Source organism: Micromonospora sp. LHW51205 (assembly GCF_003315815.1).
Taxonomy (GTDB): domain Bacteria; phylum Actinomycetota; class Actinomycetes; order Mycobacteriales; family Micromonosporaceae; genus Micromonospora; species Micromonospora chalcea.
Genome location: NZ_QMEZ01000003.1, coordinates 1 through 113,461, shown reverse-complemented (window position 1 = coordinate 113,461; position 113,461 = coordinate 1). Strand labels below are relative to the sequence as shown.

The 113,461-nt window shown below is 74.4% G+C and carries 105 protein-coding genes and 1 riboswitch (1 of these 106 cut by a window edge); of the genes, 48 read left to right on the top strand and 57 right to left on the bottom strand.

Annotated elements, in window-relative coordinates; genetic code table 11:
- From DQE82_RS12825 to DQE82_RS12815, 3 genes are all read right to left on the bottom strand, one after another.
- Window positions 1-135, bottom strand: the start of a protein-coding gene (locus DQE82_RS12825; protein ID WP_043323747.1) for a DUF2975 domain-containing protein. The gene continues 345 nt to the left of window position 1, outside the view; the window shows 135 of its 480 coding nt (coding positions 1-135); the start codon lies at window positions 133-135; its stop codon lies beyond the left edge, outside the window.
- A 31-nt stretch (window positions 136-166) separates the two neighbouring features.
- Window positions 167-808 (bottom strand): dihydrofolate reductase family protein, encoded by a 642-nt coding sequence (locus tag DQE82_RS12820; protein ID WP_113972789.1) that lies wholly within the window; start codon window positions 806-808, stop codon window positions 167-169.
- 83 nt (window positions 809-891) lie between these two features.
- The gene (locus tag DQE82_RS12815) at window positions 892-1,485 is read right to left on the bottom strand and encodes an HD domain-containing protein (protein ID WP_064445826.1); all 594 of its coding nucleotides are present in this window, start codon (window positions 1,483-1,485) and stop codon (window positions 892-894) included.
- Between the two features lie 139 nt (window positions 1,486-1,624).
- On the opposite strand from DQE82_RS12815, the gene DQE82_RS12810 reads away from it, so the two are divergent.
- The 5 genes from DQE82_RS12810 (at window position 1,625) to DQE82_RS12790 (ending at window position 6,078) form a co-directional block, all read left to right on the top strand.
- Window positions 1,625-2,572, top strand: a complete 948-nt coding sequence (locus DQE82_RS12810; RefSeq protein WP_113972788.1) for an LpqB family beta-propeller domain-containing protein — start codon at window positions 1,625-1,627, stop codon at window positions 2,570-2,572.
- 107 nt (window positions 2,573-2,679) lie between these two features.
- Window positions 2,680-3,450 (top strand): class I SAM-dependent methyltransferase, encoded by a 771-nt coding sequence (locus tag DQE82_RS12805; protein ID WP_064445828.1) that lies wholly within the window; start codon window positions 2,680-2,682, stop codon window positions 3,448-3,450.
- Window positions 3,451-3,505: 55 nt separating this feature from the next.
- The gene (locus DQE82_RS12800) at window positions 3,506-4,510 is read left to right on the top strand and encodes a hypothetical protein (protein ID WP_064445829.1); all 1,005 of its coding nucleotides are present in this window, start codon (window positions 3,506-3,508) and stop codon (window positions 4,508-4,510) included.
- Window positions 4,507-5,160: a hypothetical protein gene (locus DQE82_RS12795; protein ID WP_113972787.1), complete on the top strand. Its 654-nt coding sequence runs from the start codon at window positions 4,507-4,509 to the stop codon at window positions 5,158-5,160. Before DQE82_RS12800 ends, DQE82_RS12795 begins: the two co-directional genes overlap by 4 nt.
- 15 nt (window positions 5,161-5,175) lie before the next feature.
- Window positions 5,176-6,078: an inositol monophosphatase family protein gene (locus tag DQE82_RS12790; protein ID WP_064445831.1), complete on the top strand. Its 903-nt coding sequence runs from the start codon at window positions 5,176-5,178 to the stop codon at window positions 6,076-6,078.
- Window positions 6,079-6,106: 28 nt separating this feature from the next.
- Here the strand turns inward: DQE82_RS12790 and DQE82_RS12785 are convergent, their stop codons facing one another.
- Window positions 6,107-6,871 (bottom strand): SDR family oxidoreductase, encoded by a 765-nt coding sequence (locus DQE82_RS12785; RefSeq protein ID WP_113972786.1) that lies wholly within the window; start codon window positions 6,869-6,871, stop codon window positions 6,107-6,109.
- Between the two features lie 140 nt (window positions 6,872-7,011).
- On the opposite strand from DQE82_RS12785, the gene sigJ reads away from it, so the two are divergent.
- A complete protein-coding gene (gene sigJ / locus DQE82_RS12780) occupies window positions 7,012-7,872 on the top strand; it encodes an RNA polymerase sigma factor SigJ (RefSeq protein ID WP_113972785.1) in 861 nt (286 codons plus the stop codon).
- Between the two features lie 36 nt (window positions 7,873-7,908).
- On the opposite strand, the gene DQE82_RS12775 is transcribed toward sigJ, so the two are convergent.
- The 3 genes from DQE82_RS12775 to DQE82_RS12765 are packed head-to-tail and all read right to left on the bottom strand — an operon-like array spanning window position 7,909 to window position 10,430.
- Window positions 7,909-8,808 (bottom strand): GNAT family N-acetyltransferase, encoded by a 900-nt coding sequence (locus DQE82_RS12775; RefSeq protein WP_043323763.1) that lies wholly within the window; start codon window positions 8,806-8,808, stop codon window positions 7,909-7,911.
- Between the two features lie 55 nt (window positions 8,809-8,863).
- Window positions 8,864-9,187: a nuclear transport factor 2 family protein gene (locus DQE82_RS12770; RefSeq protein ID WP_043323765.1), complete on the bottom strand. Its 324-nt coding sequence runs from the start codon at window positions 9,185-9,187 to the stop codon at window positions 8,864-8,866.
- Window positions 9,188-9,197: 10 nt separating this feature from the next.
- Window positions 9,198-10,430 carry an SLC13 family permease gene (locus DQE82_RS12765; protein ID WP_043323767.1) on the bottom strand — a complete coding sequence of 411 codons (1,233 nt, stop codon included), beginning with the start codon at window positions 10,428-10,430 and terminating at the stop codon, window positions 9,198-9,200.
- Window positions 10,431-10,538: 108 nt separating this feature from the next.
- On the opposite strand from DQE82_RS12765, the gene DQE82_RS12760 reads away from it, so the two are divergent.
- Window positions 10,539-16,304 carry a TIR domain-containing protein gene (locus tag DQE82_RS12760; protein WP_113972784.1) on the top strand — a complete coding sequence of 1,922 codons (5,766 nt, stop codon included), beginning with the start codon at window positions 10,539-10,541 and terminating at the stop codon, window positions 16,302-16,304.
- Between the two features lie 464 nt (window positions 16,305-16,768).
- Here the strand turns inward: DQE82_RS12760 and DQE82_RS12755 are convergent, their stop codons facing one another.
- The 8 genes from DQE82_RS12755 to DQE82_RS12720 all read right to left on the bottom strand — a co-directional run bounded on the left by DQE82_RS12755 (window position 16,769) and on the right by DQE82_RS12720 (window position 23,266).
- The gene (locus tag DQE82_RS12755; protein WP_113972783.1) at window positions 16,769-18,004 is read right to left on the bottom strand and encodes a glycoside hydrolase family 16 protein; all 1,236 of its coding nucleotides are present in this window, start codon (window positions 18,002-18,004) and stop codon (window positions 16,769-16,771) included.
- Between the two features lie 113 nt (window positions 18,005-18,117).
- Complete coding sequence (locus DQE82_RS12750) at window positions 18,118-19,398, bottom strand: MFS transporter (RefSeq protein WP_113972782.1); 1,281 nt, start codon at window positions 19,396-19,398, stop codon at window positions 18,118-18,120.
- A complete protein-coding gene (locus DQE82_RS12745) occupies window positions 19,395-19,970 on the bottom strand; it encodes a helix-turn-helix domain-containing protein (RefSeq protein WP_043323777.1) in 576 nt (191 codons plus the stop codon). The genes DQE82_RS12750 and DQE82_RS12745 overlap by 4 nt, the downstream gene beginning before the upstream one ends.
- A gap of 61 nt (window positions 19,971-20,031) precedes the next feature.
- Window positions 20,032-20,469, bottom strand: a complete 438-nt coding sequence (locus tag DQE82_RS12740; protein ID WP_069088613.1) for a VOC family protein — start codon at window positions 20,467-20,469, stop codon at window positions 20,032-20,034.
- 109 nt (window positions 20,470-20,578) lie between these two features.
- Window positions 20,579-21,070, bottom strand: coding sequence for an SsrA-binding protein SmpB (gene smpB, locus DQE82_RS12735; RefSeq protein WP_064445840.1), 492 nt, complete (start codon window positions 21,068-21,070; stop codon window positions 20,579-20,581).
- The gene (locus tag DQE82_RS12730) at window positions 21,043-21,717 is read right to left on the bottom strand and encodes a lysoplasmalogenase (protein WP_113972781.1); all 675 of its coding nucleotides are present in this window, start codon (window positions 21,715-21,717) and stop codon (window positions 21,043-21,045) included. The genes smpB and DQE82_RS12730 overlap by 28 nt, the downstream gene beginning before the upstream one ends.
- On the bottom strand, window positions 21,714-22,541 hold the full coding sequence (locus DQE82_RS12725; RefSeq protein WP_043323784.1) for a sterol desaturase family protein: 828 nt from the start codon (window positions 22,539-22,541) through the stop codon (window positions 21,714-21,716). Before DQE82_RS12725 ends, DQE82_RS12730 begins: the two co-directional genes overlap by 4 nt.
- A complete protein-coding gene (locus DQE82_RS12720) occupies window positions 22,538-23,266 on the bottom strand; it encodes a FadR/GntR family transcriptional regulator (RefSeq protein WP_043330104.1) in 729 nt (242 codons plus the stop codon). Before DQE82_RS12720 ends, DQE82_RS12725 begins: the two co-directional genes overlap by 4 nt.
- A 137-nt stretch (window positions 23,267-23,403) precedes the next feature.
- Here DQE82_RS12720 and htpG point away from each other — a divergent pair, with 137 nt between their 5' ends.
- A complete protein-coding gene (gene htpG, locus DQE82_RS12715; RefSeq protein ID WP_113972780.1) occupies window positions 23,404-25,296 on the top strand; it encodes a molecular chaperone HtpG in 1,893 nt (630 codons plus the stop codon).
- Window positions 25,297-25,857: 561 nt separating this feature from the next.
- Here the strand turns inward: htpG and DQE82_RS12710 are convergent.
- From DQE82_RS12710 to DQE82_RS12700, 3 genes are read right to left on the bottom strand one after another with little or no spacing between them, the layout of a single operon-like run.
- Window positions 25,858-26,556, bottom strand: a complete 699-nt coding sequence (locus tag DQE82_RS12710) for an SDR family oxidoreductase (protein WP_064445843.1) — start codon at window positions 26,554-26,556, stop codon at window positions 25,858-25,860.
- Between the two features lie 33 nt (window positions 26,557-26,589).
- Window positions 26,590-27,066, bottom strand: a complete 477-nt coding sequence (locus DQE82_RS12705; RefSeq protein WP_043323791.1) for a helix-turn-helix domain-containing protein — start codon at window positions 27,064-27,066, stop codon at window positions 26,590-26,592.
- Between the two features lie 46 nt (window positions 27,067-27,112).
- Window positions 27,113-28,675, bottom strand: a complete 1,563-nt coding sequence (locus tag DQE82_RS12700; protein WP_113972779.1) for an LLM class flavin-dependent oxidoreductase — start codon at window positions 28,673-28,675, stop codon at window positions 27,113-27,115.
- Between the two features lie 172 nt (window positions 28,676-28,847).
- Window positions 28,848-28,993, top strand: a riboswitch (cyclic di-AMP (ydaO/yuaA leader).
- Between DQE82_RS12700 and DQE82_RS12695 the strand changes: the two genes are divergently transcribed.
- Together DQE82_RS12695 and DQE82_RS12690 are read left to right on the top strand one after the other, a co-directional pair.
- Window positions 28,992-29,636, top strand: coding sequence for a transglycosylase family protein (locus tag DQE82_RS12695; protein WP_113972778.1), 645 nt, complete (start codon window positions 28,992-28,994; stop codon window positions 29,634-29,636). (Overlaps the previous riboswitch by 2 nt.)
- 183 nt (window positions 29,637-29,819) lie before the next feature.
- A complete protein-coding gene (locus tag DQE82_RS12690; RefSeq protein ID WP_043323797.1) occupies window positions 29,820-30,269 on the top strand; it encodes a YbaB/EbfC family nucleoid-associated protein in 450 nt (149 codons plus the stop codon).
- Window positions 30,270-30,403: 134 nt separating this feature from the next.
- On the opposite strand, the gene DQE82_RS12685 is transcribed toward DQE82_RS12690, so the two are convergent.
- From DQE82_RS12685 to DQE82_RS12670, 4 genes are all read right to left on the bottom strand, one after another.
- Window positions 30,404-32,467 (bottom strand): M4 family metallopeptidase, encoded by a 2,064-nt coding sequence (locus DQE82_RS12685; protein WP_043323799.1) that lies wholly within the window; start codon window positions 32,465-32,467, stop codon window positions 30,404-30,406.
- Window positions 32,468-32,871: 404 nt separating this feature from the next.
- Window positions 32,872-35,190 (bottom strand): transglycosylase domain-containing protein, encoded by a 2,319-nt coding sequence (locus DQE82_RS12680; RefSeq protein ID WP_113972777.1) that lies wholly within the window; start codon window positions 35,188-35,190, stop codon window positions 32,872-32,874.
- 192 nt (window positions 35,191-35,382) lie between these two features.
- A complete protein-coding gene (locus tag DQE82_RS12675; protein ID WP_113972776.1) occupies window positions 35,383-36,048 on the bottom strand; it encodes a hypothetical protein in 666 nt (221 codons plus the stop codon).
- Window positions 36,049-36,178: 130 nt separating this feature from the next.
- Window positions 36,179-37,333 carry a hypothetical protein gene (locus tag DQE82_RS12670; protein WP_233514655.1) on the bottom strand — a complete coding sequence of 385 codons (1,155 nt, stop codon included), beginning with the start codon at window positions 37,331-37,333 and terminating at the stop codon, window positions 36,179-36,181.
- Window positions 37,334-37,485: 152 nt separating this feature from the next.
- On the opposite strand from DQE82_RS12670, the gene DQE82_RS12665 reads away from it, so the two are divergent.
- The 4 genes from DQE82_RS12665 (at window position 37,486) to DQE82_RS12650 (ending at window position 43,084) form a co-directional block, all read left to right on the top strand.
- Window positions 37,486-38,421 (top strand): diacylglycerol kinase family protein, encoded by a 936-nt coding sequence (locus DQE82_RS12665; RefSeq protein ID WP_069088619.1) that lies wholly within the window; start codon window positions 37,486-37,488, stop codon window positions 38,419-38,421.
- A 29-nt stretch (window positions 38,422-38,450) separates the two neighbouring features.
- A complete protein-coding gene (locus tag DQE82_RS12660) occupies window positions 38,451-39,221 on the top strand; it encodes a nucleotidyltransferase domain-containing protein (RefSeq protein WP_113973092.1) in 771 nt (256 codons plus the stop codon).
- A 36-nt stretch (window positions 39,222-39,257) separates the two neighbouring features.
- Window positions 39,258-42,053, top strand: a complete 2,796-nt coding sequence (locus tag DQE82_RS12655; RefSeq protein ID WP_113973091.1) for an FAD-binding and (Fe-S)-binding domain-containing protein — start codon at window positions 39,258-39,260, stop codon at window positions 42,051-42,053.
- 164 nt (window positions 42,054-42,217) lie between these two features.
- A complete protein-coding gene (locus tag DQE82_RS12650; protein WP_113972775.1) occupies window positions 42,218-43,084 on the top strand; it encodes an SDR family NAD(P)-dependent oxidoreductase in 867 nt (288 codons plus the stop codon).
- Window positions 43,085-43,189: 105 nt separating this feature from the next.
- On the opposite strand, the gene DQE82_RS12645 is transcribed toward DQE82_RS12650, so the two are convergent.
- Both DQE82_RS12645 and DQE82_RS12640 read right to left on the bottom strand, forming a co-directional pair.
- Window positions 43,190-46,174, bottom strand: a complete 2,985-nt coding sequence (locus DQE82_RS12645; protein ID WP_113972774.1) for a glycosyl hydrolase — start codon at window positions 46,172-46,174, stop codon at window positions 43,190-43,192.
- Window positions 46,175-46,434: 260 nt separating this feature from the next.
- Window positions 46,435-46,797, bottom strand: a complete 363-nt coding sequence (locus DQE82_RS12640; protein ID WP_064445852.1) for a hypothetical protein — start codon at window positions 46,795-46,797, stop codon at window positions 46,435-46,437.
- Window positions 46,798-46,893: 96 nt separating this feature from the next.
- Between DQE82_RS12640 and DQE82_RS12635 the strand changes: the two genes are divergently transcribed.
- Both DQE82_RS12635 and DQE82_RS12630 read left to right on the top strand, forming a co-directional pair.
- Window positions 46,894-47,514: an L-threonylcarbamoyladenylate synthase gene (locus DQE82_RS12635; protein WP_064445853.1), complete on the top strand. Its 621-nt coding sequence runs from the start codon at window positions 46,894-46,896 to the stop codon at window positions 47,512-47,514.
- Window positions 47,515-47,592: 78 nt separating this feature from the next.
- A complete protein-coding gene (locus tag DQE82_RS12630; protein WP_181373756.1) occupies window positions 47,593-49,167 on the top strand; it encodes a Na+/H+ antiporter in 1,575 nt (524 codons plus the stop codon).
- Between the two features lie 38 nt (window positions 49,168-49,205).
- On the opposite strand, the gene DQE82_RS12625 is transcribed toward DQE82_RS12630, so the two are convergent.
- Together DQE82_RS12625 and DQE82_RS12620 are read right to left on the bottom strand one after the other, a co-directional pair.
- Window positions 49,206-50,141 carry a superoxide dismutase gene (locus DQE82_RS12625; RefSeq protein WP_113972773.1) on the bottom strand — a complete coding sequence of 312 codons (936 nt, stop codon included), beginning with the start codon at window positions 50,139-50,141 and terminating at the stop codon, window positions 49,206-49,208.
- A 115-nt stretch (window positions 50,142-50,256) separates the two neighbouring features.
- Window positions 50,257-51,705 carry an endo-1,4-beta-xylanase gene (locus DQE82_RS12620; protein ID WP_043323818.1) on the bottom strand — a complete coding sequence of 483 codons (1,449 nt, stop codon included), beginning with the start codon at window positions 51,703-51,705 and terminating at the stop codon, window positions 50,257-50,259.
- 382 nt (window positions 51,706-52,087) lie between these two features.
- Between DQE82_RS12620 and DQE82_RS12615 the strand changes: the two genes are divergently transcribed.
- Window positions 52,088-52,933, top strand: coding sequence for a S1 family peptidase (locus DQE82_RS12615; RefSeq protein WP_113972772.1), 846 nt, complete (start codon window positions 52,088-52,090; stop codon window positions 52,931-52,933).
- Between the two features lie 52 nt (window positions 52,934-52,985).
- On the opposite strand, the gene DQE82_RS12610 is transcribed toward DQE82_RS12615, so the two are convergent.
- Together DQE82_RS12610 and DQE82_RS12605 are read right to left on the bottom strand one after the other, a co-directional pair.
- Window positions 52,986-53,318 (bottom strand): putative quinol monooxygenase, encoded by a 333-nt coding sequence (locus DQE82_RS12610; RefSeq protein WP_043323822.1) that lies wholly within the window; start codon window positions 53,316-53,318, stop codon window positions 52,986-52,988.
- 40 nt (window positions 53,319-53,358) lie between these two features.
- On the bottom strand, window positions 53,359-54,321 hold the full coding sequence (locus DQE82_RS12605) for a hypothetical protein (RefSeq protein ID WP_113972771.1): 963 nt from the start codon (window positions 54,319-54,321) through the stop codon (window positions 53,359-53,361).
- 165 nt (window positions 54,322-54,486) lie between these two features.
- Here DQE82_RS12605 and DQE82_RS12600 point away from each other — a divergent pair, with 165 nt between their 5' ends.
- Window positions 54,487-54,792: a DUF1330 domain-containing protein gene (locus DQE82_RS12600; protein WP_043323825.1), complete on the top strand. Its 306-nt coding sequence runs from the start codon at window positions 54,487-54,489 to the stop codon at window positions 54,790-54,792.
- Window positions 54,793-54,799: 7 nt separating this feature from the next.
- On the opposite strand, the gene DQE82_RS12595 is transcribed toward DQE82_RS12600, so the two are convergent.
- Complete coding sequence (locus DQE82_RS12595; protein ID WP_233514654.1) at window positions 54,800-55,543, bottom strand: N-acetyltransferase; 744 nt, start codon at window positions 55,541-55,543, stop codon at window positions 54,800-54,802.
- A gap of 72 nt (window positions 55,544-55,615) precedes the next feature.
- On the opposite strand from DQE82_RS12595, the gene DQE82_RS12590 reads away from it, so the two are divergent.
- Window positions 55,616-56,038 (top strand): thioesterase family protein, encoded by a 423-nt coding sequence (locus DQE82_RS12590; RefSeq protein ID WP_043323829.1) that lies wholly within the window; start codon window positions 55,616-55,618, stop codon window positions 56,036-56,038.
- 7 nt (window positions 56,039-56,045) lie between these two features.
- Here DQE82_RS12590 and DQE82_RS12585 read toward each other — a convergent pair whose 3' ends face one another.
- Together DQE82_RS12585 and DQE82_RS12580 are read right to left on the bottom strand one after the other, a co-directional pair.
- Complete coding sequence (locus DQE82_RS12585) at window positions 56,046-56,705, bottom strand: response regulator transcription factor (protein WP_113972769.1); 660 nt, start codon at window positions 56,703-56,705, stop codon at window positions 56,046-56,048.
- On the bottom strand, window positions 56,693-57,976 hold the full coding sequence (locus DQE82_RS12580) for a histidine kinase (protein ID WP_113972768.1): 1,284 nt from the start codon (window positions 57,974-57,976) through the stop codon (window positions 56,693-56,695). Before DQE82_RS12580 ends, DQE82_RS12585 begins: the two co-directional genes overlap by 13 nt.
- A 132-nt stretch (window positions 57,977-58,108) precedes the next feature.
- Between DQE82_RS12580 and DQE82_RS12575 the strand changes: the two genes are divergently transcribed.
- The 4 genes from DQE82_RS12575 (at window position 58,109) to DQE82_RS12560 (ending at window position 61,242) form a co-directional block, all read left to right on the top strand.
- A complete protein-coding gene (locus tag DQE82_RS12575) occupies window positions 58,109-58,750 on the top strand; it encodes a DUF998 domain-containing protein (RefSeq protein WP_043323837.1) in 642 nt (213 codons plus the stop codon).
- Window positions 58,751-58,754: 4 nt separating this feature from the next.
- Complete coding sequence (locus tag DQE82_RS12570; RefSeq protein ID WP_069088624.1) at window positions 58,755-59,042, top strand: DUF1905 domain-containing protein; 288 nt, start codon at window positions 58,755-58,757, stop codon at window positions 59,040-59,042.
- Complete coding sequence (locus DQE82_RS12565; protein WP_113972767.1) at window positions 59,039-59,899, top strand: Sir2 family NAD-dependent protein deacetylase; 861 nt, start codon at window positions 59,039-59,041, stop codon at window positions 59,897-59,899. The genes DQE82_RS12570 and DQE82_RS12565 overlap by 4 nt, the downstream gene beginning before the upstream one ends.
- 104 nt (window positions 59,900-60,003) lie before the next feature.
- On the top strand, window positions 60,004-61,242 hold the full coding sequence (locus tag DQE82_RS12560) for a low temperature requirement protein A (protein WP_064445863.1): 1,239 nt from the start codon (window positions 60,004-60,006) through the stop codon (window positions 61,240-61,242).
- A 3-nt stretch (window positions 61,243-61,245) separates the two neighbouring features.
- Here the strand turns inward: DQE82_RS12560 and DQE82_RS12555 are convergent, their stop codons facing one another.
- Window positions 61,246-61,791, bottom strand: coding sequence for a hypothetical protein (locus DQE82_RS12555; protein WP_064445864.1), 546 nt, complete (start codon window positions 61,789-61,791; stop codon window positions 61,246-61,248).
- A gap of 69 nt (window positions 61,792-61,860) precedes the next feature.
- Here DQE82_RS12555 and DQE82_RS12550 point away from each other — a divergent pair, with 69 nt between their 5' ends.
- On the top strand, window positions 61,861-62,439 hold the full coding sequence (locus tag DQE82_RS12550; protein WP_113972766.1) for a TetR/AcrR family transcriptional regulator: 579 nt from the start codon (window positions 61,861-61,863) through the stop codon (window positions 62,437-62,439).
- Window positions 62,440-62,464: 25 nt separating this feature from the next.
- On the opposite strand, the gene DQE82_RS12545 is transcribed toward DQE82_RS12550, so the two are convergent.
- The 5 genes from DQE82_RS12545 to DQE82_RS12525 are packed head-to-tail and all read right to left on the bottom strand — an operon-like array spanning window position 62,465 to window position 69,545.
- Window positions 62,465-65,209, bottom strand: a complete 2,745-nt coding sequence (locus DQE82_RS12545) for an AAA family ATPase (protein ID WP_064445866.1) — start codon at window positions 65,207-65,209, stop codon at window positions 62,465-62,467.
- Window positions 65,210-65,257: 48 nt separating this feature from the next.
- Window positions 65,258-66,679 carry a hypothetical protein gene (locus DQE82_RS12540; RefSeq protein WP_113972765.1) on the bottom strand — a complete coding sequence of 474 codons (1,422 nt, stop codon included), beginning with the start codon at window positions 66,677-66,679 and terminating at the stop codon, window positions 65,258-65,260.
- An 8-nt stretch (window positions 66,680-66,687) separates the two neighbouring features.
- Entirely contained in the window at window positions 66,688-67,233 is a 546-nt protein-coding gene (locus DQE82_RS12535) for a hypothetical protein (RefSeq protein WP_113972764.1), read from the bottom strand.
- A gap of 12 nt (window positions 67,234-67,245) precedes the next feature.
- Window positions 67,246-67,797 carry a hypothetical protein gene (locus DQE82_RS12530; protein ID WP_113972763.1) on the bottom strand — a complete coding sequence of 184 codons (552 nt, stop codon included), beginning with the start codon at window positions 67,795-67,797 and terminating at the stop codon, window positions 67,246-67,248.
- A gap of 47 nt (window positions 67,798-67,844) precedes the next feature.
- Complete coding sequence (locus DQE82_RS12525; protein ID WP_233514653.1) at window positions 67,845-69,545, bottom strand: sugar ABC transporter permease; 1,701 nt, start codon at window positions 69,543-69,545, stop codon at window positions 67,845-67,847.
- A 114-nt stretch (window positions 69,546-69,659) separates the two neighbouring features.
- Here DQE82_RS12525 and DQE82_RS12520 point away from each other — a divergent pair, with 114 nt between their 5' ends.
- Entirely contained in the window at window positions 69,660-70,589 is a 930-nt protein-coding gene (locus DQE82_RS12520; RefSeq protein WP_113972762.1) for a diacylglycerol kinase family protein, read from the top strand.
- A 5-nt stretch (window positions 70,590-70,594) separates the two neighbouring features.
- Here DQE82_RS12520 and DQE82_RS12515 read toward each other — a convergent pair whose 3' ends face one another.
- Entirely contained in the window at window positions 70,595-70,855 is a 261-nt protein-coding gene (locus DQE82_RS12515; RefSeq protein WP_064445871.1) for a hypothetical protein, read from the bottom strand.
- Entirely contained in the window at window positions 70,852-71,250 is a 399-nt protein-coding gene (locus DQE82_RS12510) for a DUF2267 domain-containing protein (protein WP_069088632.1), read from the bottom strand. Before DQE82_RS12510 ends, DQE82_RS12515 begins: the two co-directional genes overlap by 4 nt.
- A gap of 135 nt (window positions 71,251-71,385) precedes the next feature.
- Between DQE82_RS12510 and DQE82_RS12505 the strand changes: the two genes are divergently transcribed.
- From DQE82_RS12505 to DQE82_RS12495, 3 genes are all read left to right on the top strand, one after another.
- Window positions 71,386-72,138 (top strand): dienelactone hydrolase family protein, encoded by a 753-nt coding sequence (locus DQE82_RS12505; protein WP_069088633.1) that lies wholly within the window; start codon window positions 71,386-71,388, stop codon window positions 72,136-72,138.
- Window positions 72,139-72,198: 60 nt separating this feature from the next.
- On the top strand, window positions 72,199-73,497 hold the full coding sequence (locus tag DQE82_RS12500; RefSeq protein WP_113972761.1) for an aromatic acid exporter family protein: 1,299 nt from the start codon (window positions 72,199-72,201) through the stop codon (window positions 73,495-73,497).
- A gap of 69 nt (window positions 73,498-73,566) precedes the next feature.
- Window positions 73,567-74,280, top strand: coding sequence for an RraA family protein (locus DQE82_RS12495; RefSeq protein ID WP_113972760.1), 714 nt, complete (start codon window positions 73,567-73,569; stop codon window positions 74,278-74,280).
- Window positions 74,281-74,285: 5 nt separating this feature from the next.
- Here the strand turns inward: DQE82_RS12495 and DQE82_RS12490 are convergent, their stop codons facing one another.
- The 7 genes from DQE82_RS12490 to DQE82_RS12460 form a co-directional block, all read right to left on the bottom strand.
- A complete protein-coding gene (locus tag DQE82_RS12490; RefSeq protein WP_043323860.1) occupies window positions 74,286-74,912 on the bottom strand; it encodes a response regulator transcription factor in 627 nt (208 codons plus the stop codon).
- Window positions 74,909-76,126, bottom strand: a complete 1,218-nt coding sequence (locus DQE82_RS12485) for a sensor histidine kinase (RefSeq protein WP_064445876.1) — start codon at window positions 76,124-76,126, stop codon at window positions 74,909-74,911. Before DQE82_RS12485 ends, DQE82_RS12490 begins: the two co-directional genes overlap by 4 nt.
- 9 nt (window positions 76,127-76,135) lie before the next feature.
- Window positions 76,136-76,588 (bottom strand): ABA4-like family protein, encoded by a 453-nt coding sequence (locus tag DQE82_RS12480; protein WP_064445877.1) that lies wholly within the window; start codon window positions 76,586-76,588, stop codon window positions 76,136-76,138.
- The gene (locus DQE82_RS12475) at window positions 76,585-77,517 is read right to left on the bottom strand and encodes a hypothetical protein (protein ID WP_064445878.1); all 933 of its coding nucleotides are present in this window, start codon (window positions 77,515-77,517) and stop codon (window positions 76,585-76,587) included. Before DQE82_RS12475 ends, DQE82_RS12480 begins: the two co-directional genes overlap by 4 nt.
- A gap of 105 nt (window positions 77,518-77,622) precedes the next feature.
- Window positions 77,623-78,810 carry a DNA polymerase IV gene (dinB, locus tag DQE82_RS12470; RefSeq protein WP_069088636.1) on the bottom strand — a complete coding sequence of 396 codons (1,188 nt, stop codon included), beginning with the start codon at window positions 78,808-78,810 and terminating at the stop codon, window positions 77,623-77,625.
- A gap of 99 nt (window positions 78,811-78,909) precedes the next feature.
- Entirely contained in the window at window positions 78,910-82,095 is a 3,186-nt protein-coding gene (locus DQE82_RS12465) for a penicillin acylase family protein (RefSeq protein ID WP_113972759.1), read from the bottom strand.
- A 259-nt stretch (window positions 82,096-82,354) separates the two neighbouring features.
- A complete protein-coding gene (locus DQE82_RS12460; protein WP_113972758.1) occupies window positions 82,355-83,488 on the bottom strand; it encodes an N-acetylmuramoyl-L-alanine amidase in 1,134 nt (377 codons plus the stop codon).
- A 212-nt stretch (window positions 83,489-83,700) separates the two neighbouring features.
- Here DQE82_RS12460 and DQE82_RS12455 point away from each other — a divergent pair, with 212 nt between their 5' ends.
- The 9 genes from DQE82_RS12455 (at window position 83,701) to DQE82_RS12415 (ending at window position 94,459) form a co-directional block, all read left to right on the top strand.
- Window positions 83,701-84,147, top strand: coding sequence for a thioredoxin family protein (locus DQE82_RS12455; RefSeq protein ID WP_231915435.1), 447 nt, complete (start codon window positions 83,701-83,703; stop codon window positions 84,145-84,147).
- A 114-nt stretch (window positions 84,148-84,261) separates the two neighbouring features.
- Entirely contained in the window at window positions 84,262-84,702 is a 441-nt protein-coding gene (locus DQE82_RS12450) for a DUF4395 domain-containing protein (protein WP_043323868.1), read from the top strand.
- Window positions 84,703-84,743: 41 nt separating this feature from the next.
- Entirely contained in the window at window positions 84,744-86,534 is a 1,791-nt protein-coding gene (locus tag DQE82_RS12445; protein WP_113972757.1) for a hypothetical protein, read from the top strand.
- 292 nt (window positions 86,535-86,826) lie between these two features.
- A complete protein-coding gene (locus DQE82_RS12440; RefSeq protein ID WP_113972756.1) occupies window positions 86,827-88,464 on the top strand; it encodes a serine/threonine-protein kinase in 1,638 nt (545 codons plus the stop codon).
- A gap of 54 nt (window positions 88,465-88,518) precedes the next feature.
- Entirely contained in the window at window positions 88,519-89,526 is a 1,008-nt protein-coding gene (locus tag DQE82_RS12435; RefSeq protein WP_113972755.1) for a hypothetical protein, read from the top strand.
- Between the two features lie 73 nt (window positions 89,527-89,599).
- Window positions 89,600-90,604 carry a hypothetical protein gene (locus DQE82_RS12430; protein ID WP_043323872.1) on the top strand — a complete coding sequence of 335 codons (1,005 nt, stop codon included), beginning with the start codon at window positions 89,600-89,602 and terminating at the stop codon, window positions 90,602-90,604.
- Between the two features lie 203 nt (window positions 90,605-90,807).
- Complete coding sequence (locus DQE82_RS12425; protein WP_069088643.1) at window positions 90,808-92,037, top strand: MFS transporter; 1,230 nt, start codon at window positions 90,808-90,810, stop codon at window positions 92,035-92,037.
- An 80-nt stretch (window positions 92,038-92,117) separates the two neighbouring features.
- On the top strand, window positions 92,118-93,980 hold the full coding sequence (locus tag DQE82_RS12420) for a transketolase (RefSeq protein WP_064445888.1): 1,863 nt from the start codon (window positions 92,118-92,120) through the stop codon (window positions 93,978-93,980).
- Window positions 93,981-94,069: 89 nt separating this feature from the next.
- Complete coding sequence (locus tag DQE82_RS12415) at window positions 94,070-94,459, top strand: DUF2267 domain-containing protein (RefSeq protein WP_043323876.1); 390 nt, start codon at window positions 94,070-94,072, stop codon at window positions 94,457-94,459.
- Between the two features lie 97 nt (window positions 94,460-94,556).
- Here DQE82_RS12415 and DQE82_RS12410 read toward each other — a convergent pair whose 3' ends face one another.
- A complete protein-coding gene (locus tag DQE82_RS12410) occupies window positions 94,557-94,955 on the bottom strand; it encodes a YchJ family protein (protein WP_113972754.1) in 399 nt (132 codons plus the stop codon).
- A 110-nt stretch (window positions 94,956-95,065) separates the two neighbouring features.
- On the opposite strand from DQE82_RS12410, the gene DQE82_RS12405 reads away from it, so the two are divergent.
- Window positions 95,066-96,067, top strand: coding sequence for a phosphotransferase family protein (locus DQE82_RS12405; RefSeq protein WP_113972753.1), 1,002 nt, complete (start codon window positions 95,066-95,068; stop codon window positions 96,065-96,067).
- A gap of 3 nt (window positions 96,068-96,070) precedes the next feature.
- On the opposite strand, the gene DQE82_RS12400 is transcribed toward DQE82_RS12405, so the two are convergent.
- From DQE82_RS12400 to DQE82_RS12385, 4 genes are all read right to left on the bottom strand, one after another.
- Window positions 96,071-96,712, bottom strand: a complete 642-nt coding sequence (locus tag DQE82_RS12400) for a class F sortase (protein WP_069088694.1) — start codon at window positions 96,710-96,712, stop codon at window positions 96,071-96,073.
- 73 nt (window positions 96,713-96,785) lie between these two features.
- Window positions 96,786-97,268 (bottom strand): hypothetical protein, encoded by a 483-nt coding sequence (locus DQE82_RS12395; protein WP_043323881.1) that lies wholly within the window; start codon window positions 97,266-97,268, stop codon window positions 96,786-96,788.
- Window positions 97,269-97,509: 241 nt separating this feature from the next.
- Window positions 97,510-98,178, bottom strand: coding sequence for a response regulator transcription factor (locus tag DQE82_RS12390; protein ID WP_069088645.1), 669 nt, complete (start codon window positions 98,176-98,178; stop codon window positions 97,510-97,512).
- Window positions 98,175-99,278: a sensor histidine kinase gene (locus DQE82_RS12385; RefSeq protein WP_069088646.1), complete on the bottom strand. Its 1,104-nt coding sequence runs from the start codon at window positions 99,276-99,278 to the stop codon at window positions 98,175-98,177. The genes DQE82_RS12390 and DQE82_RS12385 overlap by 4 nt, the downstream gene beginning before the upstream one ends.
- A gap of 169 nt (window positions 99,279-99,447) precedes the next feature.
- Here DQE82_RS12385 and DQE82_RS12380 point away from each other — a divergent pair, with 169 nt between their 5' ends.
- The 5 genes from DQE82_RS12380 (at window position 99,448) to DQE82_RS12360 (ending at window position 104,127) form a co-directional block, all read left to right on the top strand.
- Window positions 99,448-99,864, top strand: coding sequence for a DUF6069 family protein (locus tag DQE82_RS12380; RefSeq protein WP_069088647.1), 417 nt, complete (start codon window positions 99,448-99,450; stop codon window positions 99,862-99,864).
- Window positions 99,865-100,042: 178 nt separating this feature from the next.
- Window positions 100,043-100,450: a YciI family protein gene (locus DQE82_RS12375; protein WP_043323886.1), complete on the top strand. Its 408-nt coding sequence runs from the start codon at window positions 100,043-100,045 to the stop codon at window positions 100,448-100,450.
- An 8-nt stretch (window positions 100,451-100,458) separates the two neighbouring features.
- The gene (locus DQE82_RS12370) at window positions 100,459-101,604 is read left to right on the top strand and encodes an RNA polymerase sigma factor (protein WP_113973090.1); all 1,146 of its coding nucleotides are present in this window, start codon (window positions 100,459-100,461) and stop codon (window positions 101,602-101,604) included.
- A 42-nt stretch (window positions 101,605-101,646) separates the two neighbouring features.
- Window positions 101,647-102,894: an MFS transporter gene (locus tag DQE82_RS12365; RefSeq protein WP_043323888.1), complete on the top strand. Its 1,248-nt coding sequence runs from the start codon at window positions 101,647-101,649 to the stop codon at window positions 102,892-102,894.
- Between the two features lie 48 nt (window positions 102,895-102,942).
- Window positions 102,943-104,127 (top strand): lycopene cyclase family protein, encoded by a 1,185-nt coding sequence (locus DQE82_RS12360; RefSeq protein WP_113972752.1) that lies wholly within the window; start codon window positions 102,943-102,945, stop codon window positions 104,125-104,127.
- Here DQE82_RS12360 and DQE82_RS12355 read toward each other — a convergent pair.
- Together DQE82_RS12355 and DQE82_RS12350 are read right to left on the bottom strand one after the other, a co-directional pair.
- Window positions 104,124-105,242 (bottom strand): serine hydrolase, encoded by a 1,119-nt coding sequence (locus DQE82_RS12355; protein ID WP_187693821.1) that lies wholly within the window; start codon window positions 105,240-105,242, stop codon window positions 104,124-104,126. The two genes, DQE82_RS12360 and DQE82_RS12355, sit on opposite strands and share 4 nt — an antisense overlap.
- 91 nt (window positions 105,243-105,333) lie before the next feature.
- The gene (locus tag DQE82_RS12350) at window positions 105,334-106,122 is read right to left on the bottom strand and encodes a tyrosine-protein phosphatase (RefSeq protein ID WP_113972751.1); all 789 of its coding nucleotides are present in this window, start codon (window positions 106,120-106,122) and stop codon (window positions 105,334-105,336) included.
- A 70-nt stretch (window positions 106,123-106,192) separates the two neighbouring features.
- Between DQE82_RS12350 and rnhA the strand changes: the two genes are divergently transcribed.
- Complete coding sequence (rnhA, locus tag DQE82_RS12345; RefSeq protein ID WP_043323891.1) at window positions 106,193-106,756, top strand: ribonuclease HI; 564 nt, start codon at window positions 106,193-106,195, stop codon at window positions 106,754-106,756.
- On the opposite strand, the gene DQE82_RS12340 is transcribed toward rnhA, so the two are convergent.
- The 4 genes from DQE82_RS12340 to DQE82_RS12325 all read right to left on the bottom strand — a co-directional run bounded on the left by DQE82_RS12340 (window position 106,675) and on the right by DQE82_RS12325 (window position 108,857).
- Window positions 106,675-106,935 (bottom strand): hypothetical protein, encoded by a 261-nt coding sequence (locus DQE82_RS12340; RefSeq protein ID WP_043323893.1) that lies wholly within the window; start codon window positions 106,933-106,935, stop codon window positions 106,675-106,677. The two genes, rnhA and DQE82_RS12340, sit on opposite strands and share 82 nt — an antisense overlap.
- Window positions 106,936-107,008: 73 nt before the next feature.
- A complete protein-coding gene (locus DQE82_RS12335; protein ID WP_113972750.1) occupies window positions 107,009-107,263 on the bottom strand; it encodes a preprotein translocase YidC in 255 nt (84 codons plus the stop codon).
- Between the two features lie 189 nt (window positions 107,264-107,452).
- On the bottom strand, window positions 107,453-108,331 hold the full coding sequence (locus DQE82_RS12330) for a pentapeptide repeat-containing protein (RefSeq protein ID WP_370446793.1): 879 nt from the start codon (window positions 108,329-108,331) through the stop codon (window positions 107,453-107,455).
- A gap of 124 nt (window positions 108,332-108,455) precedes the next feature.
- Window positions 108,456-108,857 carry an SSI family serine proteinase inhibitor gene (locus DQE82_RS12325; protein ID WP_113972748.1) on the bottom strand — a complete coding sequence of 134 codons (402 nt, stop codon included), beginning with the start codon at window positions 108,855-108,857 and terminating at the stop codon, window positions 108,456-108,458.
- A gap of 411 nt (window positions 108,858-109,268) precedes the next feature.
- Here DQE82_RS12325 and DQE82_RS12320 point away from each other — a divergent pair, with 411 nt between their 5' ends.
- The 4 genes from DQE82_RS12320 to DQE82_RS12305 form a co-directional block, all read left to right on the top strand.
- On the top strand, window positions 109,269-110,300 hold the full coding sequence (locus DQE82_RS12320) for an ABC transporter permease (RefSeq protein ID WP_113972747.1): 1,032 nt from the start codon (window positions 109,269-109,271) through the stop codon (window positions 110,298-110,300).
- 59 nt (window positions 110,301-110,359) lie between these two features.
- On the top strand, window positions 110,360-112,105 hold the full coding sequence (locus DQE82_RS12315; protein ID WP_113972746.1) for an ABC transporter substrate-binding protein: 1,746 nt from the start codon (window positions 110,360-110,362) through the stop codon (window positions 112,103-112,105).
- A 64-nt stretch (window positions 112,106-112,169) separates the two neighbouring features.
- Entirely contained in the window at window positions 112,170-113,159 is a 990-nt protein-coding gene (locus DQE82_RS12310; RefSeq protein WP_043330115.1) for an ABC transporter permease, read from the top strand.
- Between the two features lie 16 nt (window positions 113,160-113,175).
- A partial coding sequence (locus tag DQE82_RS12305) for an ATP-binding cassette domain-containing protein (protein ID WP_113972745.1) occupies window positions 113,176-113,461 on the top strand: 286 nt, incomplete at its 3' end.

The window sequence follows — 113,461 nt, the reverse complement described above, 5'->3', positions numbered from 1 at the left end:
CGCCATGTCCGGGTCTTCCCGGGCCATGTGGGCGAACTGGCCGGGCAGCGACATGGTCTGGAACAGCACCAGGATCGCGAACAGCAGGACCAGGAAGGCGCGGAGTGGTGTCACCGCGCGTTGCGCCGTAAGCATGCATCGACTATCGCGCGGAACCTATCGAAAGTCAATCGGTATCGCTCGCGCGGCGGCCGACGGCGTAGCGGACGTGCACGGCGTACCGCGAGTGGTGCACGGCGCGGATCTCCAGATCGACGTCCCGGTCGAAGCCCTCGAAGAGCCGCTTCCCGCCGCCGAGCACCACCGGAGCCGTGGACAGGCCCAGCTCGTCGACCACGCCGGCGGCGAGCGCCTGCCGGATGACGTCGGCGCCCCCGCCGATGATCACCGCACTGTCCCCGGCCGTACGCCGGGCCGCCGCCAGCGCCGCGTCGAACCCGTCGACCATGAGGAAACCGGCGTCCGGATCGGGCTGGTCGGCGGTGCGGTGGGTGAGCACGACCAGGGGCGCCTGGAACGGGTTCCGGCCGCCCCAGGCGCCCGCGGCGTCGTACATGCCCCGGCCGCACAGCGCCGCGCCGGCACCCTCCAGCAGCTCGTCGAAGTACGCGCGGTCCTCGGCGGTCATGCCGGCACCGGGTTCGCGTGGCGTGTCGTACGTCCACGGCCCGCCCATCACCCAGTAGTGCAGCCGCTCGCCGCCGGCACCGAGCCCCTGACCCGCGTGGTCGTCCGGACCGGTGACGTAGCCGTCCAGGGACACGGTGACGAACGCCCGCACCCGGCCCCGCGCTTCGCTGGTGCTCATGCTTCCTCCCGGAGACTCGGAGAACACCGACTCACCGAAGACCGCGCACCGGCACCGGACTCATCGCCGTCCTCGGTCCGGCGTCAGCCGTACACCGGATGTTCGGCCTGGAACGCCAGCCGGCGGTCCGCGCCGGCGGCCAGCTCGGCGAGCACGTCGTCGAGGTCCAGGAACGTCTGCCAGCGCTCCTGGCCGGTGATGCCGGCGAGCCGGTCGACCACGAGTTGCTCCAGGTCGGCGACCCGGCGGCCCTTCCACACCTTGTCGGCCAGGCTGACCATCAGGTCCTCCAGCTGTACGCCGGGGGAGTGCCAGGCGGCGTGGGTGACGGCGAAGCGGGCCCGCTCCTCCGGTACGCCGAAGCGCAGCAGCAACTGGTAGCCCGCCTCCTCGTGCGCGGACCCCGGGCCGGTCAGCTCGGCCGGATGCTCGACCTTGCCGAGGTCGTGCACCGCGGCGCCGAACAGCACCGCCTGCCTGTCGAACGGCACCGCGGCGAACCGGTCGGCGAACGCGGCGGTCAGGTGCCAGGCGACGTCGTGCACCAGCCGCAGGTGCGCGCCGAGGCGCGGCGGGGCGGCGAGGGCGGCCAGCAGCTCGACCGCCACGCCGGGCAGCGCGAGCAGCGGCGGGTCACCCGGCTCGGTGAGGGCGCGGCGCAGGGCGTCGGAGGTCATCGGGGCGAGCGTACCGGGTCGCTGCGGCCTCACCAGCGGTGATGGACGAGCAGCCGAGCGTGAAGCGGCCGCTCGCCCGATTCCCGTCGATCGATCCACTCGGGAGGGTGGGGGCCACGTCTCTCACGGGGGTTGTCGAATGACAGCGTTGAATCGTCGTGCCCTGCTGCGTACCGCCGCGTTGACCGGGCTGGCCGCCGCGACCGGGCTGGCCGCCACGTCCCACGGCGCGGCCGCCGCCGAGCCGGTCAACGGGCCGTGGCTGGTCAGCGTCGGCTGGGGTGTGCTCCAGGTCGACCCGGGCCGCACCACGCCGCGGGAGCTGCTGCCGAACGGGGACCACGCCAAGACCTCGCCCGACGGCCGGTACGTGGCCTGGGTCAACACGGCCCGCTCCGGCGACGGCACGCTGGAGCCGTTCGTCGCGGTGTACGACCGGACCACCGGCCAGAAGCGCACGCTGCTCGCCGACCCGTTCGGCGTCCGCTACGGCGCGCCGACCTGGTCGCCGGACGGCACCGAGATCGCGCTGGTCACCGGGCAGGACAACGACCGCCTGATCGCCGTCGACGTGGCGACCGGTGCCACCCGGGTGCTGGTCGAGGGGCACGTTATGGCCGACCCGGACTGGTCCCGGGACGGCTCCTCGATCGCCCTGCGGTGGCGCAGCCGTTCCGAGGGGCCGCAGCTGCGCGTGCTGGACCTGGCGACCGGCAGGGCGCGGCCGATCTACACACCGCTGGCCGGCGAGCGGTTCGGCTCGCCGGTCTTCATGCCCGACTCCGGGCGCGTGGTGTTCTGCACCGACCGCTGGTATCCGGACCTGGAGACGCTCAACCAGTCCCTCGCCTCGGTGCGGATCAACGGGACCGGGCTGAAGAAGCTCACCGACGAACCCCGGTTCTACCTGTCCCCGGTGTTCTCCCCGGACGGCCGCTACTGCGCCGCGCTGTCGATCCCGCCGGAGAACGAGTACCCCGACGGCGGCAACATCATCGTGTCCACCAGCGGTTTCGGCGAGCAGTGGTGGATACCCGGCGACGAGTACGACGACAGCACCCGGCTGGACTGGGCGCGGGCGATCTGACGCACCGGGCGCGCGCATCACGGACCGGATGCGCGCCGCCGGGCGTGACCGGTGCGAGGCTTGGAGCGGACGCCGCCGACGGGGCCGGCGTCCGCTCTGGAGGGGTGATGGCCGAGCCGCCGACCGGGACGTCGTCGCACCGCGCGCAGGCGCACGGCCGGCACGCCAACCACCGCCGCTACCACGACGGCGCGGAGGTCGACGGGTACGTCGACGACCCGTACCACAGGGTGCGCCGCGCGGTCGCGGCCCGGCTGGTGACCGAGGGGGTGACCGGCGGCGGGCCGGTGCTGGAACTGGGCTGCGGACCGCGCGGCATGCTCGACCCGGCGGCGCTGCCCGGCCCGCTCGTGCTCGCCGACATGGCCGAGGCGGCGCTGGGCGCGGCGCGCGCGGTGACCGGCGGCCGGGCGCTGCCGGTCTGCCTGGACGCCACCCGCGGGCTGCCGTTCCGCGCCGGCAGCTTCGCCGGGCTGCTCGCCGGGGAGCTGATCGAGCACGTGTACGACCCGCTGGCGCTGCTGCGAGAGTGCCACCGGGTGCTGGCGCCGGACGGGCTGCTGGTGCTCACCACCCCGAACCTGGCGCCGGTGCAGGACCGGCTGGCGTTCCTCGCCGGCCGCGCGCCACGCCAGGTCGACCCGCTGCACCCCTATCTGTGGCTGCACATCCGCCCGTTCACCGCCTCGCTGCTGCGCCGCACGCTGCGCCGGGCCGGGTTCACGCCGGTGGCCCTGCGCTCCAACGAGGTCGGCTGGCGGCTGCCCGGCGGGCGGTGGGTGGCGTCGCGGCGGCTGGCCCGCGCCGCGCCCGGGCTCGGCGGCTCGCTGATCTGCGCCGCCCGCCGGCAGCCGCCGCCGGCCGGAAACAGGGTGTGATGGTGACATTGACAGCGGGCTATCATGGAGGTTCCGTCGTCGACCGGGGGATGTCATGACGCGCCTGCTCGCCTGGGTCGTGACCAACCTCGACGCGTTCATCGGTCTCGTCCTGGCCCTCACGGTCGCCGTGCTCGGCCTGACCAACGACGCGGTCAGCCAGGAGGTCGTCAACAGCGCGATCCTGCTGGTGCTGGGCCTGCTCGCGCAGGCGGTGCTGCGGGACCGGCTGCGCCGGCGCACCACCGAGCGGGAGATCCGCCAGGTCATCGTGGACACCCGCGACCGGCTCACCGAACTGGTGCCGCAGATGCGGGAGATCACCGGCCCGGAGGGCGCGCTGAACCGGGCCCGCGAGGCCATCGACAGCGTCTCCATGGTGCGGGTGCTGCACGGCAGCGAGGTCGGGCAGGCGCTCGCCGAGGCCCGGCGGCACACCGACCAGTGGAGCTTCAAGGGCGGCACCGGCACCTTCCTGCGCGCGGTCACGCTGCCGGACTGCCTGGAACACGCCCGGCGGCGCAACGCCACGCTCACCGTCGCCATCGAGATCATCGACCCGACCGACGAGGAGGTCTGCGAGCGGTACGCGCGGTTCCGGCGCAGCCTCGACCCGGACGCGCCGGGCGAGCCGTGGACCGTCGACCGCACCCGCAAGGAGTCGTACGCGACGGTGCTGGCCGCCTGCTGGCACCTGCAACGCTCCGGCCTGCTCACTGTCGACGTGCGGCTCTCCGCGCAGATGACCACGTTCCGCTACGACCTCTCCTCCTCCTGTGTCGTCGTCACCCAGGAGAACCCGCAGACGCCCGCGCTGCGCATCGACCGCGGCGAGGTCTACTACAACCGTTTCAACATCGAGCTGGACTACAGCCGCCGGCAGAGCCGGCGCGTGCCGATCGAGGCGGCGGCCCAGGTCAAGCTCGACGACGAGCCGTCGGTCGAGCAGGTACGGCGGTTGTTCACCGCCCTCGGCCTGACGCTGCCCCGGTCCTTCGGCGACCGCGAGGTCGCCGACATCATCGGCAAGGCCGTCCAGGCGAGGAACCCCTACTCATGACCAGTTACGCCGACCTCGAACGGGAGATCGACCGGGGCACCCGGCCGGAGCTCCTACGCGGCTGGGCGCTGGACGTGCTCGACGACGTCGCCGAGGGGCGGCGGTCGCTGCGCGCGGTCCGGCACCCGCTCGGCTTCACCTGCCTGCCGGTGGAACGCGACGGCCCGGACGGCGTCTGCGTGCACGCCTGGCCCGCCGACCCGCCGCCGGTGCGCCCGACCACCTCCACCATGCACTCGCACAGCTGGGACCTGCTCAGCCACGTGCTGCACGGCACCGTCCGCAACGAGCTGATCGAGGTCGACGACGCGCCGGCCGACCCGGCCTGGCGGGTCTACGAGGTGCGCAGCCTCGGCGAGGTGGACGAGATGGCCGCCACCGACCGGCTGGTCACCGCGATGACCGCCACCGTGGAGACGCACTCGGCCGGCGACTCGTACGCGCTGCGCGCCGGCGGCTTCCACACCTCGGAGGTCGACGCCGGTGAGCCGGCGGTGACAGTGGCGCTCGGCCGGACCACTCCCGGCGCGTGCGACCTAAGCCTCGGCGCGGTGGACGGGCGCAGCCACTGGGTACGCCGGGACCGATGCGACGCGGTGGAGACCGCGCGGATGGCGCGGCAGATCGCGCGACTGGTGGCACGGGGCTGACTGGCTGGAGGAGCCATGGACGTGGAGCCGAGCAGAGGCGGGCCCGACCTGCGCGAGGCGCACCGGTTCGCGGTGGAGGCCGCCCAGGCGGCGGGCCGGCTGCTGCGCCGGGGCACCCGGGGGGAGGTGCGCGCCCGGGCCAAGAACGACACCGGCGACCTCGTCACCGACCTCGACCTGGCCGCCGAGCGGCTGATCGTCGACCGGATCCGGGCCCGCTGGCCGGAGCACGGCGTGATCGCCGAGGAGGGCGGCGAGTACGCCCCGGACACCGCCTTCGCCTGGCTGGTCGACCCGCTCGACGGCACCAACAACGTGGCGATCGGACTGCCCGCGTACGTGGTCGGGATCGCCCTGTGCGACAACGGCTCGCCGGTGCTCGGCGTGGTCCACGACCCGGTCGCCGGCCGTACCTGGTCGGCGGTGCGCGGCCGGGGCGCGTTCGTGCACCCCTCCGGCCCGGCCGCCCGTCCGCTGCGCGCCGCGCACCGGCCGGTGCCGGCCGCGCCGGTGCTGGCCTGGACCCAGGGGCACGAGGTACGCCGGGACGACAGCACCGCCCGGGCGCTGAAGGTGGTGCTCGACACCACCGCGCGGCGGGTGCTGCAACTGTGGGCGCCGCTGCTGTCCTGGGTGATGCTGGCCCGCGGCGACATCGACGGCATCGTCGGCTACCGCCCCGAGGCGGTCGACCTGCCCGCCGGGATGCTGCTGGCCGCCGAGGCCGGCATGGCGGTACGCGCGCTCGACGGCGGCACGTTCGACGATCGGTACGGCTGCCCGGCGGACCGGCGCAGTTTCGTGGCCGGGCCGCCGGAGACCATCGACCGGCTGGTCAAGCTGGTCACCGCGGCACAGTGGATCGAGCCGCAGGTGCGCCGCCTCACCCCGGTCAGTCTCGGCTCGGTCGGCTGGTGAGACGCGATCCGCTGCAGACGAACCTGCGCTACCCCGGCCTTCGGTCGGCCAGGAAGTCGGTCCAGGTCCGCACGCCCCTCGCCGCACCGGGCCGGGCGAGGTTCGCGCCGTCCCGGTACGCCCGGCCCGCCCGCCCGGGGATGCGGACCGGCAGGCGTGCCCGGCGCTTCCCGGTGGCCGCCAGGTAGCCGGTCAGCAGCTCGCCGATGCCGTGGGTGTGCGGCCCGGCCAGGTCCGGCACCAGCCCGGCCGGTGCGCCCAGCGTCAGCTCGGCCAGCCGCGCCGCCACCTCGGCGGCGTCGACCGGCTCCAGCCGCAGCCCGCCCGGCACCGGCGTCACCGGCAGCCGGGTCATCGCCGTCAGCATGGTCAGCACCAGGTCGTGCACCTGCGCGGCGCGCAGCACCGTCCACGGGACGCCGGAGTCCGTCACCGCGCGCTCGGCGTCGAGCTTGGACCGGATCCAGGCCAGCGGCACCCGGTCGGCGCCGGTCACGGAGATGTGCACCAGGTGCGCCACACCGGCCCGGTGCGCGGCGCGGGCCAGGTGGGCGGTGGCGCGGTCGTCGCCCCTCGCGCCGCCGGCCAGGTGCAGCACCGTGGACACCCCGCGCAGCGCGGGGCCGAGGTCGGCGCCGGTGAGCAGGTCGGCGGTCACGTGGGTGACGCCGTCGCCGGACCGTCCGCCGCGCCGGCTGAGCACCCGCACCGGATGCCCGGCGGCGCGCAGCAGCGGTACGACGTGCCGGCCGATCGTGCCGGTGCCGCCGGTGACCAGGATCTGCGGGTTCATCGTCTTTCCCTCCGTCGCCTGTGCTGCCACGTCGACCCGCGCCGACCCGTCGACGTGACAGGTGTGACGGTGGTCACCTCCGGTCACCTCGGCTGGTTGTGGCGGGTCGGGACGACGTGTGGGAGAGGGAGGCTCAGGTGATGGACCACGGGCTGGCGGAACGGTTCGAGCGGGAGCGGCCGCGTCTGCGCGCTGTCGCGTACCGGCTGCTCGGCTCGCTCACCGACGCCGAGGACGCGGTGCAGGAGACCTGGCTGCGGCTGGCCCGTACCGACCCGGCCGCCGTGGACAACCTGGATGCCTGGCTCACCACAGTGGTCGCCCGGGTCAGCCTCAACGCGCTGCGGTCCCGCGCCGCCCGCCGGGAGGACCCCCTCGACGTACGCCTGCCCGACCCGGTGGTGGACGCCGACGACCCGGCGCATGCCGCGGTGCTCGCCGACTCGGTGGGGCTGGCGTTGCTCGTGGTGCTGGACACGCTGAGCCCGGCCGAGCGGCTCGCGTTCGTGCTGCACGACATGTTCGGGGTGCCGTTCGACGAGATCGGTCCGCTCGTCGACCGCTCACCGGCGGCGGCCCGGCAGCTCGCCAGCCGGGCCCGCCGCCGGGTACGCGGACAGGCGCCCACCCCCGATCCCGACCTCACCCGGCAGCGGGCGGTGGTCGACGCCTTCCTCGCCGCCGCCCGTGACGGCGACCTCGACGCGCTGATCGCGGTGCTGCACCCGGACGTGGTGCTGCGCTCCGACGCGGGGACCGCCCGCGCCCGCCACACGGTCGTGCTCACCGGCGCGACGACGGTGGCCGCGCAGGCCACCACGTTCGGGCGGCTGTTCCCGCACGCCCGGCCGGTGCTGGTCAACGGCGCCGCCGGGGTGCTGGTGAGCGCCGGGGACCGCCCGCTGTCGGTGATGGCGTTCACCGTCACCGGCGGACGGATCGCCGCCGTGGACGTGATCGCCGATCCGCGCCGGCTGGCCGCGCTCGGCCTCACCGGCTGACCCGGAGCCGGCTCGGTCGGCCGGGACCAGGTCGGCTCAGTCGACCAGGGCCAGGTTGGCCATGTCGACCACCGGCCGGAAACCGAGGCCGGCGTAGAGCCGGTTCGACACCGGGTTGGCCTGGTCGGTGAACAGGCACACCCGCGCGCCCTCGGCCGTGAGCAGCCGGCTGACCTCGGCGACCGCGTTGCCGGCCCAGCCGCGTCCGCGCTGCTCGGGTGGCGTGTAGACCGGACCGACCCGGGCCACGCCGAACGACGGCGGGTTGGCGGCGGTCAGGTGCACCGGAGCGCCCGACCCGTCGGTCCAGAACCAGACCCGGCCGTCCCGGATGCGGCGCAGCAGATCGGCGCGGTCGGGCGTCTCGTGGGCGCTCGTGCCGCGCGGGCGGCCCGCCTGCTCGTCGGCGTCGGCCATGAACGCGGCGAACCACGCGGCGACCAGGTCGACCTCGTCGGCGGTGGCCGTCCGCAACGCGCCCGGCGCCGGCGCGGGCGGCGTGAGCTGGTCGAGCACGTGCAGCCGGGTGTGCTGGGCGACAGCGACCCGGCCGCCGTCGAGCCGGGCGACCTCCTCGGCGCAGGCGCGCGCGGCGGGCAGCGCGCCGTTCACCGCGCGGACCCGCTCGCCGCGCCGGTGCCACGCGCGGGCCAGCGCCTCGGCGGCCTCCGGCGGCATCGGCAGCAGGAACGCCGGTCGCGGCGGGAACGGCGCGGTACGCATCGCGGCGCCCACCACCGCCCCGGAGGCGTCCCGCACCACCAGCCACCAGTCGTCCTCGGGCAGCGCCACGCCCTCGGCCCGGCGGGCCGCCATCCGGCGCGTGACGCTGGCGACGACGGTGCTCACCACCGGGTCGGCGGCCAGGTACGTCCCGGCGGCGGCGAGGAACTCCTCCGGGTCGGCGTAGAAGCGCAGGGTGGAATCGGCGGTCATGCGGGCACGGTAGCCACTGCCCGCGGCCGGGCCGTAGCGGTTTTCCCGCCCCGGCTCAGGGTGCGATGCGCAGTCGGCGGATGCGGGTGTCGTCGTACTCCTCGAACCGGAACCGCAGCCCGGCGAACGGGCTGCCGGGGAAGTCACCGCTGATCGTGGCGGTCACGACCGTCCCGGCGGGTGTCTGCTCGACGTCGGTGATCTCGTACGACACCAGCGGCGTGCCGTCGCGCCAGGCGCGGATCTCCCCGATCCCGCGGTGGGTGCGGCCCTCGTCCTCGACCACCGCGTCGTCGGCGAACAACGCGAGCCAGGGCTCCTTGTCGGCCTGGCCGGCGAGCGCGAAGTAGCGGCGGACGATCTCGGGCGGGTTGCTCATGGACGCGATGCTAGGCGCCGGGACCGACAAGAAGCGCTGTGACGGTGGCGGTGGTGGCGAGCACGGCGAGCGCGGCGCTGGTCGCCACGAACCGGCCCAGCGGCACGGCCACCCCGGCGGCCCGGCAGCGCTCGTACCAGATCAGTGTCGCCAGCGACGCCCACGGCGTGGCCAGCGGACCCACGTTCGTGCCGATCAGCAGCGCCAGCAACTGGGTGTGCCGGTCGGCCGCGATCACCGCCTCGCCGGCCAGGTACGCGGGCAGGTTGTTCACCGCGTTGCTGAACAGCGCGCCGACCGCGCCCGCCCGCAGCGCGCCCTCAGCGCCCGGGTCGGTGCCGATGAGCGTGCCCATCACGGAGTCCAGGCCGTACCGGCCGATGGTCTGCACCACCAGGAACAGCCCGGTCACGAACACCAGCAGCCGCCACGGCACCAGCGCGAGCCGCAACCGGTGCCGGGCCCGTACCGCGAAGCCGGCGACCAGGATCGCGGCGGCCACCCCGGAGGCGACGCCGATCTCCACCCCGGCGAGGATTCCCGCGACGAACAGCAGGCAGGCGGCGAGCGCGGTGCGGTAGAGCACCCGGTCCGGCGGCACGTACGGCGGCGGCGGGTCGAACGGGTCGGCCCCGGCGCGCGCCGGACGCCAGTACCACCACCACAGCAGCAGCGCGGTGACCGCCACGGCGACCAGTTGCGGCCACCACATCCGGGCCGCCCACGGCACCGGGTCCAGGTCGACCCGGTCGCTGGCCAGGATGTTCGTCAGGTTGGACACCGGCAGCAGCAGGCTGGCCGTGTTCGCCAGCCACACGGTGGTCATGGCCAGCGGTGTCGGCGGCACGTTCAGCGCCCGGGCCAGCGCGATCATCACCGGCGTGAGCAGCACCGCCGTGGTGTCCAGGTTGAGCGCGATGGTGGTCACCGAGGCGAAGCCGACGCAGAGCCAGAACAGGGCCCGGAAACTGCCCCGCGCGGTCACCGCCACCCGGGTCGCGAGCGCGTCGAACACCCCGGCCACAGCGGTCAGCTCGGCCAGCACCACCACCGTGCCGAGGAAGATCAGGATCGGGATGATCCGCCGCATCGTGCCCTCGGCGTCGGCGCGCGGCAGCAGCCCGGTGAGCACGCACACCAGCCCGACCGCGGCCAGGCCGATCGCGATCCAGTCCAGCACGTGCAGGCGGCCCCAGCGGGAACGGTCGGGCACGGCGTTCGGCGGATCGCCGGGGGTCTCCACGAGTGATGATCCTCGCACATGCGGGCGTGGCGGCAGGAGCCCGACGCGGGCCCGATCCGGGCTGCCGAGGGTGTCGATCTGTTGACCGTCGGTGGCCATAATGACCACGTGGCTGTAGGCGCGCACCCCACCCGGTCCGACCGCCCCATCGACTTCTTCATCAGTTACTCACCGGCCGACGAGCGCTGGGCGACGTGGCTGGCGTGGGAGTTCGAGGCGGCCGGCTACCGCACACTGTTGCAGGCGTGGGACTTCGTCGCCGGCACCAACTTCATCGACTTCATGGACCGTGGCGTCCGCGAGGCCGAGGTCGTGGTGGCGGTGCTGTCCGAACGCTACCTGCACTCCACGTACGGCAAGCTGGAGTGGCAGGCCGCGCTGCGCGCCGACCCCGACGGCACCGGAAACAAGCTCGTCACGGTACGCGTCGAGGACTGCCCGATCGACGGGCTGCTCGCCACCATCACCTATGTGGACCTGGTCGGTGTGGACGACCCGGCGCAGGCCCGCAACCGGGTGCTCGACCGCATCCGGGAGGCGCTCGACGGCCGGGCCAAACCGATGCGGCAGCCGGCGTTCCCGCACCACCCGGCCGACCCGCACGGGGTGCTCGCCGCGCCCGCCGCCGGAGCGCCCGCGCCGCGCCGCGCCCGGCGTACCCCGATCAACCCGCCGCCGTTCCCGCCGGCCGCGGTGGCGCCGCCGACCGCCCGGGACACCGTCACCGTGCTCCAGGTCGCCGGGCCGCGCTTCGGCCGGGGCGTGATCACCCCCGGCGCGCCGGTCACCCCCGGCGAGGTGCAGGAACACCTGATGGGTGACCTCACGCTGCTGATGAACGACGGCGTGCCCCGGCCGGACCTGCTCGTCGTCGCCGGCAACCTGACCGAGTCGGGCAGCCCGCGCGAGTTCTCCGACGCGCTGAGCTTCCTCACCGGCCTGCGGGTGCTGCTCGGGCTGGAGCCGCACCGCCTGATCGTGGTGCCCGGCCCGCGCGACGTGACGATGGCTGCCTGCCGCGCGTACTTCGCGACCTGCGAGGCCGACGACGTCGACCCGCAGCCGCCGTTCTGGCCGAAGTGGCGGCACTACGCGCGCCTGTTCGACGACCTCTACCAGGGCCTCGAGGACCGGATCTTCGACAGCGAGCAGCCCTGGACGCTGTTCCCCGTCCCGGACCTGCGGGTGGTGGTGGCCGGGCTGAACTCCACCATCGCCATCACCCACCGCGAGGAGGACCGGTACGGCTTCCTCGGCGAGGCGCAGTCCAGCTGGTTCGCCCAGCGGCTGCGCCACTACCAGCAGTCCGGCTGGCTGCGGCTGGGCGCGATGGCGCACGCGCCGGGGGCGCGCAGCCCGTACGCCGACGAGGTGCCCCCGGACCCGGTGTCGCTGCGCGACCGCGGCTCGGTCAACCGGCTGGTCGGCCCGATGCTCAACCTGCTGCTCTCCGACGCCGCGCCGTCGGCCCGGGTCGACCCGGTGGTGCCGCTGGCCGCCGCGCCCCGCGACGGCCGGGCGCAGGTGCTGCGGCTCGGCGGCGACGGGATGACCCGCTGGGTGCTCGGCCGCGACGACCGCCTCGACTCCGGGGCGCTGACGGCGGTGAACTGGCCGCACGCCGAGGCGACGTTCGGCGCGGCCGGCCCGGCCCAGGTGCCCGACCCGCGCCGCCCGGTGGCCGTCGAGGGGGCCACCCAGGGCGTGGCGGTCACCGCCGCCCCGGTGCAGCGCCTGCTGGACCGGCTCGCCGAGGTCTGCGAGGCCCGCTACGACCGGGTGGTGGTACGCCGCGTCGACACCGACCCGCCGCACCTCTACATCAGCTACCGCTCCGACGGCGTGGTCCGCCAGCAGCGCGTCGGCGCGCACGTGGGCACCCCCACCGCCGCCGACGTGGACGTCTTCGCCCGCCGGGTGCACGCCACCGATCCGGACATCGCCTCCGAACTGGTCTACGACGGTGACCGGGTGCCGCGCGGGCTGGCCGAGGAGGCGCAACGCCGGGGCGTGCGCGTACTGCACCTGACCGAGTTCCAGGGCCTGCTCGACCTGCGTGACTACGTCGCGGCGCAGACCGCGCGGCTGCAGGCCGACCGCCTCTACCCGCCCGGGCAGTACGTGCCGCAGCGCTACCGCCATCTCGTCGGCGCCGACCAGCGCGTCCGCGACGACGTGGTGGACGAGCTGCTGGAGACCGTCTCCGCCCCGGACGGCCGGTTCGTGCTGGTGCTCGGCGACTTCGGCCGGGGCAAGACGTTCGCGCTGCGCGAGGTGGCCCGGCGGCTGCCCACCGCCGCGCCCGACCTGATTCCGATCCTGGTCGAGCTGCGCGCGCTGGACAAGGCACACTCCGTCGACGGCCTGGTCGCCGCGCACCTGGCCAACCACGGCGAGCAGGTGATCGACCTCAAGGCGTTCCGCTACATGCTGCGCCAGGGCCGCATCGTGCTGCTCTTCGACGGGTTCGACGAGCTGGTCGCCCGGGTCACGTACGACCGGGCGGCCGACCACCTGGAGACGCTGCTGCAGGCCGCCGAGGGCAACGCGAAGATCGTGGTGAGCAGCCGGACCCAGCACTTCAAGACCAACTCGCAGGTGCTGACCGCGCTCGGCGAACGGGTCGGCCTGCTGCCGCACCGGCGCGTGCTCGCCGTGGAGGACTTCACCCCCGGGCAGATCGAGGCGTTCCTGCGCAACCGGTACGGCGGCGACGAGCGGGCCGCCCGCGAGCGGATGGACCTGCTGGCCGGCGTGAAGGACCTGCTCGGGCTCTCCCGCAATCCGCGCATGCTCGGCTTCATCGCCAACCTGGACGAGGGGCGCCTCGCCGCGGTCGCCGGCGCGGGTGGCACGTTCAGCGCCGCCGCGCTGTACCGGGAGATCCTGGAGTCCTGGCTGGACTTCGAGGAGCGCCGCACCCAGGGCATCCCCGGCGCGCCGGTGAGCCTGCGCCGCCCCGAGCTGTGGCAGGCGGTGAGCCGGCTGGCGTTCCAGCTCTGGGAGAGCGGCGAGGCGTACCTGCGCCTGGCCGAGCTGGCCGAGTCCACCGGCCAGCTCGCCGGGCGGGCCGACTCGCGGCTGTCCGGCCCGCAGGCGGCGCACGCGGTCGGCGCGGGCAGCCTGCTCGTCCGCACCGACGACGGACTGTTCGGGTTCATCCACACCTCGGTCATGGAATGGCTGGTCGCCGAGGGCGTCGCCGAGCAGATCAACCGGGGCGAGGAACCGGCCGCGCTGGCGGTGCGGTCGCTGTCCGCGCTCGCCGTCGAGTTCCTCGGCGACCTCGCCGACCCGGCCCGCTGTACCGCCTGGACCGCTCGGGTGCTCGGCGACGAGTCGGCGGGGGAGACGCTGCGCGCCAACGCGCTGCGGCTGTCCGCCCGGCTGCGCCTGCCCGACCGGGCCGACCTGCGCGGCGCGGTGCTGCGCGGCGAGGACCTGTCGCACCGCGAACTCGCCGGGGCCGACCTCACCGGCGCCGACCTGACCGACGCGCGGCTGGTCGCCACGAACCTGACCGAGGCGCGGCTGGAACACGCCCGGCTGCGCGGCGCCCGCCTGGACCAGGCCCGCCTCGCCGGGGCGGACCTGCGCGACGCGGAGCTGGCCGGGGCGCGGCTGTTCCGTACCGACCTGCGCGGCGCGCGCGTGGGCGGCAGCAGCTGGCACCGCACCGCACTGATCGACGTCAGCGCCGACGCGGCCATGCTGCGCGCCCCGGAGCTGCGCGGCGCCGTCGTCGCGCCGGGCCGGCCGGTCGCGCCGGGCCTGGCCCCGCCCGCGGTGGGCGTCGCCTACGGCTTCGAGGTGGGCCGGCTGCCGGTGCCGGCGGCGTACAGCCCGGACGGCGCGGTGCTCGCCGTCGGCAGCGACGACGGCGGTGTGCTGCTCTGCGACACCGCCACCGGACTGCCGGTACGCACGCTCCAGGGACACCGCTCCCGGGTGTACGCGGTCCGCTACGACGCCGCCTCCCACCAGCTCGTCACCGGCGCGGCCGACCTCACCGTACGGCTGTGGGACGCCGACCACGGCGACGTGCGGCACGTCATCGAGGACGTCTTCACCGGCTGGGTGTGGCCGCTGCTGACCGACGGCCGCCGCGGCCGGCTGGTGGTCGGCGACGCGGCCGGCGTGGTGCGGCTGTACGACACGCGCACCGCCCGGCTGCGCCACGAGTGGCCCGGCCACGCCGCGCCGATCTGGGGCACCTCGTTCAGCCCCGACGGCCGGCGGGTCGTGGTGGCCGACAGCGGCGGCACGGTACGCGGCTGGGACATCCCCACCGGCCGGCTGGCGTTCGAGGTGCGCGAGCCGGAAGTCGTCTACCGGCTGGCGCACACGCCGGACGGGCGGCTGCTGGCCGCGGTCGGGCAGCACGGCCGGGTCTGGGTCCGCCGGGCCGCCGACGGCGAGCTGCTGCGCTCGCCGCGCGGCCACGAGGCCGACGTGTACGCCCTCGACATCCACCCCGACGGCACGCTGATGGCCACCGGCGACACGCACGGCGCGCTGCGGCTGTGGGAGACCGAGACCGGCCGGCCGGTACGGGTGCTCGGGCGGCAGCGGGGCGCGATCTACAGCGTCCGGTTCAACGGCGACGGCAGCCTGCTCGCCACCGCCGCCAGCGACGGCGCGATCCAGCTCTGGGACACCGACGACGGGCAGGTCCGGCACGAGCTGACCCGGCACCGCGGCTCGGTCTGGCCGGTGGTCTGGCGGCCGGATCAGAACCAGGTGGCCACCAGCAGCAACGACGGCACCACCCGGCTGTGGGACGTACGCACCGGGCAGCTCCAGCACACGTTGCGCGGGCACGGCCGGCGGGTCACCGCGCTGTCCTTCCGCGACGACGGGGAAGTGCTCGCCGCCTGCGGCAACGACGGCGTGATCCGGCTCTGGGAACCGCGTACCGGCCGCCTGCTGCGCCAGCTCGCCAGCCCCGCCGACCGGCTGCTGTCCGTGGTGTTCTGCCCCGAGGAGCCGCTGGTCGCCTCGCCCAGCGGCGACGGCGGCGTGCACCTGTGGAACACCGACACCGGCGCCGACGAGCGGGAGCTCAACGTGGACACCGACCACGTCTGGGCGGTCGCGTTCAGCCCCGACGGCGACGCGCTCGCCACCGCCAACGACGACGACACGGTACGCCTGTGGTACCGCCGCACCGGCCGCCACTTCGCCACGCTCACCCCGCACCGGGGCCGGGTGCGCACCGTCGCGTTCAGCCCGGACGGCGAGACCATCGCCACCGGCTGCGACGACCAGACGGTACGGCTGTGGGACGCCGCCACCGCCACCTGCCGGATGACGCTGGAACACCACACCGACCGGGTCTACTCGGTCGGCTTCAACAGCGAGGGCACGCTGCTGGCCAGCGCCGGCAACGACGGCACGGCCGTGGTCTGGGACGTGCAGACCGGCCAGCCGCGTGTCGTGCTCACCGAACACGACGGCCGCCTCTGGTCGTGCGCGTTCAGCCCGGACGGCAACCTGCTCGCCACCGCCGGCGACGACCTGGTGATCCGGCTGTGGGACCCGGTCACCGGCCGGCTGCACGGCACGCTGGCGGCACACACCCGGCGGGTCTGGTCGGTGCACTTCAGCCCGGACAGCAGCCTGCTCGCCAGCGCCGGTGACGACGGCACCGTACGCCTGTGGGACGTGGCCGACCCGGAGCACGCCCAGCTGCGGACCACGCTCATCGGCCTGCCCGACGGGTGGGCGGCGGTCAGCCCGGACGGCCGGTACAAGCTGGACGGTGACCCCGGCGGCCAGTTCTGGCACGTCATCGGCACGTGCCGCTTCGAGGTGGGCGAGCTGGATCCTTACCTGACCCAGGTCCGCCGCCTACCCGTAGACGCCCCCTTCTGACCCCCGCGAATCTCCCCGTGCTCTCCGCGGTGATCAAGGAGTTTGTGTCCCGATCCGCGCCCGATCCGGACACAAACTCCTTGATCACCGCCGTGCGCGCTGCCGGGAGGTGCTCGTCCCGCCGGGCCGCCGTGGGCGCCTCGTCCGAGGCGGTCCGGAGATCTTGGCAGGAAAGGGTCCCTATGGGGGCCCTTTCGTACCAAGATCTACTGCAGTCCCGGGATGTGGTCCGCGAATCCTGGAATCCGGACACGCGTGGCTGGTACGGGTGGCCGGGTAGGCCGCCGCGCAGGGGGCGGGTGGGCCGGCCGCACCCCATGCCCGCGATCTTGCACTTTGTGCCCGGGCGAACGGGACATTCGGGGCGCGACTCGGGCCGAAAGTGCAAGATCGCGGGTGCGGGTGCGGGTGCGGGTGCGGGCGGGGCGGGCGGGTGCGCCGCCCGCCCCGGGCCGGGACGCCGGTCAGCGGCGCCACTTCTGGTTGGCGGCGCCGGTGCAGTCCCAGATCTGCAGCCGGGTGCCGTCGGCCGAGCTGGGACCGGTGGCGTCCAGGCACTTGTTGGCCTGGGGGTTCACGATGTCGCCGGCCGCGCTGAACACCCACTTCTGCGCGCCGGTGCCGTTGCAGTCGTAGAGCTGCACCTTGGCGCCGCTCGCCGTGGACCCGGCGGCCACGTCGAGGCACTTGCCGAGCGCGCGTATCGAGCCGTCGGTGTTCCAGCTCCAGCGCTGGGCGGCTGTGCCGTTGCACGTCCAGAGCTGCACCGGGGTGCCGTTCGCGGTGCCGGCGCTGGCCACGTCGACGCACTTGTTGCCGTACCCGGTGATCTGGCCGCCGGTGCCCCCGCCGCCGTTGTCCCAGGCCTGGACCCGGACGTAGTCGATGGTCATGGTCTGCGGGAACGTGGTGCTGCCGTCCGGCGAGCCGGGCCAGTTGCCGCCGACCGCCACGTTCATGATCATGAAGAACGGGTGGTCGAAGACCCACCGGTTGCCGCCGATGTCGGCGGGCGTCTTGCGGGAGTACGCCACGCCGTCGAGGTACCAGGTGATCGAGTCCGGCGCCCAGTCCACGGCGAACGTGTGGAAGGCGTCGGCGAGCGCCTGCCCGCCGGGCAGCGAGGTGGAGGCGCCGACGCCGCTGCCGCCGGAGTAGCCGGGGCCGTGCAGCGTGCCCCAGACGGTCGACGGCGCGTACCCGACGTTCTCCATGATGTCGATCTCGCCGCTGCCGGGCCACGGGTTCGTGCCGATGTCGTTGCCGAGCATCCAGAACGCCGGCCACAGCCCCTGTCCACGCGGGACCTTGATGCGCGCCTCGAACCGCCCGTACGCCTGGGCGAACGTGCCGTTGGTGAGCAGCCGGGCCGAGGTGTACTGGCAGCTTCCGTACCAGCAGTTGTAGCCGCCGGGGTTCTCCCGGCGGGCGGTGATGACCAGGTTGCCGTTGCCGTCGAGCGCGGCGTTGCGGGTGCTGTTGGTGTAGTACTGCAACTCGTTGTTGCCCCAGCCGCCGCCACCGATGTCGTAGCGCCACTTGCTCGCGTCGGGCGCGGCGCCGGCGGGGCCGTTGAAGTCGTCGGACCAGGTGACCGCGCCGGGGGCGGCGATCGCGGGGGAGTGGGGGACGACGGTGAGGGCGGCGGTGAGGCCGACCGCTGTCACCGCCAGGGCGGCGAGGGTACGGATGGTGCGCACGGGGCGCCTCCTGCGGGGTGGTGGCAGTTTCCGTCACGGCGGCCGGCCCCGCCCAACGGTTAACAAACCATACAAATAGACTTCGATGAAGGTATGAACGAAGTCGGTCGATGTCAAGAGAGCGTTTCCCGCCTGCGCTCCGAGACGGGCTCGGGCTCGCGCTGCCGCACCACTGTGGGCCGGCGCATGTCCCGCCACGGGCCGCCCAGCAACGGCGTCAGCACCACCAGCAGGTAGCAGGCGCCCATCACGACCAGTGTGGACGCCGGGCCGAACCGGTCCGCGGCGAATCCCGCGCCGACCGCGCCGGCCGGCATGGCCGCCCACGCGCCCGCGCCGATCACGCCGTACACCCGGGCCCGCATGGCCGGCGGCACCCGCTCCAACTGGACCGCGCCCATCAGCGGGTTGAGCGCGCCGGCGGCCAGCCCGGCCATCGCCACCACGGCGGCCACCACCGGCAGCGGCGGCGCGGCGGCGAGCGCCCACAGCGGTGGGGCGCCGCACAGCGCGTACGCGGTGACGAACGTGGCCCGGCGGGGCAGGCGGTGCCCGATCGCGCTGAACACCAGCGAGCCGACCAGCGCCCCACCACCCATGACGCCCACCAGCAGGCCGAACGCGGCCGGCCCGCCGAGTTCCCGTTCGGCGACCACCGGCAGCAGCACCTGGCTCTTGGCCGCGTCGAACAGGTTCGTCACCAGCACCAGCAGGACCATGGCGCGCAGCAGCGGCTCGCGGACCAGGAAGCGCAGCCCGGCGGCGAACTGCCGCCAGTAGCCGCCGGTCTCCGGCTCGCTCCCGTCGTCGGACGGCCGCAGGCCACGCGGCACCAGCAGTGTCACCACGAGCGCCGACACGGCGAACGTCACCGCGTCCAGCGCCAGCACCGGCACCGCCCCGAACACGCCGACCAGCAGGCCGGCCAGGGGTGCGCCGATCATCCGGGCGCCGCGCGAGGTCGCGTCCTCCCACCCGGCCGCCCGCTCGATCGGCACCCCGGCCGCCGCCGCGGCCTCCGGCAGCAGCGCGGTGCGCGCGGTCTGCCCGGGCGTGTCCAGCAGACCGCTGACGAAGACCAGGGCCAGCAGCGCCGGGAACGGCAGGCCGACGGTGGAGTGCAACAGGGGTACGGTGGCGATCGTCACGCCGGAGACCACGTCGGCGAGCACGCTGGAGCGCCGGTAGCCGATCCGGTCGACGAGCACGCCGCCGAACGCGCCGCCGAGCACCACCGGCGCGGTGGCGAACGCGCCGGCCAGCCCGGTGGCGGCCGGCGAGCCGGTCTCGGCCAGCACGTAGAGCGGCAGCGCGATGAGCGTGAGCACGTTGCCGGTCAGCGAGACGGCGTGCCCGATCAGCAGTCCGGCCAGCGGCCGGCGGTCGCGGGTCACCGCGGCCCCCGGTACGCCTGCCAGATGAGCGTGACCATCTCCGCGCCGGGCCGGCCGGCGGCGCCGCGTTCCCGCCAGCGCCGGCCCAGCTCGGACAGTTCGTCCCGCAGCTCCACCAGCTCGTCGGGGGTCAGGTGCAGCACCGTGTCGCTGCTCGTGGTGCCGCGGACCCAGGCCGGGTCGAGGTCGGCCTCCGATTCCAGGTACGCCTGGTAGCGGGCCACGTAGCGCTGCATGGCGGCCTGGCGCAGCAGGTTGCCGGCGAGCCGGCGCTCCGGGTCGTCGAGCAGTTCGAGCGGATCCCAGTCGGTGGTGGCGTGCGCGGCCCGCCACCACCGTTCGCGCCGGTCCCGGGCGAGTTCGGGGGCCTCGGTCACGAAGCCGTGCTCGGCCAGCTTGCCGACGTGGTAGCTGACCGACCCGACCGCCTCCCCGGTCCGCTCGCTCAGCATGCCTACGGTCTGCGGGCCGCGCAGGCGAAGCTCGCCGAGCAGCCGCAGCCGGGTGGGGTGGGCCAGCGCCCGCATGGCGCGCGGGTCGCTGAGGCGCCGGTTGCCGGTTCCGTCGGTCATGCCGCCAGGCTAGACCGACAAGAAGTAATGTACAAGGAGTCTTGTCGAATCTCCTCGGGTCTCAGTCGAGGCAGAACTCGTTGCCCTCCGGATCGGTCATCAGCACGTGCCCCGCCTCCAGCGGGGGAGCGGGCTCGAAGCGCCCGACGCGCGTCGCGCCCAGCGGGACGAGCAGGTCGGCCGCCGCCTCCAGCGCCGCCATCCGGGCCTCGCCGGTCAGGCCGGGCGCGGCCCGGACGTCCAGATGCACCCGGTTCTTGACCCGCTTGGACTCCGGCACCCGCTGGAAGAACAGTCGCGGACCGGCCCCCTCCGGGTCGACCACTGCCGAGGCGTCGTTGTGCCGCTCCGGCGGAACGCCCATCGCGGTCAGCGCCTGCTCCCACGAGTCGAAGCCCTCCGGCGGGCCCTGGACCCGGTAGCCGAGGACCTCGGCCCAGAACGCCGCCAGCTTCGCCGGGTCGGCGCAGTCGATGGTGATTTGCACGTCGCGGGCCATCTCGGCTCACCTTCCGTCGGTCCCGCCGGCGAACCGGCGGCACGTGTGATCGGTCGCCGTCCAGCCTGCCGGAGCCAGCGGACAGCGACTGTCCTCAACACGGGACGGATCAGGTTCGGCGGCCGGTGGCGCGGCCCTTGAGCCGGCGACCCAACTCCCGGGCGATCTCCTTCTTCGCGTCCCGCTCGGCCAGCGCCTGACGCTTGTCGTACGACCGGCGGCCCCGGGCCAGGCCCAGCTCCACCTTGGCCCAGCCGTCGGCGAAGTACATCGACAGCGGCACCAGCGTGACGCCGCCGTCGCGCAGCTTCTCCAGGATGCGGGCGATCTCCACCCGGTGCAGCAGCAGCTTGCGGGTGCGCCGGGGCGCGTGGTTGGTCCAGGTGCCGAAGCCGTACTCGGCGATGTGCAGGCCGTACAGCATGATCTCGCCGTCGCGCTCCTGGGCGAACGCGTCGACAAGCGACACCCGCCCCTCGCGCAGCGACTTGACCTCGGTGCCGGCCAGCACGATGCCCGCCTCGTACGTCTTGAGGATGTCGTAGTCGTGCCGCGCCTTCTTGTTCGAGGCGATCAGCTTGCGCCCGTTCTCCCTGGCCACGCGAGCAGGGTACCCGCGGGCGGCGACTCCGGGCCGGTCGCCGGGCGGGTCGCGGCCACCCAGCCGGTGGTGATCAGCAGCAGCGCCGCGCAGTAGGTGGTCATCACCAGCAGGCCCCGCCCGGGCAGCTCGATCCCGGCCGCGCCCACGCCGATGAGCAGGTCGGAGACGAGGAAGAACGCGCCGCCGGCGGCGACAGGCGCGGACACCCCGGCCGCGGCGGCGGCCATCAGGCACAGCGCCAGGCTGTAGCCGAGCACCGGCAGCCGCAGCGGCCCGAGCATGCCCCACAGCAGCGCGTTCGCCCCGGCCCAGGCGAGCAGGTAGCCGGCCCACGCCACGACCGGCGTGCGCCGGTGCCGGACGAAGGCGGTTATGAACGCGATCTGGGTGACCAGGAAGAAGCCCATGCCGGCCAGGAACGCGGTGTCACCCTCCAGGAGCAGGGCGACGTCGCCCGCGGTGGCGGCGACAAGGCCGACCGCCACCGCGTCCACCCGGCGGCGGCGCGCCCAGAGGTACGCCAGCAGCACCGGCGCGAGCAGCGGCTTGGCCAGCCACTGGAGCACCGTCGAGTCGAGCGCGACCCCGACCAGTTCGACGGCGGCGACCAGCCCGAACAGGAGCAGCATCCAGGAGCGCCTCATCGGGCCGGCTGCCAGCCCGGGCGGCCGAACAGGTAGCCGAGTCGGTGCCGCCAGCAGTCGGCCCGGCGTACGTCGGACCAGATCGCGGCGAACTCGTGGGTGGCCACCCGCAGCGGGTTGTAGGTGCCGATGTTCTTGGTGAGGCCGTAGCGCGCGGAGGCCCGCTCGGGCTCGAACGTGCCGAACAGCCGGTCCCAGATGATCAGGATGCCGCCGTAGTTGCGGTCCAGGTACTCGGTGTTGGAGCCGTGGTGCACCCGGTGGTGCGACGGCGTGTTGAAGATCCACTCGATCGGCCGGGGCAGCACCCTGATCCGTTCGGTGTGCAGGAAGAACTGGTAGAGCAGGCTGACCGACTGCTGCAGGAAGATCATCCACGGCGGAATGCCGAGCAGGGCCAGCGCGAGCCAGAACGGCAGCGAGGTCATCGGCGTCCAGCTCTGCCGCAACGCGGTCGAGAAGTTGTAGTAGACGCTGGAGTGGTGGACCACGTGGCTGGCCCAGAGCACGCGCACCTCGTGGTGCGAGCGGTGGAACCAGTAGTAGGCCAGGTCGTCGGCGAAGAACAGGATCACCCAGGTCCACCAGTCGCCGGGGGACAACTGCACCGGCGCCACGGTCCACAGCGCCGCGAACAGGCCGACGGTGAGCAGCTTCCACGGGAAGCCGATGATCTGGCTGCCCAGCCCCATGGACAGGCTGGTGGTGGTGTCGCGCAGCTCGTAGCCGCGCTCGTCGTCGTCGGGCAGGAAGCGGTAGGAGACCGCCTCGATCACGATCAGGAGCAGGAACGCCGGGACGGCGTACAGCACGGCGGGGATCATGCGCGCGCTTCCCTTCCGGGGGTGGTGGTGGGGGTGGGGGTGACCGGCGCGGTCAGCAGCTCCCGGGCGTGCCGGGCGGCCGCCGCGCCCTGACCGGAGGCGATCGAGGTGGCGAGACGGCGGTGCCCGGCGACGTCGAGCAGTTCGGCCGCGCGGGCGTCCGGGGGGACGTCACCGACCGCGAACGTGCCGGCCACCAGGCTGTTGAAGGCGAGCTGGTAGGCGGTGTTGCCGCTGCCGCGTACGACCAGCCGCCAGATGGCGATGTTCGCCTCGTTCATCAGGTCCAGGTCGGGGGCCAGGTCGCCGTACTCCTCGGCGGCCCGGACCACGGCGGCGACGACGGCCGCGTCGCCGCGCTCGGCGCACAGCCGGGCCGCGTCGATCCCGACGCACGCCCGCATCTCCAGCATGTCGCGCACCAGCGTCTCGACCGGGAGTACGTCACCGGAGCGGGCCAGTGACAGCGCCAGGTCCAGCCCGGCGTGGACCCGCCAGTCCAGCACCCGGGTCGCGCCGCCCTGGCTGACCCGGACCAGGCCGAGCTGCTGCAGGCGGCGCAGCGCCTCCCGGACCGCGTGCCGGTTGACCGCGAACGCGCCGGCCAGCTCGCGCTCGCCGGGCAGCGTCTCGTCCGGCGCGTACCGGCCGGAGACGATCGCGTCGCGCAGCCGGCCGAAGACGTGGTCGGAGACCGAGACGCGGGGCGCGGGATCGAAGGTCATGCGCAGCAGTGTGGCCCCGTACACATCAACCCGTCAACTGGTTGTACCAGTCGAATTCCGGGGCGGCCGGTGCGTGCCGCAGCGGTCACCCCTCGTATCCTTTCCGCCGTAGGAGCCGCCAGAGGGAAGGAGCCGGTGTGAGCGACGGGGTCGAGACGTTGGAGTTCCAGGCCGAGGCCCGTCAGCTGTTGCAGCTGATGGTGCACTCGATCTACTCGAACAAGGACGTCTTCCTGCGCGAACTGATCTCGAACGCGTCCGACGCGCTGGACAAGCTGCGGCTGGAGTCGCTCGTCGACAAGGACCTGCCGGCCGACACCTCCGACCTGCACATCGAGATCGAGGCCGACAAGGACGCCCGTACGCTCACCGTGCGGGACAACGGCATCGGCATGACCCGTGACGAGGTGGTCCGCCTGATCGGCACCATCGCCAAGTCCGGCACCGCCGAACTGCTGCGCAAGCTGCGCGAGTCCTCCGACGCCGCCGCGTCCCAGGAGCTGATCGGCCAGTTCGGCGTCGGTTTCTACGCCACGTTCATGGTCGCCGACAAGGTGACGCTGCTGACCCGCCGCGCCGGACAGTCCGGCGGCACCCGCTGGGAGTCCACCGGCGAGGGCACGTACTCGATCGAGGAGGTCGAGGACGCACCCCAGGGCACCTCGGTCACGCTGCACCTCAAGCCCGTCGACACCGAGGACAACCTGCACGACTACACCGCCGAGTGGACGATCCGGGAGATCGTCAAGCGCTACTCCGACTTCATCTCGTGGCCGATCCGGATGACGGTCGACAAGCCCGGCGAGGACGGCGCCACCACCCGCGAGGAGCAGACGCTCAACTCGATGAAGGCGCTCTGGGCGCGCTCGCGGGACGAGGTCGACGAGGCCGAGTACAAGGAGTTCTACCGGCACGTCGCGCACGACTGGGCCGACCCCCTCGAAACCATCCACATGCGCGGCGAGGGCACCTTCGAGTACGAGGCGCTGCTGTTCCTGCCGTCGCACGCCCCGCTGGACCTGTTCTCCCCGCAGGGCCGCCGCGGCGTGCAGCTCTACGTCAAGCGCGTGTTCATCATGGACGACTGCGACGCGCTGATGCCCAACTACCTGCGCTTCGTCAAGGGCGTGGTGGACGCGCACGACCTGTCGCTGAACATCTCCCGGGAGATCCTCCAGCAGGACCGGCAGATCCGCGCGGTACGCCGCCGGCTGGTCAAGAAGGTCCTCGCCACGCTCAAGGACATGTCCGCCGAGTCGTACCGCACCTTCTGGACCGAGTTCGGCGCGGTGGTCAAGGAGGGTCTGCTGGAGGACGCGGACAACACCGAGACACTGCTGGAACTGGTCCGCGCCGCCAGCACCCACGACCCGGCCGAGCCCACCACGCTGCGGGCGTACGTGGAGCGGATGAAGGACGGGCAGAGCGAGATCTACTACGCCACCGGCGAGAACCGGGCCACCATCGAGAACTCGCCGCACCTGGAGGCGTTCCGCGCCAAGGGCTACGAGGTGCTGATCCTCACCGACCCGGTGGACGAGGTGTGGGTCGAGCGCGTCGGCGCGTACGACGGCAAGACGCTGCGCTCGGTCGCCAAGGGCCAGGTGGACCTGGAGACCGAGGAGGAGAAGGAGAAGGCCGAGGCCGAACGGCAGGAGTACGCCGACCTGCTCACGTTCCTCGGCGGCGCGCTCGCCGACAGCGTCAAGGAGGTTCGCCTGTCCACCCGGCTGACCACCTCGCCGGCCTGCGTGGTGGGCGACGCGCACGACATGACGCCGACGCTGGAGAAGATGTACCGGGCGATGGGCCAGGAAGTGCCCCAGGTCAAGCGGATCCTGGAGCTGAACCCGGCCCACCCGCTGGTCACCGGGCTGCGCAAGGCGCACGGTGAGGGCGGCGACACGGCCGCGCTGACCGAGACCGCCGAGCTGCTGTACGGCATGGCGTTGCTGGCCGAGGGCGGCGAGCTGGCCGACCCGGCCCGGTTCACCCGCATCCTGGCCGACCGCCTGGCCCGCGGCCTGTAGCCCGACCCGACCCGGCCCGCTTGATCGACTCCACTACGCCGAGGTGGCGGTACCTGGGTGCCCCCGATGCCTCCACCTCGGCGAGCTGGTGTCGATCAAGCGCCGGGAAGTCGATCCGGGTGGTTGTCGGGTCAGTCCTTCGCCGGGCTCGTGCGGGCGGCTGGCTGCCGCTTGATCGACTCCAGCTCGCCGAAGTGGTGGTATCAGGCGGGCTCTGACCCCGCCACTTCGCCGAGCTGGTGTTGATCACCTGGGGCGTCCCGGAATGAGGAAGATCGATCCCAGTTGGAGGGACGCTCGGGGCTCTAGATGAGTGAGGGCTCTGGCGGAGATGGTCTTGCGGGCCCGCGTCGGCGGGGCGGCCCCAATGCGCAGGTGTCGAGCGGGTGGATCTGACGGAGCGCCGCTTGGCGAGCGTCGGCTGATGTCGGGCTCTTGTCGAAGGCTGTTGATCGGCTGTGTCCGGGCGGTTGTCGTGGCTTGTGCTTGATCGACACCATTGCGCCGAAGTGGTGGCATCGGACGGGTTCTGACCCCGCCACCTCGGCGAGACGGGTCTGTTCAGGGGAGCGCGGGGTAGAGCGCTGCCACCCCACCGGACAGCCCCGCCTGGACCCGGCGGGCGACGTCGTCGGCCAGGATCTCGTAGCTGCCGGACTCGATGCCGTCGGCGGCGAGCCGGGCGACGTCGGCCGGGTGCGCCTTCGGGCCGGGCACGGCGGCGGCCATCTCGGTGTCCATGTAGCCCACGTGCAGCCCGGCGACCCGGACGCCCCGGCCGGCCAGTTCCAGGCGCAGCGCGTTCGTCATCGACCACTCGGCGGCCTTGGCCGCGCCGTACGCGCCGACGCCGGGGATCGTGAACCAGGACAGCGCCGACAGCACGTTCAGGATCGTGCCGCCGCCGTTCGCCGCGATCCGGGGCGCGAACGCGCGTACCACCGACAGCGTGCCGAGGTAGTGCGTCTCCAGCTCCAGCCGGATCTGCGCGAGGTCACCGTCGAGCAGGTCGGCGCCGGTGCTCACGCCGGCGTTGTTCACCAGCAGCGTCACGTCACCGGCCCGCTCCGCGGCGGCGGCCACCGAGGCGGGGTCGGTGATGTCGAGGCGTACCGGGGTGACGCCGGGCAGGTCGACGGTGTCCGGGTTGCGGGCGCCGGCCCAGACGGTCGCGCCGCGCGCGACGAGTTCGGCGGCCAGGTGCCGGCCGAAGCCACGGTTGGCGCCGGTGACCAGGGCGGTGCTTCCAGCGATCTTCATGTCTCGCTCCGAGGGGTGGGAAAGGAAGGTGGGTCAGGCGGACAGCAGGCCCGGACCGGGCAGGACGGCCAGCTCGCCGGGCGGTACGTCGTGTCCGGCGTCGCAGCGCAGCCGGGCGTGCACGGCCGCGCCGCACTCGTCGTGGGTCAGCCGGACGGCCGGGCCGGCCTCGTCGGCGGCGTACGTGTCGCCCCACTGCCGCAGCGCGACCAGCACCGGGATCAGGTCGCTGCCCTTGGCGGTGAGCACGTACTCGTCGCGGGTGCGCTGCCCGGGCTCGCGGTAGGGGCGCCGGTCGAGCAGCCCGTCGGCGACGAGCTGCTTGAGGCGTGCGGCGGCGACGGGCTCGCTGACGCCGACCCGCCGCGCGAAGTCGTCGAAGCGGCGGGTGCCGAACGACGCCTCGCGCAGCAGGAGCAGCGTGGTGCGGTTGCCGACCACCTCCAGCGCCCGGGCGATCGAGCAGTTGGCGGTGGACCAGGAGTCACGCTGCGCAAGGAGGTCCGTCATGGCGTCGACGGTACCCCCTGACTTAGGAAGTCAAAAGTCAGCTACCTCACAGCTGGCCGGGGAAGAAGCCGTGCCGGGCCAGCGGCTCGACGATCTGGTGCTCCTCGTACGACAGGTGCGACAGCAGCGTGTCGGTGAGCAGGTCCACCGCCTCCTGGAGCTGCGTGAAGTCGCCGGGCCGGTGGACCAGTTCCACGAGCGCCCGGTCGACGCCCTCCACCACCCCGTGGATCACCACGTGTTCCTCCTCGAGGCGGTCGAGCACGGCCGCCAGCCCGGCCTCGGAGCGGCGCAGGTGCGGGAAGATCGAGGCGTCCTCCAGCCCGTGGTGCTGGGTGACCATGGTGCAGTAGGCCGCGCAGTACGCCCCGAGCGTCCAGTTGTTCTGCCGCATGGTCATCTCGTTGAGCGCCGCCCGCGCCCGGCCCGGCGAGACGGCGCCCCGCTTGACCTGTTCCAGCAGGTCGCGCACCTGGGCCAGCTCCTGGCGCAGGTGGTCGTGCACGTCCACCAGGTGCTGCCCGGCGGCCTGCCCCCGGGGTGGGTAGACCTGGCCGGCCGGAGGCGGCGGGGCGGTCGGCCGGGTCGACTCGTCCCAGGGGCGGCGCGCGCTCAGACGTACCCCCGGGTCGGGGGTGGGGGTGACCGCCAGCGTGGCCGCGCCGCCGGTGGCGGCTGTGTCGTCGGCGACCGCGCGGGCCCCGCTGCCGGGCGCGGTGCGCTCGGCGGCGACGAGTTCGCGGACCGCCGGCGCGACCTCCTGGGCGAAGATCTGGATCGCGCGCGGCTCGTCGCTGCCGAGGATGAACGTGGTGATGCCGTGCTCCAGCGTGAGCCCGGCCAGCTCCTCCACCCACTGCTCCGGCGGCCCGGCCAGGAAGCCGGCCGACGAGCGCGCGAACGTGCCGGTCACGTTGAGCATGCGGCGGATCTCGGCCGGGTCGCGCCCGGCGGCCTGCGCGCCCTCGTCCACGAGCGCGTTCAGGGCGGGCAGCTCGTCGGGGCCCTTGGGCAGGTAGGACAGGGAGGGCAGCCAGCCGTCCGCGGCGCGGCCGACCAGGCGCAGCATGCGCGGCTTGTACGCGCCGACCCAGATGCCCACCCGATGCGCGGGCGCCGGACCGCGCTTGGCGCCGACCACCCGGTAGTGCTCGCCGTCGACGCGGATCATGCCGCGGCGGTCGGTGTCCCAGACCTCGCGGATCACCCGGATCGCCTCGTCCAGGGCCTCGACCGCCGCGCCGGGGGACAGGCGCCGCCCGCCCGTCGCCTCGATCGCGTCCCAGAACGCACCCGCGCCGAGTCCCATCTCGACCCGGCCGCCGGTGAGCAGGTCCAGGCTGGCCACGCTGCGGGCCAGCACCACCGGCTGGCGCAGCGGCAGGTTGAGCACGTTGCCGGCCAGGCGGATGCGCTCGGTGACGGCGGCCACGTAGGACATCAGCGTCCAGGTGTCCAGGAACCCCGGCTGGTACGGGTGGTCCTGGAACGTGACCAGGTCCAGCCCGACCTGTTCGCAGAGCGTGGCCAGCGCCACCACCTGGTCGGGCTGCCCGGCGGCGGGCGTGATGAAGCCGCCGAAGGTGAGCTCGTGTCCGTGATCGGTCATCCGTCCCGCCCCTCCCGTGATCTTGCTCGGCCCTGCCACGGTAGCTCCACAGGTGGTAGCCCGGCCGGGTGAACACCATCACAAGAAGTGGACGATCGTCGCAAACCGTCCTTAGCGTCGGTTTCGTTCGCATTCGCGGGCACCGCGGGCCGGAAACGCCAAATCCCGCCGCCGGCCCCGGTAACCGAACCTCGTGCGGGAGCGGGGGAACCACACGTTCCACGGTGCATCGTCACCTCGGGGTGAAGCCGCCACCGGCGGCCGGGCTCCTCGGCCCGAACCCGACAGCTCACCTCGTCGGCGTGGAGGAATCCACATGGCAACTGCATACTCGGCCCGAAGCCGCCGTACCGCTCTCGGAGCGGTCCTGGCCGGCGCCGCCGTCGGCGCCGCGAGCCTGTTCGGCCCGGCCGCACCGGCCAGCGCGGGCGTCAACTGGGACGCGGTCGCGCGCTGCGAGTCCGGCGGCAACTGGAAGATCAACACCGGCAACGGCTACTACGGCGGGCTCCAGTTCTCCCGCGCCACCTGGAACGGCTACGGCGGCCAGAAGTACGCCGCCCGCGCCGACCTGGCCAGCCGGTCCGAGCAGATCGCCGTCGCGGAGAAGGTGTTGCGCGGCCAGGGCATCGGCGCGTGGCCGGTCTGCGGCAAGAAGGGCGGCTCGGCGAACGCCGCGGCGACCCGGTCCGAGCGGGCGGCCCCGAAGAAGGCCACCTCGAAGAAGTTCGCCCCGAAGCGGGCCGCCACGCGTAAGGCCGCGCCGGAGCGGGCCGCGACGACTGCGGCGCCGCAGCCGTCGGCCGGGACGTACGTGGTCCGGCGCGGGGACACGCTGTCGGAGATCGCCGTGGCGCAGCGCGTCGACGGTGGCTGGCGTGCCCTGCACGAGCGCAACCGGGCAGTGGTCGGCGACGACCCCGGCCTGATCTTCCCCGGTCAGCGGCTGCGTCTGCGCTGATCTGGTCCGGACGCCCGGCCGGTTCGACCCGGCCGGGCGTCCGGCCGCCCGCGACACGCCGCGCCGCCGGTGTCCGGCCTGCTCGCGGCGCCGGACGCCACCCGTGACGGCCGCTGACCGCGATTCGTCGGAGCCGGTTGCTAGGGTCACGATGATCGGCTCAGACGTGAAGAAAGCGCGGAAATGACCAACGATCCGTTCTCGGCGGCCGCGAGCATCGACGAACTGCTGACCCGCACGCAGCAGGCGCTCACCGCGATGCGCTCCCGGGCCTCGGAGCACGCCGACGGCGAGCCGGGCGACCTGCTGCGCGCCGAGGGCACCGCAGCCGACGGCCGGGTCCGCGCGGTCGCCGTTCAGGGTGGCCGGCTGGATTCCGTGACGATCGACCCGGACTTGGCCGGCGAGCCCCTCGACGTCCTGTGCGGACATGTCACCGCCGCCGCCAACGCCGCGCTGTCCGAGCTGGACGCCCGGGTCAGCGCGTCGGCGCGGGCCGACGCCGACGCGCTCGCCGCCCGGCTCGGCAGCATGGGTGACCAGGCCGAGCTGTTCGGTCGCGCGATGCACGAGGCGGCCGCGCGGATCCACCGCGACCGCGGCACGGCGTCCCAGGCCGGGCGTCCGGCCTGACCCGACCGCACACGGCCCGGCACGACGCGGCGCCGCCCCGGCACGTGGCGGCGGCCACGCGCGACGCGGCACCGCCCGGCACGACGATGCGGCCGGCCGCCGGGAGGACGACGACCGGCCGCGCTACGCCACGGTCAGCTCAGGGTGACCGCGGTGTCGTCGACGACGAAGGACGTCTGCAGTGAGCTGTCCTCCACGCCGCTGAACGAGATGGTCGCCGTGGTGCCTGCGAGCGACGAGATGTCGAAGGACCGCTGCACGTAGCCGGTGGCCTTGTTCAGGTTGGAGTAGGTGGCCAGCGTGGTGCTGCCGGCCTTGACGGTGAGCTTGTCGTACGCGGTGCCGGTGGTCGTCTCCGCGCTGTCGATGTGCAGCCAGAAGCTGAACGTCGCGCGGCATCCGGCCGGGATCGTCACCGACTGACTGAGCGTGTCGGTGTGCGACGAGCCGTACCCGTCCAGCCACGCCTTGTACGAGCCGCCGTGGGCGGCCTGGCCGCTGTCGGTGGTGATGACGCCGGACGAGGCGGTCCAGCTCACGTTGCCCGACTCGAAGCCGGGGTTGGCGAGCTTGTTGCCGGAGCAGCCGCCCGACGGCGGGGTGGTGGTGGCGGTCGGCGTGGGCGTCGGGGTGCCGCCGGCGCAGGTCGGCTCACCCGACTGGGCCGGCACGCTGACCGCCGCCCAGGCCGCCTTGACCGCGTTGAACTCGGTGCAGCTGCTCGGGTAGAGGTTCTTCGCCGCCTGCAACGTCCAGACGCGGTACTTCAGGTAGGACGAGGACGACGTCTTCAGCAGCATGGCGTTGTACATGATCTTGATGGCCTTCTGGATGCCCAGTCCGCTCACGCTGCTGCTGTTGCAGGTCGAGCTGGACGGCTGCCCGTTGGTCGGGCTGCTGCCGTTGGCCAGCAGGTAGAACCAGTGGTTGCCGGGCCCGGCCGCGGCGTGCACCTCGGTCGACGGGATGCTGCTGGAGTAGCAGTTCGGGTCGCCGAGCGCCGACGGGTTGTACATGTTGCGGATCGGGCCGGAGCCGACCAGGTTGATCTTCTCGCCGACCAGGAAGTCCGGCGCGTCGTAGCTGGACGGCTCGTTGGCGAACCACTCGGTGGCCGCGCCGAACGTGTCCGCCACGAACTCCTGCGTGCCGCCGCCGGAGATGCCGCCGGGGGTGTTGTCGTCGATGCCGTGGCCGATCTCGTGCGCCACCACGTCCAGCGAGCCGATCCACTGACCGGCGGTGTTCTTGCCGATCTGCACCTGGCTGCCGTCGTAGTAGGCGTTCTGGTCGTTGAGGCCCACCCGGATCGGCCAGTAGCCGCCGTTGCCGTTGGCGCCGTTGCGGCCCAGCCACTGGGCGAGCATCTTGTGCTCGGTCTGCGCGGAGAACAGCGCGTCCACGCAGCCGGTCTCCTTGTTCGTGGCGGTGCCGTTGCCCCACACGTCGTCGGAGCCGCTGAACGTGGTGTTGTTCGCCGCGTCCTGGCAGCTCAGGTTCGTGACGGTCGGGTCCTTCATGGTGTACGTGGAGCCCGACTGGGTGGTGTTGAGCGTGAGCGGGCTGGGCCCGTTCCAGGCGCCGGTGCCGGTGCCGCGTACCACGTGCTCCTGCTTGCGCAGGACCGCGCCGGTACGGGCGTCGACGTCGACGGTGAGCCGGCTCGGGCCGTCCGCGCTGGTGCCACGTACCGTGGTCTCCCAGGCCAGCGCCGGTGCGGCGCCGAGCGTGTAGACGACGAGCGTGGTGCCCTCGACGGCGCTGACGGTCTTGAGCTGGGCGCGCGCCGTGGCCGCGGCGGCGGCCTGGGTCAGCGCGGGCGTGGTGGCGAGGGCGCCGATCGGCCGCTGCTGGGCGACCGAGGCGTACTTGAGGTTGCCGGCGGAGTCGGTGGCCAGCACGAAGTCGCCGCCGACCACGGGCAGGCCCTTGTAGGTGCGCTCGTACGGCACGTACTGGGTGCCCTCGGAGGAGATGACCGGCTTCTGGACGAACGCGTCGTCGGAACCGGCCTGGAGGTAGGCGGGGCGGTTCGCGACCAGCGCGCGGGTCGAGTCGGCGGCGGCCGCTCGGGCCTGGGCCGGGTTGGGGGCGGCGGGCCCGGGTGGCGCGGCCTGCACGGCCGCGGCGGTGCCGGCGGCGATGACGCCGGCCGCCGCCGCGCCGGTGAGCGCGGCGAGGCGAGGTGAGAGTTTCACGGAGGTTTGCTCCTGTTCTACAGGCGCGCCGCACGAGCCCGGTGGGGACGGGCGGCGCGGTGGTGCGAGGCAGGGTGACGGCCGGTCACCGGAGCTGCCGGCGTGGCTCCGGGTCGACAGATCGACCGTCGCGATTCGCCGGGGGTCGGCGGTTCGCTGGTGCACAATCACACGCCGCGCGACCCGTGAGCAATGGGTGACCTGGGCAACGGCTGGCAGTCGGGCGTGTCGCCGCGCGCGTCGTCCCAGGCAACCATGATCTTCAATAGGCCCTGATCAGGGCGAACATTGCCGACAGTGGATGGGGGCCCGTGCAAATTGCGGACGTTGCCTATGTGCGCGAATGGCGCACATAGACGCGAGGACGCCGCCGCACGCGGGCCGCCACCGCGCGGCCGGGCACGTCAGCGCGGGCCGCGGGTCCGCGTCGGCGTGATCGTGGGCGGCGGTGGCAGCGTGGGCGTCAGCGTGGGCCGCGACGTCGGCCGCCCGGTCGGCTCCGGGCTCGGGCTGGGGCTCGACGGGGTCGGGCTCGGGCTCGGGGAGTCCGACGGTGTGGGCGCGGCGGTCGACGGCGGCGGCGCCGACGCGGTCGGCTCCGGGGTGTCGCCGGGAAACTTCGGCTCACCGAAGCGGTACTTGCCCGGGTCGAGCTTCATCGCCTCGGTGGCCTTTGTCATGAACTGCCGCCAGATCGGCGCGGCACCGGTCGAGCCGTACACGTCGTAGCTGCCGTCGCTGGTCCGCAGCGGCTTGCCGTCGGTGGTGCCCAGCCACACGGCCGAGGCCAGCGCGCCGGTCCAGCCCACCATCCAGGTGTGCACGTTCTGCGTGGTGCTCTTCCCGGCCTGCCAGGTGCCGGTCTTGCCGGCGGAGTCCCAGCCGTTGTCCAGCTTGGCCGCCCGGACCCGGCGCAGCGTCCAGTCCATCTGGTCGACGGCCTCCCGGTCCAGCCCGAGGTCGGTGGTGCGCAGCTGCTCGGTCCACACCTCCTCGTCGTCCTTGCTCACCGACCGGACGAAGTGTGCGTCGGCGCGCTTGCCGCCGGCTGCGAACGTGGCCATCCCGTTCGCGTGGTCCTGCACGGTGATGCCGTACTGCCCGATGCCGACCTCGGTGGAGAACCGCTTCGCCACCTCGTCGGCGGGGTCGCTGCGCAGGTCGACGCGCTGCGGTCGGGGGTTGCCCCGGACCGTCTCCCACATCGACTCCACGCCCGCCTGCCGGGCCATCTCGATCACCTTGTCCGTGCCGAGCCGCTCGGTCAGCTCGAAGTAGGTGACGTTGAGCGAGGCGACGGTGGCCTCCCAGAGCGCGCAGTCCGGCTGGCAGGGCGCCCGCTCGGCGTTGCGGATCGGCCCGGCCGCGCTGCCCTTGGTGCGCCCCGAGGCGGGGAACTCCTTGGTGTCCGGCGAGTCGAACCGCTCCTTCACCGAGATCCCGTCGCGCACGGCGGCGGCCAGGTCGTACACCTTGAACGACGACCCCGGCGGATGCTGGCCGAAGCCGCGGGCCTGGCCGTCCTCGTCGGAGTACCAGCCCGCGTAGTCCGCGCCCGAGCCCTTGTCGCCGCCGTAGTAGCCGAGCACCCGGCCGGTGCCCGGCTCCACCGCCACCAGCGCCGCCTGCCAGTTCCGCGGCTGCCCGCGCACCGCTCGCGGAGCGGTGTCCCGGCGGATGTCCGCCGCCGCCTCGGCCGCGTCCTGCACGCGCTTGTCGATGGTGGTGACGATGCGGTAGCCGCCGTCCCGGATCACCTCGTCCGGCTTGCCGCGGAACGGCTCGGTCCCGCGCAGCTCGGCCAGCACGTGGTTGACCACCAGGCCGGTCGGCCGGTCCAGGTCGGACCGGCCCGCGTCCTTGTCGATCGGCCGGACCGTGTCCGGGTACGCGAGGTCCGCCGCCTGCTGCGACGTCAGGTAGCCGAGCTTGACCATGCCGTCGCGGATGTAGTTCCACCTGTCGATCGAGTTCTGCTTGGCCAGCGCGTTGCGGCGCGGGTCGTAGCCGGGCGTGCCCTCGGGGTCGGCCGGATCCGCCTCCGGCTGCTTCACCATGGCGCAGAGCACCATCGCCTCGGCCTGGGTGAGCTGCCGCTCGGGTGGGGCGTCCCGGCGGACCGTCTTGCCGAAGTACGTCTGCGCGGCCGCCTCGATCCCGTACGCTCCCCGGCCGAACGGCACGGTGTTCAGGTAGAAGCCGAGGATCTCCTCCTTGGTGTACGCGTCGTCGAGCTTCCACGCGATGACCGCCTCGCGCAGCTTGCGGGAGTAGGTGACCCCGCGCAGGTCGGCGGCGATGCGCGCGTACTGCTGGGTGAGCGTGGACGCGCCCTGCCGCTGCCCGCCGCTCACGTTGGCCCAGGCGGCGCGCAGCACACCCTTGAAGTCGATGCCGCGGTTGGTCCAGAAGGTCCGGTCCTCGGCCGCCACGATCGCCTGCTTGGCCGAGTCGTTCATCTGGTCGTACGGCACGATGGTGCGGTTCTGCGCGCCCAGCTTCGCCATCGGCGTGCGCCCGTCGGCGTAGAAGACGGTTGTCGACTCGGGCAGCTTCAGGTCGCTGGGCGTGGGCACGCTGTCGAAGTAGTAGCCGCCCGCGACCAGGCCGCACCCGGCCAGCAGCACGCAGACCGCGAGGACGACCGGCAGGCGCCGCCGCTTGCGCTTCGGGCTCGCGGTCGTGGCGCCGGCCGGCCCCGGGGTCTCTCCCGTTCCTCGCACCGTTACCTCCGGTCGCTCGGCGAAGTCGTGCCCGGCTCGCAGGCTAACCGAGGTAGGGCGCCCGCACCGGCCGACGACGTCGGGGCAACGGATCAACCTCCGGCTCGCCGAGGCCGAGCACAGCGACGTCCCCGTGAAGGCGGCGGGCGGGAGCCGGGGCGGCTGGGTGGCCGCCCCGGCCCGGTCAACCGGTCAGCGCGCCGCCCGGTCGGTGGCCCGGCCGTCGCGGTCCGGGCGGCCGAAGCCGCGGTGACGCACCGGCCAGCGGTCGTTGCCGCCCGCACGGAACGGCGTCGACCGCCACAGCGCCCGCAGCTCGGTGCCGTCCGGGGCCGCGAAGGCCTCCCGTGCGGTGTAGCCGAGCCGCCGCAGCAACTCCTCCTGCTCCCCGGCGCACGGGTGCGCGTAGGTGGGCAGGCTGAGGGTGTCCATCCGGCGCTGCGCCCCGGCGAGCGCCTCCGCCGCACCGCCCCGGGGAGCGGCCAGCAGCGCCAGGTTGTTGTGCGGCTCGACCGGACGCCGGGCGGCGAGCGCGTCACCGAGGCGGCGGAACCGCTCCTCGTCCGGGCCGGCGGCAGCGGCGAGACGATCGGCGTACCGGTGGGGCGTCGGGATCGGCCGGTAGCGGTGGAACCACACGGTGGCGGCGCTGCCGTCGGGCAGCAGGAACGCGTCGCCGAACAGCAGCGCGTGTTCGGTCCAGATCCGCGCCACGGCGGCGAGGACCGGCAAACGGCGCGGCGCGTCGGGGACGAGCCAGGCCGCCAGGGCGGTGGGCATCAGGGCCTCGGCGACGAGATCGGCGATGCGGCCGATGTCGCACCACCGGGCGCGGGCGACGGGCAGGGCTGTGCTCATGAACGAACTCCTGTTTCACAGGCATGATCGGGTCTGGTGCGGGCGCCGGACGACGGCGCCGCCGCGCAGGCGCGGCAGTCGGGCGGGACACGCCCGTGCTCCGGATCGCATGTGGTCCTGTGAAGTCCGCTCAGGCGGGTCTGGTGCCGGGCCGTGACGTGCGGGAGGCCGGCAGGCGTTCGTGCGACGGGCGCCCGTACTGGTGGGCGAGCGTCGGCAGCCCCCAGCGGCACGCGTCCGCGTCGGCCGCCTCGCTGTGCACCGCGCCGCCGGCATGGCTGGCGCCGTCGTACGGCTGCGGCGCGACGGGGGTCGGGGCGAAGTCGGCCGCCGTGCGGACAGCCTGCGTCGCGCTGCGCGCGGCGGCGCCCCGTTGTTCGACGGCGAAGGCACGCGCCACCGGGCCGGCGGCGACCGTAACGCTGTCGCCCGCGCGGGCCGGCGCAGCCGGGCGGGCCTTCACGGCCGGATCAGCGGTGCCGGCCGGATCAGCCGGACCAGCCGGATCAGCCGGGTCGGCGGGGGCTGTCGGGTCACCGGGGTCGGTCGGGTCAGCGGGGTCGGCCGGGTCCGGCTGCGACGCCGCCGGTGGGTCGAGCAGATCGGTCACCGGGCTGAGCGGGTCGAGCACCGGGTCCAGCGGCGCGACCACCGGTTCCAGGCCCCGCCAGACCGGACCGAGAATCGGGCTCAGCGGCTCCACGACCGGGGACAGCACGTCCGCGACCGGTTCGAGCACGCCCTCCGTGACCGGGCCGGTGAGCGGGCGCAGGGCCTCCGCGACGGGCGTGAGCAGGTGATCGCGTACCGGGTCGGTGGCCGGGCGCAGGCCCTCGGTGACCGGGGTCAGCACGTGGTCGCGGACCGGCGTCACCACCGCCTCGACGACGCGGCCGGTGACCGGCGTCGTGGCGGCCGGGGCCGCCTCCGGGGCCGCCTCCGGGGGCGTCGCCACGGCCTTTCCGGGCGTGGCCGTGCCGGATGTGGCCGTGCCGGGCGCGTCAGCGCTCGGCACGGTGGCGTCGGCGGCGGGAGCTGTCGTGCCGGATGCCGGCGCGGCGGCGGGTGTGGACTCGACACCGACGGCCCCGGACGCGGGCAGGCCGAGAACCGCGCCGAGTGTGTGGGTCAGAGTCTCCACGGTGGCCGTGAGCGGCGGACGGTCGGCGGCGTGGGCGGCCGAGCCGGCCGCCACCTCGTGCGCGCCCCAGACGGCTGCCACGCCGCCGAGCAGCAAACCGAGGCGCAGCGTGTAGTACGCCACCCACCCGATCCGTCGCGTCATCGCACACCCTCCGGATCCGCGCCCGGCGGCGCGGATCATCGTCCGCACTGTACCGAACGTGGCCGTCCGGGCACAGTACGCCGCGAATCGGTTTCGGGCGCGTCGCGCCGGGCGCAGGCGTGGGACGCGCGCGCTCCGGGTACAGCGGAACCATGAACACGAGCACGGCCGAGCGCCCGGCCACCGCCCCCGCCGCGCCCCCGGCCGGTGTGGTCGCCGTCGTCGCCCATCGGAAGAAGACGTTCGGGGGAGGGCTCGACGAGCTGCGCTCCCGGCTCGTCGCCGCCGGGGTCGGGCGGCTGCTCTGGTACGAGGTGCCGAAGAGCCGCAAGGCGCCCAAGCGGGTCCGCGCGGCGCTGGACTCCGGCGCCGAGCTGGTGCTGGTGTGGGGCGGCGACGGCATGGTGCAGCGGTGCGCCGACGCGCTCGCGGGCAGCGGCGTGCCGATGGGCATCCTGCCGGCCGGCACGGCCAACCTGTTCGCGGTGAACCTGGGCATCCCGGTCGACCTGCCCGAGGCGGTACGCATCGCGCTGCACGGCCGCCGCCGCGAGCTGGACCTGGGCCGGATCAACGGCGAGCACTTCGCGGTGATGGCCGGCGCCGGGTTCGACGGCGACCTGATCCGGGACGCCGACCGGCAGCTCAAGGGCCGGTTCGGCCGGATCGCGTACGTCTGGACCGGGCTGCGGCACGTGCGCGGCGAGTGCGTACGGACCCGGATCCGGGTCGACGGCGCGGACTGGTTCGACGACGAGGCGAGCTGCGTGCTGTTCGGCAACGTCGGCACCATCACCGGCGGCATCCCGGCCTTCGACGACGCCCGTCCGGACGACGGGGCGCTGGAGGTCGGCGTGTCCACCGCCAGCGGCGCGGTGGACTGGGCGCGCACGCTGGGCCGGATGGCCGCCGGGCGCTCCGAGGAGTCGCCGTTCGTGCGGATCACCCGCGGTCGCAAGATCACGGTGCGGTTCGACGCGCCGAAGACGTACGAGCTGGACGGCGGCGCGCGGGGCAAGGCGAAACGGCTCAAGGTGAAGGTGGTCCCGGGCGCGCTGACGGTGTGCTGCCCCGACCCGCCGGACTGACCGCGTTCTGGCCGGGGCAGGATGCCGGCATGCGCGACGACATCCGCGACTACCTGGCCGAACTGGTCCGCCGCTCCCGGGACGTGCTCGGTGACGACCTCGTCGGCGCGTACGCCGCCGGGTCGGTCGGGCTGGGCGCGTACCAGCCGGGGCGCAGCGACGTGGACGTGGCGCTGCTGGTCGCCGGACCCCAGCCGGAGGCGGCCAAGCGGATACTCGTGGAGCGGCTGCGGCACGAGTCGCTGCCCTGCCCGGCGCGCGGCCTGGAACTCGTGGTCTACCGCCGCTACGTGGCCGCCTCCGGCGCCCCGGAGCCCGGCTTCGAGGTCGAGCTGAACACCGGCGCGACAATGCCGTTCCGCGCCACCTACGACCCGGCCGACCGGCCCGCCGCCGACGGGCGGTTCTGGTACGCGCTGGACCGCAGCATCCTGCGCCAGTCCGGCCTGACGCTGCTCGGCCCGCCCGCCGCCGACGTGTTCGCCGACCCGTCACCGCAGGCGCTGCGGGCGCTGCTGGCCGACGCGCTGCGCTGGTGGCTGGCGCTGCCCACCCCACCCGGCGACGCACCGGCTCCCGGCGCGGAGGACGCGGTGCTCGGCGCCTGCCGCGCGCTGGTGCGCCACCGCGACGGCGTCTGGCTGGGCAAGGTCGACGCCGGGCTGCGGGTTGCCGCCGACGACCCGGACGCCGCGCTGATCCGCGCCTCGATCGAGGCCCGCCGCGGCGGCACGCCGCCGTCCGGCCCGGCCGCCCGCGCGTTCCAGCGGCGGGTGCTGGACCGGATCACCGCGGACTGAACCGCGACTACTGTGAGCCGGGGAGGTGCGGTGATCATGACGGAGCTGAGCGCGTCCACGCGGGCCGGACTGGAGTCGGTGGTGCCCGGCGGCGTGGCGACCCGGGCCGCGGACCGGCTGCGGATGGCCCACGACGCCTCGCACTATCTGCTGCACCCCGGCGCGGTGATCACCCCGGCCGACGCCGGTCAAGTCGCCGCGCTGCTGGCGCACAGCCGCCGCACCGGCACCCCGCTGACGTTCCGCTCCGGCGGCACCAGCCTCAGCGGCCAGGCCGTCACCGACCGGCTGCTCGTCGACGTGCGACGGCACTTCCGCGACCTCACGGTGCTCGACGACGGGCGGCGGGTGCGGGTCCAACCGGGGGTGGTGCTGCGGCAGGTGAACGCGCGGCTCGCGCCGTACGGCCGCAAGCTCGGCCCCGACCCGGCCAGCGAGTCCGCGTGCACGGTCGGCGGCGTGGTCGCCAACAACTCCAGCGGCATGACCTGCGGAACCGAGTTCAACACGTACCGGACGCTGGAGTCGCTGGTCCTCGTGCTGCCCAGCGGCACCGTGCTGGACACCGGCGCCCCGGACGCAGACGCCCGGCTGCGCGCCGCCGAACCGGCGCTGCACGCCGGGCTGCTGCGGCTGCGCGACCGGGTACGCGGCAATCCCGACTCGGTGCGCCGCATCCGCGCCCAGTACGCCATGAAGAACACCATGGGGTACGGCGTGAACGCGTTCCTCGACCACGACGACCCGGCCGATCTGCTCACCCGGCTCGTGGTCGGCAGCGAGGGCACGCTCGCGTTCGTCGCGTCGGCGACGTTCCGCACCGTACCCGTGCACCGCCATGCCGCGACGGGCCTGCTGGTCTTCGAAACGCTGGGCGCGGCGATGGCCGCGATGCCGGCGCTGGTGGCCGCCGGGCCGGCGGCGGTCGAGCTGCTCGACGCCGTCGCCCTGCGGGTCGCCCAGCGGGACCCGAAGGCGGACGCCACGCTGCGTGGCCTGGCCGTGCGCGGGCACGCCGCGCTGCTCGCCGAGTGGCAGGAGTCCGACCCGGCGGCGCTCGCCGACCGGGTCGCCGACGCCGGACCGGTGCTGGCCGGTCTGCCGCTGAGCGCACCGGCGCGGCTCAGCGGCGAACCGGCCGCCCGGGCCGCGCTGTGGCACATCCGCAAGGGCCTGTACGCGGCGGTGGCCGGCGCGCGCCCGTCCGGCACCACCGCGCTGCTGGAGGACATCGCCGTGCCGGTGGAGGCGCTCGCCGGCACCTGCGCGTCGCTGGCCGAGCTGTTCGAGCGGCACCGGTACGCCGACAGCGTCATCTTCGGCCACGCCAAGGACGGCAACCTGCACTTCATGCTCAACGAGCGCTTCGACGGCGGTGCGGCCCCGGCGCGCTACGCCGACTTCACCGAGGAGATGGTCGACCTGGTGCTCGGCCACGGCGGCACGCTCAAGGCCGAGCACGGCACCGGCCGGGTGATGGCCCCCTACGTGCGCCGCCAGTTCGGCGACGAGCTGTACGAGGTGATGCGCGAGCTGAAGACGCTCTGCGACCCGGACGGCGTGCTCAACCCGGGGGTGCTGCTCAGCGACGACCCGGAGATCCACATGCGGCACCTCAAGACCGTGCCGACGGTGGAGGAGGAGGTCGACCGCTGCGTTGAGTGCGGCTACTGCGAGCCGGTCTGCCCCAGCCGCGACCTCACCACCACGCCCCGGCAGCGCATCGTGCTGCGCCGGGAGATCGCCGCAGCGCAGGCCGCCGGCGACACCGCGCTGGTCCGGGAACTGACCGACGACTACGACTACGACGCGGTGCAGACCTGCGCCGTCGACGGCATGTGCGCCACCGCCTGCCCGGTGCTGATCAACACCGGTGACCTGGTCAAGCGGCTGCGCGCGCAGGAGCACGGCCGGGCGGCGGGGACCGCCTGGCGCGGCGCGGCCCGCCGCTGGGGCGCCACCACCCGGGGCATGGCCCGGGGACTCGATCTGGCCGGGGCGCTGCCGCCCGCGCTGCCCGAGGCCGCCACCCGGGCCGCCCGCGCGGTGCTCGGCTCCGACCGGGTGCCGCAGTGGCAACGGGACCTGCCGCGCGGCGGCACTCCGCGCCGCCCCCACCCGGCCGACGACCCGGACGCCGTGTTCGTGCCGTCCTGCCTGGGCACGCTGTTCGCCCCGGCCGATGGCGGCACCGGCGTGGCTGCCGCGCTGCTCACGCTCGCCGAGCGGGCCGGCGTACGCCTGCTCGTGCCCGACGGCATCGGCGACCTGTGCTGCGGCACCCCCTGGTCGTCGAAGGGACTCACCGACGGCTACCGGCAGGTCCGCGACCGCGTCCCGCCGGTGCTGCGCGCCGCCAGCCGCGACGGCGCGCTGCCCGTGGTCAGCGACGCCGCGTCCTGCACCGAGGGCTTCGAGCGGCTGCTCGACGGCGCCGGGGACGTGCGGGTCGTCGACGCCGTCGCGTACACCGCCGGCACGCTGCTGCCCCGGCTGACAGTGCGCCGCCGCATCGGCTCGCTCGCGCTGCACCCGACCTGCTCGTCGGTCCGCCTCGGACTCGACGACGCGCTGCTCACCGTGGCCCGCGCGGTCGCCGACGAGGTGGTCGTCCCGGAGGGCTGGCAGTGCTGCGGCTTCGCCGGGGACCGGGGACTGCTGCACCCGGAGCTGACCGCGTCGGCCACCCGGGCCGAGGCCGCCGCCGTCACGGCACGCGCCTTCGACGGGTACGCCTCGGTGAACCGTACGTGCGAGATCGGGCTGGCGCGGGCGACCGGGCAACCGTACCGGCACGTGCTGGAGTTGCTGGCCGAGGCCACCTCGCCGTAGCGACGTCCGCGGAGTGCCGGCTTTTCGCGTGATCGACACCAGTTCGGGGATGAGGGGAGCGGGCGCCGTGAGCTGGGCTGGCGTACCGAGGGCTTGATCGCGGGCGGGGCGGGGACGGCAGGGCTTACGGTGCGGGATGGGGAGTCCACGGGAGGGGTGACGCGGTGGCTGCGGGCGTGTTGTCGAGGCGGGTCGCTGTGGTCACCGGCGCGGCGCGGGGGATCGGCCGGGCCGCGGCGGTGGCGCTGGCCGAGTCGGGCGCGGACGTGGCCGGGATGGATGTCGCCGGGCCGGTCAGCCCGATCCTGGACCTCCCGCCCGCCACCCCGGAGGACCTGGCCGAGACCGGGCGCCGGGTGACGGCGGCCGGCGCCCGCTGGTCCGCGCACGTGGCCGACCAGCGCGACATCGGGGCGGTACGCGCGTTCGCCGAGGCGGTCGAGCGGGAGCACGGCGGCGTGGACGTGCTGTTCGCCAACGCCGGCATCCAAGCGTTCGCGCCGCTGCTGGAGATGACCGACCAGCACTGGCACGACCAGATCGACGTGAACCTCACCGGCGCCGCGAACGTGCTGCGGGTGTTCGCGCCACTGCTGGTACGGCGCGGCGGCGGGCGGATCGTCATCACGTCGTCCACCCAGGGACAGCACGGCACCACGAACGGGTCCGCGTACTCGGCGTCCAAGTGGGGGCTCATTGGGCTGATGAAGTCCGCCGCGCTGGAACTCGGGCCGCACGGCGTGACGGTGAACGCGGTGATCCCGGGGCTGGTCGACACCGCGCTGACCCGGCACCGGGACCGTTACGTGCAGGCGCTGGTGGAGGCGGGGAAGTCACCGTCGGGTGACCTGGCCGAGGTGGAGCGGGAAGCGGTCGGGGCGCTGCGGGCGAAGACGCCGCTGGGCGTGCCGTGGGTGGAGCCGGAGGACGTCGCGCCGCTGGTGGTGTTCCTCGCCTCCGACGCGGCGCGCATGGTCAGCGGCACGTCGTTCGCCGCGACAGCGGGCGACAGCGCGCACGTGACCGCCTGATCCCGTCGGGCCGCCGGCGACGGCGGTCGTGGCCGGGGACGCATCGAGCCGGCGCCCCGGCCACGAGGGCCGGGGCGCCGGAGTCGCGCGTTCAGGAGCTTCGGGTCAGGAACCGTACGGCAGCGTGACAGTCGAGCCGTTGCCGACGCCGAGGATCGTGGGCGCGCCGCCGATGGCGTTCCACACCTCGACGCGTACCGTGCCGCCGGACAGATTGCCCAGCGTGCCGGTGGCCGAGAGCAGGCCCTGGGTCTGCCGGTAGCGCTCCGCGCCCGGGATCGGATCGGTGGCGAAGTACCGGTAGGTCTCCACCCGCTCGACGCTGCCGTTGCCGGTCAGGTCGTAGGAGACCCGGATCTGGACGCCGTTGCCGATCGCCGTGCCGGCGTCGACGGCCAGGTCGAAGGCGGTCGCCCCGCCGGTGTACGTGCCGGTCAGCCCGGTGGCCGTGAACACCTGCGGGTTGGTCGGCGTGCCGTCGTGGTTGCCGTTCGCCGCCGCCACGTTCACCGTGCCGGCGGTGCCGGCGTTGCCGTCCAGCCCGCCGCCCGAGCGCAGGTACCGGACCGGCTTCAGCGCGCTGCCCGTACCCGTCGGGCTGGGGCTGGCGGAGGTCGGCGTGGGACTCGCGGTGGTGGGGGTGGGGCTGGGCGTCGAGGTCGTCGGCGTGCCGGTCGGCACGGTCCCGCCGCCGGTGGCGTTGCCGCCGCTCCACGTGTACGCCCCGGACGTGGCGGTCTTGCCGGCCGGCACGGCGAGCGTGACGCCGTTGGAGAACGTGACGGTGAGCGGCCGGGCGGTGATGTTCGACGCCACGTAGGTGCGGACGCCGTTCTTGACGAACACCTTCGCCAGCGGGTGGTTCGCGGTGACCGTGGTGTCCACGGTGCCGAGCGCGGCCAGGTTGCGGATCCAGTGGAACGTGTGCGCCTTGCTCTCGCCCTCCTCGCTGGTGAACCCGCTGTTCGCGCGGAAGTTGCGCAGCGCCTGCTCGCCGTCGCCGAGGGCCAGGAACTCCCAGATGATGTCCTGCCACACCGTCGGCGGGCCGCCCTTGTTGGTGACCAGCTCGGCGTAGTTGGCCTTGACGTACTCGGGGAAGTCGCCCAGGTAGAGGTGACCGCCGGTGATCGGCAGCATGTTGATGCCCTGGATCATCTCCGGCGCCGCGGAGAACCAGGTGGAGTACGACCCGCCGTCGCCCCACACCATGCCGACGGTCTTGTGCCCGAACGCGGCCGGGAAGTTCTGGTCGTACACGTCGAACCAGTACTCGGAGATGGCCGCGGACTGGGTGGTCCACAGGTAGACCCCGGCGTCGCGCACGGCGGTGTCGCCGGTGGCCTGACCCCACTGGATCAGCGCGTTGGCGAAGTTCATCCCCTCCGACGAGGACTCCTGGTTGTTGCCGGCGAAGAACGGCGCCAGCCCGGAGGCCCAGTCGTGCCCGGCGTAGATGTCGAAGTCCCGCAGGTAGGGGAAGCGGCTGTCGGCGCGGTCGTAGTTGTTGGCGTCGCGGATGAGCAGGTCGATCATGCCGCCGTAGCGGCTGTCGTCGGCCCATCCGGGGTCGAACTTGGCGACCGTGGCGGCGGCGGCGATGAAGTAGCCGTAGTGGAAGTGGTGGTCGTTGAGGTCCTCGTCGGAGCCGTACGAGGCGGGGTAGCCGATGAGCGTGCCCCAGTTGCGGTCGTAGTAGAAGAGCTGGCCGGTCTCGCCCGAGCTCGCGGTGAGCCAGTTGGTCAGCCGGTTCTTCATCGCGGTCACCGCCGCGTCGCGGACCGAGGTCTGCCCGAGCTGGTCGGCGATCTCGGCGATCCGGGCGGCCCGGCCGAGTCCCTTGCCGGCCCAGTACGTGTCGGTGCCGCTGACGCCTTCCGGGTTGCCCTGCTCGGCGTTCAGGTAGCCGGTGACGGTGGCCAGGTCGGCGCCGCTGGAGTCGCCGACGGCGGGCACCTCGGGCAGCACGCCGGTGAAGCGCATCGTGGTGGTGAACGACGGCACGCCGGTGAGCACCCGCATGGCGCCGCGCGCCGAGACGTACGTCGGGGTGATCGGGGTGGCGCCGGTGAGGCTGCGCCACTGGTGCGGGTAGAGCGCCACCACGGTCTTCGTCTCGCTGCCCTCGCGGGGCGTGGTGGTGAACGCGTACGTGGTGCGCACGGTTCCCGCCGACGGGTCGTACGTGTAGCTCATCCGGGTGCCGGTGACGTGGGCGTGGGCGTACCGGCCGTAGGTGTCGGCCAAGGCGGCCCGGTCACCGCCGCCGGGCAGCACCGCCACCGAGAAGTACCCCTTGCCGGCCAGCGTCGAGCTGATGCCGGCGCCGTTGACGGTCCAGGTCGCGCCGGTGGGGGCGTACGCGACGTAGTCGTGGCCGTTGACCGTGAAGCCGATGGTGGCGCCGGAGTTGCGCCACACGGTGGGTGTCGCGGTGGCGGTGAGCTGCGCGGTGCCGCCGCTGACCGTGTAGTAGCTGAACGGCAGCCCGTGGCCGATGGTGGCGCGCATGGTGCGGCTGCCGTCGCTCCAGTCGGCGGTGACCGTCCAGTCGCTCCAGCCGGCGGCCTTGACCACCGGCGCCGACAGTCCGGGCATCCCGACGCGGACGTCCTCGCCGTACGGGTAGTGGAACTCGCCGACGCCGGTCGCGGTGCCGCTGATGGCGGGCGTGGTGGTGTACGACAGGCCGAGCCCGTTGTTCTCGGCCTTGAACGCCAGCGGGTGGGCGTGCAGGTTCTCGCTGCCGGCGCAGTTGTTGCGCTTCCAGATCAGCGACGACCACCAGTCGTTCGTGGGGATGGCGCCGGCGGGCGCGTCGGCGGTGGTGAAGATGCGCGGGTTGGTGCTGATCGCGCCGCAGCCCTTGGGCAGCAGGGCGCCGGGCGGCAGCGTCTCGGTGTAGCTGCCCGCGCCGACGGCGCCGGCGGTGGCGGTGCCGCCGCCGCCGACCACGGCGCCCAGCAGGCCGGCGGCCAGCACGGACGCGGCGACGAGGGCGGTCGCCCGCAGACCGCGACGGCGGGCCGGGGACCGGACGGGCGCGGTCGGGGGTACGGGGTCGGGAGAGAAGTCCCGCAGGAGGGTCATGGAGGTCCCCTTCACGAGGAGAAGGCGGGGTACGGAGTGGTGGTGCGGCAGTCGTGAGAGCGCTCTCTTGAGAAGGGACAGTAAGGTTCGGGTTACGGATCCGTCAATGTCTTGTTACCGAAGAGAGCGCTCTCCCGCACACGCGACCGACCCTTCGATCACCTCACGAAGCGCGCTGACCAGGCTCGACGGTGCGCACGAGCGCCGCCCCGGGCCGAGGCGGCCGGGGGCGGCGTGAGGACGCGTGTGCCTACGCTGCGTCAGGCGGCGGTGGCGGCGAGGCTCCGCGCGTCGGTCCGTGCCGCGGCCGTGCCCGGCTCACCGGCGGCACCGGGCCGGCTGACGCCCGGCTGTCCGGCGACGGGCCGCGAGGCGGACTGCGGCGAGCCGGCGGACTGCCGGGGCGCGGCGGACTGCCGGGGCGCCCGGGCGGCGCTCAGCCCCGCCTGCGCGTTGTTCCACGCGCCGCAGGGCCAGGCGGCCCCGGCGCAGCTCGGGCTCGCGCAGACACGTTCGGCGTCGGGCTGGTGCGCGTCTGCCACCGCGGCGGCCAGGTCCCACAGCAGCGGATCGGTCACCTCCGCGGGGCGGTCGGTGACGCGGTCTGTGCTGGCTTCGGACATGATTCGGTCCCCCTGTCGTGAACGGCCCCCACCTGTTTCCGGAAACCGCCCCGGCCAAACCTGCGCCCGCCAGGTCGCGGGCATAGGCTGGCCGTCGTGGCGAGGTACTACGACCTGCATCCGGACAACCCCCAGCCCCGCGTGATCCGGCAGGTGGTGGACCTGCTGCGCGCCGACGGGGTGATCGCGTACCCGACGGACTCCTGCTACGCGCTCGGCTGCCGGATCGGCAACCGCGACGGCGTGGAACGCATCCGCGAGATCCGGCGGCTCGACGACCGTCACCCGTTCACGCTCGTGTGCGCCGACTTCGCCCAGCTCGGCCAGTTCGTCAAGCTCAGCAATGCGGTCTTCCGCCAGGTCAAGTCCGTCATCCCGGGCAGCTACACGTTCCTGCTGCCGGCCACCGCCGAGGTGCCCCGGCGGTTGCAGGACCCGCGCCGGCGGGTGGTCGGGGCGCGCGTGCCGAGCCACACGGTGACCCAGGCGCTGCTGGCCGAACTGGGTGAGCCGCTGCTGTCCAGCACGCTGCTGCTGCCCGGCGAGGACGAGCCGATGACCCAGGGCTGGGAGATCAAGGAACGGCTCGACCACCTGATCGACGCCGTGGTCGACGCCGGTGACTGCGGGCTCGAGCCGACCACCGTGGTCGACCTGTCCGGCGAGGAGCCGGAGATCCTGCGTCGCGGCGCCGGAGACCCGGCCCGCTTCGAGTAACGATCACCGATTCCGCCCCGTCCGGGCGCCGTCGTGGGGCACGGTAGGGACCCGGGGGAACGGTGACGGGGGTACGGCGTGGAAGCACTCCTGCTGATCACGGTGCTCGGCGCGACAGTGCTCGTCGGGACCACGATCGGCGGTCGCTACAGCGTCGCGCCGCCCGTGCTGCTGATCGCCATGGGCGCGCTGATCGGCCTGCTGCCGCCGTTCGACAACCTGATCCTCGAGCCCGAGGTCGTGCTGGTGCTGTTCCTCCCGGCCATCCTCTACCGGGAGAGTCTGGTCATCAGCCTGCGCGAGATCCGCGCCAACCTGGTGGTGATCATCGGCCTCGCCGTCGTGCTGGTGATCATCACGATGGCCGCTGTCGCGTTCACCGCGCAGGCTCTCGGCGTGGCGGCGTCCGCCGCCTGGGTGCTCGGCGCGGTCCTGGCCCCCACCGACGCCGCCGCCGTGGCCGGCCTGGCCAAACGGATGCCGCGCGGCATCCTCACCACGCTGCGCGCGGAGAGCCTGGTCAACGACGGTACGGCGCTCGTGCTCTTCGCCGTGGCGGCCGGCGTGATCGCGGGCGGGACGGTGCCCGGGCCGCTGCTGCTCACCGGCGAGTTCATCGGCAAGTCGGCCGGCGGCGTGGCCGCGGGACTGCTCGTCGGCGCGGTCGTGGTGCTGATCCGCAAGCACGTCGACGACCCGATGCGCGAGGGCGGGCTGAGCATCCTCACCCCGTTCGTCGCGTTCCTGCTCGCCGACGCGGTGCACGCCAGCGGCGTGCTCGCGGTGGTGGTATCCGGACTGTTGCTGTCCTACGCCGCGCCCCGGGTGATCCGGGCCCGCTCCCGGGTCACCGCGTTCGCGTTCTGGGACCTCTCCACCTTCATGATCAACGGCGGCCTGTTCGTGCTGCTCGGCACGCAGGTGCCGCGTTCACTGCGCAGCATCACCAGCCACTCGCCGGCCGCGTCGCTCGGCATCGCGGTGCTCGTCGCCCTGGTCGTGGTGATGATCCGGCTGCTCTGGGTGCACCTGTCGGTGTCGGCGCTGCAACGGGCGGACCGGCGGGAGTCGAGCCGGGCGCGGCACTTCGACTTCCGCATGCGTACCGCGGTGGGCTGGGCCGGGTTCCGCGGCGCCGTCTCGCTCGCGGCCGCGCTGGCCGTGCCGGTCACCATGCACGACGGCAGCAACGTGCGCGAACGCGACCTGATCATCTTCGTGACCGTGGTGGTGATCGTGCTGATCATGCTGGTGCAGGGCACCACGCTGCCCGCCGTCGTGAGCTGGGCCGGTCTGACCGGCGACCGGGAACGCGACGACGAGGTGCGCTGGGCCCGGATCCGGGCCACCGAGGCAGCCCTGGAGGCGCTGCCCCGGGCCGCCAGCGACGTGGGCGCCACCCAGGACACGGTGGACCGGCTGCGCGCCGACTACGAGGACCACCTGGCCGCCGCGCGCGACCCCGGCGGCGAGGAGGCGGAGGGGGAGCGGGAGATGGCCCGCCGGCTGCGGTTGCGGGTGCTCGACCACAAGCGGCAGGAGATCACCCGGCTGCGCAACACCAGGCAGATCGACGACGTGGTGCTGCGGCAGCTCCAGGCGGCCATCGACATCGAGGAGATCCGCCTGCTCGGGCCGGAGATGGAGGAGTGAACCGGCCGCCACCCGGAGAGGGTGGCGGCCGGCGTGGCTCAGCGCGCGTCGACAGCGACGACCGTGTACGGGGTGGTCGGAGTCGGCGGGGTGGTGAACCGGCCGTTCGGCAGGTAGAGCCGGCCGAGCGCGGCGGCCACCGTGGTCGGCACGTCGAAGCCCGGGTCGGTGATGACGCCTCGGGCGACGCCGGCCGTGCCGGCGCGGTTCAGGTCGACCACGGCGACCTGGTTGAGGAAATTCTGCACCACGTACAGCCTGCGGCCGAGCAGCAGCAGGCCGTCACCGTTGAGGAAGGTGGCGCCCGGCACGTCGACGGCGGTGGTGACGCCGGTGGCCGGGTCCACCCGGAACAGCGTGCCGGTGTTCGACTGCACGACGATCAGCGCGCGCCCGTCCGGGGTGGGCGCGATGCCGTTGAGGTTGACGCCGGTGCCGGTCTGCTGGAAGTCACCGGTCAGCGGCAGCGTGGTGAAGCCGTCGGCGGGCGGCAGCTTGCCGCCGCGTCCGAGCGGCAGGCGGTAGAGCACCGGCCGGTTCGAGTCGGTGAACCAGGCGGCGTCGCGGGTGAGCGTCACGTCGTTGACGAACGTCGGCGCCTCGGCGAACCGGTAGCTCGCGAGCACGGCGCCGGTGCGGGTGTCGACGACCCGGGCGTCCCCGGCGGTGCCGCCGGCGACGAAGAGCCGGCCCCGCGCGTCGACCTTCAGGCCGAGCGACGGGGTGCCGGTGGCGGGGCTGACCTGCTTGCCCGCCCCGGTGATCAGGTCGGCGCGGTAGATCTCACCGGTGGCCCGCGACCCGAACCAGGCGTAGCGGCCGGCGGCGGCGACGCCCTCCGGCTGGAAGCCGTCCGGCAGCGTGATGACCGTGGGACGGCGGTCGTGGGCGGAGGCGGCGGGGGCCGGGGCGGCGGTGGTGACGAGGGTGGCGGCCAGGGCGACGCCGAGGACGGTCCTGATGCGTCGGTTCACTGTGGTCCTTCCGGACGAAACGGTGGAACAGGACCTGCCCCACTGTACGGTCGCGGCCGGCGACCGCCGGGGACGCGACCCGGCACGGTGCTCCCGTGCCGGGTCGCGCCGACTGTCAGCCGGCCGCGCAGGCCGGCGTGCCGGAGGGCGCCGTGCCGGTGCCCTGGAATCCGAACTCGGTGGTGCCACCGGCACCGACCTGGCGGTTGTAGTCCACGTTGCGGAACGTCACCGCGCCGGTGGTGCCGCTGGCCTGGGCGCTCCAGGTGTTCGTGACCGCCGAGCCCGAGGGCACGGTGAGCGACACGGTCCACCCGTTGAGCCCGCTGGAACCCGCGGTGATCCGTACGTTGGTGACGAAGCCGCCCGGCCACTGGTTGGTGGTGATCGTGGCGGTGCAGGCGCCGGTCGGCGGCGGAGTCGTCGTCGGCGGCTCACTGGTCGGCGGCGTGCTGGTCGGCGGCGTCGAGGTGGGCGGGGTGCTGGTCGGCGGCGCGGTGGTGGGCGGCGGGGTGCCGCCCTCGTTGAGCGCGTTCAGCACGGCGGTGTACGCCTGCTTCTTGTTGCCGCTGCCGTCGAACAGCAGCGGGGTGCCGCTGGCCCGCCACGAGTCGGTGTCGCGGATGCCCCACACGGTGATGCCGTTGCAGCGCGCCACCGCCAGGCAGTCCCGGGTCACGTTGCCGTACGAGGTGGCCTGGCTGCTGCCGGAGCCCTCGATGTCCAGCTCGGTGATCTGCACGTCGACGCCGAGCGCGGCGAAGTTCTGCAGCGTGGTGCGGTAGTTGCTCGGGTACGGCGACCCGCTGTTGAAGTGCGACTGGAGGCCGACGCAGTCGATCGGCACGCCCCGGGACTTGAAGTCCCGCACCATGTTGTAGACGCCCTGGGTCTTGGCCCAGCTCCAGTTGTCGATGTTGTAGTCGTTGTAGCAGAGCTTGGCGCCCGGGTCGGCGGCGCGCGCGGCACGGAACGCGGCCTCGATCCAGTCGTTGCCGGTCTGCTGGAGGTTCGAGTTGCGGCGGGCGCCGCTGTTGCCGTCGTCGAACGCCTCGTTCACCACGTCCCAGGAGTGGATCTTGCCCCGGTAGTGGGTGGCGACCTGGGTGACGTGGTTGATCATCGCGTCGCGCAACGCGCTGCCGGACAGGCTTCCCGTCCACCCGGGCTGCTGCTGGTGCCAGAGCAGCGCGTGGCCGCGCACCCGCATGCCGTTGGCCTGGGCGTGCGCGACGAGCCGGTCGCCGTTGGTGAAGTTGAACTGGTTCCGGGACGGCTCGGTGGCGTCCCATTTCATCTCGTTCTCGGCGGTGACCATGTTGAACTCGCGGTTCAGGATGCCGACGTACGTGCTGTCGGACAACTTGTTCACCGCCACCGCCGTGCCGAAGTACCGGCCCTGCTCCGCCGCCGACGCGCCGAGCGTCGTGCCGGCGCTGGCGCTGGTCGCCACCGCTATCGTGGCGGCGACCATCGCGGCCCCCGCCACCATCGCGACCACAGCGGTCCGCGGGCGTGACCGGGCTGCCGCGCTCCCGCTGCCGCGGGCGAGCACCTTGTCCATCTGAACGCCTCTCTAGCCTGTCAATGGGATCGGCTCGCCTCGGCCACCGCCCGCCACGATGTCGGCTCCGCGCGGTCGCCCGGTGGCCGCGCCAACTCGGGGAGCGACTCCCCGGCACATCGTGAGTGGATCGAAGCGAATCTCTGCCCGGAGCCTACCGGAAGCGTTCCGAAAACTTAATCACCTCGATGCGTCGACATCGGGGCACGCGGTGGCGGGTGGAGGGCGGGAATCCGAGGGCGGGCGCGGGGGGACGGGCGCGCGCACCGCCGGCCGCGACTCCGGAAGTTTCGGGAATCGCCGGTTCTGCCGGTTGAGTGGATCGCGCCCGCGGGCTGATGCTGTGCCAATCGACCGTAGACGATGGAGGAGGTCCCGGAGGATGCGCCGACCCGCGCTCGTCGTACTCGTCCTCGCCGTCCTGCTGACCGGCGCTCCGGCGGTCGCCCGGGCCGGCGTCGCCACTCCACCGGCCGGGCCCGCCGCGCTCGCCGGGATCCGCACGCCCGGCACCGCCTGGGAGCACGACCCGGCCACCGGCCGGCTCACGGTCACCGCCGACGACACGGTACGCGGCAGCGAGCTGGCCGCGCTGCGCCGGACCGCGGCCCGGGCCGGCGCGGTGCTGCGCCACGAACCCGGGCGGCTGCGTACGCTCATCGCCGCCGGTCAGGCGATCTACGGCGGCGGCGGGCGCTGTTCACTGGGCGCGAACGTGCGCAGCGGCGCCACCTGGTACTTCGTCACCGCCGGACACTGCACGCGCCTCGCCGCCACCTGGTACGCCGACAGCGCCCGCACGACGGTGCTGGGCAGCCGGACCGGCAGCAGCTTCCCCGGCAACGACTACGGCGTGGTCCGCTACACCGGAACCGCCGCCCACCCGAGCGCGATCCACACCTACCCGGGGCAGGTCACCGTAACCGCCGCCGGCAGCGCGTACGTCGGGCAGGCGGTCTGCCGCAGCGGCGCCACCACGGGCGTACGGTGCGGCACCGTCACCGGGCTGAACGCCACAGTCAACTACGCCGAGGGCAGCGTCACCGGGCTGATCCGCACGAACATCTGCGCCGAGCCGGGGGACAGCGGCGGACCGCTCTACGTGGCCGCGACCGGCGTCGTCCTCGGCGTGCTGTCCGGCGGCAGTGGCAACTGCACGAGCGGTGGCACCAGCTACTACCAGCCGATCCTGGAGATCCTCGCCGCCTACGGCCTGACCATCCCCTGACCGGCCGCGCGGGCGGCCCGCCGCGCCGCCCGCGCGCAGTTGCGCCGTCCGGTCAGGCGTCGCCGGGTACGGCCATCTCGCCCAGGCGCGACCAGTCCTGCTGCGGCACCGTCACGTTGACGATCCGGGGCGTCTCGGCCAGGTGCGGCGGCAGCGTGCGCTGGGCTTCGCGGAAGTGCTCCGACTGCACGTGCGCCGCGCCCGCCTCGTCGTCGCGGAACGCCTCGACCAGCACGTACTCGGTCGGGTCGTCCAGGCTGCGGGACCAGTCGAACCACAGGCAGCCGGGCTCGGCCCGGGTCGCGGCGGTGAAGTCGGCGGCGATCCGCGGCCAGTTGTCGGCGTCTTCGGGGCGGACCCGGAACTTGGCGGTAATGAAGATCATGGGATCAGGCTACCCAGGGCCGCCGGTGACCCGCGCCTGATCAGCTCTTGGCCGCCGGGCCGAGCAGTTCGGCCGCCCGCCGGTCGGCGAAGGCGGTGACCGCCTGCTGCCCGGCGCCGAACACGATGGCCAGGCCCAGCAGCGCGGCGGTGCTGCTCACACTGGTCTCCACCAGGCCGCCGATGACCAGCATGATGCCGACCACCGCCACCAGCGGGCCGACCGCGAGCTTGAGCAGCCCCTGCTGGAACGGCAGCTTGTAGGGCAGCCCGCCGGACCGGGACGTGATCATCGACGGCAGCGCGCTGAGGAACGCGCCGAGCGCCCCGGCGATCAGCACGAAGAACAGCAGCCGCCAGGCCGGTACGCCACCGGCGTCGGTCGGTGCCTCCAGCAGCCGGACGTCGTGGCTGAGCCACTGCACCAGCACCACGAGGATCTCCGCCACCAGCGCGAACACCGACAGCCCCAGCATCCGGTTGCGCAGCCGCCGCGCCGACTCGTGGAACTCGTCGGACGCGGAGTGGAAGCGCAGCAGCAGCGCCTGCACCCGGGCGCGCAGCAACTCCACGGGCACCCCGCCGGTCGCGGTGTCGAGGTCGCTGAGCACCTTGTCGTCGGCCGGCAGCACCTGTGCCGCCGCGCTGCGGTACGCCGGCAGCAGCCCGGCCAGCTCGTCCGGGCTGCGCAACCCCACCATGGCCCGCTCCACCGAGTGGATGGTCTGCCACGCGTACTCCAGGTTGCCGCCGCGCAACCACTCGACCACGCCGCTGCGTCCGAGCACCACCTCCACCCGGGACAGCTGCGCGCGCAGCGCCTCGGCCCGATCGGGGTCGCGCGCGGACAGCACCGCGAGCTGCTGGTACAGGTCGTCGAGTTTGGTCCGTACGCGGACCTGCCACACCGCGCCGGGAACCGGCGTGACGGGCCGGGACGGCCCGCCCTCCGGCGTGTTCCGGGGCTCGGGTATGGCCTCCGGCTGGGTCTCCTGCTCGATCATCGTGCCCCACCTCTTTCCCCCACGCCGCCCGGACCTGCTACCAGTATTCGCAGGTCAGAGCCATAATGGCTAGAGCACACCGGACAGTCGACCCGGCTCGCGGAGGCGGCGGATCCGGCCCGACGGACGAGGCCGGAGCGCTCGGGCGGTCGGTAGCCTGAGCCGGTGACCGTCTACGCCCTCGCGCAGCTCACCATCCACGACCGGGCGCGCTACGACAGGTATGCCGCCGCCTTCCCGCCGGTGCTGGCCCGCTACGGCGGTCGGCTGCTCGCCGCCGACACCAGCCCGCGCGTGGTCGAGGGGGAGTGGCCGCACCACAAGGCGGTGCTGCTGTCGTTCGACAGCCGGGAGGACTTCGAGCGCTGGTCCACCTCGCCGGAGTACCGGGAGATCTCCCGGGACCGGGAGGCGGCCACCGAGGGCGTGGTCCTGCTGCTCGACGGGATCGGTCACGCCTGGCCGGCCTGACGACCGGTCAGAGCCGGTGACGCACCCACACGTTGGGCTCCACGTACGCGGCGTGGTCGTGGTCGACGTCGACGAGCACCGGCGTCAACGCACCAGGCACCCGCACCGGCCCGGAGGTGTCGAACGGCAGCCCGGTCCAGCGCCGCCAGTCCGCGAGCGTCCCGGTCACCGTCATCGACCGGGGCGCGACCCGCTCGATCACCCCGCCCGCCCGCACGTGCACCCGCAGCCACGGATCGGCCGGCAGACCGTCGGGGCGGCGGCGGGCCGCGTACTCGGTCATCGGCACGTCCGGGGCGGCGGCCTTGCCGTTCGGGCGCACCGGCGCCACCAGCGTGTCGAACCCGGCGCGGGCCACCGCCGCGCGCATGGCGTCGAGCATCAGCCCGGACACCCCGCCGCCGCGCCGGTCCGGGCGCACGCAGATCTCCAGCGCGGACACCAGGTTGGGGGTGGACCCGGTGAGCCGGCCGAGCGTGGCCCGCTGGATCACCCGATCCCAGCCGCCGTCGGGCAGCTCGTCCTCGGTCCAGCGCAACGGCGCCGCGTAGCCCCGGGCGACGGCCCGGCCCGGCTCGGCCGGGTCGACGGCGGCGAAGACGAACTCGGGGTACGTCTCGTGTGCGACGCCGTAGTAGAGCGCGCCCATCGGATCCCAGAGCATGAACGGCGGCCAAGCGCCGTCGAAGTCGGTGTCGAGCAGCGGCGCCAGGTCGGGCCGCTGCGCCAGGGTCACGATCTCCAGAGTCACGCCGGGGAGGCTAGAGCCGCGCGGCCCGGACCGCACGCCGATTACCGCCGCGCCGCTGGTTAGGCTGCCGGCATGGCAGATCCGTTCCGGGTGCGCGTCACCGTGCGCGGCTACGAACTCGACACGCAGGGGCACCTCAACCAGGCGGTCTACCTCCAGTACGCCGAGCACGCCCGCTGGGAGTGCCTGCGCGCCTCCGGCATCGGCCAGGACCGGCTGATCGCCGGCGGCGTCGGACCGGTCGCGCTGGAGGTGACTGTGCGTTACCTGCGGGAGCTGCGCGGCGGCGACGAGGTCGACGTGACCTGCGAGTTCCACTGGGGCGAGGGCAAGACGTTCCGGATCGGCCAGGAGTTCACCCGCGCGGACGGCACCCCCGTCGCCTCGGTGTCCGGCGTCGGCGGCCTGCTCGACCTCGCCGAACGGCGGCTGGTGCCCGACCCGCGCGAGCGGTTCCGGGCACTGGCCACCGACCCCGCGCCGATGAGCCTGTAGCGCCCGGTCAGCCCGCCGCGCGCAGGTGGGCGAGCACTGCCAGCACCCGCCGGTTGGTGTCCTCGTCCGGCGGCAGGCCGAGCTTGGCCAGGATGTTGCCCACGTGCTTGCCGATCGCCGCCTCGGTCACGTGCAGCCGCGCCGCGATCGCGCTGTTGGAGTGGCCCTCGGCGACCAGGCCCAGCACCTCCCGTTCACGGGGGGACAGCGCGCCGAGCGGGTCGCGCGGGCGGCGCAGCAGGTGCCGCACCACGTCCGGGTCGACGGCGGTGCCGCCGGTTGCCACCCGGCGCAGCGTCGCGGCGAACTCCTCGACGTCCGCCACCCGGTCCTTGAGCAGGTAGCCGACCCGGTTGCCGTCGCCGCTGTCGAGCAGCGCGGCGGCGTACCCGCTCTGCACGTGCTGGCTGAGCACCACCACGGCGAGGTCCGGGCGTTCGGCGCGCAGCGCGACCGCCGCCCGCAGGCCGTCGTCGCGGTGCTGCGGCGGCATCCGGATGTCGGTCACCAGCAGGTCGGGCCGGTGGGTGCGGACCGCGTCGAGCAGGTCCGGGGCGGAGCCGACGGCGGCGTCCACCGCGAAACCGAACCGGGTCAGCAGGCCCACCAGGCCCTCCCGGAGCAGCACCTCGTCCTCGGCCAGGACGACCCGGATCACGGACGGCACGGCAGCTCCACCCGCACGAGGGTAGGCCCACCGGGCGGGCTGGACAGCAGCAGCCGCCCGTCCACCGCCGCCACCCGGTCCGCGAGCCCGGTCAGACCGGTGCCGCGCGCCGGGTCGGCGCCGCCCCGGCCGTCGTCGCGCACCTCCACCACCAGCAGTCGTTCGTCGCGGATCAGGCGCACCTGCGCCCGGGTCGCCCCGGAGTGCCGGGCCACGTTGCCGAGCGTCTCCGAGACCACGTACCAGGCGGTGGTCTGCACCAGGTCCGGCACCGGGCGGGTCAGGTCGGCGTGCACGGTGACCGGGACGACCGACCGGGCGGCCAGATCACCGACGGCGGCGGCCAGGCCGAGTTCGGTGAGCTGCTGCGGGCGGATGCCCTGGACGATCCCGCGCAACGTCACCATCAGCTCCTTGGCCTGCTCGTGCGCCGCCGCGAGCGGCTTCGCCGCCGGGGAGCCGTCCGGCACGTCGAGGCGGGCCAGCCCGAGCTGGAGGGTGAGGCTGGTCAGGCGCGGCTGCACGCCGTCGTGCACGTCCCGCTCGACGCGGCGGCGCTCGGCCTCGTAGGCGCTCACCAGGCGGGCCCGGGACCGGGTCACCTCGCGCAGCGCCGTCCCGCCGGGCGCGTCGTCGAGCAGCAGGCGGGTCACCGCCGCCTGGGCCGCGACGAGCAGACCGGCCAGGTAGACCAGCGCGGGGACCGCCAGCAGACCGGCGACCGCGTACGGCACCGCCTCGGCGGGGGAGTCGACAGTGGCCCAGATCAGCACGATGCGGTCCTCGCCGCCGGCCAGCCACGGACCGGCCACCAGCGCCACGTCCAGCAGCACGAGCAGACCGAACATCCCGTACGCCAGCGGCACCGCCACACCCAGCACCGCCAGGTACGCGCCCTCCCGCCACCCGTCGGCGGTGGTGAAGCGGGCGACGAGTCCCCGCCATTTCGGCGCGGTCACCGGGCGGTCGTCGACCAGGCCGAGACGCCACCGCTCGACGGCCGCCACCGGCGCGCCGGCCAGCGGCGCGAGCGCCACCACCGCCAGCGCCAGCACGGCCAGCACCGCCAGCGCCGTGGCGTCGACCGGGCGGCCCCGCCGCAGCGCGCCGGCCACCAGCAGCAGCGGCGCGGCGACCACCGCCGCGCCGAGCGCCGCCGCGCCGGCCAGGGGCAGGGTCGTGACGGCGTACGCCAGGGCCCGCCACGGCCACGCGGACAGCAGGTAGCGGCGGCGGCGCAACGCTGCCGCCAGCCCGTGATCAACGGTCATGCCGTGACGCTAGCCAGACCCCGCCGCCCTTCCCAGCCATCCAGGCCCCATCCGCGGGTAGGTCTGGCCCTACCTCGAACCGGCCCGCCACGCCCCGTGCGCCGGGGCGCCCCGAGACGGTGCACTCGTCGGGTGAGAAACCGTCTCGCGGGCGCCTGCTGGCTGCTCGCCGCCGTGTCGTTCCTGACCGCCAACGTCCTCGTCGGCCTGGCCTGGGACCAGCCCCGGTTCAGCTGGGCCGAGCACAACATCAGCGACCTCGGCAACGTGACCTGCGGCGTGTGGGACACCAGCCGGCCGCGTCCGGTCTGCTCACCGTGGCACGCGGGCATGAACGCCGTGTTCGTCGGCGCCGGGCTGCTGCTCGCGGTCGGCGCGCTGCTCGCGCGCCGGGCGCTGCGCCCGGGCCGCGCCGCGACCGTCACCGTGGCGTCGGCAGTGGCCGCCGGGTCCGGGTACGTGCTGGCCGGTCTCTACCCGGCCGACGTGGACGAGAACCTGCACGTGCTCGGCGCGCTGCTGGTCTTCGCGCTCGGCAACGCGGCGCTGCTGGCCGCCGCGCTCGGCAGGTCGCCGCTGCTGGGTGAGCTGCGGACCGTCAGCGCGGTCCTGGGTCTGCTCGGCCTGGCCGGCACCGTGCTGTTCCTGGCCCGGGTGGACGCCGGCATCGGCGTGGGCGGCATGGAGCGTGTCGCCGTGTTCCCGTTGTTCGCCTGGGTGACGGCGGCCGGGCTGCGGCTGCTCGGGTTCCGTCGGTCCCGGCCCCTATCCTGACCGGATGGAGCTGGCGTTCAGCGGCGAGGTGTGGTTCTGGCGCGGCCCGGCGCCGTACCACTTCGTCACGGTGCCCGACGAGCAGAGTGCGGCGATCGAGGCCGCCTCGGCGTCGGTCACCTACGGCTGGGGCATGATCCCGGTGACGGTCCGCATCGGCGGCACCGACTGGCGGACGTCGCTGTGGCCCAAGGACGGCCGGTACGTGGTGCCGCTGCGGGTCGCGGCGCGCCGGGCCGAGGGCATCGAGCTGGGTGACCGGGTCGACGTGCGGCTGACGGTGGACGTGTGACCGGGCCGGAGCTGGCCGAGGCGGGCCGGCTGCTGGCCGCCGCGCGCCGGCCGGTGGTGTTCACCGGCGCGGGCATGTCGGCGGAGAGCGGCGTGCCGACGTTCCGGGACGCCCAGACCGGGCTGTGGCAACGCTACGACCCGCAGGAGCTGGCGACACCGGCCGCGTTCCGCGCCGACCCGGCGCTGGTCTGGGGCTGGTACGAGACACGTCGGCGCGGGGTTCGCCGGGCGCTACCGAATCCGGGGCACCGGGCGGTCGCGGCGATCGCGGCCCGGCTGCCGGACACCGTGGTGATCACCCAGAACGTCGACGACCTGCACGAGCGCGGCGGCGTGCCCGCCCCGGTACGCCTGCACGGCAGCCTGTTCGCGCCCCGCTGCTCGGCCTGCGCCCGGCCCGCGCCGCTGCCGTCGGACCTGCCGCCGTCCGCCGGTCCGCCGGAGCCGCACGACGGGGCGGAATCGCACGGCGGGGCGGAATCGCACGGCGGGGCGGAATCGCATGCGCCGGAGGCGCACGACGGGCCGCTGGACCCGCCCGCGTGCGCCGACTGCGGCGCGCCGGTGCGGCCCGGGGTGGTGTGGTTCGGCGAGGCGCTGCCGTCGGCCGCGCTCGACGCGGCGGTCGAGGCGGCCTCCGGTTGCGACCTGCTGCTGACGGTGGGCACCTCCGCGCTCGTGCACCCGGCCGCCGAGATCCCGCTCGTCGCGGCCCGTCTCGGCGCGCCGGTGGTGCAGGTGAACCCGGTACCGACGCCGCTGGACGCGATCTGCGCGGTGAACCTGCGCGGCCCGGCCGGCGAGGTGCTGCCCGCGCTGGTCCGCGCCGCCTGGCCGGACGACGCGGTCGGCTGAACTGACCGCAGGCCGAGCCCGGCGTGATCCCGGGAATCGCCCGATCGCCCGCCCTGCGCCACCTACCGTCGGCGCAGGAGGTGGACCGGCGGAGGGCGGCGGGCGTGGGACGCGAACGGGTGCGACGACGGCCGCGCGCGCCCCGGCCGGGGCCGGACGAGCGCCGGGTCACGCCCTTCGAGATCTTCTTCGATCTGGTCTTCGTCTTCGCGCTCACCCGGATCATGGCGCTGATCGAGCCGCACCCGACCCCGGCCGGGATGGCCAAGGGCCTGCTCCTGCTCGTGCTGCTCTGGGTGGCGTGGTTGTCGTACACCTGGTTGGGCAACCACACGCCCGCCGACGTCGGGGTGGTGCGCGGCGGGTTCCTGGTCGCGATGGCCGCGTTGTTCCTGGCCGCGCTCGCCATGCCGCAGGCGTGGACGCCGGGCCCGGGGCTGGACGGTCCGTTGATCGTCGTGCTGGCCTACGTGGTGCTGCGCGCGGTGCACCTGACGCTGTTCCACTGGGCCGCGGCGGGTGACCCGGAACTGCGCGCCCGGATCCGGTTCTTCGCGTGCGTCAGCGCCGTCGGGTGGGTGCCGCTGCTGCTCGGCGCGCTGCTGGACGGTGCCGCGCACGCGGCGCTGTGGGTGCTGGGCTTCGCCGTCGAGGTGGCCGGGCAGCGGCTGTCGTACGCCCGCCGGGGCGCCTGGCCGCTGCGCAGCCCGACGCACTTCGCCGAGCGGTACGGCCTGGTGCTGATCATCTCGCTGGGGGAGTCGGTGGTGGCCGCGGGAGTGGGCGCGGCCTCGGCGGTCACCGAGCCGTCGGTCCTCGCCGTGGCGCTCGTCGGTTTCGTGGTGACCGTCTGCCTCTGGTGGCTCTACTTCCGCAGCACGTCCCCGGAGGCGGCCCGGGCGCTCGCCGCCGCACCGGCGGCGCGGCGGGACCGGATGGCCGCGGACGCCTACAGCCAGACCCATCTGCTGCTCGTCGCCGGCGTCATCTACCTGGCGCTCGGCATCGAGCAGGTGCTGGAGCACGTCGCCGACCCGGAGGCCGGGCCCCGGCTGAACCGCTCGGCCGCGGTGGCGCTGTTCGGTGGCGCGGCCGTCTACCTGGCCGGACGGCTGCTGTTCCGGCGGCTGACCGGTCAGCCGGTGGGAGCGGCCCGGCTGGCCGTCGCCGGTGCGGCGTTGCCGCTGGCCGCGCTCGGGACGGCGCTGCCGCCGCCGCTGGCGCTGGCGGCGCTGGCCGGGCTGTTGCTGGTCGCGATCGCCGTCGATCGGCGCGGTGAGCCGTCCGCCGCCGGGCGGTCGGCGAATCAGCCGGTAGGCCGGGTCGCCGGGGGCGGAGGGTGAGCCTCACGCGTCGCGCGGCGCCCGCTTCGGGAAGACGGTGTACGCGACCGGCCAGAACACCAGCCAGCCCGCCATCACCACGGTGAGCCGGCCGGCCCACGCCCACAGCTCGGCGGTGCGCTCGCCGTCGCCGACCAGGGCGATGCCGCCGAGCAGCACGGCGCAGGCGACCGCCCAGCCGATCATGCCCTTGCCCCACTCGCGCCACTCGTGCCGGGCCCGCGCCATCCCGTACTTCGGGGCCCGGCGCGGGGGAGGCCCGCCGGCGAACCGGTGCGCGAACCGCTCATCGGCCCAGCGCACCATGCTGTGCCCGAACGCCACCGAGAACCCGAGGTACGCGGCGGCGAGGCCGTGGGCGAACGTGGCTGTCGCGCCCCGGCGCAGGTCGATCATCGTGGCGGCCAGCAGCACGAGATCGACGACGGGCACGGCGATCAGCAGCGCCGCGCCGAGGCGGGGCCGGCGCAGCGGGTACCGGGCGATCAGCCCGGCGAGCAGCACCACCCAGAACGCCACCTCGCATCCGACGATCACTGCCACGAGCATGCGGCCTCCTTTTTTAGTACGCTGTGCGATAACCGTAGCAGCGTTCGTCGACCAGGTTCCGGAGGGCCCGTGCCCAAGATCGTCGACCACGACGCGCGCCGGGCCGAGCTGGCGCGGGCGATGTGGCGGGTCGTCTACCGCGACGGCGTCGGCGCCGCCACCGTGCGCAGCATCGCGGCCGAGGCGGGCTGGTCACCGAGCGCGCTGCGGCACTACTTCGCGACCCAGACCGAACTGCTGGTGTTCGCCATGGAGCACGTACAGGCCGAGGCGGCCGAGCGGATCGCCGCCGACGACCGGACCGGCAGCCCCCGCGAGGTCGCCCAGCGGGTGCTGGAACACCTGCTGCCGCTGGACCGGCAGCGCGTCCGCGAGGCCGAGGTGTGGCTGCTGCTCGCCGCGCGCGCCCAGACCGACCCGGCCGCGCGATCCCGGATGGCCGAGGCGGACGACGGCATCCGCCGCGCCGCCGAGTTCGCCGTCTGCCTCCTCACCGGGGAACCGGCCCCCGACCCCGAGGCGATCGCCGGGCTGCACGCCCTGCTCGACGGGCTCGCGCTGCACGCGCTGCTGCACCCCGAGCGGATGCCACCCGGGCGCGCCCGGGCGCTGCTCGGCGCGCACCTGGACACGCTCGCCGCGTCCTGACCGCCCTGGCCGCGTCCTGAGCGACTCAGTCGCCCGGACGCCGGCCCATCGCTGCGCCCAGCTCGGCGCGGCTGGCGATGCCCAGCTTGCGGTAGACCCGGGCCAGGTTCGCCTCGACCGTCTTCGGGCTGATGTAGAGCGCGTCGGCGATGAGCCGGTTCGTCTGCCCCCGGGCGGCGAGCCGGGCCACCCGCTCCTCCGTCGCGGTGAGCGCCGTCGGGGCCGGGGTGCGGGCGCCGATGCGGCCCAGCTCCGCCCGCGCCCGGTCGGCGAACGCGGACGCGCCGAGCGCGTCGAACTCGGCCACCGCCGCGTCGAGCGCCGCCCGCGCCTCCCGCCGCCGCCGCACCCGCCGGTACGCCCGCCCGGCCGCGAGCAGGCAGCGGGCCCGGTCCAACGGCAGCACCGCCTCCGGCACCGTGGCCCGGGCCTGCGTCAGCGCGTCCAGCGCCTCGCCCGGGTCCGCGCCCGTCGCGCCGGCCAGAAGCACCCGGCTGCGGGCCAGCCCGAGCGTCGTCCACGGCCGCGGCAGCCGCGCGTGCCGCCGGGCCAGCCGGTCCAGCGCCGCGTGCGCGGTGTCCAGGTCACCGGCGCCCACGCACGCCTCGATCCAGTCCGGCTCGAACCGCTGCCCCAGCGGCTCGACGATGCCCGAACCGTCCAGGTCGGCCGCGAGCGAGCCGTACGCCGCCGCGGCCGTGACCCACTCGCCCGAGGCGAGCGCCACCAGCCCGGTGAGCTGGTGGTGCAGCCGGCGGCTCCACGCGTCGCCGAGGTCGTCGTCGCGACGTAGCCCGGCGGCGGTGGCACCCGCCCGCGCCAGCCGGCCCCGGTGCGCGTCGAGCATGCCGGCCAGCCAGCTCTCGCCCACCAGGCCGGTGCCGAGCTGCTCACCCAGGTCACGGGCGTCGGCGATGTGCGTACCGGCCTCGGCGAACCGCCCGGCGAGCAGTTCCGTCTCGCCGAGGTGGGTGAGCGCCTCGTGCCGCAGCGGGTCGTCCCCGCGCGCCACCGCCCGGTCCAGCATCAGGTGCAGCCGGGCCCGCGCCCGGTCGTGGTCGTCCACGGCCTTCCACCAGATCGCCGGCACCGAGCCGGCCAGGTAGGACGGTTCGCCGGCCTCCAACGCCAGCGCCCGGTCGAGCAGGCCGGTCGGCGCCTCGCCACCGGCGCGTACCTCGTGGAAGAAGAACAGCAGCAGCGCGGCGGTGAACAGCGGGCGGTGGTCGTCGCGGTCGGAGAGCCGGGCGATCGCCGCCCGCGCGTGCGCCCGCGCGGCCTCCGGCTGGTCGTGGAACATCGTCAGGTGCGTGTGGATCCGCCCGGCCAGGTCGCCGTCCGGCCCGGCCGCGGCGAGCGCCTGCTCGGCCACGCGCACGGCGGTGACCAGGTCGTCGGCGCACCAGGCGACGAGGGCGCGCAACAGCAGCGCCTCACCCCGCTCGGCGCCGGTCAGCTCCTCGGCCGCGGCCTCGGCGGCCCGGCCGGCCGCCGCGTAGTCCCCGCTGTCGATGCGGCACTGCACCGCGTCGAGGCGACGCCGGTTGCGGTCGGCGGTGGCGGCCTGCGGGGTCAGCTCGGCCGCCCGGGCGTACCAGTCGGCGGCGAGCGCGGGCGCGCCGCGTATGCGCTGCCGGGCCGCCGCGGCGGCCAGGTCGGCGGCGACGTCCGCGTCCGGCGCGACAGCGCACCGGGCCAGTTGCCGGGCCCGCTCGTCGGGGTCGGCGACCGCGCGGGCGAGCACCGCGTGCAGGCGCCGCCGGGCTCCCGGCGGGATGCTCTCCCGGACCGCCGCAGCGTACCGGGGGTGGGCGAAGCTGATCCGGCTCGGCGTGACCACGACCAGCCCGGCGTCCTCCGCCGCGTCCAGCGCGCCGGGCGGCATGCCCGCCGCCGTCAGGTCCCGCATGTCCGGCACGGTCAGCAGCGCGGCCAGCCGGACCGCCTCCCGGCTCGGGCCGGGCAGCGCCCGCAGCGTCTCGGCGAGCAGCCGGCGCAGCGACGACGGTACGGGCAGGTCCTCGTCGTGCGCGGGTGGGCGGGGCAGCCGCAGCACCGCCCGGGCCAGTTCGACGGCGAGCAGCGGGTTGCCGTCGGCGTCGCGTGCCAGCCGCTCGACCAGCGGGCGGCTGAGCGTGCCGCCGAGGCGGGCCTGAAGGATGCGGTGCAGGTCGGGCGCGGGCAGCGGCGGTACGTCGGCGCGCAGCAGCGGGTGCCGGCCGGTCGGGTCGTCGTCCAGCCCGAGCGGCACCGGCGTCGCCGGGGTCTCGCCGGTGCGGTGGGTGGCCAGGACGGCGGGCCACCGGGACAGCCGGCGCAGCGCGAACCGCAGCGCCCGGGCGCTCGGCAGGTCCAGCCACTGCGGGTCGTCGACGGCGAGCAGGAGCCGGGGCGCGTCCGTGACCGCCGCGTCGAGCAGGGTGCGGGTGGCGGCGCCCACGGCCCGTTCGTCGACCGCCGCGCCGTCGTGCTCGCCGGTCAGGAGCACCATGTCGGCCGCCGCGCGTTGCGGCGCCGGCAGCCCCGGTAGCGCGTCGGCCAGCGGGCGCAGCACGTCCGCCAGCGCCGCGTACGGCAACGCGCTCTCGGCCTCGGTGGGCGCGGCGGACAGCACCCGCCAGCCGGTGCGCCGGGCGTGGTCGAGCACTGCTCGCCACAGCGTCGTCTTGCCGATGCCGCTGGGACCGTCGAGGAGCACCGGAGTGCCCGCCGCCAGGGCGCGCCACACCCGCTCGACGACCGCGTCGCGGCCGACCAGTGCGGCGTCCATGGCGGGATGGTGGCACAGCCGCGCCCCCGAACCCAGCGTCGGCGCGGCCTAGCCCGGAACCTGTCCGCATATCGAGACGGGCGGGATCACCTCCTGGTTGCGGTAGACGTCGGCGCTCCAACTCGGCCCGCTGGTCGCCGCGATCGGCGGGATCCGGGGCGCCCGGGACGGGCTGAGCAGGCTGAGGAACTTGTTGATCACTTGGACGACGGGTTCCAGGATGCGGTAGCCGATGCCGAACCTCGCCCGTACGCCGAGGCCGACGCCCCGGCACACCGCGTACGGGGCGCCGAGCGCGGACCCGATCGTGGCCCCGTACGAGGTGACCAGCTCGAACCAGATGCCGGCGGTGAACAGGAACGCGCTGATCCCCATGGTGAACCGCACGCCGTGCCGGACGACCAGCCCCATCACGCCGACCGGCACGCCGGTGAGCGAGTCGAGCAGGCTCACCCGGCGCGCGAAGCCCTCCGTCACGCGCGACCCCACCTGGCCGTTCGCGTAGCCGAACCCGAGCTTGCCGGCGAGGGCGTACTCGCCGGAGCCGCGGAACGTGCCCAGTTTCGCGCCGAACGCGGTGGCCACCTCCAGCGTCTGGCTCACCGTGAACGACAGCGGCAGGCCGGCGACCAGTCCGATCGGGAACGCGATGTCGACCGGGACCGGGAACGTCTTGCGGTGGTTCTGCCCGCCGTCGACGCCGGCGGTGAAGTCCACCTTGATGCCGAAGCCGCCGCCGATCTCCAGTTCGGCCCGGGTCACCTTGCCCGCGCCGATGGCCAGGTGGAACGACGCGGCCGGGCGGCCGACTGTGAGCGTGACGGTGCCGGCGAGCCGGACGCCGCCGTCGTCGTACGTGAAGTGCGTGCCGACGCCACCGGCGCAGCAGAACGTCCGTACCCGGTAGCCGTGGGCGCTCGCGGCGGCCTGCCCGCCCGGCGCGGGCGGCGGCTGCGCGGGCGCGACGGCGAGCGGCCGGGATCGGCCGAGCGTGCCGCCGGCCGCCGCGGCGTCCCGGGTCCACGACGGCTCGCCGGCCACGTAGACGGTCGGCTGGTCGAGGGTGACGTCGTCCCCGCCGAACGTGCCGTCGCGGATCACCTCGGTGAGTGTGACCGGGCCGATCGTGACGACCAGGTCGTCGCCTTCCTCGGCCAGGTCGAGCACCCGGCCCACGCCGCGTCCGGTGAGGAACATGACCCGGCCGGGCGCGAGCCGGTCGGCGTCGCGCGCGCCGGGGTCGAGCCGCCAGGTCAGCCCGTCCGGGCTCACCGACCGCACGGTGCGGCTGCCGCCGCCGACCAGCACCACGTCCGGTTGCAGCGTGACGTCCTTCCCGGGCGCCGGCGCCTGCCCGTACCGGGGCTGCCCGTCGTCGGCCGCGTCGGCCGGGCCGGGCGTGGGGCCGCCGCAGCCGGTCACCGCCAGCAGCGCCGCCACGCCGGCCGCGAGCAGCCGACGGCCGCGCACCGGCCGCCTCACATCCGGCCGGCGACGGTACGGGCGAGCCGTTCCAGCGGCGCCCGGTTCTCCTGCGGGTCGTTGAGCCGCACCAGCCGCACCGCGACCCACAGGTCGCCCTTGCGCAGGAAGAACGCCTCCGCGGTGAGCAGGGCCTCGTCGGCAGTGCCGGCCAGCTCACGGATCTCGTGCTCGAGTTGCCGCTCGATGTCGAGGTACTTCTTGGCGCCGTCGCCCACGAACACCTCGACCTGGGCGGTCGGCCCGCTCGTCGGCCCCGTGTAGGTGCAGGACTGCCCGGCGGCGACCGGCTCGTCGAGGGGCGTGCCGGCGAGACGTTCGGCGTCGGCCTTGGACACCAGCGCGCAGGCGTCCGGCCCGGCGGCGTCGTCCACCGGTTCGGCGCTCGGCTCGGCCGGCGCCTCCCCGGTCGGGTCCGCGACCGGCGAGCCCGCGCCGGGCGCGGCGGCACCGGCGGGCGATGGTTCGTCGCCGCCGCAACCGGCGGACGCGGTGAGCAGGATCGCGGTCAACGCGAGCGCGATCAGTCGACGGGTTCGCATGCCGGCCCCCGCTCAGGCCGGGATCGCGTCGAGCGTGCGGCGCAGGATCTGCTCGTTGCCGGCGGTGCCGCCGCCGAAGCTGCTGATCGTCACCGTGTACGTGCCCTTGCCGTCGATCAGCACCGCCTCGCCGCGCACGTCCTTGACCGCGAGGTAGCCCCGCTCGCCCCGGTCCAGGTCGACGACCTTCTCGTACTGCTGGCCGGCCTGCTCGTGCTGGTAGTCGTAGGTGGCCTTGCCGGCGGTGGCCGAGGCCGTGGTGACCGCCAGCTGGGCGATGCCGTCGCCGAACGAGCAGTTGCCCTCGTCGCGCAGCTTCCGGTTGACCAGTTCGGAGACCTGGGCGGCGGTGAACGGGCACGGCGGCCGCACGTCGTCCACCGCGCCCGCGTCGGTGTCGCCGCCGTCCTCGCCCGCCACGGTGTCGGCCGCGCCTCCGTCGAGCACGTCGCCGCCGGAGTCGCACCCGGCCGGCGCGAGCAGGGCGAGCAGCAACAGGGGCAGCGCCAGGCGGGCGCGGTGGAGACGGGCGGTCCGGGCCGGTGTGAGCGCGTCAGTTGCCATGCCTGCGACGCTAGGCGCGACGTCACCGCCGGTAATCGGGGGTTTCCCTATGCGGTGACCTTGGCGGCAGGCTCGCGCGCCCCGGTAGGCGGCGCGTCCGGGCCGCCGCGCCGCCCCACCCGGACGGCGAGCCGATCCAGGTAGCCGACCATGAGCGCGACGAACAACACCACGAACAGGATCAGCATGGGCAGCGGCAGGACCAGGCCCAGCGGAAGCTCGCCCCCGGCACCGAAGGCGCGGCCGGCGATCATCTGCACCAGCGCGGGAGCGGTGAGGCTGTCCGGGCCCCGGCCCACGAGCATCGACCACAACGGCGACTGGGCGTGTGCCAGCCAGGTCGGCAACGCGGTCACGGCCAGCATCGGCAGCGCCGGCAGCAGCAGCGTACGGCCGGCGCCGCCGCCGGAACGCCACCGCTCGTGCTGGCCCCGGAACAGCAGCGTGAACGCGAACAGCGCGGGCACCGACAGCCAGGTCGGCGGCACCAGGCCGAGGAACAGGCCCAGCTGTTCGCGCTCCGTCGTGCGTTCGAAATTGGCGATGGCCAGCGGGCCGGCGCCGACGAACAACCACGGCGCGAACGGCACCAGCAGCAGCTCGCTCCAGCGCCCCAGCGGGCGCAGCGCGCCGATCCCGAAACCGGCCAGCGCCGCGACCGTCACCGCGACGAGTGTGGACAGCAGCGGCGGCACCCAGGTGTTGGCGAACAGGTTCGCCGTCTCTACCCCCTTGGGCAGGGGCCCGGTGTCGGCGGAGAAGTTCCGCAGCCACGGCAGCGACGCCCAGACGGTCACGCCGAGGACGACGACGAGCGCGACAGCGGTCAGCCCGACGAGCAGCGGCCGGCGGCCGGTGAAGGACTCCGCCTCCCGGACGGCCGGGCCGTCCCGCCAGCCGTCGAACTCGATGCGCAGCCGGGTGGCCAGGATGAGCGCCGCCGCGGCCAGCCCGAGCAGCCCGAGCAGCACCAGCAGCAGCGTCGACGTGGCGGACCCGACACCGAAGCGCATCGTCCGGAAGGTGGTCTGCACGGCGGTGAACACCGGCGTCGCAGTGGATTCGCCGCGCGGCCCGCCGCCGGTCAGGATCACCGGGGCGGTGTAGGTCTGCAGGGCGGCGGCGAGGACGCCCAGGCCGAGCAGCCCGCCGACGGTCAGCATGGCGGGCGCGGGCCGCTGGTCGGGGTCCCGCCGGCGCAGGGCGCTCAGGTACAGCGTCGCGGCCACCGCGACGACCAGCCCGAACGTCACCTGTGCCAGCGCCGAGACGAGGAACGTCCGGGGGGACTGCAGATCCTGGGTGAGGGTGCCGTCCTCGATGCCCTCGGCGCGCCGGCCGAGGTACACCGCGACCGGCGCGTACGCGGCGAGCGGCAGCGCCAGCACGCCCCGGGTGACCAGGCGGGCGACCCGGCCGGCCCGGTCGGCGAGGACGGCGAGCAGCGGCGCGGCGAGCAGCGCCACCGCCAGCGGGATCAGGGCGAGCAGCACCGCGAACCCGACCTGCCCGGCGAAGCCGGAGGTGAGGGCGGCCTCGTAGTTCGCCGTACCGGCCGACTCGCCCGAGCCGCGCGGCCCGTCACCCTGGAAGCTGCGGGCCACTGTGGACAGGGTGGGCAGGACGTACGACCAGACCCAGGCGATCACGGCCGGGACGATCAGCGCCAGCCCGATCAGGGTCTGCGCCGGGCGGTTCGGCTGGGTGTGCTGGGGCGCTGGCGCCTGCGGTGTTGCCGGCTGATTCATCGGGACATCCACCCTCGAAGATCGACGATCACGGCCGTCGCGACGGTAACCGATGCCGTCCACGTCGGCAGCGCGACCGGACCGCTGCCGGGCGGGGCGGCTACTGTCGCAACCGTGCGGAGCAAGCAGGAGCTGACCACGGCGATCCGGGGACGACGGCGGGCGGCGCTGGTGGTCAACGCCCACTCCCGCCGTGGCCGGCGGCTCTACGACACCGTCCACGCACGCCTGCGCGCGGCCGGGTTCACGCTGCTCGGCGCGTACCCGGTGGACCGGCCCGGCGAACTGGACCGGGTACTCGCCGAGGCCGCCGACCTGGGCCCGGACCTGCTGGTCACCGGCGGCGGCGACGGCACCGTCGGCGCGGCCGCCCGGCTGCTCGCCCACCGGGACGTCGCGCTGGGTCTGCTGCCGCTGGGCACCACCAACAACTTCGCCCGCACCGTCGGCGTGCCGCTTGACCTGGACGCCGCGATCGCGGTGCTCACCGACGGCAAGGTGATCGACGTCGACCTGGGCCTGATCGGCGACACCCGGTTCACCAACCACGTCGGGATCGGGCTGTCCGCCGACATCATGCAGGCCGCGTCGCCGGGGCTGAAGCGGGCCGCCGGGCGGCTCGCGTACCCGATGACCGGGCTGGGTCTGCTGGCCCGGCACCGGCCGCTGCGCGTGACGGTCCGCGCCGAGGGACGCGAGCACACGTTCACCACCCATCAGGTGTACGTGGCAAACGGCGGTTTCCACGCCGGCCGCCCGATCACCGCCGACGCCACCGCCGACGACCGGCTGCTGGTCGCGTACCCGGTGGGTGGGCCGACCCGGCGCGGGCTGCTGCGCGAGACGGCGCGCAACGCGGCGGCCGGCCACCGCCGCACGCTCGGCGACGAGCCGTTCCTGGCGGTACGCCAGCTGTGGCTGGACACCGACCGGCCGGCCCGCATCGAGGTCGACGGCGAGCCGTACGGGCAGACCCCGGTCCGGATCGGTCTGGACCCGAACGCGCTGCGGCTGATGGCCCGGGCGGACAGCCCGGACCACTGAGCCGGTCAGGCCCAGTGCTCCTCGTCGGGCAGCGGGATCTCCGTGTTCTGCTCCACTGCGTCGGCGGCGGTCAGATCGTCGCGCACCGACTCGCCCAGGCCCGCCCGGTCGCTCGGCGGGCGCAGCACGCCCTGCTCGGCCAGGTCCGCCTCGCTCGCCTCGGGCACCGCCCTGTCGACCGTGTCGGGTGGCCCGACGAGCGTCTCGTCCTGCCGCTGTTCCTGCGCGTCGGCCTCGGGCGGGCGGCGCAGCGCGTCCTCGCTCACGCCGTGCGCCGCACGTACGGGGCGCTCCGGTCGGCCACGTCGCCGTACTCGGCGGGAAGCTGCGTGACGACCTGGGCGTACGCGGCCGGGTCGACGGCGTCGCGCAGCACGTCGAACACCGCCGTGATGCCGTCGCGGGCGGCGTCCACGTCCACGTCGGCGCGTCCGCTGACCCGCTCCACGAACACGTCGAGCCCGAACGGCTCGGCCGCCTCGGCCGGGCCGAACGCGTAGGCCCGCAGCGCCTCGGGCAGCTGGTCGGCAAGGTCGCGGGCCTCCCCACCGTCGATCCGCTCGGCCAGCGTCGTCAACGTCGCCCGGGTGATCGCCGTGGCCTGCTCCGCGGACGCGCCGCACCGCCGGGCCACCGCGCCGATGAACTGATCCTGGTCCATCTCGCCGCCTTCCTCCGCTGGGATTGCCGGATTCCCACGCTGGACGTCGGCAAACGGGTCGCGAGCCCGAGGCGCCGGCGCCGCCGGGCCGGGGGTAGCGTGCAGCCCGGAACCCGCAGCAAGGAGGCCCCGACAGTGCAGCCGACGACCGTGGACGTGCCCACCCCCGACGGAACGGCGGACGCCTACCTGGCGCGGCCGGACTCCGGTGGCCCCTTCCCGCCCGTCCTGCTGTTCATGGACGCCTTCGGGCTGCGGCCCCGGGTGGCGGAGATGGCCGCGACGATCGCCGAGCGCGGATACGTCGTGCTGGCGCCCAACCTGTTCCACCGCGCCGGACGCGCCCCGCTGATCGACCTCGGCGCGCTCGCCGACGACAGCCGCCGCGGCGCCCTGTTCGAGAGCATCGGGCCGATGATGGCCGCGCTGACGCCGGAGACGGTGGCCCGGGACACCGCCGCCTACCTGGACTTCCTCGCCGCCCAGCCGGACGTCGCGCCGGGTCCGGCGGCGATCACCGGGTACTGCATGGGCGGCATGAACGCGCTGCGCGCGATCGAGGCGCTGCCGGACCGGATCGCCGCGGCGGCCGCGTTCCACGCCGGGCGGGTCGTCACCGACGCGCCGGACAGCCCGCACCTGGGCCTCGGCGCGGTGAGCGGCGAGCTCTACTTCGGGCACGCCGACGCCGACCCGTCGATGACCGCCGAGCAGATCGCCGTGCTGGAGAAGGCGCTGGACGCGGCCGGTGTCACCTACCGCTCCGAGGTCTATCCCGGCGCCCGCCACGGCTACACCCAGTCGGACACGCCGATGTACGACGAGCAGGCCACGAAGCGGCACTGGGCCGCGTTGTTCGACCTGCTCGACCGCACCTTCGGGCGCTGATCCGGGCGCCGGCCGGGCCGGGCGGACGATTCACCGGCACGGGGGCGGGTAACCGGCGACATGGCCGACCGCCCTCGCGACACCGTCCGCTCGCCCCTGGACCGGGTGGTCGAGCGGGGCGGCAGCGCCCTCGCCCGGGCCCGTGCCGAGGGCGGCATGGCCAGCCGGAACCGGATGCGCCAACTGGAGATCACCTTGGTGATCTCCGCGCAGGCCGGGCTGGCCGCGGCGCTCGCCGCGCTGCTCGCCCAGTGGCTGCTCGGCTCCGGCGGGCACGTCTTCGCCCCGGCCGCCGCGGTCGGCACCATCGCCACCGCGATCGGCCAGCGGGCCCGGCGCACGTTCGAACTGCTCATCGGCGTGGGCCTCGGCATCGTGGTCGGTGACCTGCTGCGCGCCCTGCTCGGCAGCGGCTCCTGGCAGACGGGCCTGGTGGTCACGCTCGCCATCGCCACCGCGCTGCTGGTGGCCGGGCGCGGCGGCGCGCTGGTCGGCCAGGCCGGTGGTACGGCGGTGCTGATCGCCACGCTCGCGCCGGTGCAGCCCGGCCTGGAACTGCCCCGGCTCTTCGACGCGCTGGTGGGCGGGCTGGTCGGCCTGTTCGTGGTGGCGCTGCTGCTGCCGGTCAATCCGATCCGGGTGCTGGGCAAGGCGGTGGAGCCGGTGACCGCCGGGCTCACCGCGCAACTCGACGCCGTCGCGCACGCGCTGACCCGGCGCGACGCCGACGAGGCTCAGCGCGCGTTGGAGGACCTGCGCGGACTCGAGCCGGACATCGGGCGGCTCAACGACGCGCTCAGCGGGGCCGAGGAGGTGGTGACCATCGCGCCCGTCCGCTGGCGCCGCCGGGCCCAGTTCCACAGGTACGCCGAGGCGACGCAGCACCTGGAACGGCTGGTGCTCTACGCCCGGTCGATCGCCCGGCGCTCCGCCACCGCGTTGCAGTACGACGAGCCGATCCCGCCCGCGCTGCCGGACGCGGTGGTCCGCCTCGGCGCGGCCACGCGGGAGCTGAACCGGGCCTGCCGCGGCGGCGACGACGAGGACCTGGAACGCACCCGGGAGTTGGTGCGGGAGGGCGCGGAGCTGGCCGGACGCGCGTGGTCGCAGGGGGTGCGCACCTACGGCGAAGCGATGATCAGCGACCTGCGGACCGCGCAGAGCGAGCTGCTGCGGGCCACCGGCTGCCGGGCCGAGGACGCCAACGGCAGCGTGCGCCGGGCCGCCGGCGCGGGCGAGGCCGAAGCGCGCCCGCCGATCCGGGCCCGGATGAGCCGGCCGGTCCGGCGCCGGGTGGCCGGGCGGGGCGTGCCCGGTCGGCGCCCGGACATGTTCCGCCCGCCGACCCGCGTCGGCTGAACGCCGCCGAAGGCCACCGGGCGTCAACTGGCACCTGCCCCGGCCGGTCCGGCTCGTTAGCGTCGGCCCATGGACACCCGTCACGCCGCGCTGGTCGCGCGGTTCGCCGCGCTGACCACCGCTCACGTCGCCGACGCCTGCCTGCGCGCCGGCGTCGAGGTCCGGTGCGCTCCGGCCGCCGTACGCCCGGTGCTGCCCGGGCGGCGGCTTGCCGGGCCGGTCCGCCCGGCCCGGCACGTCGGCAGCGTGGACGTCTTCCTCGAGGCGATCGAGCGGGCCGCCGAGGGGGACGTGCTCGTCGTCGACGACGGCGGGCGCACCGACCGGGCCTGCGTCGGCGACCTGGTGGTGCTGGAGGCGCGGGCCGCCGGGCTGGCCGGCCTGGTGGTGTGGGGCGCGCACCGCGACACCGCCGACCTGGTGGCGGTCGGGCTGCCGGTGTTCAGCCTCGGCGCCACCCCGAGCGGGCCGCTGGAGCTGGACCCGCGCCCGGACGGGGCGCTGGAGCACGCCCGGGTCGGGTCGTTCACCGTCGGCCCGCGGGACCTGGCCCTGGCCGACGACGACGGCGTGCTGTTCGTGCCCGCCCACCGGGCCGGGGAGCTGTTCGACCTGGCCGAGTCCATCCGGGACACCGAGCGGCGGCAGGCCGACCGGATCCGGGCCGGCGAGTCGCTGCGGTCGCAGGTCGGCTTCGCCGCCTACCTGACGGCCCGCGCGGCCGACCCGGCGCTGACGTTCCGGGCGCACCTGCGCGCCGTGGGCGGCGCGATCGAGGAGTGAGCCGCTCAGCCGCCGCGCGCCCACAGCGCCAGGCGTACCCGGTTGGGGCTGCCGGTCTTCGTCATCAGGCTGGTGATGTGCGTCTTCACCGTGGTCACGCCGATGTGCAGCCGGTCGGCGATCTCGGTGTTCGACAGTCCGTCGGCCACCAGGTCCAGCACGTCCCGCTCGCGGGCGGTCAGCTCGGCCGCGCGCCGGGGCGCGCCGGCTCGGGCGTGCACCGCGCGTTCGACCAGCCGGCGCAGGATCTCCGGGCTGAACGGGCTGTCCCCGGCGGCGGCGCGGCGGATGCCGTCCAGCAGGTCGGCCGGGGGCGCGTCCTTGAGCAGGAAGCCGCAGGCGCCGGCGGTCAGCGCCGGGTAGAGGTGGTCGTCGTCGCCGAACGTGGTGAGCACCATGATCCGGGTGGCGGGCCGGTCGGCGAGGATCCGGCTGGTCGCGGTGATGCCGTCGACGCCGGGCATCCGCAGGTCCATCACCACCACGTCGGGCCGTAGCCGGGCGGCGAGGGCGATCGCGTCCCGGCCGTTGTCGGCCTCGCCGACCACGTCGAGGTCGGGCTGGGCGTCGCAGAGCATCCGCAGACCGGCCCGGATGAGGTGCTGGTCGTCGACCAGCAGCACCCGGATCACGCCGGCTCCGGCGCGCCCGCGCGGGGGCGGGGCGTGTCGGGGGCGGGCCCGGCCGCCGGCAGCACGGTCCGTACCCGCCAGCCGGACCCGGTGGGCCCGGCCTCCAGCCGACCGCCGAGCACCTCCACCCGTTCCCGCATGCCGACGATGCCGTGGCCGCCGCCGGAGGGCACCCCGGCCGGCGCCGCGCCCCGCCCGTCGTCGGACACCGCCCAGTGCACCGCGCCGTCCTCGACCGACACGGTCAGCTGCGCCCGCGCCGCCGCGCCCGCGTGTTTCGCCACGTTCGTCAACGCCTCCTGGGTCAGTCGCAGCACCGCCTGGCCGCGTACCGCGTCGAGCGCGCCGACAGCCGGGTCGACGTCGGCCTCCACCACCACGCCCGCCTGCCGGGCCCGGTCCACCGCCGCGCCGAGCGCCGCCGGAAGCGCCGACGGCTCGATCGCGGTCAGGGCGGCGTCGCCGCGTACGCCGTCCGGGTCACGCAGCACCGCCACCAGCCGCCGCAGGTCGGTCAGCGCCGCCGTGCCGGTGGCGTGCACGTCGTCGAACACAGCGCCGACTCGCGGGTCCAGGTCGGGCAGCACGTGCCGGGCCACCCCGACCCGCAGCACCATCGACGCGACGTGGTGCGCGAGCACGTCGTGCAGTTCCCGGGCGATGGCGCCGCGCTCGTCGGCGCGGGCCGCCCGGCTCTCCGACTCGCGCCGGCGCCGGTCCGCCTCGGCCCGCTCCTCGGCCTGTCGGCTCAGCTCCCTCGTGGTCCGCACGACCAGCCCGAGCAGCAGGGGCAGGCAGACGGTGACGGCGAGCCCGAACAGCCCGGTCAGCGCTGTGCGGACCGGTTCGCCGATCAAATTGGTCAGGTCGACGGCGGCGAGCAGCCCGGCGCCGAGCCAGATCGTGCGCGGCCGGGTGGCCCGCATGGTCAGCTCCAGCAGCGCCCAGCTCGCGCCGACCTGGTTGATCATCACGTCGTCGACCAGCGGGAACGCCGCCGCGAGCAGCGCCGACTGGAGGAGCAGGTTCAGCAGCGGCCGGCGGTGGCACAACAGCGCCAGGAGAAACGCCGGGACCGCCAGCGCCCACTGCGTTCCGGTGGGCCCGGGGCGGCCGTGCACGCCGACGACCAGGTAGCCGATGCCGCTGAGATCCAGCAGCAGGATCCGCGCGAGCGTGTCGCGTGCGTCGAACAGCCGACCGACCCAGCCCACCGCGTCAGCCTAGGCAACCGGGGCGGCCGGGGCCACCGCGTTGGCTCGCCGCCGCCGGACGGCGCGCAGTCCGAGATGGACGGCCAGCCCGAGCGGGCCGAGCAGGACGGTGAGCAGCAGCACCGGAGCGGTGAGCAGGGCCGGCAGCCCGCGCTCCCGCGCGTCCTGCCAGATCCACCGGCCGACGAACAGGTCGAAGGCGATCATGTGGGCCCAGGCCGCCGCCGCGCCGTCTGCGGTGCCGAGCAGGTCCCGCAGCCCGTCGAGGGTGGGCGCTGTCACCACCGGCAGCACCGTTCCGAGCGACGGGAGCACGAGGACGGCGTAGACCAGCAGCACCGGCGCGACGATCAGCGGTGAGCCGACGATCCGGGCGGTCCAGGACCAGCGCGGCGCGAGGATCATCAGCGCCCAGAACGGGGCGGCGAGCAGGAACGTCAGGTCGAACAGGATCCCGGTCATCCGACGAGCACCACCCCGGCGCGGCGGGCCCGGCGCGCCAGCACCAGCGCGGAGGCGGTTGCCGTGGCCGCCACCAGCACTCCCGCCGCGGCGAGCGTGAGCGCGTCCGGGGCGAGCAGCGGCTGCCCGCGCAGGGCCTGGGCGGTCACCAGCAGCGTGAGTCCCGCGTACGCGGCCCCGCCGACGAGCACCAGCCGGGCCCGGGTCAGCCCGTCCAGCCGCCGGCCGAGGAACCGGTCGAGCAGGATCGCCAGCAGCGGCAGCGCCTGCAGCGCGTGCATCCCGACGAAGTGCCCGACGCGCAGGTCGCCGCCGGTGGTGCTCCAGCCGAGCAGCGGCAGCCCGGGACCGCCGTCGGGCACCCCGACGCTGTGCGCGCCGCTGATCCCGGCCGGCGCTCCGGCGGGCTGCCGCATGACCATCGGGAACGCGACGACCATGCCGAGCAGGGACACGGCGAGGCCGAGCCGTACCGCGTATCCGCCGGCGCGGTCCGCGAGCGACCGGCGGGACAGCACGACCGCCAGCACGAGCTGGGCGGCGAACAGCACGGTGATCGCCGCGCCCATGACGCTGTACAGCATCGCGTCCAGTGTCGTGGCGCCGTTGAAGTGGCTCGCGGTGCCGCGCAGCACCTGGCCCACGATGATCGTCATCTCCAGCACCGCCATGGCCACGATGAGTGTGGCCGCCCGCTCGGCGGCCCGGCTGCGGCGCGGCAGCAGGGACAGCATCCAGGCCAGCGTGACGCCGTAGAGCACGAACGAGATCGCGAACTTCAGCGGCTTGGCCCAGATGGGCGCGCCGGTCAGCACGCGCGGGTCGGCGACGACGCCGACCGCGGCGACGACGGTGAGCACCGCCATCGCGGACACGAGGAGCATCAGGGGGCGGTGCCATCCGGCCGCCCGGTTCCGCACGGTAGTCATGCCTGTAGATGCTGGTGGCGGACCGGGACCCGCGCGCCCGTCCGCAGGCCGCGTCCGTGACCCCGGGTCGGAGCGCGCCTCCTACCGGGGGAGGAGGCGGAGCGGTCAGTCCGGCAGCCGGGGCATCTCGACGCCCGGATCGCGGCCGAGCAGCACCCCACGGGTCAGCGCCCGTGATCCGAAGCGGTCGCGTACCGCGTCGACGGCGGCGTCCAGCGCCGGACCCGGGTCGGCGGTGAACGGCAGGGCCAGCTGGGTGTGCCCGCCGCCGAGGTTTGCCACCGAGACGCCGAGCAGCGTGACGCCGCGCAGCGCGATCTGCGGCAGCGCGGCGCCCAGCAGGTCACGGGCGGCGTCGCGCAGCGGCGCGGTCTGCGCGGTCGGCTCGTCGAGCGTGTGCGACCGGGTGACCCGCGTGTAGTCGGCGAAACGCAGCCGCAGCGTCACCGTGCGGCCGGTGCGCCGGGCCGCGCGCATCCGCCCGGCCACCCGGTCGACCAGACCGGCCAGCACCGCGTCCAGCTCGGCGGGGGAGTGCGGGCCGCGCCCCAGCGCGTGCTGCGCGCCCATCGAGGAGCGGCGGCGGCCCACCTGCACCGCCCGGGGGTCGCGGTTGTGCGCCAGGGCGTGCAGGTGCCGGCCGGCGCCCGCGCCGAGCAGCGACACCAGCGCCGGCTCGTCCAGCCGTGCCACCTGCCCGACGGTACGGATGCCGCGTTCGCGCAGCCGGGCGGCGGTGACCGGGCCGACGCCCCACAGCCGCTCCACCGGCAGCGGGTGCAGGAACGCCAGTTCCCGCTCCGGCTCGACCACCAGCAGCCCGTCCGGCTTGGCCACGCCGCTGGCGACCTTCGCCAGGAACTTCGTCCGGGCCACGCCGACGGTGATCGGCAGGCCGACCTCGCGGCGTACCCGCTCCCGCAGCGTGGCCGCGACGGCGGCCGGCGTTCCGGCGAGCCGCCGCAGCCCGCCCACGTCGAGGAACGCCTCGTCGATGCTGAGCCCTTCGACCAGCGGGGTGGTGTCCCGGAAGATCTCGAACACCGCCCGGCTGGCGGCCGTGTACGCGGCCATCCGGGGCGGCACCACGATCGCGTCCGGGCAGAGCCGCCGCGCCTGCCGGCCGCCCATGGCGCTGCGCACGCCCCGGGCCTTGGCCTCGTAGCTGCACGCGAGCACCACGCCGCCGCCGACGATCACCGGCCGGCCGCGCAGCCGGGGGTCGTCGCGCTGCTCGACCGAGGCGTAGAACGCGTCCAGGTCGGCGTGCAGGATGGTGGCCTCGCTCGACACCCCGCCATCCTCGCACACATGTTCGAACAGGCGCGGCTGACCTGCCCGGACGCACGCGACCGGCCGGCGGATGGCTCCCGCCGACCGGCCGCGTGCGCCTCACCGTCCGTAGACCTCGAACTCGTAGAGCGAGAAGCCGTACGAGGTCGCCCGCGTCACGCCGTACATCCGCACGTAACGGGCGCTGACCGGGGCGAACGTCACGTTGTCGACGCCGCCGTTGCCGGTGGTGGTGCTGAACACCGGCTGCCAGGAGTTGCCGTCAGCGGAGACCTCGATCCGGTAGCCGGTGGCGTACGCGGCCTCCCACCGCAGCACCGCCCGGCTGATCGTCCGGGCCGAGCCGAGGTCGACCCGCAGCCACTGGTTGTCGTTGTAGCTGCTGGCCCAGCGGGTGCCGAGGCTGCCGTCGACCGCCTTGGCCGGGGTGTTGCTGGTCAGGAACTGCGTGCTGGACGCGGTGGCGGTACGGCCCTGCGCCAGGTTGGTCACCGTGTCGCCCCGGCGCGCCGGGAACGACACGACCTGCTGGTACGTGGGCCGGTTCTGCCAGCCGATCAACGGGTGGGTGATGCCGCCGAGCCCGGACTGGGCGATCGCGTCGGCGCACCACTGGTCCCCGGCACCGCAGGACGAGTCACCCGGGTAGACGGTGGCCGCCGGGGCGGCGGTGGCCTGGCCGAGCGTGTCCAGCAGCGCCTGCCGGCACGCGCCCAGGTTGCCGTTGCCGCAGTACGTGCGCCCGAGCCCGCCGGCCACCGGGTCGCCGAGCACCGCGCGCAGGTCCTTGTCGACGTAGCCCCACCAGCCGTACTGGAACGCCGAGCCCTTGTGCGCCTGGCCCTGCGACGCCCAGCTCACGCTGCCGTCGCGCGCCGCGTTCTGCCCGCCCGAGGGCGACTCGTTGACCTGCAGCGCGTCGACCAGCGCGCCGTACAGGTCGGGGCCGAGGCCGGGCCGGAACTGCGCCGCCGCCAGCAGCGGCCACCAGGCGTCGAAGATCCGGATGGCGTCGGCGTGCTGGTAGACTTTCGAGCCCGGTGACGTCTCCACCCGGCGGGACCCGGCCTGCTGCCAGGCCCGCAGCTTGGTCACCGCGGCGGCGAGCGCCGGGTCGGTGACCGGCGTGCTGTCCAGCACCCGCAGCAGTTCGCCGAGGACCTGCTGGCCACGCAGGTCGGTGACTCCCGCCTCGGCGGTGATCCGGACGACGTCGGCGCGGCTGAGCTTGCGCTGGGCGATGGCGGCCTTCACCGGGCCGTCGAGCAGTTGACCGCGGTGCACCGCGCCGTAGCTGAAGTTGCCGTCGGCCGCGCCGAAGTCCCGCGCCTGCTTGTTGTTCCAGCTGACGTAGTAGTCCTGGTTGACCGACTGCGGGTGGGCCGACGCCGGTGCGTAGGTGGCGTCGTTGGTGTCCGGGTTCCAGCCGACCCACTCGTACGCCGGCTCGGCCTTGGCCGGCAGGTTCGGGTCGAGCGTGGCCGGGCGGACCGGGTTCGCGCCGGAGTTGTAGTACGCCGCCTCGGTCGAGTTGACGTAGAACCAGTTGAACGCGTACCCGACGTTCGCGGCGGACGCCTGGAACGCCGCCGCGCTGCGCATCGCCGCCGGGTCGTTGAACGCCTGGAAGCCGATCGCCGAGTCGGCCTCGTGGCGGTAGGTGGAGCGCAGCTTCGTGAACGCGGTCGGCTGCCCGTTCACCATGCCCCGGTAGGCGACCAGCCCGTACTTTGTGCGCAGCGCGCGCAGCGTGTACGCGCCGGCCGGGGTGGAGTCGGCGAGCGTCGGCGACCACGAGTTGCGCTTCTCCAGCACCTCCATGGCCACGCACTGACCGCGGTAGAGGTAGCGGTTGGAACGCAGCGTCGGCGCGGTGCCGTCGGTGGTGCACAGCGGCACCGCGTACGTGTCGGTCAGGTCCTGGGAGGCGGAGGTGGCGCTCCACGCGTAGTCCTGGCCGCGGCCGAGCAGCACGTAGAGGTTCAGCCCGGCGAACGCGGCGCCGCGCGCGCTGATCCCCGGCCCCTGCAGTTCCTGGAGCATGAGCAGCTGCGGGGCGAAGTAGCCGGTCTGCGGGCCGAACACGGCCACCGGGTTGCCGGTGGTGGTGTGCCGGCCGGAGACCACCACCGCGTTGGACATGCCGTGCGTGCGCAGGGTGGACAGGCCGCCGAGCAGGTCCTTGGTGGCGGCGCTGCTGCCGGTGCGGGCGGCGGCCCCGCCGGTGGCGTCGTACGCGAGCGGCTCGGCGACCACGGTGCCCGCGTCCGGCAGCACCGCGCTGGTGGCGCCGGGCGGTGTCGCGCCGTACGGGAAGCTCTGCCCGTCGTGCAGCGTCAGCACGGTCTCCGGGTCGTTCTGCGAGCGGAACGCCGCCCAGACCCGGTCGCCCTCGGTCGGGCCGTACTTGGCGCGGGCGGCCACCCGGACCAGCGCGGACCGGACCTCGCTGCCGCCGCCTCCGCCGAACAGCCCGCCGATGACGCCGGCGGTGGCGATCAGGTCGGTCATGGTGAAGTGCTTGGGCTTCCCGGCGCCGGTGAGCACGTACTCGCCGGGGTAGTTGTCGTCGGCTATCGACTTGTCGATGTAGGCGTTGATGCCGGCGATGTAGTCGGCCACGTCGGTGTAGAGCTGCTGGCCCCGGGTGCCCTTGAGGCGCAGCGCGTCCACCTGGGCCTGGAGGTCCGCCTCGGTGTAGGGCGAGTTGGCCCAGACGCTCTGCTCCAGCTCGCGGTTGCCGGGGGCGCCACCGGCGAACGAGCTGACGTTGCCGCGGCCGACGTGCCGCAGCAGGTCCATCACCCAGAGCCGGTCCTGGGCCCCGGCGTACCCGGCGCCGAACATGGTGCCGCCGCGGGTGGTGCCGGTGACGTGCGGGACGCCGGTGGCCTTGTCCCGCACGATGGTGACGTCCGAGCGTGGCGAGATCCTGCTCTCGACCTGGGCGTCGGGGACGCCGAACGAGGCGTCGTTGTAGAAGTGGGCGATCTGCTCGTCGGTCAGCCCGGCGTAGTTGTAGACCAGGTTGGCGTACTCGTCGAGCTGGTCGCTGGAGTGCGCGGGCCGGGTGCCGAGCGTCTGGTGGGCGAGGATCGCCACGAGCGTGGCGTTGCCGTTCTGCCCGGGCGGCAGGATGTCGGCGCACTGGCCGAGGCAGTAGTCGTCGGGGGTGAACGTGGTGGCGGCGAGCGCCGGTGACGGCGCGATGACCGTCAGGACGCTCGCGGTGAGGGCGGCGGTGGTGAGCGCCGCGAGGCGGGCACGGATGGCGGGTAATGGCATGGCGATCCTCCGGGGGACGCGGAGTAGGGCCGTTCGGTACGCCCGGCTGACGGCGTCTCGGCCTCCGCGCCCGGGCGTCCTGCCCGGAGGTGAGAATGACTCATATCTATCTGCGGGCAATGATCGGGGCACCACCGCCGTCCGGGATAGCCGTCGTTCACCAGTCGTCAATGCCGACGTTTCGCCGTCATCCCGGCCGTAACGACGCGGTGGGGGTGGCGCCGTTGCCACCCCCACCGCTCTCCCCGCCGGTGCGCCGTCAGTGCTTGTGGAACGACTGGCGCACCACACCCCCCACCAGCGCGCACCAGGTGGTGGTGCTGATCTTGCCGTTGGGCGGTAGTCCGTGCAGGCGCTGGAGGTCCTTCACCGCCGTGCGGGTGGCGTGGTCGTACTCGCCGGTCTCGATCACCTCGGCGTAGCCCTTGGCGGCGAGCATGAACTGCGCCGCGGCCACCGGGACGCCGGTGGACTTCTGGTCCAGCTCCGGGGCGAGGGTCTCCCAGGTCGGCGCGGTCAGCGTGGCGTCGACGTCGACCGGGATGCCGTTGCGCGCCTGCCAGTCCTGCACGGCGGCGACGGTGGCCGCGTCGAACACCCCGGTGACCGGCACGGTGTAGCCGCGGAACGTCAGCAGGCGCTGGGCGACCTGGACCACCGGGCCGCCGACGAAGCGCCAGATGTCCGGCCAGCGGCGGGCCGGCACGTCGCCGAGCCTGGTGCCGAGCTGCTTGAACACCGCGCGGCGCAGCGCCGGGAACTCCCGGTAGAACATCGCGCCCGGGCAGAGCGTGGCCCGGAAGTCCCAGTGGCCGAAGATGTCGTGGGCGTGCAGCCCGTACTGCCGGCAGATCGCGGCGCACAGCCGGGCGAGGGAGTCGAGCAGTTCCTCCGGCGGCGTCTCGGTGACGTACGTGCCCTCGTTCTCGATGCCGATGGCCCGCCCGTTCTCGCCCGGGCAGTGCGCGGAGATCATCTGCCGGTCGCCGGCGCGCAGCCGGTCCAGGCTGCCGTGCCGTCCCTCCAGGACGTGGCCGCCGCGGCTGACGGTGAAGTGCTGCCCGGTGTCGGACCAGCCGTTGCCGTCCATGTGCAGGTCCTGGCAGTCGCGGGCGAGCTGCTTGGCGTGCTCCTCGGAGTAGTCCGTGACGTTCGGGAACGCCATGTGGTGCACGATGATCTTGTTGGTGGGGGTCGCGCTCACCGACAGCGGATCGGCCGGCGGGCGGGCGGCCCACTCGTCGCAACTGATGATCCAGTCGAGGTCCGCGCCCGGCGCGGCGTGCGCGGCGGCCGGCCGGACGAGCTCGCTCCCGACGACCGCGACCGCGGCGGCGCCGAGACCGGCCCGCAGCAGCGTACGGCGGTCCAGCTCGGGGTGGTCGAAGTGCATTCCGCCTCCTCGATGGCCCGGCCGGGGCCGGGTGATGTAAAGGAACTCCAACGGCTGCGCGCGAGGTGGAGAATATTGCCAAGGCGGCGCGGCGCGCCAGAGGACAAAAGCGACGTTCGCCGGGCCGCTCCTACCGCCGGAGTAGGCGATCTCACGTCCGCTGACCGGGACGGACCATGTCGCGTCGTGATCGGCCGTGGCAGCCTGGACCCGTGCAGTCGCCCAGCCCGGCCGGGATTCTCGTGCTCGTCGCGGTGCTCGCGGCCGCCACCGCGTTCGGCTGGTGGCGCCGCCGCCATGACGGGCGGCTGCGCGCCGTCCGGAAGTGCCCATCGGACGCCGCCGCGCCGCACCGGGCCACCCTCACTGCCCTCGGGGTACGCCCCGGCGAGCGCACGCTGGTGCAGTTCTCCGCCCCGGTCTGCGCGCCCTGCCGGGCCGCCCGCCGGGTCCTCGCCGACGTCGCCGCCCGCCTCGACGGGGTCACGGTGCTGGAGGTCGGCGTGGACGAGCACCTCGACGCGGCCCGGGAACTGGACGTGTGGCGTACCCCGACCGTGCTGGTGGTGGACGGCGCCGGCCGCGTCGTGCGCCGGGCCGCGGGCGTGCCCGACCGCGACGAGCTGATCGCCGCGCTCACCGCCGGGGCGGCCCGATGACCGGCGTACGGCTGACCCGTCGCCGGGTGGTGGACCACGGGCGGCTCGCCGCGAGCCTCTGTGCGCCGGTCCGTCCCGCCTGACCGACCGCCCCCGCACGAACGGACCCACCCCATGCTGCTCGACCCCCGGGGACCGCGCTTCGCCGCCGTCCTCACCACAGTCGTCCTCGCCGTTGTCCTCGTCACCGGCTCCGGGCTGCTCCTGCTCGCCCAGGCCGTCGTGTTCGCGCTCACCGCGCTCAACCCGCGCCTCGGCCCGTACGGGCTGCTGTTCCGCGCCCTGGTGGCGCCCCGGCTGGACCCGCCGGCGGAGCTGGAGCCGGTCGCCCCGGTGCGCTTCGCCCAGCTCGTCGGCCTGGTCTTCAGCGTCGTCGGCGCGGCCGGCTGGCTCGCCGGGATGCCCGCCCTCGGCCTGGCCGCCACCGGCGCGGCGCTGGCCGCGGCGTTCCTCAACGCCGCGTTCGGGCTCTGCCTCGGCTGCGAGGCGTACCTGACGATCCGCCGTCTGACCGGGCGGCCGCTGGCCGGCCGGGTGGCGGCGCCCCCGCGCTGACCGCCCGCCCGTACGCTGGCCCCGGCGGATGGGGGAGGGGCATGGCAGGTCGCGCACGGCTGGACCGGCGCAGCGTGCTCGTCGCGGCGGGCGGACTCGCGGTGGCCGGGATCGGCGTGCCGGTCGGCCTGGCCGCCACGAACGACCGGCCACCGCCGCCCGCGCCGCGCGGACGGCGGCCGATCAGCATGGCGATGCACCTGCACGCCTCGTTCAGCGAGGGCGTGGCCAGCTACGCCGCCCACCTCGACCAGGCCCGCCGCAATGCCGTCGACGTGCTCTGGTGGACCGACCACGACTTCCGGGTCGCCGCCCACGACCACCGCCGGGTCGTCCACTTCGACGGCCCGGAGGAACGCGAGGGCGGGCTGGCCTGGACGTGGCAGCCGGCCACCGAGGGGCGGCTCGCCGCGTCGGCCGCCGACTTCGTGGACGTCCCCGATGCCCCCGACGGCCCCGGCCGCGCGCTGCGCCTGGTCGCCGCCGGGACCGGCGCCCACTGGTACGCGGGCAAGGCGTGGAACTGGACGCACACCTCCAACATCTCCGACACCACGCTGCACCTCGACGTACGCCCCGAAGCCGCCGGCCGGGACGCCACGCTCACCGTGGAGATCGCGCTGTCGCACCACCCCGCCGGACCCGGCCGCCCCGCCGGGCAGCTCGTGCTGCGCTACCGCCTCGGCGGCGTCGACACGGTCCGGCACTCGGTCGACGGCCGTTTCGGCACCGTGGAGCGGCCCGCCCCGGCCGGCGCCTGGCAGCGGCACACGTTCGAGCTGCTCGCCGACGTGCGGCGGCTCTGGCCCGGCCTGGTGGCGGGCGACAACTCGCTGCGCGGGCTGCGCCTCGGCGTCACGGTGGCAGGAGGCGCGCGCGGCGCGTACCTGGTGGACCGGCTCGTCTTCGACCGCGCCCGCCGCGCCGGGCAGGCCGGCGAGGAGATGCGCGCCGAGGTGCTGCGCGGCTACGACGGGGCGTACCCGGGCGTGACCCACCACCGCGCGTACGAGGTGTCGATGGTGCGGCACCTCAACTGGTTCGGCGGCGACGGCACGCTGCCGAGCTTCCCGTCCCCGCCGTACCGGGACAACGACGTCGAGGCCACCGAGAAGATGGTGCGGTTCCTGCACTCGCACGGCGGGGTGGTGTGCTGGAACCATCCGCTGGACACCGAACGCCGCGAGTCACTGGCCCGGCTGCTGGTCAGCCGCAACGCGCTCGGCGTCGACCTGATCGAGATCGGGCGCCGGCCGGTCGAGGACTACCTCTGGGCGTACGACGTGGCGGCCCGCAACGCGATCCCGCTGACCGCCGTGGGCGTCACCGACGACCACGACGGCACCGACTGGCGGGCCGGCCGGGACCGGAACGTCACCTCCGTCTGGGCGGCCTCGACCGGCCGTGACGACCTGGTAGCGGCGCTGCGCGCCGGGCAGGCGTGGTTCGCCGACCTGGCCGGCTACCGGGGCGCGCTGGACCTGGAACTCGGTGGCCGCAGCGGCATGGGCGCGCTCGCCGTGCTCGCCGAGGACACCGTCCCGGTGCGGCTGCGCGCCACCGACCTGCCCGCCGGGGCCACACTGGAGGTGGTCACCGGCGAGGTCGACCGGGCCGGTGTCGCGGACCCGACTCCGGCGGTCCGGGTCGGGCGGGTCCCGTGGCGGCAGTTGCGGGCGGGCTGGCACGACCAGCCGGTGCGCGTCGGCGCCGGCACGTACGTGCGCACCCAGGTACGCGACCGCGAGGGCGAGATCGTCGGCGCCAGCAACCCGATCTGGCTGCTCCGCACCCCTCCGCCCGCAGGCATCCCCCCACCCCGCCGCCTCTGACCGCCACCCTCCGCCTGTTCCGTCGATCATGAAGTTGACGGCGATGTCGGTCCCTTTTGTCCACGCCAACCTCATGATCAACGAGGTGAGGGTGGTTGCCGGGATCTGGTACTCGTGGCGGTGTGTCCGAAACCGACCACCTACCGCGCCGCGCCGTGCCGCGCGGGCGCCCGGCCGCCGACCGGCGGCCGGAAGCAGCCGTTGCGCCGATGGCCGGCCGCCCCGGCCCGGTGAGAATGACCAGCGAGGCGGCATCCGACACCCGCCCGTGGGACGCGGTGGAGTCTGTCGCATGAGCGGCTGGGAACTGTCCGGCTACACGCCGGTCCGCCGGCTCGGCGCCGGCGCGTCCGGCAGCGTCGTGCTCGCCACCCACGACCGGACCGGCACCCCGGTCGCCATCAAGTACCTGGTCCGCGACCTGGGCGAGGACTCGTCGTTCCGGACCGCATTCCGCGCCGAGGCCCGGCTGCTCGGCGAGATCGACGACCCGCACGTCAGCCGCCTCTACGAGTACGTGGAGAGCCCGCACGGCGCGGCCATCGTGATGGAACTGGTCGACGGCGTGTCGCTGCGCCAGATGCTGCGCGCGCACGGCCCGACCACGCCCGAGGCCGCGCTCTGCGTCCTCAAGGGCTCACTCGCCGGCCTGGCCGCCGCCCACGCCCGCGGTGTCGTGCACCGCGACTACAAACCGGAGAACGTGCTCGTCACCGGCGCCGGGCTGAGCAAACTCGCCGACTTCGGCATCGCCATGCCGGTCGGCCAGGGCTCCGACACGACTGTCTCCGGCACGCCCCGCTACATGGCCCCCGAGCAGTGGACCGGCGCCCCCGCCGCCCCGACGTGCGACGTCTACGCCGCCACCGCCACGTTCTTCGAATGCCTCACCGGCCGGCCCCCGTACCAGGGACCGGACCTGCTCTCGCTGCGCGACCAGCACGCCTTGGCGCCGATCCCCGCCGAGGCGGCGCCCCCGCCGGTGCACGAGCTGCTGCGCCACGGCATGGCCAAGCGCCCCGACGAGCGGCCCGAGTCCGCCGAGGCGTTCCTCGGCCTGCTGGAACAGGTGGCCGGCGCCGGCTACGGCCCGCAGTGGGAGGAACGCGGGCTGCGCGAGCTGGGCCGCCGGGCGGCGCTGCTGGCCGCGCTGTGGCCGTTCCCCGAGCGGGCCGAGGGGGCCACCGCCGTCGCCCACACCGAGGTGGCGGACACGGCGCTCGGCGCGCGCTCCGGCCGGCGCGGACTGTTCCGCAAGGGCCGCACCCGTACCGCGCTGGCCGCCGGAGCCCTGGCCGCCGCCGTCGTGGCCGGCGGCGCCGGCTACAGCTACGCCGCCAACGACGGCACCGACGCCGCCGCCCCCACCGGCCCGGCGAGCGCCGCCCCGGCCACCACGACCGCGCCCACACCGGACCCGACCGCCGCCGGGACGCCGAGCCCGTCGCCGACACCCACCCCGCCCACCACGTCACCACCGCCCGCGCCGTCCGCCACCCCGGACCGGACCGGGTCGCCGACCCGCGCCGGCACGCCCACCCCCAGCGCGTCGCGCAGCACCACCCCGCCACCGCCGGACGTGACCGCGCCGGTCGTGGACGGGGTACGCGCCGACCCCGGCGAGCTGGACCCGAAGGGCTGCCCCTACGGCGCGAAGAGCAGCACCGTCACCGCCACCGTCACCGACGACCGCAGCTCCCCGGCCGCGCTGACCGTCACCTTCGGCTACACCCTCGACGGCGCCACCGGAACGGTCCGGATGGCCACCGCCGGCCGCGGCGTGTTCACCGGCACGCTCGGCCCGCTGTCCACGCCCAAGCGCAGCGCCCGCATCCCGATCCGGGTCACCGCCGCCGACGCCGCCGGCAACACGACCACCTCGGCGTCACCGGTGTACGTGACGCTCTACCACGACTGCACCCCCGGCTAGGAGTACGACAGTGCCCGCTGCCCAGCACCGCAGCCCGTTCCGGGGACGTCCGGCGTGACCCGGCCCGACGAGCCCACCGAGGCGCTGCCGACCCGCGCCCTGCCGGTGACCCCGCCCGGGGACGCCGATGCCGCCGAGCCGACAGTCCACCTCGTCGCGCCCCGCGCCGCCGCCGAGGCGGAGCCGACCGTTTCTCTGTCTGCGGTGAACGGCGAGCCGACGGTGTCGCTGTCCGTGGACGGCGCGGAGCCCACTGTGCCACTCGCCCGGCCGGAGGTGGACCGCTCGCCAGATGCCGAGCCGACCGTCCACCTGAGTCCGGCTCCGGCTCCGGCAACGGCTCCGATTCCGGCCCCGGGCACCGTGACCGGGCAGGCGACAGTGCGTCCGCGGCCGGCGCCGCCGGCCAGGGGCCCGGGCGTGGAGCCGACCGTCTCGTGGCAGCCCACCGGGGTACCGCATGGGCACCAGGCCGGCGGGCCGCCGGCGGCGACGGGCGCCGGGGCGTACCCGGATCGGACCGTGGGCGCGCGGGCGCCCAGCGGCGTCCCGGCGCCCGCGCCCGGCGGCGAGTTGCGCTTCGGGCCGGGCGTGCCGGTGACGCCGCCGCCCGCGCCGCCCTGGCCGACCGCGCCCCCGATCCGGCCGCGACCGGTCTGGCGGCGTGTCGTCTCGGTGCTGTCCACGCTGCTCACCGCCGCGCTGCTGCTCACTGTCGGCCTCTACCTGTGGCAGCGGCTGCGCCCGATGGAGGTCGAGCAGGTGTCGGTGGCGGCGAACCGGCCGGCCGGTGTCGCGTGCGACGTGACGGTGGACGTGGTGGCCACGGTACGGACCAACGGGCGCGCCGGAACGATCCGCTACCAGTGGTTCCGCTCGGACGGCCCGCCCGGCGCGGTGCTCACCGAGCGGGTCGGCAGCGGGCAGCACACCGCGACCCTCACCCTGGAGTGGACGTTCTCCGGAGTGGGCACGACAGTCGGCACGGCCACCGTCAACATCATCGAACCGGCGCCGATGCAGGCCGGCACCCGCGTCAGATACCGCTGTCCCGGCGGCTGACCGCGTTTCCCCGCGCGCGGGTCCGGGTAGCCCCACCCGAACAAACCTGGACCACGTACGTGGAGGCCCTTCGATGAGAGACAACTTCGGGGACGCGGTGGGCGACGCGTTCCGTTCGGTGATGCTGTTCCTGCCCAAGGCGGTCGCGTTCGTCGCGATCCTGATCGCCGGCTGGCTGATCGCCAAGGCCGTGCTGAAGCTCGTGGACAAGGTGCTGGAGCGGGTCCACTTCGACCGGGCCGTCGAGCGCGGCGGCATCAAGACCGCGCTGGCCCGCTCCAAGTACGACGCCAGCGACATCGTCGCCAAGCTCGCCTACTACGGCGTGCTGCTGGTCACGCTCCAGCTCGCGTTCGGCATCTGGGGCCCCAACCCGATCTCCGACCTGATCGCCGGTGTGATCGCCTGGCTGCCCCGGGCGTTCGTCGCCATCGTCATCGTGGTGGTCGCCGCGGCCATCGCCCGTGCGGTGAAGGACATCATCTCCAGCGCGCTCGGCGGCCTCTCCTACGGCCGGGTGCTGGCGAACCTCGCCTCGGTGTTCATCCTGGGCCTCGGCGTCATCGCCGCGCTCAACCAGATCGGCGTCGCCACCACTGTCACCACTCCGGTGCTGATCGCGGTGCTCGCCACCGTGGGCGGCATCCTGGTCGTCGGCGTCGGCGGCGGCCTGGTCCGGCCGATGCAGAGCCGCTGGGAGAACTGGCTGACCCGGGCCGAGGAGGAGTCGCGCACCATCGCCACGCACGCCCGCGCGTACCAGGCCGGGCGCCGCGACGTCGAGGCCCGCCTGGCCGCCACCGGCCCGTACGCGGACTCCGAGCTGACCCAGCCGGTGAGCCGGGACGCCGAGGCGGACCGCACGCAGCCCGTCCCCGCGTACCCGGCCACCCCGGCCGCCGCCGGTGCGGACGCCACCGAGCCGGTGCCGGCGGAGGCCACGCAGCACATTCCGGCGTACGCGGACTCCGACCGCACCCAGCCGGCCACGCCGCGTCAGCCGACCGCCGAGCAGGCCGCGGACAGCGAGGCCACCATGGTCATCCCGCAGGCCGACGTGGAGAAGTTCCGCCGCTGACCTGGCGGCAGTGACACTCGGGGCGGGACCGCACGGTCCCGCCCCGATCTCGTGCCCGCCGGGGGACCACCGGGGCGCCTCGCGGCGGATAGGATCCCGGCATGACCTGGCGATGTTGATGCCCTACTGAGCGACGAGGCCGCGGGCCGCCGCGGACGCCGTGCATTCCGGCCGGTGTCCGTCACGTCCCGTGGGAAGGTCCCATGCTCGTCGCTCCTGCCCGCGTACCCGCGACCCGCCGCCTGGCGGCGACGCTCTACGGGTACGCGTTCCTCACCGACCTCGTCCTGCTCTACCCGCTCTACGTGCTGCTGTTCGCCGACACCGGGTTGTCGGTCGGGCAGATCTCCTCGCTGTTCGTGCTCTGGGCGGCCGCCGGCATCGTGCTGGAGGTGCCCTCCGGGGTGTGGGCCGACACGGTGTCGCGCCGGCTGCTGCTGTGCCTGGCGCCGCTGCTCGCCGCCGCCGGTTTCGCGCTCTGGGTGCTGCTGCCGTCCTACCCGGCGTTCGCCGTGGGTTTCCTGCTGTGGGGCGCCGGTGGCGCGCTGCGCTCGGGCGCGCTGGAGGCACTGGTCTTCACCGAGCTGGAGCGTCTCGGTGCGGCCGACAGGTACGCCCGGCTGATCGGCCGGGCCCGCACCGCCGAGGTGCTCGGCGCCGTCGGGTCCGGGGTGCTCGCCGGGCCGGCGTACGCGCTCGGCGGCTACCTCGCGGTCGGCGCGGCCAGCGTGGCGACCTGCCTGCTGGCGGTAGCCGTCGCGGCCCGCTTCCCGGAACACCGCCCACGATCGTCCGCGCCGGTTCCAGGTGGCGAGCCGCCCGGGCCGCGCGCGAGTGCCGCGCCGGGTTACGACGAGCCCGGCTGGCTGGACAGCCTGCGCCTGGGCCTGCGCGAGGTGCGCGCCGACCGCCGCGTCCGGGCCGCCGTGCTGCTGGTCGCGGCGGTGACAGCGATCTGGGGTGGGCTGGACGAGTACACCGGGCTGCTGGCCGCCGACATCGGTATGGCCGAGGTGGGCGTACCGCTGCTGCTCCTGCTGGTCTGGGCCGGGATGACTGTGGGTGGGCTGCTCGCGCCGCTGGGCGAGCGGCTGTCCCACCGGGGGTACGCGGGCCTGCTGGTGTTCGCGGCGGGCGCGACGGCGGCCGGGGCGCTGCTGCGGCACCCGGCGGGGTTCGTGCTGCTGGCCGCCGCGTTCGCCGCGTTCCAGCTCGCCACGGTGCTCGCCGACGTGCGGCTGCAGGCCCGGATCGCCGGGTCGGCGCGGGCCACCGTCACGTCGCTGGCCGGGATGGCCACCGACCTGACCATCGTCGCCTTCTACGCCGGGTACGGGCTGCTCGCCGGCGCGGTCGGCAACCCGGCTGCCTTCGCGGTCGCGGTGCTGCCGTACCTGCTGGTGGCGCTGTGGCTGTTCACCGGTCGAGCATGAATCACCAGAAAAGGGACCAATGGTCGCGTTCGCGGCCTAGCGTGGGTCCGGAAATCGGCGACCCCGGGGAGACGATCGCGGTGACGTTGGAAGCAGAGCGCACACTGCGCGACGAGGACCTGACCGGGCTGGCGGAGCTGGCCGCCCAACTCCGTGTGGACGCCATCCGGTGCAGCACGATGGCCGGCTCCGGGCACCCGACATCGAGTCTCTCCGCCGCCGACCTGCTCGCCGTGCTGGTCGCCCGGCACCTGCGCTACGACTGGTCCTACCCGGGCAACCCCGGCAACGACCACCTGATCCTCTCCAAGGGGCACGCCTCGCCGCTGCTGTACGCGGTGTTCCGGGCCACCGGCGCGATCAGCGAGCAGGAGCTGCTGGAGACGTACCGGCAGGCCGGGTCGCGCCTGCAGGGCCACCCCACGCCGGTGCTGCCCTGGGTGGACGTCGCCACCGGCTCACTCGGGCAGGGGCTGCCGGTCGGCGTCGGGGTGGCGCTCGCCGCCCAGTACCTCGACCGGTCACCCGCGCACGTCTGGGTGCTCTGCGGCGACAGCGAGACCGCCGAGGGATCGGTGTGGGAGGCGCTGGACAAGGCCGGGCACTACGGGCTGCGCAACCTCACCACGATCGTGGACGTCAACCGGTTCGGCCAGCGCGGCCCCACCGAGCTGGAGTGGGACCTGGACACCTACCGGCGTCGTGTCGAGGCGTTCGGCTGCCGGGCGATCGTCGTCGACGGCCACGACCTGGGCGCGATCGACGAGGCGTACGGGCAGGCACGCGAGGCCACCGGGCCGACAGTGGTGCTGGCCCGCACGGTCAAGGGCAAGGGCGTGCCGGAGGTGGAGAACGACCCGGCCTGGCACGGCAAGGCGTTCGACCCAGAACTGGCCGACCGGGCCGTACGGGCGCTCGGCGGCCCCCGCCGGATCCGGGTCGCCGGACCGAAACCTCCCGCCGCGCCGCGCACCGCCGCCGCCGAGCACCGGCAGCCGGAGCTGCCCCGGTACGAGCGCGGGACGAAGGTGGCCACCCGGAACGCGTACGGCGACGCGCTGCGCGCCCTCGGCGCCGCCCGGCCCGACGTGGTCGCGCTCGACGGAGAGGTCAGCGACTCCACCCGGGCGGAGAGCTTCGCCGCCGCGTACCCCGATCGGTTCTTCCAGATGTTCATCGCCGAGCAGCAGCTCGCCGCCGCGGCGGTGGGCCTGGCGGTACGCGGCTACCGGCCGTTCGCGGCGACCTTCGCCGCGTTCTGGTCCCGGGCGTACGACTTCATCCGGATGGCCGGGGTGTCCCGGGCCGACATCGCGCTCGTCGGCTCGCACGCCGGGGTCGAGATCGGCCCGGACGGCCCGTCCCAGATGGGGCTGGAGGACATCGCGGCGCTTCGCGCGGTGCCCGGCTCCACGGTGCTCAGCCCGGCCGACGCGGTCTCCTGCGCGGCGCTGGTCGCCCAGATGGCCGACCACCCGGGCATCACCTACCTGCGCACCACGCGCGGCAAGTACCCGGTGCTCTACGACGACGGCGAGCCGTTCCCGATCGGCGGCAGCCGAATGGTGCGCGACGGCGGCGACGTGGCGCTGCTCGGCACCGGCGTGACGGTGCACCTCTGCCTCACCGCCGCCGACGAACTGACCCGCGAGGGCATCGACGCGCGCGTGATCGACATGTACTCGATCAAGCCGGTGGACCGGCAGCGCCTCGCCGAGACCGTGGTGGAGACCGGCGGGCGGCTGGTGGTGGTCGAGGACCACTACCCGGAGGGCGGGCTGGGCTCAGCGGTGCTGGAGGCGCTCGCCGACCTGGGCGAACCGTCCCGGGTCAACCACCTGGCGGTACGCGGGCTGCCCGGCTCCGGCACCCCCGCCCAGCAGTTCGACCGGGCCGGCATCGGCGTCGGCGCGATCGTCTCGGCGGCGCGGGCCCTGGCCTGAACGCCTGGTCGCCGGGGCCAGGTCAGCGGCGGTGTTTGCCGAAGCCGGCGGCGGGTAGCCACGCTGCCGTTGCGACGGGAGGACAGACGATGGCTGAACCGGAGTTCTACGCGCGGGTGTCCGCCCGCGCCGGCGTACCGGTCGAGACGGCCCGCGCGCTGACCGAGGCGACGCTGCGCACGCTCGCCGAACGGATCAGCGGCGGCGAGGCCGACGACCTGTCCGCGCACGTCGCGCACGAGCTGCGTCCGCTGCTGGCACGCGCCCGGGTCGAGGACCCGGAGGTCTTCGGGTACGACGAGTTCCTGCGCCGGGTCGCCGAGCGCTCCGGCGCGACCCCGTCCGACGCCGAGCGCGGCGCGCGGGCGGTGCTGCAGGCGCTGCACCGGGTGGTCGGGCCGGCCCAGTTCAACCGGGCGCTGTCCCAGCTGCCGCGCGAGATCGCCGAGCTGGCCCAGCCCGCCCCGCGCCCGGCCTAGGCGAAAGGAAGGGCCCCTCGTTAACGCCTCCGGTAGAGGAAGGGCCCCTTGTTAACACCCGCCGCCGCAGGCTGCGCGCGTCGGCGCCAGGGAGGCGTCACTCGGGCAGCGCGTCCAGGTAGACCCAGCGGCCGTCCTCGCGGGCGAAGCGGCTGTGCTCGGCCAGCACACCCGCCCGGCCACCCTCGCGGTAGTGCGCCCGGAACCGGACCGTCCCGGCGTTGTCGAACAGGCCGCCCTGCCCGGTCTCCACGATCTCCAGCCGGGTCCAGCGCGTGCCCGGGTCCAGCTCCAGCCGCTCGGGCCGGGTGGTCGAGTGCCAGCTGTGCCGCAGGTAGGCGGCGTCGCCGAGCGCGAACGCGCTGAACCGGGACCGCATCAGCGCCTCCGCGGTCGCCGCCGTCGCCTCGCCCCGGTGGACCGGGGCGCAGCAGTCCGCGTACGGCCGGCCGGTGCCGCACGGGCATGCCGCCGTCCGTTCACCCCGTCTCGCCATGCCGCGATTCTCCCAAGCCTCGGAGAGGTGTTAACAAGGGGCCCTTCCTCTACCGGAGGCGTTAACAGGGGGCCCCTCCTTACACCTCAACCCAGTAGGCTCCCCGGACCATGAGCGTGAGTCCGACTCAGCGTGTCCTCGACCCCGATCAGGTCCGCCGATACCTCACCGCCTCGCTCGGGCCCGGCGTCGAGGTGGCCGACTGCGGCCCGCTGACCGGTGGCGGCTTCGCCGCCGTGTGGCAGGTACGCCTCACCGACGGCCGGGACGTGGTGCTCAAGGTCGGTCCGCCGCCGCACGTGCCGCTGCTGCGCTACGAGCGGGACATGGTCGGCGCGGAGGCGCACTACCTGCGCCTGGTCGCCGACCGCGCACCGGGGGTGCCGACGCCGGCGCTGCTGCACCACGGAACCGACCCCGAGCTGGGCGACTGGCTGCTCATGGCGCGGCTACCAGGTCGTACCCTCTGGGACCTGAGCCAGGCCGGCGCGGACGTCGGGCCGCTGCGCGAGGAGTTCGGCCGCGCGCTCGCCGCGCTGCACGCCGTCACCGGCGAGCGGTACGGCTACGACGGCGACCGGGCGCACGGGGCTACCTGGCGGGACGCGTACACGGCGATGGTGGACGACATGCTCGCCGACGCCGCCGACTGGGCGGTGCCGCTGCCGGTGCCGGCGTCCCGGATCCGGGAGCTGGTGGCGCGGCACGCGGCGGTGCTCGACGCGGTACGCCGCCCGGCGCTGCTGCACTTCGACGGCTGGGCCGGCAACGTGCTCGCCGTGGACGGGCCGGACGGCACGCCCCGGCTCACCGGCCTGGTCGACGGCGAACGCTACCTGTGGGGCGATCCGCTGATGGACCTGGTGTCGCCGCTGCTGTTCCGCCGCGCCGAGGACGAGCCGGACGACCCGCTGGTGCGCGCCTACCGGGCGGCGGCGCCGTTCCCGCTCGACGCCGGGGCGCGGCGGCGGCTCGGGTTGTACCGGCTGTACCTCTACCTGCTGATGACCGTCGAGATGCCCAGCCGGAACATCACCGCCGACAACGATCCGGGCCGGGTGGCGCTGCTGGCGAAGCTGCTCGACGCGGAACTGGCCGACCTGGAAGGCTGAGCGTCAGCGGGTAGCGGTGGCGAAGACCACGATGTTGTCCGGGTAGCTGCCGGTCCGCGGGTCGAACCGCCCGCCGCACGTGATCAAACGCAGCCGCGCAGCAGCGTCGCCGCCGTAGACCCGCGCGGTGGGGAAGCGTTCCTTCGGGTACGCCCCGACGCCGTCCACGGTGAACGCCGCCGTCCGGCCGTCGGCGCGCAGCACCCGGATCGTGTCGCCGGGGCGCAGCCGGCCGAGGTCGAAGAAGACCGCCGGGCCGTGCTGCGAGTCGACGTGCCCGACCAGCACCGCGTTGCCGGCCTGGCCGGGGGCGGGACCGGGGTGGTACCAGCCGGTGACCTCCGGGCGTTCCAGCGGCGGCACCTCCAGCGCGCCGTCGGCGTCGGTGGCCACCGGCACGATCTCGGCGTCCACGCCGATGCGCGGGATGGTCACCCGCACCGGTGTGGCGCGGGGGAGCGCCGGGCCTGCCGTACCCGGTCGTTCGGTGGCGGGCGCGGCGGAGACGCCGGGCTGTGGCGGTGGCGTCGACGTGGTGCCGAGCCCGGCCGAGACCAGTCCGGTGCCGGTGGCGGCGGCGACGGTGACGGCGGTGACCACGACGGCGGTGCGCAGCCGCGACCGGCGCTGCGACTCCGACAGCATCCCACCTCCGTCCGACAGGGACGTGCCGCCCGCGCCGGGTGCTCCGGCGCGGGCGGACCGCTCGACGATCCGGTCAGGCGACGGCGCCCGCGCGGCGTCGGCGGATGACCGCGTACGCGCCACCGGCGAGCGCCCCGGCGGCCAGCACGCCCCCGGCGACCAGCACCCCGGTGTCGCCGTCGCGCCCGCCGCCACCGGCCTGCGCGCCGCCGATCGGGGTGACGGTGAACGTGGCGCTGCCGCCGTCGCTGCCGTCGCCGCACGTGGTGGCGACGGTGTACGTGCCGAGCGTGAATCCGGCGGTGAACAGCTCGGCGCTCAGGCCACCGCCCGCGGCCGCAGTGGTGGACCGGACGTTCTGGTCCCGGTCCGGGCCGGTGACCCGGAAGATCGCGTCACCGGCGTTCGGGTTGCACGTGGTGGTCAGCACGACGGTGCCGCCGACCGGGGTGGCGGCGGGTGAGACTCTGGTGTCCGCCAGCGCGGCGGCCGGGAGCAGCAGTGCGCCGAGGCCCACGCCGAACGCCGCCGATCCGAGAAATGACTGTGCCTTCATCCGCGTCTTCCCTCACTTTTCGTCCGCTGTAGGCGTGGGACGTCGTTCGGGTGGCCAACTCCGTGACGAGCACCGGTGTGGCCAACACTAGGAGGGTTGCGGCGGTCACTGGGGGTAATTGAGAAATCTTCGTTGCCGTCCGGTGTGCTCCCTGCCGCCGTCGGAGGGTGGACATGCCGGGCCAGGCCGGACGGCGAGCCGTCCCGCTTCGCCGTGTCTGGGTCCGCTGTCCGTTTCGCGCCTACCGGACGGGCGGTTCCGGCCGGACCAGCCCGGTGTCGTACGCGAGCACCACCGCCTGGATCCGGTCGCGCAGGCCCAGCTTGGTGAGGATCGCCGAGACGTGTGTCTTCACGGTGGCGGTGCTCAGGTGCAGCCGGGCGGCGATCTCCGCATTGGACAGTGCCCGCGCGGTGAGCGTCAGCACCTCCCGCTCGCGGGCGGTCAGCACTGCGAGGGCGTCACCGGTGGGCGTGGGCGCGGGCAGCCGGTCGGCGTACCGGTCCAGCAGCCGCCGGGTCACAGTCGGCGCGAGCAGCGCCTCGCCCCGGGCCACCACGCGTACCGCCTCGGCGAGGTCGGCCGGGCGGGTGTCCTTGAGCAGGAACGCGCTGGCCCCGGCGCGCAGCGCGGCGTAGACGTGTTCGTCCAGGTCGAACGTGGTCAGCATGACCACCTTGGCCGGGTTGCCGGCGGCCACCAGGTCGCGGGTGGCGGCGATGCCGTCGCGGCGGGGCATCCGCACGTCCATCAGCACCACGTCCGGCCGCGTACGCGTCGCGACTGCGACCGCCTCGACCCCGTCGGCGGCCTCGCCGACCACGCTCAGGTCGGGCCGCGCGTCGAGGACTGTGCGCAGCCCGGCGCGGATCAGCTCCTGATCGTCGGCGATGACCACCCGTACCGTCATCGGGCCGCCTCCACCGGCAGCCGGGCGTGGACCCGGAATCCGCCGGCCGGCAGCGGGCCGGCGTCCAGTGTGCCGCCGAGCAGCCGGGCCCGTTCCCGCATGCCGACGATGCCGCGCCCGGTGGTCGTGCCGGGGCGGCGGGCGGGCGCCGGGCCGTCGTTGACGACCTCCAGCCGCAGTACGCCGTCGCGGTAGTGGACGTCCACGTCGGCGTGGGTGGCGTGCCCGTGGCGCAGCGCGTTCGTCAGCGACTCCTGCACGATCCGGTACGCCGACAGCTGCACCCCGCCGGGCAGCGCCTCGCCGTCGTCGTCGCGCCGCAGCGTCACCCGCAGGCCCACCGCCCGTACCGCGTCGGCGAGCGCGTCGAGCTGCGCCAGTCCCGGCTGCGGTCCGTCCGGTTCGGACCCGTCGTCGAGGGCGAGCGCGTGCAGCATGGCCCGCAGTTCGGTCAGCGCCGACCGGGCCGCCGTGTCGATCGCGGCGAGCGCGGCGCGGGCCTGCTCCGGCTGCTCGTCGAACACGTCCTCGGCGGCGGCGGCCTGCACCGCGATGACCGCGACGTGGTGCGCCACCACGTCGTGCAGCTCCCGGGAGATCCGCTCCCGTTCGGCGGCGCGTACCTGCCGTTCGCGCTCGCCGCGCCGTTGCGCCTGGCCCCGTTGCAGTTCGCCGAGCGTCCAGCTCAGGCCCAGCGCGGTCACCGCCAGCAGCAGGTCCCGCCAGCCGCCGGTGACCAGCTTCCACGGCGTGGGCGCGAGCAGCAGCCCGAGCGCGACGAGCGAGTACCGGGGCGGGCGCAGCCGGGCCACGTACGCCATCGGCACCGCGACCAGGCCGAGCCAGCCGAGCTGCGGGCAGAGCGCCTCGAGGCCGACGCCGGCGAGCGCGGCGACGCCGAGGGCGTACCCCGGGTGGCGCCGGATCCACAGCAGACAGCCGGCCTGCGCGACGGCGAGGCCGACCGCGACGGCGGTCGCGCCGCTCGTGTCCGGGCCGGCGTCGGAGGCCAGCAGCGCGAGCAGGCACACGGCGAGGCTCACGGTGGCGATGCCGCCGTCGAGCAGCAGCAGGAACCGGGACCGGGACGCGCACCTCATGTCCGGATGCTAGGCCGCGTGCGCACCGCTTCTCATCGGTCGCCAGACCGAGATCCGGGCGGGTGATCGGTCCGGCGACGGAGCCGGAAACCGCTCCGCGGCGCGATCCGCGGGGCGGCCCGCCGGACCTAGCGTCGGCGGCAGTCGTCCCGATGCCGAGGAGCCACCGATGGAAACCACGATTCCGACCGCCGCCACCCGCCCGACCCGCCGCCTGGTGCGGCTGCTGACGGTGCTCGCCGCCACCGTGGCCACGCTGCTGGGCTGGGTGGTCGCGGTGCCGCTGGCCGGGGTGGATCTGACCGCGCGCACCGGTTCGGACGTGCAGCGGGTGACGCCGGTGGCGGTGGCGGTGAGCACGCTGCTCGCCGGGCTGTCCGGCTGGGCGCTGCTGGCCCTGCTGGAGCGGCTCACCGCCCGCGCCCGGACCGTCTGGACGGTGGTCGCGGGCCTGGTGCTGCTGGTGTCGCTGCTCGGGCCGCTAAGCGGGGGAGTGGGGGGTGCGGCGACGCTGACGCTGGTGGCGTATCACCTGGTCGCGGGCACGGTGCTGATCACCGGTCTGCGCCGCGGCGCCGCCGCCTGACGGGCCGGGCCGCCGCGACGGGGGCAGGCGGCCCGGCCTCCAGAACTAGCCTCCTAGGATGCCCTACGCGATGTGACGCTCGAAATTCCTCCGCCACCGATGTCGAGAACGGGCAGGCGGCTTCGTCCCCGGAGTGAACGCGGCCAGAATGGGTCGCACCCTCCACGAGGAGACACAGATGAAGTACCTGCTCCTGAAGCACTACCGCGGCGGTCCGACCCCGGTCACCGACATGCCGATGATCGACAAGTGGACGCCGGAGGAGATCTCCGCGCACGTGAACTACATGCAGGAGTTCGCGGCCCGGCTGCAGGAGAGCGGCGAGTACGTCGACGGCCAGGCGCTCGCCCCGGAGGGCACGTTCGTCCGCTACGACGGTGAGGGCCGACCGCCGGTGACCGACGGTCCGTTCGCCGAGACGAAGGACCTGATCGCCGGCTGGATGGTGATCGACGTGGACAGCTACGAGCGTGCCCTCGAACTGGCCGCCGAGCTGTCGGCCGCGCCGGGGCAGGGCGGCAAGCCGATCCACGAGTGGCTGGAGCTGCGCCCGTTCCTGACCGCGCCGCCGACCATCACCGAGTGATCCGTCCGATGGACGAGGTCGCGCTCCGCAGCCTCATCCCGGGCGTGCTCGGTGTCCTCGTCCGCCGCGGAGCAGACTTCGCGGCGGCCGAGGACGCCGTGCAGGACGCGCTGATCGAGGCGTTGCGTGTCTGGCCGGCCGACCCGCCCCGCGACCCGTTGGGCTGGTTGGTGACCGTGGCGTGGCGCCGGTTCCTGGACGCGGTCCGCGCCGACGCCGCCCGGCGCCGACGGGAGGACCTGATCGAGGAGGAGCCGCCGCCCGGCCCGGTGCCCGCCGTGGACGACACGCTGCGGCTCTACTTCCTCTGCGCGCATCCGTCGCTGAGCCCGTCGTCGGCCGTCGCGTTGACGCTGCGCGCCGTCGGCGGGCTCACCACCCGGCAGATCGCGCAGGCGTACCTGGTGCCGGAGGCCACCATGGCGCAGCGGATCAGCCGGGCCAAGCGCACCGTCTCCGGGGTTCGCTTCGACCAGCCCGGTGACGTCGCCACCGTGCTGCGCGTGCTGTACCTGGTGTTCAACGAGGGCTACTCCGGCGACGTGGACCTGGCCGCCGAGGCGATCCGGCTCACCCGGCAGCTCGCCGCCGCGATCGACCACCCGGAGGTGGCCGGGCTGCTCGCGCTCATGCTGCTGCACCACGCCCGCCGGGCCGGCCGGACCGCGCCCGACGGCAGCCTGGTGCCGCTGGCCGAGCAGGACCGTGGCCGGTGGGACAGCGCGCTGATCGCCGAGGGCGTGGGCATCCTGCAGACCGCGCTGTCCCGCGACCGGCTCGGCGAGTTCCAGGCCCAGGCCGCGATCGCGGCACTGCACGCGGACGCGCCCGCCGCCGCGGAGACCGACTGGGTGCAGATCGTCGAGTGGTACGACGAGCTGGTGCGCCTGACCGGCAACCCGATCGCCCGGCTCAACCGGGCGGTCGCGGTCGGCGAGGCGGACGGCCCGCGCGCCGGGCTGGCGGCGCTCGCGGCGCTTGACGAAACGCTGCCCCGGTACACGGCGGTGGCCGCGTACCTGCACGAACGCGACGGCGACCCGGACCGGGCAGCCGGCCTGTACGCCGACGCGGCCCGTCGCGCGACCAGCCTGGCGGAACGCGACCACCTGAACCGGCAGGCGGCCCGCCTCAACTCCCGCCGCCCCGGATAAACCGGTCGGCAGGGTTCGTCGCCGCTGGTAGGTTGCCTCGCCGTGACGGGGGAACGGCTCGGCGGGCGCTTCGCCCGACTGTGGACGGCGAGCACGCTGTCCGCGCTGGGCAGCGGGACGGCGACTGTGGCCGCGCCGCTGTACGTGGCGTCGCTCACCGACGATCCGCTGGTGGTGTCGGCCGGGGCGGCGGTGTCGTGGCTGCCGTGGCTGCTGTTCGCGCTGCCCGGCGGCGTGCTGGCCGACCGGGTGGACCGGCGGCGGCTGATGGTGCTCATCGACTGGGTACGCGTCGGCGCGCTCGCTGTGCTCGCGGCGGCGATGCTGGCCGACCGGGCCGGGATCGCGCTGCTGTACGCGGTGCTGTTCGTGGTGAACACCGGCGAGGTGGTGTTCCGTACCGCCGCGCAGGCGGTGCTGCCGGCGGTGGTGCCGCGCTCGCTGCTGGAACGCGCCAACGGGTGGCTGGGCGGCGGCACCCAGGTGATGCAGAACATGATCGCCGGCCCGCTCGGCGGGTTCCTGTTCGTGCTGGCGGCGTCGCTGCCGTTCGCCCTGAACGCCGGCACGTACGCGCTCAGCGCCGTGCTGGTCGGGCTGCTCGCCGGGACGTACCGGGCCGGGCCGGCGCCGGACGGGCGGCGTTCGGCGCGGGCGGAGGTCGCGGAGGGGTTCCGCTGGCTGTGGGGGCAGCGGCTGCTGCGCACCATGACCGTGCTGATCGGCCTGCTCAACGTCACGCTCACCGCCGCCGTGGCGGTGCTGGTGCTGCTCGCCACCGAACGGCTGGGTCTCGGCTCGGTCGGCTACGGCGCGTTGTTCACCTGCATGGCAGTGGGCGGCGTGCTCGGCTCGGTGGTGGGGGACCGGCTGATCGCCGCGATCACGCCCACCTGGACGGTGCGGACCGGGCTGCTGGTCGAGGCGGGACTGCACCTGGCGCTGGCCGCGTCCCGCAGCGCCGCCGTGGTCGGGTTCGCGCTGTTCGCGTTCGGGGCGCACAGCGCGCTGTGGAACATCGTGGCGAACTCGCTGCGGCAGCGGCTCACCCCGCCCGCGTTGATGGGCCGGGTCGGCAGCACCACGTTGTTCGTCGCGGCGGGCGGAAACTGCGTCGGCGCGCTGCTGGGCGGTGTGGTGGCGGCCCGGTTCGGCATCACCGCGCCGTACTGGGTGGGTTTCGTGGTGGCGGTCGCGGTGATCGCCGCGACGTGGCGGGTCTTCGACCGGGCGACGGTGGCCGCCGCCTACGCCCAGCCGGCCCCGCAGGAGCCCGCCCCGGTGGCCTGAGCGCGGGTCGGCCGAGGGCCGCGCCCGCCGATGTGACAGCGTGGTCGGGTGCAGGCATCCTCAGCGGTCGACGTCGACCTCGCGCTGGTCGGCGGCGGCGGCGCCGCGTCCCTGGTCCTGGCCGCGCTGGACCGCCACGGCGTGACCGGGCTGCGGGTCGCGGTGGTCGACCCGGTGCACAAACGCGGCCAGGACCGCACGTGGGCGTTCTGGGGCCTGCCCGGCGACGACCTCGACCCGCTGCTGAGCGCGAGCTGGTCGCAGGTCGACGTGGTCACGCGCGCCGGCCGCCGCGTCCTCACGCTCGACCCGCTGCGGTACGCCATGCTGCGCTCCGCCCCGGTCTACGACCGGGCTGCCGCGGCCGAGCGGCGGCTGGACGCGGTCCGGATCAGCGCTCCGGCGGGGGAGCTGCACGACGACGGTGAGCGGGTCACTGTCCGCGACCCCGAGAGGCGTGAGCTGGTGCGGGCCGGCTGGGTGCTCGACTCGCGGCCCCGGCGGCCGAAACGACCGGGGCGGACCAGCTGGTTGCAGCACTTCCGGGGCTGGTGGCTGGCCGCCGACCGGCCGACGTTCGATCCGCAGCGGGCCGTTCTGATGGACTTCCGCACCCCACAGCCGCAGCGCGGCGTCTCCTTCGGGTACATGCTGCCTGTCGACGACCGGTTCGCGCTGGTCGAGTACACCGAGTTCGGCCCGGCCCTGCTCGACGACGCGGGCTACGACACGGCGCTGCGCGGCTACGCCGACCTGCTCGGGCTGGACCTGACCGCGCTGCGGGTGCGGGAGGTCGAGGACGGCGTGATCCCGATGACCGACGGCCCGTTCGAACCCCGTCCCAGCCCGCGGGTGGTGCGGCTGGGCACCGCCGGTGGGGCGACCCGCCCGTCCACCGGCTTCACGTTCTCCGCGATGCTGCGCCAGGCCGACCAGGTGGCCCGGGCGCTCGCCGCCGGCCGTCCGCCGGTGCCCGCGCCCGCGTACCCGGGGCGGCACCTGTGGATGGACGCGGTGGCGCTGCGCGCGCTGGACCGGGGGCACGTCGGCGGGGTGGAGTTCTTCGAGCGGCTGTTCGACCGCAACCCGGCGGAGCGGGTGCTGCGGTTCCTCGACGGCGTGACCAGCCCGGCCGAGGACCTGGCGGTGATGCGGTCCAGCCCGCTGCTGCCGATGACCGGCGCGGTGCTCGGCGACGCGGCCGGCCGGCTGCGGGCCCGCCTGCGCCGCTAGCCCCGGTGGCCGGTCGCCTCGGCGACGCGGTCGCGCACCAGCACCCGCAGCTGCTCCATCGGGTCGCCGTCGCCCGCGCCGAGCCGGTTGCGCACCGCCGCCACCGTCAACCCCAGATCCGGGTACGCGAACGCGAGGCTGCCGCCGCTACCGGCGGTGCCGAACGATCCGTCGTCCTCGACCGCGTACCCGAGCCCGAACGTGCTCTCCTGCCCGAACACCCACTCCTGGGCGCGTACCGCAGGGGCGGACACCTCCCGCATCCGTGCGGCGGAGATCAGCCGTACCCCGTCGACCGGGCCGAGTAGCGCCGCGTACATCCGGGCCACCGCGCGGGCGCTCATCGTGCCGACCGACGGCACGTCGGCGCGCAGCACGTCGGGGCGGGAACCGATGACGGTGTCGGGGCGTACCGCTGGCGGGGCGACCGCGTCGAAGTGCGGCAGGTTCGCCCCGGCCCAGGTCATCAGCGCGGACAGGCCGGCGTCCTCCAGCCGGGCCAGCCGGGCCAGGTCCGCCTCCGGTACGGCGAGGAACAGTTCCCGGTCCACGCCGAGCGGCCCGGCCACCTCGTCGGCGAGCACGCGCGACACGGGCGCGCCGGTGACCCGCCGGACCACTTCGCCGAGCAGCCACCCCCACGTCCAGGCGTGGTACGCGAGCCGCTCGCCGGGTTCCCACAGCGGCCGCGCGTCTGCGAGCAGCTCGCACATGCGCGTCCAGTCGGTGAAGTCCTCCGGCGTGACGTCGGCGGGCAGCGCGGGCAGGCCGGCGGTGTGGGTGAGCACGTGCCGCAGCGTGATGGCGTCCTTGCCGTGCCGGGCGAACTCCGGCCACACCGCGGCGAGCGGCAGGTCGTAGTCGAGCCGTCCCCGCTCGGCGAGCACGTGCACGACGGTGGCGGTGAGTCCCTTGCCGGTGGAGACCGCGTGCACGGGCGTGTCGGCGGTCATCGGCCGTCCGGTGGTGGTGTCGGCGAGCCCTGCGTGTTCGGAGACGATCGCCACCCCGTCCAGGTACGCGGCCACCTGCACACCGGCCTCCCGGCCGGAGGAGACCAGCTCGTCGATCGTGTCCCGTACCTCGGCCCGCAGGCCGTCCCACCGCGTGTCCACGATCTCGCAGCGTGCCAGACCGCCGCGCCGCCGTCGCTCGCTTTTCGGCCGCCGGTTCTCCGTCGCTGCGTGCTCGGCCGGGCGGCGGCGCTCAGCGGGCGAGTGTCGTCGGCGTGGCGCCGGTGGTGCCCTGGGTCGGCAGCGGGTCCGTGTCGCCGGTGAGCAGCCGGGCGCGCAGCGCGTCGATCGTCTGCGCGTCGACACCGAGCCGGCCGGTCACGTACCCGTGCACGGAACCGTGTGCGGCCCGCAGGTCGGCCAGCACCAGCCGGATGACCTCGGCCGGCGCCCGCCCGTACGCGGGCCAGCCCGGCGTCGCGCCGCCGTTGCGGTCCCGCCACTCGGCGACCAGCCGGTCGGTGGCGTGCTCGGTGAGCGCGAAGTCCGCGGCGATCTGGTCGTCGTCCACCCCCAGCAGGGACAGCACCAGCGCGGCGAGCAGGCCGGTGCGGTCCTTGCCGGACGCGCAGTGGAACACCAGCGGATGCTCGCCGTCCGCGATCACCTCGACCGCCCGGCGCAGCTCGGCCACGCCGTCCTCGGCCACCTCGGCGTACCGGTCGGCCAGGTAGCGCCACGGGTCCACGTCGGGATCGATGTCGGCCTGCACGTACGGCCGGTGCTCGATGCTCAGGTTGTGCCAGGTCACGCCGAGGCTCTCCGGGGCCCGGCCGCGGTCGGCGATCTCCCACGGGTAGCGCAGGTCGATCACGGTGCGGACGCCGAGCGCCGCGAACTGCTGCAGGTCGTCACCGGCGAGCTTGGCCAGCGAGTCGGAGCGGTAGAGGCGGCCCCGGGCGACGGTGCGGCCGTCGCCGGTCCGCCAGCCGCCGAGGTCCCGGAAGTTGCAGAGGGTGGCGAAGTCCGGGGGAGCGGTCATACCGGCACGCTAGCCGCGCGCGGCGGGTCGGGTGGTCCCGCGTGCTCGCGTACCCGGTAGGTTGCCGGGCATGGCGGAGGCGGAGACCGGCCGGGTCGTGGAGATCTGGACCGACGGCGCGTGCAGCGGCAATCCCGGGCCCGGTGGGTGGGGCGCGGTGCTGCGCTGGGGCGGGCACGAGCGGGAGCTGTGCGGCGGCGAGGCCACCCCGACCACCAACAACCGGATGGAGTTGACCGCCGCGATCCGGGCGCTGGAGAGCCTGACCCGCCCGGTCACGGTACGGCTGCACACCGACAGCACCTATGTACGCAACGGCATCACCGGCTGGCTGAACGCCTGGAAGCGCAACGGCTGGCTGACCGCCGCGAAGCAGCCGGTGAAGAACGCCGACCTGTGGCAGGCGCTGGAGGCGGCCTGTGCCCGGCACGACGTGACGTGGCTGTGGGTGAAGGGCCACAACGGGCACCCGGAGAACGAACGCGCGGACGCGCTGGCGAACCGGGGCATGACCGAGGCGCGGAGCGGCACGGCCGCCGCCCCGCGCACGCGTCAGCGCAGCGGCCGGCCCTCCTCGATCTCCTCCGGCTCCTCGGACGGGTCGCCGGTTCCGGAGACCGCGTCGACGTCGTAGCCGGCGCGGCTGACCTCCCGCGCGGACCGGCGGTCCTCGGCGGGCAGGTCGGCGAAGTCGTCACCGGTGTCGTCGGTGGTGTGCAGGGACTCGCCGGGCGGGCGCAGGGACGCCTCGTACGCGGTCACGCCGTCGGGTTCGTCGCCGGCCGCGCGGCCGAAGGACTCTTCACTGGTCATGTCGCACTCCTGCCCGCAGCGGGTGACGGCAAACGTTCGGGTGGCCTGGTGTCCGGCCGGTGCTCGCGCCTGCTCAGCCGGCGGCGTCCCGTCCGCGGGCCGCGTCCGGGTGGGTCGGCATCGAGGAGCCGCCCGAGCTGCTGCCGGAGGCGCCGCCCGCCATGCCGGAGCCGTCGTCCTCGGTCACCTCGTCCGGTTTCGGCACGCCGGGCGCGGGCGCCGGCACGTCGGTGTCCGCGGCCGTCTGCACCAGCGGAACCTGCCCGGCCTCGTCCTCGGCGTGCGCCGGATCGACCGGCTCCTCACCGTCGCGTGCCCGATATCCCACCGGTGCCCCTCCCGTCGACCAACAGTCGTCCGCGCCGCCTACCCCACCCCATCCCCACCAAACCCCGCCCCCTCCGCCCGCCGGCCCCCTTCTCCCGGTTGATCAAGGAGTTTGTGTCCCGATCCGGCCCCGAAGCAGCCACAAACTCCTTGATCGTCGCCCAGTGTCCGGACCGGTGGGCCGGGCGGGTCAGCGGCGGCGGCTGGGGCGTGGCCGGGGGCGGGCCGGGGTCAGCGTCAGGGACCAGTGGGCCGGGCGGCGCAGCCCCGGCGGCAGGACCGTGCGGTGGTCGCCGCGCGCGGCGTCGAGCTGCGACTGGTGCGTGAACAGGCACTCGCTCAGGTCTGCGCCGCGCAGGTCGGCCCCGCGCAGGTCCGCGCCGGTCAGGTCGGCCGCGCCGAGCCGTACGCCCCGCAGGTCCGCGCCGATCAGGCAGGCGCCGCGCAGGTTGGCCCCGGCCAGCGGGGTACGGCGCAGGTCCACAGCGATCAGCGTCGCGCCCCGGCGGTCCGGGCCGGCCTTCCCGGCGCGGGCCTGTTCGGAGGCGCGGGACAGGAGCCGGTTGGCCCGGTCCCGGTGCGCGTCGACGTCGAGCGCGAGCAGCTCGTCAGGGGTGCCGTCGGCGAGCCGGCCGGTCTCGTCCAGCGCGGCGGTCAGCTCGTCGCGCAGCGGGCCGGGCGGGGTCAGGCGTACCGCCTCGGTCAGATACCAGAGCAACTCGTGCAGGGGCCGCAACACCGCGAAGGTGTCGAACATCCGCGCTGCGGTGGCCGGGTCGGCGCGCCAGTCGCGGCCGGCGAACGTGTGCCGGGTGAGGTGCTGGCCGGCGCCGAAGCAGTCGAACACGGTGCATCCGGGGAAGCCGCGTTGCCGCAGCTCGGTGTGGATGCCGCAGCGGAAGTCGGCGCCCAGGTTCGGGCAGGGCCGTCCGGCGGGCTTGTCGATGGCGAAGTCGGCGGACGCGGTGAACGCCGGCGCGACGCAGCAGACCCCGGCGCAGCGCGAACAGTCCGCCCGCAGCTCCCGCCCGCCACCGACCGTGCGCGCCTCCACAGCACCCCCGTCCACCCGCACCATTCTCCGCACCCACCCCACCCCCACCCCACCCACCCCGTCGATCATGAGGTTGACGGCGACAAAACGGACGGCAACCGCCGCCAACCTCATGATCAACCAGAACGAGAGGGGAGGGTCAGAAGGTGAAGAGGGAGGCGGTGGTGCGCTGCATCAGGCAGGGGTTGGCGAACGTGCGCGTGTAGGAGACCGGGCGGTTCTGCCAGAAGCCTGCGGCGCGGGCGACGACCGGGGCGTACTGGGAGGTGCACGGCGCGCCGTCCACGTCGAGCGCGTCCAGGTCGCCGTCGACGTGGGCGACGAGCCGGCAGGCGGTGATCGGGTCGGGGTGCAGACCGCCGGTCGGCCCGCAGGTCAGCACCGTGGCGCGTACGCCGGCGCCGTCGTCGACGGTGAGCAGCAGCACCGATGGGGTCTGCGGGCCGGGGCGCGGCGCGGCCTGCGCGGGGGAGGCCGGCGCGGCGAGGGCGCCGAGCGCGGCGACCAGGGCCAGTGCGGCGGTACGTCGGGCGAAGGGCATGGGTGGTCCTTCCGTCGGGGCCCCGGGGTGCGGGGCCGATGGGTGGCCCGGTCCGTCGTGCGTAACCGGGCCGCCGAGAACCCTAGGTGGACGGTGTGAACGCGAAGAGTCACGAAGTGTTACACCAGCCGACCGCGTCGCACGTTCGGTGTGACATCGGCGTACGGGAATGCCCGAACGGCTGACAACCGCTTCCGCGCCTCGCGTAAACGCATTCCGAATAAGCGTGATGCATGCCTGAAAGGCTGACAACCAAATCGGCCCGTTATTGCGCCGATGCATTCCGTACGCCGAATCGTTGTCAATGGATGACAACCGGAACGGCCGTTACCGTAACGATTCTTTCCGATGCTCCGTATCGCTTTATCGTCGGGTGGCAGGGCGTTTCCGCCCCCGTCGGAGGGACTGTTCATGAGCGATCTCTCACACCCGCCGCCCCGGACCACGGCCGCCGACGCGACCATTTCCGTCCCGGAGATCCAGGCCGGCCCGGAGCCCGCCGGCCGGACCGCGGAGTTCGTCGGCCGGTCACCGAACCAGCTCGCCTGGCTGCGGCTCAAGCGGGACCGTACGGCCCGGGTCAGCGCCCTGACGCTCCTCGTGGCCGCGGTGGTGGCGCTCGGCGCGCCGCTGCTGGGGCGGCTCACCGGAATCGACCCGACCGACAAGTTCGTCGACCGGTTGAACGATTTCGGAATGCCGATCGGGTATGCCGGCGGGATCAGTTCAGATCATTGGCTGGGCCTTGAGCCGGGCAGTGGCCGGGACATCCTGATGCAACTGGTCTACGGCCTTCGGACGTCGCTGTTCATCGCGTTCACCTCGGCGCTGCTGGCCTCCGGGATCGGCGTCGCGGTCGGTGTGCTGGCCGGATGGGCCAGAGGCTGGCTGGACAGTCTCGTCAACTGGCTGATCGACCTCACGCTGGCGTTCCCGTTCCTCATCTTTGCCCTCGCGGTCATCCCGATCCTGCAGGACCGCTTCTACTCCGACCGGGAGGCGCCGTCGCCGGCCTTCCGGGTGGCCCTGATCGTCGCCACCTTCGGCCTGTTCAGCTGGACGTACACCGCGCGGCTGGTCCGCGGGCAGGTGATCTCGCTGCGGGAGCGGGAGTTCGTCGACGCGGCCCGGGCCGCCGGTGCAGGCACCGCGCACATCCTGCTGCGGCAGCTGCTGCCGAACATCTGGGCGCCGATCCTGGTCACCGTCTCGCTGATGGTGCCCCAGTTCATCGCCATCGAGGCGGCGCTGGCGTTCGTCAACATCGGCGTCACCGAACCCACGCCCGACCTGGGCCGCATGATCTTCAACAGCATCGGCTACGTCGCGAGCGACCCCTGGTACACCCTGTTCCCCGGGTTGACGATCTTCCTGCTGGTCCTGGCGTTCAACCTGCTCGGCGACGCGCTGCGCGACTCGCTGGATCCCCGCTCCACCCGGTAGTCCCCACGGCCATCACACGCCCGGCCGGCGGGGGCCGCCGGGCACGAAGGGAGCACACCGTGCGCGCACGAACCCGGACACTGACAGGTGTCCTCGCCGCGGCGGCGCTGGCCGCCGCCGGCTGCAACCCCACGCCCGACGACAGCGGCGGCGACGACCAGAAGACCAAGACCCAGAGCGGCTCGATCTCGTACGAGGCCGCCGACAACCAGGGCCCGGCGAAGCCCGTCGACGGCGCGTCCCGGGGCGGCACCCTCACCGTCATGCAGCCGGCCGACTTCGAACACCTCGACCCGGCCCGCAACTACGTCAACGTGCAGCAGGTCGCCGGCGGGATGCTCTACCGCCCGCTCAACGGCTACAAGGAGGACGGCACCGGCAAGCTGCTGCTCGTCGGCGACCTGGCCACCAACCCCGGCAAGGACGTCGACGGCGACTGCAAGGTCTGGGAGTTCACGCTGCGCGACGGCGTGCGCTACGAGGACGGCACGCCGGTGAGCAGCAAGGACGTCGCCCACGGCATCGCCCGCTCGTTCGCGGCGAACCTCAACGAGGGCCCGCACTACATCCAGCAGTGGCTCTACCCGGGCGGGGCGTACAACGCCACCTACAAGGGACCGTACGACGGCGGCAAGCCGGTGCCCGACGGCGTCACCACCCCCGACGACCGGACCATCCGGTTCACGTTCCCGCAGCCGCACTGCGACATGCCGTACGCGGCGGCGCTGCCCACCAGCGCGCCGGTGCCCGCCGCCAAGGACACCCGCGCCAACTACGATCTGCGGCCGTTCTCGTCCGGCCCGTACCGGGTGAAGTCCTACCAGCGCGACGTGTCGCTGGAGCTGGAACGCAACCCGAACTGGGATCCGGCGACCGACCCGCTCCGCAACGCGTACCCGGACACGGTCCGGATGACGTTCGGCCTGGAGCAGGCCCAGATCGCCGAGCGGCTGGTCGCCGACGGACCGGCCGACCAGGCGGCGCTGAGCTGGTCGGACGTGCCACCGTCGGTGCTGCCCCGCACCACCGGCGCCAGCGTCGCCGACCGGGTGGTGCGCGGCCCGACGCAGTACAACTGGGTGCTGAGCATCAACACCCAGCGGGTCACCGACCTGAACGTACGGCGCGCGCTGAACTACGCGGTCGACAAGGACGCCCTGCTCAAGGTCCTCGGCGGCCAGGCCGCCGGGACACCCGCGACCACGCTGATGTCACCCACCACCGCCGGGTTCGTGCCGTACGACGTGTTCAACGCCCCGGTGACCGGCGACAAGGCGAAGACCGCCGAGCTGCTCGCCGGAAAGCGGCCGAAGCTGGTGCTCGCCCACTCCAGCCTGGAACTGCGTACCCAGCAGGCCGAGGCGCTGCGCAAGAACCTCACCGACATGGGCTTCGACATCGTCATGAAGCCGATCGACAACAGCAGCTACTACGACGAGGTGGGCCGCAAGGACAACCCCTACGACCTGTACCTCACCGGCTGGGGCTCGGACTGGCCCACCGGCTCCACAGTCATCCCGCCGGTCTACGACGGACGGGAGATCGTGGCCGAGGGCAACCAGAACCTGTCGTACCTCAACGAGGCGCCGGTCGGCGCGGAGATCGACCGGGTCCGCGCCCTGCCCGCCGCGGAGCAGGACGCCGGCTGGATGGCGCTCGACCGCATGATCATGGAGAAGTACGCGCCGGTGGTGCCCTGCTACTACGACGCCACCTACGAGCTGCATGGCTCGAAGGTCGGCAACGCCTTCCTCAGCGACGCGTTCGGGATCATCTCGCTCAACGGCATCTACGTGAAGAAGTGACAGCCGCGCTGGGACGGCTGCCATCGCGGCCGTCCCCGCGCCCCACCCGGGGGAGGTGCTCCCGTTGCTCCGTTTCGTCGTCCGGCGGCTGCTCGTCGCCGCCCTGACCCTGGTCGTCATCAGCCTCGTCACATTCGGTCTCTTCTTCGCGGTGCCGAGCAGCCCGGCGAAGGTGATGTGCGGCAAGAACTGCACGGCCGAGGACATCGCCCAGGTCGAGCGCCGGCTCGGCATCGACCAGCCGCTACCCCGGCAGTACGCGGACTTCGTCGGGGGCGTCTTCGCCGGCCGTACCTACGGCGAGGGGGACTTCCGGCAGGACTGCCCGGCGCCCTGCCTGGGTTACTCGTTCCGCAACAACCAGCCGGTCACCGAGATCGTCGCGCAGCGCGCCCCGGTGACGTTCAGCATCGTCCTCGGCGGCGCCGTGCTCTGGCTCGGCCTCGGCATCTCCCTGGGCATGGTGTCGGCGCTGCGCCGGGGTACGGCGTTCGACCGCGCCGCCATCGGCGTCACACTGGCCGGCGCGTCCATGCAGGTCTACTTCTTCGGTCTGATCCTGCTCTACCTGCTGGTCTACTCCACCGGGCTGCTGCCGTTCCCCAGCTACACGCCGCTGACCGAGAGCCCGGCCCGGTGGGCGGCCGGGCTGCTGCTGCCCTGGATGACGCTGGGTTTCCTCAACTCGGCGCTGTACGCCCGGCTGTCCCGGGCGCAGATGCTGGAGACCCTGTCGGAGGACTTCATCCGTACCGCCCGGGCGAAAGGGCTGCCCGCGCGGCAGGTGCACACCCGGCACGCGCTGCGCGCGGCGATCACGCCGATCGTCACCATCGCCGGGCTGGACATCGGCACCAGCCTCGGCGGCACGTTCATCACCGAGACCATTTTCGGCCTCCAGGGCCTCGGCAAGGCGACAGTGGAGGCGGTGCAGTTCCTCAACCTGCCGGTGGTGATGGCGACGGTGCTGCTGGCGGCCGTGTTCATCGTGGTCGCCAACATCGTCGTCGACGTGCTGTACGCGGTGATCGACCCACGGGTCCGGCTGGGCTGAGGAGGAGGAGACGGACATGGTGGAGCTTCCGACGCCGCGACGCGGCGAGGACCCGTACCTGCGGGTCACGGATCTGCGGGTGCGGTTCGACACCGAGGACGGTGTGGTGCGGGCCGTGGACGGGGTGTCGTTCGCTGTCGAGCGGGGTCGCACGCTGGGGATCGTGGGGGAATCGGGTTCCGGTAAGAGCGTGACGTCGCTGGCGATCCTGGGTCTGCACAACGTGAAGCGGACGGCCATTTCGGGGGAGATCTCGGTGGGTGGTCGTCAGTTGGTGGGTCTGGGTGAGGAGGAGATTCGTC

Bases quoted from the DNA above. Each gene is read 5' to 3' on its own strand.
- DQE82_RS12820 (WP_113972789.1), bottom strand. From the start codon at position 808: ATGAGCACCAGCGAAGCGCGGGGCCGGGTGCGGGCGTTCGTCACCGTG.
- DQE82_RS12815 (WP_064445826.1), bottom strand. From the start codon at position 1,485: ATGACCTCCGACGCCCTGCGCCGCGCCCTCACCGAGCCGGGTGACCCG.
- DQE82_RS12810 (WP_113972788.1), top strand. From the start codon at position 1,625: ATGACAGCGTTGAATCGTCGTGCCCTGCTGCGTACCGCCGCGTTGACC.
- DQE82_RS12805 (WP_064445828.1), top strand. From the start codon at position 2,680: ATGGCCGAGCCGCCGACCGGGACGTCGTCGCACCGCGCGCAGGCGCAC.
- DQE82_RS12800 (WP_064445829.1), top strand. From the start codon at position 3,506: ATGACGCGCCTGCTCGCCTGGGTCGTGACCAACCTCGACGCGTTCATC.
- DQE82_RS12795 (WP_113972787.1), top strand. From the start codon at position 4,507: ATGACCAGTTACGCCGACCTCGAACGGGAGATCGACCGGGGCACCCGG.
- DQE82_RS12790 (WP_064445831.1), top strand. From the start codon at position 5,176: ATGGACGTGGAGCCGAGCAGAGGCGGGCCCGACCTGCGCGAGGCGCAC.
- DQE82_RS12785 (WP_113972786.1), bottom strand. From the start codon at position 6,871: ATGAACCCGCAGATCCTGGTCACCGGCGGCACCGGCACGATCGGCCGG.
- sigJ (WP_113972785.1), top strand. From the start codon at position 7,012: ATGGACCACGGGCTGGCGGAACGGTTCGAGCGGGAGCGGCCGCGTCTG.
- DQE82_RS12775 (WP_043323763.1), bottom strand. From the start codon at position 8,808: ATGACCGCCGATTCCACCCTGCGCTTCTACGCCGACCCGGAGGAGTTC.
- DQE82_RS12770 (WP_043323765.1), bottom strand. From the start codon at position 9,187: ATGAGCAACCCGCCCGAGATCGTCCGCCGCTACTTCGCGCTCGCCGGC.
- DQE82_RS12745 (WP_043323777.1), bottom strand. From the start codon at position 19,970: ATGACCGACGGAACCGGCAACCGGCGCCTCAGCGACCCGCGCGCCATG.
- DQE82_RS12740 (WP_069088613.1), bottom strand. From the start codon at position 20,469: ATGGCCCGCGACGTGCAAATCACCATCGACTGCGCCGACCCGGCGAAG.
- DQE82_RS12730 (WP_113972781.1), bottom strand. From the start codon at position 21,717: ATGAGGCGCTCCTGGATGCTGCTCCTGTTCGGGCTGGTCGCCGCCGTC.
- DQE82_RS12725 (WP_043323784.1), bottom strand. From the start codon at position 22,541: ATGATCCCCGCCGTGCTGTACGCCGTCCCGGCGTTCCTGCTCCTGATC.
- DQE82_RS12720 (WP_043330104.1), bottom strand. From the start codon at position 23,266: ATGACCTTCGATCCCGCGCCCCGCGTCTCGGTCTCCGACCACGTCTTC.
- DQE82_RS12710 (WP_064445843.1), bottom strand. From the start codon at position 26,556: ATGAAGATCGCTGGAAGCACCGCCCTGGTCACCGGCGCCAACCGTGGC.
- DQE82_RS12705 (WP_043323791.1), bottom strand. From the start codon at position 27,066: ATGACGGACCTCCTTGCGCAGCGTGACTCCTGGTCCACCGCCAACTGC.
- DQE82_RS12700 (WP_113972779.1), bottom strand. From the start codon at position 28,675: ATGACCGATCACGGACACGAGCTCACCTTCGGCGGCTTCATCACGCCC.
- DQE82_RS12695 (WP_113972778.1), top strand. From the start codon at position 28,992: ATGGCAACTGCATACTCGGCCCGAAGCCGCCGTACCGCTCTCGGAGCG.
- DQE82_RS12690 (WP_043323797.1), top strand. From the start codon at position 29,820: ATGACCAACGATCCGTTCTCGGCGGCCGCGAGCATCGACGAACTGCTG.
- DQE82_RS12675 (WP_113972776.1), bottom strand. From the start codon at position 36,048: ATGAGCACAGCCCTGCCCGTCGCCCGCGCCCGGTGGTGCGACATCGGC.
- DQE82_RS12670 (WP_233514655.1), bottom strand. From the start codon at position 37,333: ATGACGCGACGGATCGGGTGGGTGGCGTACTACACGCTGCGCCTCGGT.
- DQE82_RS12665 (WP_069088619.1), top strand. From the start codon at position 37,486: ATGAACACGAGCACGGCCGAGCGCCCGGCCACCGCCCCCGCCGCGCCC.
- DQE82_RS12660 (WP_113973092.1), top strand. From the start codon at position 38,451: ATGCGCGACGACATCCGCGACTACCTGGCCGAACTGGTCCGCCGCTCC.
- DQE82_RS12655 (WP_113973091.1), top strand. From the start codon at position 39,258: ATGACGGAGCTGAGCGCGTCCACGCGGGCCGGACTGGAGTCGGTGGTG.
- DQE82_RS12645 (WP_113972774.1), bottom strand. From the start codon at position 46,174: ATGACCCTCCTGCGGGACTTCTCTCCCGACCCCGTACCCCCGACCGCG.
- DQE82_RS12640 (WP_064445852.1), bottom strand. From the start codon at position 46,797: ATGTCCGAAGCCAGCACAGACCGCGTCACCGACCGCCCCGCGGAGGTG.
- DQE82_RS12620 (WP_043323818.1), bottom strand. From the start codon at position 51,705: ATGGACAAGGTGCTCGCCCGCGGCAGCGGGAGCGCGGCAGCCCGGTCA.
- DQE82_RS12615 (WP_113972772.1), top strand. From the start codon at position 52,088: ATGCGCCGACCCGCGCTCGTCGTACTCGTCCTCGCCGTCCTGCTGACC.
- DQE82_RS12610 (WP_043323822.1), bottom strand. From the start codon at position 53,318: ATGATCTTCATTACCGCCAAGTTCCGGGTCCGCCCCGAAGACGCCGAC.
- DQE82_RS12605 (WP_113972771.1), bottom strand. From the start codon at position 54,321: ATGATCGAGCAGGAGACCCAGCCGGAGGCCATACCCGAGCCCCGGAAC.
- DQE82_RS12590 (WP_043323829.1), top strand. From the start codon at position 55,616: ATGGCAGATCCGTTCCGGGTGCGCGTCACCGTGCGCGGCTACGAACTC.
- DQE82_RS12580 (WP_113972768.1), bottom strand. From the start codon at position 57,976: ATGACCGTTGATCACGGGCTGGCGGCAGCGTTGCGCCGCCGCCGCTAC.
- DQE82_RS12570 (WP_069088624.1), top strand. From the start codon at position 58,755: ATGGAGCTGGCGTTCAGCGGCGAGGTGTGGTTCTGGCGCGGCCCGGCG.
- DQE82_RS12555 (WP_064445864.1), bottom strand. From the start codon at position 61,791: ATGCTCGTGGCAGTGATCGTCGGATGCGAGGTGGCGTTCTGGGTGGTG.
- DQE82_RS12545 (WP_064445866.1), bottom strand. From the start codon at position 65,209: ATGGACGCCGCACTGGTCGGCCGCGACGCGGTCGTCGAGCGGGTGTGG.
- DQE82_RS12535 (WP_113972764.1), bottom strand. From the start codon at position 67,233: ATGCGAACCCGTCGACTGATCGCGCTCGCGTTGACCGCGATCCTGCTC.
- DQE82_RS12530 (WP_113972763.1), bottom strand. From the start codon at position 67,797: ATGGCAACTGACGCGCTCACACCGGCCCGGACCGCCCGTCTCCACCGC.
- DQE82_RS12525 (WP_233514653.1), bottom strand. From the start codon at position 69,545: ATGAATCAGCCGGCAACACCGCAGGCGCCAGCGCCCCAGCACACCCAG.
- DQE82_RS12510 (WP_069088632.1), bottom strand. From the start codon at position 71,250: ATGGACCAGGATCAGTTCATCGGCGCGGTGGCCCGGCGGTGCGGCGCG.
- DQE82_RS12500 (WP_113972761.1), top strand. From the start codon at position 72,199: ATGGCCGACCGCCCTCGCGACACCGTCCGCTCGCCCCTGGACCGGGTG.
- DQE82_RS12495 (WP_113972760.1), top strand. From the start codon at position 73,567: ATGGACACCCGTCACGCCGCGCTGGTCGCGCGGTTCGCCGCGCTGACC.
- DQE82_RS12480 (WP_064445877.1), bottom strand. From the start codon at position 76,588: ATGACCGGGATCCTGTTCGACCTGACGTTCCTGCTCGCCGCCCCGTTC.
- DQE82_RS12475 (WP_064445878.1), bottom strand. From the start codon at position 77,517: ATGACTACCGTGCGGAACCGGGCGGCCGGATGGCACCGCCCCCTGATG.
- DQE82_RS12465 (WP_113972759.1), bottom strand. From the start codon at position 82,095: ATGCCATTACCCGCCATCCGTGCCCGCCTCGCGGCGCTCACCACCGCC.
- DQE82_RS12460 (WP_113972758.1), bottom strand. From the start codon at position 83,488: ATGCACTTCGACCACCCCGAGCTGGACCGCCGTACGCTGCTGCGGGCC.
- DQE82_RS12450 (WP_043323868.1), top strand. From the start codon at position 84,262: ATGCTGCTCGACCCCCGGGGACCGCGCTTCGCCGCCGTCCTCACCACA.
- DQE82_RS12445 (WP_113972757.1), top strand. From the start codon at position 84,744: ATGGCAGGTCGCGCACGGCTGGACCGGCGCAGCGTGCTCGTCGCGGCG.
- DQE82_RS12440 (WP_113972756.1), top strand. From the start codon at position 86,827: ATGAGCGGCTGGGAACTGTCCGGCTACACGCCGGTCCGCCGGCTCGGC.
- DQE82_RS12430 (WP_043323872.1), top strand. From the start codon at position 89,600: ATGAGAGACAACTTCGGGGACGCGGTGGGCGACGCGTTCCGTTCGGTG.
- DQE82_RS12425 (WP_069088643.1), top strand. From the start codon at position 90,808: ATGCTCGTCGCTCCTGCCCGCGTACCCGCGACCCGCCGCCTGGCGGCG.
- DQE82_RS12415 (WP_043323876.1), top strand. From the start codon at position 94,070: ATGGCTGAACCGGAGTTCTACGCGCGGGTGTCCGCCCGCGCCGGCGTA.
- DQE82_RS12410 (WP_113972754.1), bottom strand. From the start codon at position 94,955: ATGGCGAGACGGGGTGAACGGACGGCGGCATGCCCGTGCGGCACCGGC.
- DQE82_RS12405 (WP_113972753.1), top strand. From the start codon at position 95,066: ATGAGCGTGAGTCCGACTCAGCGTGTCCTCGACCCCGATCAGGTCCGC.
- DQE82_RS12400 (WP_069088694.1), bottom strand. From the start codon at position 96,712: ATGCTGTCGGAGTCGCAGCGCCGGTCGCGGCTGCGCACCGCCGTCGTG.
- DQE82_RS12395 (WP_043323881.1), bottom strand. From the start codon at position 97,268: ATGAAGGCACAGTCATTTCTCGGATCGGCGGCGTTCGGCGTGGGCCTC.
- DQE82_RS12390 (WP_069088645.1), bottom strand. From the start codon at position 98,178: ATGACGGTACGGGTGGTCATCGCCGACGATCAGGAGCTGATCCGCGCC.
- DQE82_RS12385 (WP_069088646.1), bottom strand. From the start codon at position 99,278: ATGAGGTGCGCGTCCCGGTCCCGGTTCCTGCTGCTGCTCGACGGCGGC.
- DQE82_RS12380 (WP_069088647.1), top strand. From the start codon at position 99,448: ATGGAAACCACGATTCCGACCGCCGCCACCCGCCCGACCCGCCGCCTG.
- DQE82_RS12375 (WP_043323886.1), top strand. From the start codon at position 100,043: ATGAAGTACCTGCTCCTGAAGCACTACCGCGGCGGTCCGACCCCGGTC.
- DQE82_RS12370 (WP_113973090.1), top strand. From the start codon at position 100,459: ATGGACGAGGTCGCGCTCCGCAGCCTCATCCCGGGCGTGCTCGGTGTC.
- DQE82_RS12350 (WP_113972751.1), bottom strand. From the start codon at position 106,122: ATGACCGCTCCCCCGGACTTCGCCACCCTCTGCAACTTCCGGGACCTC.
- rnhA (WP_043323891.1), top strand. From the start codon at position 106,193: ATGGCGGAGGCGGAGACCGGCCGGGTCGTGGAGATCTGGACCGACGGC.
- DQE82_RS12340 (WP_043323893.1), bottom strand. From the start codon at position 106,935: ATGACCAGTGAAGAGTCCTTCGGCCGCGCGGCCGGCGACGAACCCGAC.
- DQE82_RS12325 (WP_113972748.1), bottom strand. From the start codon at position 108,857: ATGCCCTTCGCCCGACGTACCGCCGCACTGGCCCTGGTCGCCGCGCTC.
- DQE82_RS12320 (WP_113972747.1), top strand. From the start codon at position 109,269: ATGAGCGATCTCTCACACCCGCCGCCCCGGACCACGGCCGCCGACGCG.